This window comes from Ruegeria sp. CDSA241, from assembly GCF_059611265.1.
In genome coordinates, this window is record NZ_JBXWPF010000018.1 from 1 (window position 1) to 95,677 (window position 95,677).

General features: G+C 57.4%; 96 protein-coding genes, 1 tRNA gene and 1 riboswitch. Of the genes, 55 read left to right on the forward strand and 42 right to left on the reverse strand.

Annotated elements, in window-relative coordinates; translation table 11 throughout:
* Positions 1-87 precede the first annotated feature (87 nt).
* Positions 88-537 carry a hypothetical protein gene (locus tag AC2FJV_RS15735; RefSeq protein WP_142639317.1) on the reverse strand — a complete coding sequence of 150 codons (450 nt, stop codon included), beginning with the start codon at positions 535-537 and terminating at the stop codon, positions 88-90.
* 21 nt (positions 538-558) lie between these two features.
* On the reverse strand, positions 559-927 hold the full coding sequence (locus AC2FJV_RS15740; protein ID WP_142639319.1) for an antibiotic biosynthesis monooxygenase family protein: 369 nt from the start codon (positions 925-927) through the stop codon (positions 559-561).
* A gap of 79 nt (positions 928-1,006) precedes the next feature.
* Here AC2FJV_RS15740 and AC2FJV_RS15745 point away from each other — a divergent pair, with 79 nt between their 5' ends.
* Positions 1,007-1,438: a MarR family winged helix-turn-helix transcriptional regulator gene (locus tag AC2FJV_RS15745; protein ID WP_142639321.1), complete on the forward strand. Its 432-nt coding sequence runs from the start codon at positions 1,007-1,009 to the stop codon at positions 1,436-1,438.
* Between the two features lie 4 nt (positions 1,439-1,442).
* Here the strand turns inward: AC2FJV_RS15745 and rpe are convergent, their stop codons facing one another.
* Complete coding sequence (gene rpe / locus AC2FJV_RS15750; RefSeq protein ID WP_496690390.1) at positions 1,443-2,129, reverse strand: ribulose-phosphate 3-epimerase; 687 nt, start codon at positions 2,127-2,129, stop codon at positions 1,443-1,445.
* Between the two features lie 163 nt (positions 2,130-2,292).
* Here rpe and phnC point away from each other — a divergent pair, with 163 nt between their 5' ends.
* The 5 genes from phnC to AC2FJV_RS15775 all read left to right on the forward strand — a co-directional run bounded on the left by phnC (position 2,293) and on the right by AC2FJV_RS15775 (position 7,032).
* Positions 2,293-3,114 carry a phosphonate ABC transporter ATP-binding protein gene (gene phnC, locus AC2FJV_RS15755; RefSeq protein WP_142639325.1) on the forward strand — a complete coding sequence of 274 codons (822 nt, stop codon included), beginning with the start codon at positions 2,293-2,295 and terminating at the stop codon, positions 3,112-3,114.
* 68 nt (positions 3,115-3,182) lie between these two features.
* The gene (gene phnD / locus AC2FJV_RS15760) at positions 3,183-4,085 is read left to right on the forward strand and encodes a phosphonate ABC transporter substrate-binding protein (RefSeq protein ID WP_496690389.1); all 903 of its coding nucleotides are present in this window, start codon (positions 3,183-3,185) and stop codon (positions 4,083-4,085) included.
* 63 nt (positions 4,086-4,148) lie between these two features.
* Positions 4,149-5,030 (forward strand): phosphonate ABC transporter, permease protein PhnE, encoded by an 882-nt coding sequence (gene phnE, locus AC2FJV_RS15765; RefSeq protein ID WP_496690388.1) that lies wholly within the window; start codon positions 4,149-4,151, stop codon positions 5,028-5,030.
* Positions 5,027-6,394 (forward strand): phosphonate ABC transporter, permease protein PhnE, encoded by a 1,368-nt coding sequence (gene phnE, locus AC2FJV_RS15770; RefSeq protein WP_496690387.1) that lies wholly within the window; start codon positions 5,027-5,029, stop codon positions 6,392-6,394. The genes phnE (AC2FJV_RS15765) and phnE (AC2FJV_RS15770) overlap by 4 nt, the downstream gene beginning before the upstream one ends.
* Positions 6,395-6,426: 32 nt before the next feature.
* A complete protein-coding gene (locus tag AC2FJV_RS15775; protein WP_496714051.1) occupies positions 6,427-7,032 on the forward strand; it encodes an LbetaH domain-containing protein in 606 nt (201 codons plus the stop codon).
* A gap of 158 nt (positions 7,033-7,190) precedes the next feature.
* Here the strand turns inward: AC2FJV_RS15775 and phnF are convergent, their stop codons facing one another.
* Entirely contained in the window at positions 7,191-7,901 is a 711-nt protein-coding gene (gene phnF, locus AC2FJV_RS15780) for a phosphonate metabolism transcriptional regulator PhnF (RefSeq protein ID WP_281973432.1), read from the reverse strand.
* Between the two features lie 102 nt (positions 7,902-8,003).
* Between phnF and phnG the strand changes: the two genes are divergently transcribed.
* The 9 genes from phnG to AC2FJV_RS15825 are packed head-to-tail and all read left to right on the forward strand — an operon-like array spanning position 8,004 to position 13,671.
* Positions 8,004-8,462 carry a phosphonate C-P lyase system protein PhnG gene (gene phnG / locus AC2FJV_RS15785; RefSeq protein WP_281973433.1) on the forward strand — a complete coding sequence of 153 codons (459 nt, stop codon included), beginning with the start codon at positions 8,004-8,006 and terminating at the stop codon, positions 8,460-8,462.
* A complete protein-coding gene (gene phnH / locus AC2FJV_RS15790; RefSeq protein ID WP_496714052.1) occupies positions 8,462-9,037 on the forward strand; it encodes a phosphonate C-P lyase system protein PhnH in 576 nt (191 codons plus the stop codon). Before phnG ends, phnH begins: the two co-directional genes overlap by 1 nt.
* A 3-nt stretch (positions 9,038-9,040) precedes the next feature.
* Positions 9,041-10,132 (forward strand): carbon-phosphorus lyase complex subunit, encoded by a 1,092-nt coding sequence (locus AC2FJV_RS15795; protein ID WP_496714053.1) that lies wholly within the window; start codon positions 9,041-9,043, stop codon positions 10,130-10,132.
* Positions 10,129-10,401, forward strand: coding sequence for a hypothetical protein (locus tag AC2FJV_RS15800; RefSeq protein WP_496714054.1), 273 nt, complete (start codon positions 10,129-10,131; stop codon positions 10,399-10,401). The genes AC2FJV_RS15795 and AC2FJV_RS15800 overlap by 4 nt, the downstream gene beginning before the upstream one ends.
* A complete protein-coding gene (locus AC2FJV_RS15805) occupies positions 10,394-11,254 on the forward strand; it encodes an alpha-D-ribose 1-methylphosphonate 5-phosphate C-P-lyase PhnJ (RefSeq protein ID WP_496714055.1) in 861 nt (286 codons plus the stop codon). The genes AC2FJV_RS15800 and AC2FJV_RS15805 overlap by 8 nt, the downstream gene beginning before the upstream one ends.
* Positions 11,251-11,655, forward strand: coding sequence for a VOC family protein (locus AC2FJV_RS15810; RefSeq protein ID WP_271951521.1), 405 nt, complete (start codon positions 11,251-11,253; stop codon positions 11,653-11,655). The genes AC2FJV_RS15805 and AC2FJV_RS15810 overlap by 4 nt, the downstream gene beginning before the upstream one ends.
* Before the next feature lie 5 nt (positions 11,656-11,660).
* Positions 11,661-12,431, forward strand: coding sequence for a phosphonate C-P lyase system protein PhnK (gene phnK / locus AC2FJV_RS15815; protein ID WP_496714056.1), 771 nt, complete (start codon positions 11,661-11,663; stop codon positions 12,429-12,431).
* Between the two features lie 11 nt (positions 12,432-12,442).
* On the forward strand, positions 12,443-13,126 hold the full coding sequence (phnL, locus tag AC2FJV_RS15820; RefSeq protein WP_496690384.1) for a phosphonate C-P lyase system protein PhnL: 684 nt from the start codon (positions 12,443-12,445) through the stop codon (positions 13,124-13,126).
* Complete coding sequence (locus AC2FJV_RS15825) at positions 13,123-13,671, forward strand: ribose 1,5-bisphosphate phosphokinase PhnN (RefSeq protein ID WP_496714057.1); 549 nt, start codon at positions 13,123-13,125, stop codon at positions 13,669-13,671. Before phnL ends, AC2FJV_RS15825 begins: the two co-directional genes overlap by 4 nt.
* Here AC2FJV_RS15825 and AC2FJV_RS15830 read toward each other — a convergent pair.
* Positions 13,653-14,336 (reverse strand): DUF1045 domain-containing protein, encoded by a 684-nt coding sequence (locus AC2FJV_RS15830; RefSeq protein ID WP_496714058.1) that lies wholly within the window; start codon positions 14,334-14,336, stop codon positions 13,653-13,655. The genes AC2FJV_RS15825 and AC2FJV_RS15830 overlap by 19 nt on opposite strands.
* A 52-nt stretch (positions 14,337-14,388) precedes the next feature.
* Between AC2FJV_RS15830 and AC2FJV_RS15835 the strand changes: the two genes are divergently transcribed.
* Positions 14,389-15,528 (forward strand): alpha-D-ribose 1-methylphosphonate 5-triphosphate diphosphatase, encoded by a 1,140-nt coding sequence (locus tag AC2FJV_RS15835; protein WP_496690381.1) that lies wholly within the window; start codon positions 14,389-14,391, stop codon positions 15,526-15,528.
* Here AC2FJV_RS15835 and AC2FJV_RS15840 read toward each other — a convergent pair whose 3' ends face one another.
* From AC2FJV_RS15840 to AC2FJV_RS15870, 7 genes are read right to left on the reverse strand one after another with little or no spacing between them, the layout of a single operon-like run.
* Positions 15,529-16,005 (reverse strand): class I SAM-dependent methyltransferase, encoded by a 477-nt coding sequence (locus AC2FJV_RS15840; RefSeq protein ID WP_496690380.1) that lies wholly within the window; start codon positions 16,003-16,005, stop codon positions 15,529-15,531.
* Complete coding sequence (locus tag AC2FJV_RS15845) at positions 16,002-16,775, reverse strand: polysaccharide deacetylase family protein (RefSeq protein ID WP_496714059.1); 774 nt, start codon at positions 16,773-16,775, stop codon at positions 16,002-16,004. The genes AC2FJV_RS15840 and AC2FJV_RS15845 overlap by 4 nt, the downstream gene beginning before the upstream one ends.
* Positions 16,765-17,913: a glycosyltransferase family protein gene (locus tag AC2FJV_RS15850; protein ID WP_496714060.1), complete on the reverse strand. Its 1,149-nt coding sequence runs from the start codon at positions 17,911-17,913 to the stop codon at positions 16,765-16,767. Before AC2FJV_RS15850 ends, AC2FJV_RS15845 begins: the two co-directional genes overlap by 11 nt.
* A complete protein-coding gene (locus AC2FJV_RS15855) occupies positions 17,910-18,494 on the reverse strand; it encodes a histidine phosphatase family protein (protein ID WP_282027597.1) in 585 nt (194 codons plus the stop codon). The genes AC2FJV_RS15850 and AC2FJV_RS15855 overlap by 4 nt, the downstream gene beginning before the upstream one ends.
* Positions 18,491-19,567 (reverse strand): glycosyltransferase family 4 protein, encoded by a 1,077-nt coding sequence (locus AC2FJV_RS15860; protein ID WP_282027598.1) that lies wholly within the window; start codon positions 19,565-19,567, stop codon positions 18,491-18,493. Before AC2FJV_RS15860 ends, AC2FJV_RS15855 begins: the two co-directional genes overlap by 4 nt.
* On the reverse strand, positions 19,567-20,814 hold the full coding sequence (locus AC2FJV_RS15865; protein ID WP_496714061.1) for a glycosyltransferase: 1,248 nt from the start codon (positions 20,812-20,814) through the stop codon (positions 19,567-19,569). The genes AC2FJV_RS15860 and AC2FJV_RS15865 overlap by 1 nt, the downstream gene beginning before the upstream one ends.
* Positions 20,811-22,025: a glycosyltransferase family protein gene (locus AC2FJV_RS15870; protein WP_185956733.1), complete on the reverse strand. Its 1,215-nt coding sequence runs from the start codon at positions 22,023-22,025 to the stop codon at positions 20,811-20,813. Before AC2FJV_RS15870 ends, AC2FJV_RS15865 begins: the two co-directional genes overlap by 4 nt.
* Positions 22,026-22,393: 368 nt before the next feature.
* Here AC2FJV_RS15870 and AC2FJV_RS15875 point away from each other — a divergent pair, with 368 nt between their 5' ends.
* Positions 22,394-24,769 (forward strand): mechanosensitive ion channel domain-containing protein, encoded by a 2,376-nt coding sequence (locus AC2FJV_RS15875; RefSeq protein WP_496714062.1) that lies wholly within the window; start codon positions 22,394-22,396, stop codon positions 24,767-24,769.
* 97 nt (positions 24,770-24,866) lie between these two features.
* Here AC2FJV_RS15875 and AC2FJV_RS15880 read toward each other — a convergent pair whose 3' ends face one another.
* The 5 genes from AC2FJV_RS15880 to AC2FJV_RS15900 are packed head-to-tail and all read right to left on the reverse strand — an operon-like array spanning position 24,867 to position 32,076.
* Positions 24,867-26,210 carry a CoA transferase gene (locus tag AC2FJV_RS15880; RefSeq protein WP_496714063.1) on the reverse strand — a complete coding sequence of 448 codons (1,344 nt, stop codon included), beginning with the start codon at positions 26,208-26,210 and terminating at the stop codon, positions 24,867-24,869.
* Entirely contained in the window at positions 26,207-27,361 is a 1,155-nt protein-coding gene (locus tag AC2FJV_RS15885) for an ABC transporter permease (RefSeq protein WP_281995905.1), read from the reverse strand. Before AC2FJV_RS15885 ends, AC2FJV_RS15880 begins: the two co-directional genes overlap by 4 nt.
* A complete protein-coding gene (locus AC2FJV_RS15890) occupies positions 27,358-28,386 on the reverse strand; it encodes an ABC transporter permease (protein WP_271951540.1) in 1,029 nt (342 codons plus the stop codon). The genes AC2FJV_RS15885 and AC2FJV_RS15890 overlap by 4 nt, the downstream gene beginning before the upstream one ends.
* 14 nt (positions 28,387-28,400) lie before the next feature.
* A complete protein-coding gene (locus tag AC2FJV_RS15895; RefSeq protein ID WP_496678916.1) occupies positions 28,401-30,311 on the reverse strand; it encodes an ABC transporter substrate-binding protein in 1,911 nt (636 codons plus the stop codon).
* Positions 30,304-32,076, reverse strand: coding sequence for an ABC transporter ATP-binding protein (locus tag AC2FJV_RS15900; RefSeq protein ID WP_271951542.1), 1,773 nt, complete (start codon positions 32,074-32,076; stop codon positions 30,304-30,306). Before AC2FJV_RS15900 ends, AC2FJV_RS15895 begins: the two co-directional genes overlap by 8 nt.
* Positions 32,077-32,276: 200 nt before the next feature.
* Between AC2FJV_RS15900 and AC2FJV_RS15905 the strand changes: the two genes are divergently transcribed.
* The 7 genes from AC2FJV_RS15905 to AC2FJV_RS15935 all read left to right on the forward strand — a co-directional run bounded on the left by AC2FJV_RS15905 (position 32,277) and on the right by AC2FJV_RS15935 (position 40,270).
* Positions 32,277-32,807, forward strand: a complete 531-nt coding sequence (locus AC2FJV_RS15905; RefSeq protein ID WP_271951544.1) for a class I SAM-dependent methyltransferase — start codon at positions 32,277-32,279, stop codon at positions 32,805-32,807.
* 18 nt (positions 32,808-32,825) lie between these two features.
* The gene (locus tag AC2FJV_RS15910; RefSeq protein WP_281973448.1) at positions 32,826-33,455 is read left to right on the forward strand and encodes a glutathione S-transferase; all 630 of its coding nucleotides are present in this window, start codon (positions 32,826-32,828) and stop codon (positions 33,453-33,455) included.
* 111 nt (positions 33,456-33,566) lie between these two features.
* Entirely contained in the window at positions 33,567-35,969 is a 2,403-nt protein-coding gene (locus tag AC2FJV_RS15915; protein ID WP_496714064.1) for a GcvT family protein, read from the forward strand.
* Between the two features lie 2 nt (positions 35,970-35,971).
* Positions 35,972-37,516: a trimethylamine methyltransferase family protein gene (locus tag AC2FJV_RS15920; RefSeq protein WP_496694539.1), complete on the forward strand. Its 1,545-nt coding sequence runs from the start codon at positions 35,972-35,974 to the stop codon at positions 37,514-37,516.
* On the forward strand, positions 37,517-38,191 hold the full coding sequence (locus AC2FJV_RS15925) for a TetR/AcrR family transcriptional regulator (protein ID WP_282022267.1): 675 nt from the start codon (positions 37,517-37,519) through the stop codon (positions 38,189-38,191).
* Complete coding sequence (locus tag AC2FJV_RS15930) at positions 38,188-39,492, forward strand: NAD(P)/FAD-dependent oxidoreductase (RefSeq protein WP_496694538.1); 1,305 nt, start codon at positions 38,188-38,190, stop codon at positions 39,490-39,492. The genes AC2FJV_RS15925 and AC2FJV_RS15930 overlap by 4 nt, the downstream gene beginning before the upstream one ends.
* Positions 39,493-39,547: 55 nt before the next feature.
* Complete coding sequence (locus AC2FJV_RS15935) at positions 39,548-40,270, forward strand: hypothetical protein (RefSeq protein ID WP_142639393.1); 723 nt, start codon at positions 39,548-39,550, stop codon at positions 40,268-40,270.
* A 20-nt stretch (positions 40,271-40,290) separates the two neighbouring features.
* On the opposite strand, the gene AC2FJV_RS15940 is transcribed toward AC2FJV_RS15935, so the two are convergent.
* Positions 40,291-40,680 (reverse strand): DUF3307 domain-containing protein, encoded by a 390-nt coding sequence (locus AC2FJV_RS15940; protein WP_496714078.1) that lies wholly within the window; start codon positions 40,678-40,680, stop codon positions 40,291-40,293.
* Positions 40,681-40,894: 214 nt separating this feature from the next.
* On the opposite strand from AC2FJV_RS15940, the gene AC2FJV_RS15945 reads away from it, so the two are divergent.
* Entirely contained in the window at positions 40,895-43,891 is a 2,997-nt protein-coding gene (locus AC2FJV_RS15945) for an ABC transporter transmembrane domain-containing protein (protein ID WP_496714079.1), read from the forward strand.
* Here the strand turns inward: AC2FJV_RS15945 and AC2FJV_RS15950 are convergent.
* The 9 genes from AC2FJV_RS15950 to AC2FJV_RS15990 form a co-directional block, all read right to left on the reverse strand.
* Positions 43,888-44,181, reverse strand: coding sequence for an ArsR/SmtB family transcription factor (locus AC2FJV_RS15950; protein ID WP_142639497.1), 294 nt, complete (start codon positions 44,179-44,181; stop codon positions 43,888-43,890). The two genes, AC2FJV_RS15945 and AC2FJV_RS15950, sit on opposite strands and share 4 nt — an antisense overlap.
* A gap of 109 nt (positions 44,182-44,290) precedes the next feature.
* The gene (locus AC2FJV_RS15955) at positions 44,291-45,523 is read right to left on the reverse strand and encodes a mandelate racemase/muconate lactonizing enzyme family protein (protein WP_271951557.1); all 1,233 of its coding nucleotides are present in this window, start codon (positions 45,521-45,523) and stop codon (positions 44,291-44,293) included.
* A 24-nt stretch (positions 45,524-45,547) separates the two neighbouring features.
* On the reverse strand, positions 45,548-46,642 hold the full coding sequence (locus AC2FJV_RS15960) for a zinc-binding dehydrogenase (protein ID WP_496714080.1): 1,095 nt from the start codon (positions 46,640-46,642) through the stop codon (positions 45,548-45,550).
* A gap of 82 nt (positions 46,643-46,724) precedes the next feature.
* The gene (locus tag AC2FJV_RS15965; RefSeq protein ID WP_496714065.1) at positions 46,725-47,924 is read right to left on the reverse strand and encodes a TCR/Tet family MFS transporter; all 1,200 of its coding nucleotides are present in this window, start codon (positions 47,922-47,924) and stop codon (positions 46,725-46,727) included.
* A 73-nt stretch (positions 47,925-47,997) separates the two neighbouring features.
* Complete coding sequence (locus tag AC2FJV_RS15970) at positions 47,998-48,723, reverse strand: alpha/beta fold hydrolase (protein WP_496714066.1); 726 nt, start codon at positions 48,721-48,723, stop codon at positions 47,998-48,000.
* 12 nt (positions 48,724-48,735) lie between these two features.
* Positions 48,736-49,524: a 3-oxoadipate enol-lactonase gene (gene pcaD / locus AC2FJV_RS15975; RefSeq protein WP_281973454.1), complete on the reverse strand. Its 789-nt coding sequence runs from the start codon at positions 49,522-49,524 to the stop codon at positions 48,736-48,738.
* Between the two features lie 57 nt (positions 49,525-49,581).
* Positions 49,582-50,556 carry a threonine ammonia-lyase gene (locus AC2FJV_RS15980; protein WP_496714067.1) on the reverse strand — a complete coding sequence of 325 codons (975 nt, stop codon included), beginning with the start codon at positions 50,554-50,556 and terminating at the stop codon, positions 49,582-49,584.
* Positions 50,553-51,380, reverse strand: a complete 828-nt coding sequence (locus AC2FJV_RS15985) for an alpha/beta fold hydrolase (RefSeq protein ID WP_496714068.1) — start codon at positions 51,378-51,380, stop codon at positions 50,553-50,555. Before AC2FJV_RS15985 ends, AC2FJV_RS15980 begins: the two co-directional genes overlap by 4 nt.
* Positions 51,380-52,066, reverse strand: coding sequence for a haloacid dehalogenase type II (locus AC2FJV_RS15990; RefSeq protein WP_496714069.1), 687 nt, complete (start codon positions 52,064-52,066; stop codon positions 51,380-51,382). The genes AC2FJV_RS15985 and AC2FJV_RS15990 overlap by 1 nt, the downstream gene beginning before the upstream one ends.
* 109 nt (positions 52,067-52,175) lie before the next feature.
* Here AC2FJV_RS15990 and AC2FJV_RS15995 point away from each other — a divergent pair, with 109 nt between their 5' ends.
* Positions 52,176-52,604 carry an FKBP-type peptidyl-prolyl cis-trans isomerase gene (locus AC2FJV_RS15995; protein WP_142639411.1) on the forward strand — a complete coding sequence of 143 codons (429 nt, stop codon included), beginning with the start codon at positions 52,176-52,178 and terminating at the stop codon, positions 52,602-52,604.
* Between the two features lie 15 nt (positions 52,605-52,619).
* Here the strand turns inward: AC2FJV_RS15995 and AC2FJV_RS16000 are convergent, their stop codons facing one another.
* From AC2FJV_RS16000 to fabA, 4 genes are read right to left on the reverse strand one after another with little or no spacing between them, the layout of a single operon-like run.
* Positions 52,620-52,805: a hypothetical protein gene (locus AC2FJV_RS16000; RefSeq protein ID WP_142639413.1), complete on the reverse strand. Its 186-nt coding sequence runs from the start codon at positions 52,803-52,805 to the stop codon at positions 52,620-52,622.
* 59 nt (positions 52,806-52,864) lie between these two features.
* The gene (locus AC2FJV_RS16005) at positions 52,865-53,656 is read right to left on the reverse strand and encodes an enoyl-ACP reductase FabI (protein WP_271951566.1); all 792 of its coding nucleotides are present in this window, start codon (positions 53,654-53,656) and stop codon (positions 52,865-52,867) included.
* Positions 53,657-53,661: 5 nt separating this feature from the next.
* Complete coding sequence (gene fabB, locus AC2FJV_RS16010; protein WP_281973459.1) at positions 53,662-54,891, reverse strand: beta-ketoacyl-ACP synthase I; 1,230 nt, start codon at positions 54,889-54,891, stop codon at positions 53,662-53,664.
* A 31-nt stretch (positions 54,892-54,922) separates the two neighbouring features.
* On the reverse strand, positions 54,923-55,432 hold the full coding sequence (gene fabA, locus AC2FJV_RS16015) for a bifunctional 3-hydroxydecanoyl-ACP dehydratase/trans-2-decenoyl-ACP isomerase (RefSeq protein ID WP_142639419.1): 510 nt from the start codon (positions 55,430-55,432) through the stop codon (positions 54,923-54,925).
* Positions 55,433-55,619: 187 nt separating this feature from the next.
* On the opposite strand from fabA, the gene irrA reads away from it, so the two are divergent.
* A complete protein-coding gene (gene irrA / locus AC2FJV_RS16020; protein ID WP_142639421.1) occupies positions 55,620-56,036 on the forward strand; it encodes an iron response transcriptional regulator IrrA in 417 nt (138 codons plus the stop codon).
* 2 nt (positions 56,037-56,038) lie between these two features.
* Here irrA and AC2FJV_RS16025 read toward each other — a convergent pair whose 3' ends face one another.
* Complete coding sequence (locus AC2FJV_RS16025) at positions 56,039-56,929, reverse strand: LysR family transcriptional regulator (RefSeq protein WP_496714070.1); 891 nt, start codon at positions 56,927-56,929, stop codon at positions 56,039-56,041.
* A gap of 86 nt (positions 56,930-57,015) precedes the next feature.
* On the opposite strand from AC2FJV_RS16025, the gene AC2FJV_RS16030 reads away from it, so the two are divergent.
* Positions 57,016-57,813 (forward strand): phytanoyl-CoA dioxygenase family protein, encoded by a 798-nt coding sequence (locus AC2FJV_RS16030; RefSeq protein ID WP_271951572.1) that lies wholly within the window; start codon positions 57,016-57,018, stop codon positions 57,811-57,813.
* Positions 57,814-57,818: 5 nt separating this feature from the next.
* On the opposite strand, the gene AC2FJV_RS16035 is transcribed toward AC2FJV_RS16030, so the two are convergent.
* Positions 57,819-58,682: a glycosyltransferase family protein gene (locus AC2FJV_RS16035; protein ID WP_496714081.1), complete on the reverse strand. Its 864-nt coding sequence runs from the start codon at positions 58,680-58,682 to the stop codon at positions 57,819-57,821.
* A 121-nt stretch (positions 58,683-58,803) separates the two neighbouring features.
* Between AC2FJV_RS16035 and miaB the strand changes: the two genes are divergently transcribed.
* The 19 genes from miaB (at position 58,804) to AC2FJV_RS16130 (ending at position 78,780) form a co-directional block, all read left to right on the forward strand.
* The gene (gene miaB / locus AC2FJV_RS16040; RefSeq protein ID WP_496694533.1) at positions 58,804-60,123 is read left to right on the forward strand and encodes a tRNA (N6-isopentenyl adenosine(37)-C2)-methylthiotransferase MiaB; all 1,320 of its coding nucleotides are present in this window, start codon (positions 58,804-58,806) and stop codon (positions 60,121-60,123) included.
* A gap of 236 nt (positions 60,124-60,359) precedes the next feature.
* Positions 60,360-61,070 (forward strand): outer membrane protein, encoded by a 711-nt coding sequence (locus AC2FJV_RS16045; RefSeq protein ID WP_281973462.1) that lies wholly within the window; start codon positions 60,360-60,362, stop codon positions 61,068-61,070.
* Positions 61,071-61,212: 142 nt separating this feature from the next.
* Positions 61,213-62,235, forward strand: coding sequence for a PhoH family protein (locus AC2FJV_RS16050; protein WP_142639428.1), 1,023 nt, complete (start codon positions 61,213-61,215; stop codon positions 62,233-62,235).
* Between the two features lie 39 nt (positions 62,236-62,274).
* Positions 62,275-62,769 carry an rRNA maturation RNase YbeY gene (ybeY, locus tag AC2FJV_RS16055; protein ID WP_142639430.1) on the forward strand — a complete coding sequence of 165 codons (495 nt, stop codon included), beginning with the start codon at positions 62,275-62,277 and terminating at the stop codon, positions 62,767-62,769.
* A gap of 35 nt (positions 62,770-62,804) precedes the next feature.
* Positions 62,805-63,692, forward strand: a complete 888-nt coding sequence (locus AC2FJV_RS16060) for a hemolysin family protein (protein WP_496714071.1) — start codon at positions 62,805-62,807, stop codon at positions 63,690-63,692.
* The gene (gene lnt / locus AC2FJV_RS16065) at positions 63,689-65,185 is read left to right on the forward strand and encodes an apolipoprotein N-acyltransferase (protein WP_496690364.1); all 1,497 of its coding nucleotides are present in this window, start codon (positions 63,689-63,691) and stop codon (positions 65,183-65,185) included. The genes AC2FJV_RS16060 and lnt overlap by 4 nt, the downstream gene beginning before the upstream one ends.
* 42 nt (positions 65,186-65,227) lie before the next feature.
* Positions 65,228-65,276, forward strand: a riboswitch (SAM-SAH riboswitch).
* Positions 65,277-65,281: 5 nt separating this feature from the next.
* The gene (gene metK, locus AC2FJV_RS16070) at positions 65,282-66,463 is read left to right on the forward strand and encodes a methionine adenosyltransferase (protein ID WP_142639436.1); all 1,182 of its coding nucleotides are present in this window, start codon (positions 65,282-65,284) and stop codon (positions 66,461-66,463) included.
* A gap of 129 nt (positions 66,464-66,592) precedes the next feature.
* Positions 66,593-67,303: a tRNA (guanine(46)-N(7))-methyltransferase TrmB gene (trmB, locus tag AC2FJV_RS16075; RefSeq protein ID WP_496690363.1), complete on the forward strand. Its 711-nt coding sequence runs from the start codon at positions 66,593-66,595 to the stop codon at positions 67,301-67,303.
* A 69-nt stretch (positions 67,304-67,372) separates the two neighbouring features.
* The gene (gene aroA / locus AC2FJV_RS16080) at positions 67,373-68,725 is read left to right on the forward strand and encodes a 3-phosphoshikimate 1-carboxyvinyltransferase (RefSeq protein ID WP_496690362.1); all 1,353 of its coding nucleotides are present in this window, start codon (positions 67,373-67,375) and stop codon (positions 68,723-68,725) included.
* Positions 68,726-68,730: 5 nt separating this feature from the next.
* Entirely contained in the window at positions 68,731-69,348 is a 618-nt protein-coding gene (locus AC2FJV_RS16085; RefSeq protein ID WP_496714072.1) for a (d)CMP kinase, read from the forward strand.
* Between the two features lie 101 nt (positions 69,349-69,449).
* On the forward strand, positions 69,450-69,965 hold the full coding sequence (locus AC2FJV_RS16090; RefSeq protein WP_271951586.1) for a hypothetical protein: 516 nt from the start codon (positions 69,450-69,452) through the stop codon (positions 69,963-69,965).
* 254 nt (positions 69,966-70,219) lie between these two features.
* On the forward strand, positions 70,220-71,905 hold the full coding sequence (locus AC2FJV_RS16095; RefSeq protein WP_496714073.1) for a tryptophan halogenase family protein: 1,686 nt from the start codon (positions 70,220-70,222) through the stop codon (positions 71,903-71,905).
* Between the two features lie 299 nt (positions 71,906-72,204).
* Positions 72,205-73,881: a 30S ribosomal protein S1 gene (gene rpsA, locus AC2FJV_RS16100; protein WP_142639449.1), complete on the forward strand. Its 1,677-nt coding sequence runs from the start codon at positions 72,205-72,207 to the stop codon at positions 73,879-73,881.
* Between the two features lie 270 nt (positions 73,882-74,151).
* Positions 74,152-74,436, forward strand: a complete 285-nt coding sequence (gene ihfB, locus AC2FJV_RS16105) for an integration host factor subunit beta (RefSeq protein WP_271951590.1) — start codon at positions 74,152-74,154, stop codon at positions 74,434-74,436.
* 6 nt (positions 74,437-74,442) lie between these two features.
* Entirely contained in the window at positions 74,443-74,793 is a 351-nt protein-coding gene (locus AC2FJV_RS16110) for a lipopolysaccharide assembly protein LapA domain-containing protein (RefSeq protein ID WP_271951622.1), read from the forward strand.
* An 8-nt stretch (positions 74,794-74,801) separates the two neighbouring features.
* Positions 74,802-75,452: a phosphoribosylanthranilate isomerase gene (locus AC2FJV_RS16115; RefSeq protein ID WP_496690361.1), complete on the forward strand. Its 651-nt coding sequence runs from the start codon at positions 74,802-74,804 to the stop codon at positions 75,450-75,452.
* Between the two features lie 92 nt (positions 75,453-75,544).
* Positions 75,545-76,792, forward strand: coding sequence for a tryptophan synthase subunit beta (trpB, locus tag AC2FJV_RS16120; RefSeq protein ID WP_281973469.1), 1,248 nt, complete (start codon positions 75,545-75,547; stop codon positions 76,790-76,792).
* 366 nt (positions 76,793-77,158) lie between these two features.
* Positions 77,159-77,233 (forward strand) — tRNA-Asn (locus tag AC2FJV_RS16125).
* A gap of 401 nt (positions 77,234-77,634) precedes the next feature.
* Entirely contained in the window at positions 77,635-78,780 is a 1,146-nt protein-coding gene (locus AC2FJV_RS16130) for a slipin family protein (RefSeq protein ID WP_496714074.1), read from the forward strand.
* A 42-nt stretch (positions 78,781-78,822) separates the two neighbouring features.
* Here AC2FJV_RS16130 and AC2FJV_RS16135 read toward each other — a convergent pair whose 3' ends face one another.
* The 7 genes from AC2FJV_RS16135 to AC2FJV_RS16165 all read right to left on the reverse strand — a co-directional run bounded on the left by AC2FJV_RS16135 (position 78,823) and on the right by AC2FJV_RS16165 (position 84,842).
* The gene (locus AC2FJV_RS16135) at positions 78,823-79,197 is read right to left on the reverse strand and encodes a DUF2237 family protein (protein ID WP_142639459.1); all 375 of its coding nucleotides are present in this window, start codon (positions 79,195-79,197) and stop codon (positions 78,823-78,825) included.
* A gap of 9 nt (positions 79,198-79,206) precedes the next feature.
* On the reverse strand, positions 79,207-80,370 hold the full coding sequence (locus AC2FJV_RS16140; protein WP_142639460.1) for a serine hydrolase domain-containing protein: 1,164 nt from the start codon (positions 80,368-80,370) through the stop codon (positions 79,207-79,209).
* An 82-nt stretch (positions 80,371-80,452) separates the two neighbouring features.
* Entirely contained in the window at positions 80,453-81,133 is a 681-nt protein-coding gene (gene pth, locus AC2FJV_RS16145; RefSeq protein WP_142639462.1) for an aminoacyl-tRNA hydrolase, read from the reverse strand.
* Between the two features lie 137 nt (positions 81,134-81,270).
* A complete protein-coding gene (locus tag AC2FJV_RS16150; RefSeq protein ID WP_142639464.1) occupies positions 81,271-81,924 on the reverse strand; it encodes a 50S ribosomal protein L25/general stress protein Ctc in 654 nt (217 codons plus the stop codon).
* A 243-nt stretch (positions 81,925-82,167) separates the two neighbouring features.
* Positions 82,168-83,334, reverse strand: a complete 1,167-nt coding sequence (locus AC2FJV_RS16155) for an alpha-hydroxy acid oxidase (protein WP_142639467.1) — start codon at positions 83,332-83,334, stop codon at positions 82,168-82,170.
* 152 nt (positions 83,335-83,486) lie between these two features.
* Entirely contained in the window at positions 83,487-84,278 is a 792-nt protein-coding gene (trpA, locus tag AC2FJV_RS16160; protein WP_281995895.1) for a tryptophan synthase subunit alpha, read from the reverse strand.
* Positions 84,279-84,356: 78 nt separating this feature from the next.
* Positions 84,357-84,842, reverse strand: a complete 486-nt coding sequence (locus AC2FJV_RS16165) for an acyloxyacyl hydrolase (RefSeq protein ID WP_142639471.1) — start codon at positions 84,840-84,842, stop codon at positions 84,357-84,359.
* A 200-nt stretch (positions 84,843-85,042) separates the two neighbouring features.
* On the opposite strand from AC2FJV_RS16165, the gene ychF reads away from it, so the two are divergent.
* Both ychF and AC2FJV_RS16175 read left to right on the forward strand, forming a co-directional pair.
* Positions 85,043-86,140, forward strand: coding sequence for a redox-regulated ATPase YchF (gene ychF, locus AC2FJV_RS16170; protein WP_281995894.1), 1,098 nt, complete (start codon positions 85,043-85,045; stop codon positions 86,138-86,140).
* Positions 86,141-86,151: 11 nt separating this feature from the next.
* Positions 86,152-86,655 (forward strand): GNAT family N-acetyltransferase, encoded by a 504-nt coding sequence (locus tag AC2FJV_RS16175; protein ID WP_334223320.1) that lies wholly within the window; start codon positions 86,152-86,154, stop codon positions 86,653-86,655.
* 62 nt (positions 86,656-86,717) lie between these two features.
* Here the strand turns inward: AC2FJV_RS16175 and AC2FJV_RS16180 are convergent, their stop codons facing one another.
* Entirely contained in the window at positions 86,718-88,343 is a 1,626-nt protein-coding gene (locus tag AC2FJV_RS16180; RefSeq protein ID WP_281995924.1) for a GMC family oxidoreductase, read from the reverse strand.
* Between the two features lie 103 nt (positions 88,344-88,446).
* On the opposite strand from AC2FJV_RS16180, the gene AC2FJV_RS16185 reads away from it, so the two are divergent.
* The gene (locus tag AC2FJV_RS16185) at positions 88,447-89,325 is read left to right on the forward strand and encodes a LysR family transcriptional regulator (RefSeq protein WP_281995892.1); all 879 of its coding nucleotides are present in this window, start codon (positions 88,447-88,449) and stop codon (positions 89,323-89,325) included.
* Between the two features lie 4 nt (positions 89,326-89,329).
* On the opposite strand, the gene AC2FJV_RS16190 is transcribed toward AC2FJV_RS16185, so the two are convergent.
* Entirely contained in the window at positions 89,330-89,899 is a 570-nt protein-coding gene (locus tag AC2FJV_RS16190; RefSeq protein WP_185956736.1) for a helix-turn-helix domain-containing protein, read from the reverse strand.
* A gap of 180 nt (positions 89,900-90,079) precedes the next feature.
* Between AC2FJV_RS16190 and glyA the strand changes: the two genes are divergently transcribed.
* From glyA to AC2FJV_RS16215, 5 genes are all read left to right on the forward strand, one after another.
* Positions 90,080-91,333, forward strand: coding sequence for a serine hydroxymethyltransferase (gene glyA / locus AC2FJV_RS16195; protein WP_496714075.1), 1,254 nt, complete (start codon positions 90,080-90,082; stop codon positions 91,331-91,333).
* Positions 91,334-91,342: 9 nt separating this feature from the next.
* Positions 91,343-92,725 (forward strand): dihydrolipoyl dehydrogenase, encoded by a 1,383-nt coding sequence (gene lpdA / locus AC2FJV_RS16200; RefSeq protein WP_496714076.1) that lies wholly within the window; start codon positions 91,343-91,345, stop codon positions 92,723-92,725.
* A 14-nt stretch (positions 92,726-92,739) separates the two neighbouring features.
* Positions 92,740-93,684 (forward strand): lipoyl synthase, encoded by a 945-nt coding sequence (gene lipA / locus AC2FJV_RS16205; protein ID WP_496714077.1) that lies wholly within the window; start codon positions 92,740-92,742, stop codon positions 93,682-93,684.
* A 25-nt stretch (positions 93,685-93,709) separates the two neighbouring features.
* The gene (locus tag AC2FJV_RS16210; RefSeq protein ID WP_496690355.1) at positions 93,710-95,083 is read left to right on the forward strand and encodes an alanine/glycine:cation symporter family protein; all 1,374 of its coding nucleotides are present in this window, start codon (positions 93,710-93,712) and stop codon (positions 95,081-95,083) included.
* Between the two features lie 78 nt (positions 95,084-95,161).
* Positions 95,162-95,584: a universal stress protein gene (locus tag AC2FJV_RS16215; protein WP_142639489.1), complete on the forward strand. Its 423-nt coding sequence runs from the start codon at positions 95,162-95,164 to the stop codon at positions 95,582-95,584.
* The last annotated feature ends 93 nt before the right edge of the window (positions 95,585-95,677 follow it).

The window sequence follows — 95,677 nt, forward strand, 5'->3', positions numbered from 1 at the left end:
CGTTCGTCGAATAGTCTCAGACCTAACCGTCGAAACAAAAAAGCCCGCCCCAAACGGGGGCGGGCTTTTTCTGTTTGGAATGCATCTTTATTTCTGGGACTGACTGCGCCTGCGCGCGGTCATTGCCCGGCCGTCACGGATACTCATACCCATCAATGTCAGATTGGTGGCACCAGCGACCAATTCGATGACCTGAACAAGGTAGAAGCTGGTGTCGAAGGCCCCGGCTCCGGCCTTTGCTTTCAGGTAGAGTGCTGCGGGTACCAGAATAAGCAGGCCGTTGGCTGCGATGATCGGCATTCTTTTCTTTTTGGCCAATGCCGAAGCATCTTTGCGCCGGCTTCCCATCGACATTCCTGTGGCGCCGACAATTACCATGGCCGGGACCAGCAAGAACAGGCCATAGACGATCATGGTTTTTACTGATGCCACGGTCGCGTGGGAAGCGAAGATCTCGCTGTACAAAGTAGATGTCCAGAATGTCAGGATTGTTAGAAATCCGATAACTCCAGCGATGGGGTGGATTGTTCTGATCATGGGTCGCCTCCACTTTTTGCCTTAGGCAACACAGTGGTTGTCGACCGTCAGCTTGCGCAGAAGATGTGGTCGCGTCACTGCGCTGTCCGGGTAGTCGGCGATACGGCTTTGGAATTCAGGATTGGTAAAGGCCTGACGGAAACTCTTCACATCTTGCCAGACAGCATAGTTCACGAAGGTCGCGCTGTTGGCGATGCCTTTGTGCAGTTGCGTCGAGATGTATCCCGGTTGCGATTTCATGAAATCCGCGTCGTGGGACCAGGCGGTCAGCAGGGCGTCTTCGTCCTTGGCGTCAACCGTGAACAGGTTGATCAGAACGACGGGGCCTTCCTCGGTTTCCATCTGGTCAGCCAGGGTTGCGATTTCGTCCAGTTCTACGATGCGTGCCATTCTTTGATCCTCTTTCAGAAAATAACATAGCAAGCTATATAATATTGCATAGCATGCTATGCAAGTGTATTTATCCGACATGGATTTCACGAAAGAAGACTCTGCCGGATATCTGGTCAATCACATGGCGCGCTTGTTTGCCCGGGACCTGCAGCAGCGTATCTCTCCTTTGGGGATCGTCGTTGGGCAATTCCCCATTTTGCTGGAGCTTTGGCAAAAGGACGGCGTGTCGCAAAAAGAGCTGCTTGGCAAAATCGACGTCGAGCAGGCGACGTTGGCCAACACGCTCAACCGGATGGAGCGGGACAGTTTGGTCAAGAGAACCAAAAACCCAACCGATGCCAGAGCTCAGCTGATCTGGTTGACCGAAAAGGCGTCAGGGATACGCGCGGAGGCATATGAGGCCGCCCAGACCGTAAACGCGCAGGCGCTTGCGGGGCTGAGCGCCGAGGAACAACGTCAGTTTCTGGACCTCATGCACAGGGTGATTTCGGGCATGCGCCAGGAATAATGAGTTACAGCGCGGAATTCGCAGCGGCCCGCACGGCGCGGATGTTGTCGCCATAGACCCCGGGCTGATCTACCGATCCACCTTTGAACACAGCTGAGCCGGCAACCAGAACGTCGGCGCCTGCGGCCGCGACCAGCGGGGCGGTGTTTGGATCAACGCCGCCATCAATCTCAATATGGACGGGACGGTCGCCAATCATCTGGCGCAGGCGGCGGATTTTGCTGGTCATGTCGATGAACTTCTGGCCGCCAAAGCCGGGGTTTACGGTCATAACGCAGATGAGATCGGTCAGATCCAACAGGTGCTCCACCGCTTTGGCCGGAGTGCCCGGGTTCAGCGCGATACCGGCCTTCATTCCTGCAGCGCGGATGGCCTGCAAGGTGCGGTGCGAATGCGGCCCTGCCTCGATATGGGCGGTCAGGACATCGGCCCCAGCATCCGCATAGGCCTGAATGTAGGGATCGACCGGGGTGATCATCAGATGCACGTCCATCACCGTTTTGACATGCGGACGAAAGGCTTTGACGGCTGGTGGACCAAAGGTCAGGTTGGGGACAAAATGGCCATCCATCACGTCAATATGCACCCAGTCGGCGCCCTGAGCCTCAATGGCCTGAATCTCGGCGCCGAAATTGGCAAAATCGGCGGACAGGATCGACGGGGCGATCTTGATGCTGCGGTCAAAGCTCATGGTTGCCTCGTGTCATCTGAACAGTTGAGGATGCGTATAGCGTTGAGGTCAGTTGATGGATAGCCCCCGCGACAATCGCGCCGTAACAAAACTTTCACCTTACTGACACACAGCCGTTGAACAGTGCCTGTAGCTCACCGCCAAGACGAATTGGGGGTGGCCTGTGCTGCGTATCGACAAACTGACCAAACGCTTCGGCGAAAACATAGCCGTGGATGCGGCGACTTTGGATGTAGACAAGCCGTGCATGATCGGCATCATCGGGCGATCCGGCGCCGGGAAATCCACCCTTTTGCGGATGGTCAATCGCCTGACCGATTCCAGCGAAGGCAAGATCCTGTTCGAAGGCCGCGATGTCACCCAGTTGAAGGGGCGAGAGAAGCGGGCGTGGCAGGCCGAATGCGCCATGATCTTTCAGCAGTTCAATCTGGTGCCGCGCATGGATGTGGTGTCGAACGTGCTGCATGGCACACTGAACCGCCAATCGACACTGGCCACCATGTTCAACCTGTTCCCGATGGAGGACATCCACCGCGCCATCGACATTCTGGATCGTCTGGGCATCGCCGAACATGCGCCGAAACGGGCCGAGGCGCTGTCGGGTGGACAGCAGCAGCGTGTCGCCATCGCGCGGGCTTTGATGCAGGACCCCAAAATCATTCTAGCGGATGAGCCGATCGCATCGCTGGACCCGATGAATGCCCAGGTGGTGATGCAGGCCCTGCGCCGCATCCACGAAGAGGATGGCCGCACGGTCATCGCCAACTTGCACACGCTGGATACCGCGCGCCGCTATTGCGACCGCGTTGTCGGCATGCGCGACGGCCGCATCGTCTTTGACGGGTTGCCCGAACAACTGACCACCGGCGTCGCCCGCGAGATCTATGGGGCCGATGCGAGTTTCTCGGAAGAGGCGACCTCGACCGAGATCGAAACGCTCGACGCCACCCAGAAGGCCCTGATGGAAGCCGAAGCCACCATCTGAGCCACCCCAACCACCTTTCATCGCCCGACCCGATGAGAGGTCGGGGACATCAACCTGGAGAGAGACAGATGAAAAACCTAATTGCTGCCCTTGTCGCGACCACTGCCATGGCCGCGCCCGCTATGGCGCAGGAAATCAGCGAATTCCGCATTGGTATTCTGGGCGGCGAAAACGCCCAGGACCGGATGAGCAAAAACGAATGCCTGCGCGAATACACCGAAGAGCTGTTGGGCGTTCCGACCAAGCTGTTCGCCCCTGCCGATTATAACGGTGTGATTCAGGGCCTGCTGGGTGGCACGATTGACGTCGCTTGGTTGGGTGCGTCGGGTTACGCCAAAACCTATCTGAGCGATCCCGAAGCGGTTGAGCCGGTTCTGGTCAAGGTCAACAGTGATGGCGGCTATGGCTACTACTCGGTAGGCTTTGCGCGCAAAGATAGCGGCATCGCCTCGCTGGAAGACATGAAGGGTAAGGCCTTTGGTTTTGGTGATCCGAACTCGACCTCAGGATACCTGATCCCTTCGATCGAGATTCCACAGGCCACCGGCGCCACCATGGACTCGGGCGATTACTTCGGTGAGGTCAAGTTCACCGGCGGTCACGAACAGACTATCGTTGCGGTAAACAACGGTGACGTTGACGGCGGCGTGACCTGGGCCGACGGCCTGGGTGATTGGGAAGATGGCTATCAGTCGGGCGCGCTGCGCCGCGCTGTTGATGCCGGTCTGGTCGACATGAACGATCTGGTCGAGATCTGGAAATCGGCGCCGATCCCGGAAGGCCCGGTCGTTCTGCGCAAGGCCTTGCCCGAAGATGTCAAAGTTCAGGTCACTGAACTGTGGAACACGCTGGATGAAAAAGACCGCGAGTGTTTCTACGGCGTGGCAGCAGGCGAAGCCAAGAGCTTTGATCCCATCACGCATGAGGCCTACGAGGTCATCATTGAAGCCCGCAAGCTGAAATCCAACTAAGCCTGCAACTCACATGATCGGGGTCCGGTGTTATACCGGACCCCGTTTTCTCAGGAGCAATCTATGACAGACCTGACCGCAGGGTCCCACAGTGTCGATCAGATCCGCGACGAATACTCAGAAATGACCCGGCGAAAACGGGCCTATGGTGGCATTCTCCTGATCCTGTTTGTGGCTTTGATGGCCGCAGGGTTCCGCACTGCGGATGATCGAAACGCAGGCAGTTTCGTTGACGGTTGGCGCAGGGTTTTCGACTATCCGGCCGAGGTTCTCTCGGAAGCGTGGGAAAAGATCGGCGCGATGCCGGAGAATCTGATCCGGTTCTTTCCGGCCCTGATTGAGACGATCAATATCGCGGCAGCATCAACCCTGATCGGTACGATTGCGGGCACATTTCTAGCCCTGATGTCGACACGGGGCATGGCGCAGAGGCCATCTCTGATCCCTTTGTTTCGGCGGATTTCCGATATCTGCAGGGCCATCCCTGAAATCGTTATCGCGCTGGTTTTGATCTTTATTCTCGGCGGCGGTCCGGTTCCGGCCATGATTGCGATTGCCATCCATACCGCCGGCGCGTTGGGCAAGCTGTTCTCGGAAGTGAACGAGAACGCTTCGCTGAAGCCGGTTGAGGGGCTGCATTCGGTGGGCGCGAACTGGTCGCAACGGATGTATTTGGGCGTGATCCCACAGGTCGGACCGAACTATGTCAGCTATGCCTTGCTGCGGTTCGAGATCAACATCCGTGCCTCGGCCATCCTCGGTTTCGTCGGTGCTGGCGGTCTGGGCTATGAGCTGCGCAACGCGATGTCATGGGGGCAGGGGCGCTACGACGAGGCCGCGGCCATCTTCCTTCTGCTTTTTGTCACAATCATGGTCGTGGATCAGCTGTCCGGCTATCTGCGGGATCGCCTGACCCACGGGTCTGAAAAAGGAGCTTCGGCATGACGACCTTTGCCACTGATCTGTCGACAGATGACCTCAAGGCCGAGGCCGGTCGTCTGTTCAACCGCAAACGGATCGTGAATTTCGGGTTGCCCGGCCTTGTCGCTTTTTACCTGATTTACGTGTTCTTTGCCTTTGACGTGCCTGGTATTGCCGGGCGTGCAAATTGGGAAAACGGCAAGACGCTTGTTGCCGACAGTTACAGCTACAAAACCCATGTCACGCGGGATAACCGCAATGGTGATGTGTCCGTTGCGGTCGAAGGGGACCGCAAAGGCACCTATCCTGACGGGACAGCACCCGACTGGGTGGCGTTGGGCGAAACCACGATCATTGACCTGGAGGATGGTCACTTGGTGCGATTCGGCCCCGAGACAATCGAATACGATATCCCTGGCTATGGCGTCGTGCGCGCTACGCCCAGCCGGGCCTCTGGGGTGCAAGCAGAGTTACCGGCGGGCGATGTTCCAGACTGGATCAATGTCTCGAAAAATCGGCTGGCGATCACCACCGATGCCGGGCGTCTGACCGTGACCCGCAACCGGTCCGAAGTGTTTCGCTATTTCCCAGGGTGGGAGCTGTTTTGGTTCACCCTCGACAGCCCGTATTATGGCAAATCTTTCCCCGAGTTGGTCAGCCGCGCCACCGCCGGTGAGGCCGGTGCTATTTTCAACGATTTCTGGACCAACAAGATCTGGCGGCATCAGGATGTGGCCTGGGCCATCTTTGAGACGATCCTGATGGCGTTTCTGGGCACCATGGGGGCAGGGATTATCGCCTTGCCACTGGCGTTCCTGGCGACGCGGAACTTTAACCCCTTGCGGTCGGTGCGCTTTGCCACACGGCGGGTGTTCGACTTTGTACGCGGTGTGGACGCCTTGATCTGGACCGTTGTTCTGGCACGGGCCTTCGGCCCAGGGCCGTTGACCGGAGCGCTGGCAATTCTGGTGACCGATACCGGGACATTCGGCAAGATATTCTCAGAAGCGCTAGAGAATGTGGATGAGAAGCAGATCGAGGGCGTGCAGTCGACCGGTGCGAATGCGCCGCAGCGCTATCGCTTTGGCGTGATCCCACAGATCACTCCCGTGCTGTTGAGCCAGCTTTTGTACTTTCTCGAATCCAACACCCGCAGCGCGACCATAATTGGCGCGATTACTGGCGGCGGCATTGGTCTGTTGCTGACGCAGGCGATCATCACTCAGAAAGATTGGGAAGAGGTCGCCTATTACATCGTTCTGATCATTCTCATGGTGATGTTGATGGATTGGTTCTCGGGCTGGTTACGGCGTCGTTTGATCCAGGGCGACAGCGGCAAGAAGAGCAAGCCGAGCAACGCGAAAACCAAAGATTTTATTCTGCCGTGAGCGCAGCTTGAAAGGTCAGGACTACGGCACGATTGCGCGCGGATGAACCGTTCATCCATCCCGATTGCCAGATTACCAACAGCAGCTTTGGTGCATTTGTCGAGATTGGCACCGGCAGCCGGATCGCCAACGCGGTCTGGGGCGACTATTCCTATTGCGACCGGACCTGCGACATCGCTAATGCAAGGATCGGTAAGTTTTCGAACATTGCCAGCTTTACCCGGATCGGCGCTACGGATCACCCGTTGCAAAAGGCCTCGCTGCATCATTTTAGCTATCGGTCGGCTGACTATTGGGACGATGCCGAGGATGATGCGGAGTGGTTTGTCCATCGCGCAAGCCGGATCGCATTTATCGGGCATGACACATGGATCGGTCACGGGGCGATCATCAAGCCCGAGGTGACAATCGGTAATGGTGCGGTCATCGCATCCGGGGCGCTGGTGACCAAAGACGTGCCGCCCTACATGATCGTTGCTGGGGTGGCGGCCCAACCACTCCGCCCCAGGTTCCCACAAGCGGTTGCGGATCGGATGGAGCAGTTGGCCTGGTGGGACTGGGACAACAGCCGCTTGCGTGACGCATTGCCGGATTTTCGCAAACTAGAGGCTGAGGCGTTTTTGGAGAAATACGAATAGCTGGCCCTGTGACCCCAGGTGCTCCGCGCTCGCAGAAGCATCGGTTTCGCGGATCCCCCTTTGCGGCCTTGGGCCGGGCGCCGCGCTTTGCGCGGCGCTACGCCCAACGGGATGAGACCTCCGATAGGAGGTTGAAGACGGGCGGGAGACCTACGGGATCAATCCTCGTTCAGGGTCAGCGTGACTCGCTCTCCGGCAAAGGTTGTTCTTCCATACTCGACAGGATTGCCATCGGGGTCTGCATTGATGCCGATCGAAAACAAGACTGGTGCGCCCTCGGGCAGGTGCAAGTGCAGAGCTTGAGTTGCCGTGGCCGCGCGCGCGGTCAGGCGGGTTGAGATGCGCGTGTAATCTGGCACATCGCATCTTTGCAGGGCTTTGGTGACGGATTGGGTTTCGGTTAGAATCTGCAGAATGTCAGGAAATCGCTTGGCCGGAAAAACGCTTTGAAACAGGCCGATGGGTTGCCCGTCGGCCAGAGACAGACCGTCATAGACATGCACCGTGTCGCCGGTTTCAAGCCCCAATGCATCGGCCTCGGCTTCATCCGCGGCCCGTGTGGTCAGGGCGAGGATCTTCTTGCCGGGCATCTTGCCGCTGGCCGAGATGCTCTTGTGGTATCGCACCCGCTTACCAATCGGATACTCGGTTGGTCGGGTGGCGACGAATACACCGGCCCCGCGCCTAGAATGGACCAGCCCCTGGTCGGCCATGTCAGACAGCGCCCGGCGAACCGTGTGGCGGTTAACGCCATGCGTTGCGGCCAGTTGCGCTTCGGTCGGCAACCGGTCACCGGTTTGATATCGCCCTTCGGCAATGTCCGACGTCAGGCTTAGGGCGATGCTTTTCCAGATCGGCGTTTTGTTCATGTCACCAAAAATTCACACAGTTGCGATTGCGAGTCGCCGGGCGGCGGTCTATGATTTGTATAGTTGTATAGGATAAGTAGACAACCCCGCCAAGAGGCTTTGATGACACAACAGACAGATTCCGCGACCGAGGCGCGTAAGACCTGGATGGGCCTGCTGGCCCGCGCGCCAGATGAAGCCACGTTGGCGCTGTGGGAGGGTCTCACGGACCGTCCCGGCTTTGAATGGCTGCGCAGCCCCGAAGTGGGCGGCGTGATGGTGCGCGGACGTACCGGCGCCACCGGGGCGCCGTTCAACCTGGGTGAAATGACGGTCACGCGCTGCTCGGTGGTCTTGCAGGATGGCACGGTTGGACATGGCTATGTTCAGGGCCGGTCAAAGCCCAAGGCCGAAGCTGCAGCTGTGATTGATGCGATGATGCAGACTGCGGCAGCAGACCATGTGCAGGAAAACCTGCTCGGTCCGCTGGAACAGAAAATGCAGGCGGTCAAAATCGCGCGGGCGGCAAAGGCGGCGGCAACCAAAGTAGAATTCTTCACGCTGGTTCGGGGAGAAGATTGATGACTGCGCAAACTCAATTCTCGGGCGGGTTCCAGAACATACCGGTTGATTCCGCACATGCTTTTCGCGCGGCGATGACGGTGATGGCACGCCCAGGCGAAATCCGCAGCCTGTCAGGGGCCGTGCCCCCAGCGCCTTTGTCGGTAGCAGCGGGCACCTTGTTGCTGACTTTATGCGACCCGGAAACCAAGGTACATCTGGCGGGTGAGCTCGACACCGGCGCTCTGCGCGAATGGCTGACCTTCCACACCGGCGCGCCGCTGGTTCCTGCTGCCGAGGCAGATTTCGCCGTCGGCACTTGGGGCGAAATTGGTGGGATGGATCGCTATCGTATCGGAACTGCTGAGTATCCGGATCGGTCAACCACTCTGATTGTTGAGCGTGACAGCCTGGATCAGTCCGGAGCCATTTTGCACGGTCCCGGTATCAAGCAGAGCGCAGGCTTGAACCTACCCGATATCCCTGCATTGCAACGTAATGCGGCTCTTTTCCCTTTGGGATGTGACTTCTTCTTTACCTGCGGTGACAAGGTCGCGGCCCTGCCGCGTAGTACCCAGATCAGCGCGGAGGGTTAAGCGATGTATGTTGCCGTCAAAGGAGGCGAAAAGGCGATTGAGAATGCCCATGCCTGGTTGGCCGAAGAGCGCCGAGGCGCCCCGGATGTGGCCGAGCTTAGCCTGGTCCAGATCCGGGAGCAGCTGAGCCTGGCGGTGAACCGGGTGATGGCAGAAGGATCGCTGTATGATCCGGACCTTGCCGCACTGGCGATCAAACAGGCGCGTGGCGATCTGATCGAAGCGATCTTTCTGATCCGCGCCTATCGCACGACATTGCCGCGTTTTGGTTATTCCGAACCGGTTGAAACGGGCAATATGGCCTGTGACCGTCGGATATCGGCGACGTTCAAGGATGCGCCGGGCGGGCAGGTGCTGGGCCCGACATTCGACTACACCCACCGCCTGCTAGATTTCAAACTGGCTGCGGATGGCGAAACTCTACCCGCGCCCAAAGGTACGGCGCGACACGAGCCGACCCCGCATATCACCAAATTCCTCAAGAGTGAGGATATCATTCAGGACGAGCCGGTCAGTGATGCTACGCCCGGCGACTTGACCCGCGAGCCGCTGGAGTTTCCGGCGAGCCGTCCGCTGCGGTTGCAATCGCTGGCGCGCGGGGATGAAGGGTTTGTGTTGGGCATGGCCTATTCGACTCAGCGCGGCTATGCCCGCAACCACGCCTTTGTTGGCGAGCTGCGGATCGGCAAGGTCGCGGTCGAAATGGACATTCCCGAACTGGGCTTTGCCATCGAGATCGGCGAAGTCGAGTTGACCGAATGTGAGACGGTGAACCAGTTCCAAGGCTCAAAGACTGAGCCGCCACAGTTTACACGCGGCTATGGGCTCGTCTTTGGCCAGTCTGAACGCAAATCCATCGCCATGGCTCTGGTCGACCGGGCGCTGCGGTGGGAGGAGCTGGGCGAGGACAATCTGGGCGCACCTGCACAGGACGAGGAATTTGTCCTGAGCCACTCAGACAATATTCAGGCAACGGGTTTCCTCGAACATATCAAGCTGCCGCATTACGTGGATTTTCAATCCGAACTGGAACTGGTGCGCAAGCTGCGACGCGAGGCCGAGGAACGGACTGCATCGAGGGAGGCTGCGGAATGAGCTCTGAACGCTTTGCCCTACAGGCTCGTCCTACGGTTCAAAAACCAGTCGCTGCCCTGATTGGGCGATTTCCTGCCGAAAGCTTCGCGCGAATTCACGATTTCAAGCGATTCCCATTCGCACAAAAGGTCGCGGGCCATGGCCCCGAGGCGCCACTTTGCGCGAAAATTGCGCCAGATAAAATAGAGCATAATCGCCAAAAAGAGCGAACAAATACCAAGTACGTCCATAAAAACACCAGAAACAAAATAGTTACATCAAATGACTGAATATAACTTCGCATATCTGGACGAACAAACCAAGCGGATGATCCGTCGGGCGATCCTCAAGGGGTTGGCTATTCCCGGATATCAGGTGCCATTTGCCAGCCGAGAGATGCCGATGCCTTATGGCTGGGGTACCGGAGGCGTGCAGGTATCTGCCGCAACTTTGACCCCGGACGATACGTTCAAGGTGATTGATCAGGGCGCGGATGATACGACCAATGCCGTGTCTATCCGTAAGTTTTTCGAGAATACGGCGGGCGTCGCCACCACCGAGGAAACCGAGAAGGCGACGGTCATCCAGACCCGCCACCGCATCCCCGAGGCGAAGCTGCGCGCGGATCAGATTCTTGTCTATCAAGTGCCGATCCCGGAACCGCTGCGGTTTCTGGAACCGCGCGAGACCGAGACACGCAAGATGCACAGCCTCGAAGAATACGGGTTGATGCACGTGAAACTGTACGAAGACATCAGCCAGCATGGTGCGATCTCAACCGCTTATGCTTATCCTGTGATGGTCTCGGACCGTTATGTGATGGACCCGTCCCCCATCCCGAAATTCGACAACCCAAAGCTTGAGATGGACGCGATCCAGCTGTTTGGCGCGGGCCGCGAGCAACGTATCTACGCGGTGCCACCGCATACCAAGGTCGTCAGCCTCGATTTCCAGGACTACCCGTTCGAGGCCACCAAGGCCGACCATCCCTGTGATCTGTGCGGGGCCGTGGACAGCTATCTGGATGAAGTCATCATGGATGATGCAGGCACCCGCATGTTTGTTTGCTCGGACACTGATTATTGCCGGTCGCGCCGCGAGGCGGGCCATGTGGGCCGTTTGGCCAGAGAGGATGCCGCATGAAACGAGAAGATGTGCTTGGAATTGACCACCTTGGCCTTACGGTTTCGGACCTCGACGCCACGCGGACGTTCTTTGTCGATGCGCTGGGTTGGGAGGTCTTCGGCAGCAATCCGGATTATCCGGCGGTTTATGTGACCAATGGCGCGGCGAAGCTGACGCTTTGGCAGCAAAAAGGCAAGGGGCTACAGGGGTTTGACCGGCACAAGAACGTCGGGTTGCATCATGTTGCCTTGAAAGTTCCCGATGAAGAAGCGCTGACTGCGGTTTTCGATGCGGTCAAAGACTGGCCTGCCGTCGTTGTCGAGTTTGCACCTGAACCCTCGGGTTCAGGTCCGAAACTCCATTTCATGATCCGAGAGCCGGGCGGCAATCGGATCGAGTTTTCATATGACCCAAGGTGAATGAAATGACACCGCTGCTGAGTGTACAGGATATCAGAAAATCCTACGGGGCCCGTATCGGCTGTACCGATGTGAGTTTTGATCTCTATCCCGGCGAGTTGATGGGGATCGTGGGTGAGAGTGGTTCGGGCAAGTCAACCCTGCTGAACTGTCTGGCGGGTCATCTGGTGCCGGATGCGGGGCAGGTGATCTTTGACACTCGTGCAGACGGTCCGGTGGATACCGTGACCATGTCGGAACCTGAACGCCGGATGCTGAGCCGCACCGATTGGGCATTCGTGCACCAACATGCGCGCGATGGCTTGCGTATGTCTGTCAGTGCGGGCGGAAATATCGGCGAACGACTGATGGCCGTAGGTGACCGCCACTATGGCGATATCCGCGACAAGGCGATCGACTGGCTGGGTCGGGTTGAGATCGAAGCGGAGCGGGTTGATGATCGTCCGTCCGCGTTTTCCGGTGGCATGCAGCAGCGCCTGCAGATCGCGCGGAATCTTGTGACCGGCCCCAGGCTGGTCTTCATGGATGAACCGACTGGTGGTCTGGACGTCTCGGTACAGGCTCGCCTGTTGGACCTGTTGCGCGGGTTGGTTCGGGAAATGGGGCTGAGCGCCATCATTGTCACCCATGATCTTGCCGTTGTCCGTCTGCTGGCGGATCGGCTGATGGTGATGAAAGCCGGTCATGTGGTCGAGGCCGGATTGACTGATCAGGTTCTGGACGATCCGCAGCATGCCTATACGCAACTGCTGGTGTCCAGCGTGTTGCAGGTATGAGGGCCGGGACAATGATTGAACTGAACAATGTCAGCAAAAGCTTTACCCTGCACAATCAGGGGAGCGCGGTGATCCCGGTCATGCAGGGCGCTACGCTCAGGGTTGAACCGGGTGAGTGTGTGGCGCTGACTGGCGCGTCGGGGGCAGGTAAATCCACCTTGATGCGGGTGATCTATGGCAACTATCTGGCTGCCTCGGGTCAGGTTCTGGTCGGTGGTTTAGACGTCGCCAAGGCTGAACCGCGCGAGATCTTGACCCTGCGGCGCGAAACGCTGGGCTATGTCAGCCAGTTCCTGCGTGTTGTGCCCAGAGTGCCGACGCTTGAGGTCGTGGCCGAGCCGCTTCTTGCCGTTGGTTGCGATAAACAGAAGGCACTGGACAAGGCCGCGGGTTTGCTCGAGCGTCTGAATATTCCTGAACGGCTCTGGCCCCTTAGTCCGACGACCTTTTCGGGCGGCGAACAGCAGCGCGTGAACATCGCGCGCGGCTTTGCCCATGAATACCCGGCCATGCTGCTGGATGAACCCACAGCCAGTCTGGATGCGCAGAATCGTGAAACCGTCCTGTCCCTGATCCTTGAGGCGAAAGAGCGCGGAGCGGCGATTATCGGTATCTTCCATGATGTTGACGCGCGGAAGCAGGTTTGCGATCGCGAGATCAACGTTTCGCAATTCACGCCGGGAATTGCGGCATGACGCTTGCCCCGGTCATAGCGGTTGTCGGTCCGTCAGGTGTCGGCAAAGACAGTGTGATTGAGGCGTTAGAAGCCCGCGCAAAAGGTATCCAGCGGCTGCGCCGTGTCGTCACCCGCCCCGAAGGCGAAGCGGGGGAAGATTTCAAACGGGTCACCGATGACGCGTTTCGACAGATGGAAGATGAAGGCGCATTCGCGCTCAGCTGGCATGCACATGGGTTGCTCTATGGTGTGCCGAAAGAGATCGCGCAGCAACGTCAGGTGGCGGAGGCAGTTCTGGTCAACCTGTCGCGCGCTGTGTTGTTGCAGGCGCAAGAGATCTTTGGCGATCTGATTGTTGTCTCGTTGACGGCAGACGCGAGCGTTCTAGAGCAACGCTTGTCATTGCGCGGGCGCGAAAGTGACAGCGAACAGGCGCTTCGGTTGGGCCAGGCCAAGACCCCTTTGCCTAAGGGGCTGGTCCGGGTGATCGAGGTCGACAATTCTGGTGCTCTGCAGGATACGGTGGCCAAAATTTTGTCCCGCCTTCAGTTGGAAAGCGCATAGCGATGGATCAGGTGAAACCGTCCATCCTCGGCCTCGCCCATCAGGGCCAGATCCGCAATTCGAAAGGGTTTTGGCAAAAGCGGCCCCAGATGGTTTTCCAGGGTGCGCTGGACCGAAGCAAGCACGGGCTTGTCCAACCTGCCGCTCAGGGTGATGTGAAACCGAAACGCGTTCAGCACATAAGGGTATCCCCATTTGACCAGGTTGGCGTCCTGATCCGGTGTCAGTCTGGAGGCGCGGCGACGGTCAAGTTCAGCCGCCGACGGTGGGGACCGGAACATATCAAGCTCTTGAACACAGGCGGCGGCCAACGCGTTCAGCGCGGCTGTGTCGCCAAGTGGTCGCAGGGCCAGAAACCGGCCAAGGCGGGCAATCTCAAGACCTTCCATCATGATTGCGCATTGGCTGGCAGCAAGGGTGGCGCAGGCCTCTTGCAACGCTTTGACGGATTGCCCCTCGCGCAGGCGGAACGGGGGTTTCATGGTCGCGTGCAGCCCGTATTTTCGCGGTACCTCCGTAACCGCTGCAACATCCACACCATCCAGCCCAGGATGGGCGAACTCGGTGCCAGCCTCCATGTCCCAGCCCAGCCAACGGGTTGCGAATTGCGTCCACTCCGCCGTGGCGGGTGGCGCAAAATAGATCGCGTATCGCGTGAATGTCACATTGGCCTCCTATTGCGTGGCCTTCCAATACCTCAAACTGTGTGAAGTTCAGATGACAGAAGAATTGATCCTTGCCAATGCCACGCTGATCCTGCCCGACGAAACCATTAACGGCAGCGTCCGGGTTCAGGGCGACAGCATCACCGAGATCGATACAGGCGCGGCGGTTCCAAGCGGTGCAATCGATTGTGAGGGTGACTATGTCAGCCCCGGTCTGGTCGAGCTGCACACAGACAATCTGGAACGTCATATCCAGCCCCGCCCCAAGGTCGACTGGCCCCATGCGGCGGCAATTCTTGCCCATGACGCCGAACTGGCCAGCACGGGCATCACAACCGTGTTCGATGCGATGCGCGTCGGGTCGATCCCGACTGGTCCGCGCTACAACAAATACGCACGTGGCCTGTCCCGCGAGCTGTGGCAGTTACGAGAGCAAGACGCCTTAAAAATCAGCCATTTCTTGCATTTGCGGGCCGAGTTGTGTTCAGAAACGCTGGTCGAAGAACTGGATGAATTCGGCCTCGAGGACCGTGTCGGGCTGGTGTCACTGATGGACCACACGCCCGGTCAGCGTCAATTCCGTGATATCTCAAAGCTCGAAAGTTATCTGAAAGGAAAGCTGGGGTTGGAGGGCAAGGAATTCCAGCAGCATGTCGCGGACCTCAAGGCGATGCGGGACAGGAACGGCGAAAAGCACGAGGTGGAAGCCGTAAAGGCGGCCAAACGTTTTGGGGCCATGCTGGCCAGCCATGACGACACCACCCGGGAACAGGTACATGTATCAGCGGGCCACGGTATCCGGCTGGCCGAATTCCCCACTACCGTCGAAGCGGCGCGGGCTTGCCATGATCACGGGATCAAGGTGATGATGGGGGCGCCAAATGTAATCCGGGGCGGGTCACATTCGGGGAATGTGGCCGCCAAAGAACTGGCCGATCTGGGACATCTGGATATTCTGTCTTCGGACTATGTGCCGGCCGCGTTGTTGCTGTCGGCGGCACGGCTGGGCGAGATGTGGGACAACATGGCCCGTGGACTGCGGACCGTTACGATGTCCCCGGCGCAGGTGGTCGGGCTGGAAGACCGTGGCGAGCTGCGCGCAGGCGCGCGCGCCGACGTCATTCGGTTCCGGATGCGTGAAGGGGCGCCTGCCCTGAACGGAGTGTGGTCGCGAGGGCGACGTGTGGCCTGATCAGGCCCTGTAGAAAAGGTATCGGTCGGGTGCGATGGTCTCCGGTCCGGTGATCTGTTCAAACCCAACCAGTGGTTGGCCGGATATCAGCAGCCCACCGGGCAGCATGACCTGAGAGATCAACGGGCTGAGCATCGCCGCCTCAGCCACATCATCCTGCTTGATACCGCGCCCGAAATCGTAATGTGCCAATGCTATTTTCGGGCCACCGGCTGCTAGTTTCTTTAACATAGGACCCGCTTCGCCCTGCAGAAAATCCTCTGCCGGAGGGGTGCTGGACGGGTGGCACTGTAAAATCCGGTCCATGACCCAGATGCGCCGGTCTGGTAGAATTTCACGTAGGTGATCATAGGTGCGGCCATTCCCCAAACCCATGTCCAGTATATCGCCGCTCGTATCTGTAATCTGATCGACCGCCCAGTTCAGCCCGTCGCGTTGGGCCGTCAGGCGGCGCAGCATTGAATCCAATCGGCTCATTCGAGTCTCCGTGATTTATCGTTTTTTGGGGCGGTCCAGACGGTCGCCGGACCATTCAGAAACCGCGTCAGAATGTCTCGCGTAAAGGACCAGATATCTTCATCATGCACCAGGTGATGCGTCAGGATCCCAAACGGCTCGGTATTGTCCGCAGGCCCTTCGCGCCGGTTCCGAAGCAGATCAGCAGTCTGCGCGATCAGCTTGTCCCGAGGGACCAACCCCCGTGACCCGCGCCAGTCGATCGGGTCCAGATGCGTGTTGATCTGCATCAGGCCAGGTGCCGCCATCTTTTCCTTTCGGGGCGTCGCAGTGGACAGGATTTGATATCCTAGGCCCGGCAATTCCTGAACCATCTCTGACGCGATCCGGTTCCAGGGTGGCACAAACATAGGGCACAGCTTGTCTGGGAACAGGCTCTGTAACCGGGTCAGCCCGGCCCGCGCATCGCTGCGGATGTCCTGAAAGGGGCGATGCAGTCGAAACTCTGATTTCTTCTCGTTTGTCGAAGCGTGGTTTTGATGGGCCCAGCCATGGACCACCGGTATCAATGCGGACGAGCCTTCGACATGGGTAACCAGATCTTCATCTGCGTCACGCGGAATAATCGCCAGATGTACCGGCAGTTCCAGTGATGCGGACAGCGCCTCTAGACGTTCCAACTGTGGCGTGACACAGACCGCGTCATCATCCCTCCACCACAGCGGCAGAGACAGCCCGTCCCGCCGCCACATATCAAGCTCGGTCATCAGGGGGTGCCAATCACCGGTCATGAGCGTGATCCAACAGTGATCTTACAATCTCAACAGACTTTTCTGCCCCGTTGAAACCTTGGCTGGTGCTTGGTCGTTTGGGGGCAGCTAGGATGGCCTCGACAGCCTGCGCCAGTGTTTCTCCGGTCAATTGGTCACTCGGCAATACGTCGATCGCGCTGAGCTTCGACAGGCTTTGGCTGCGCAAAGTCTGTTCGACTTCGCTTCCGTCGTCGAAGGGGATAAAGACCGAGGGTGTGCCAGACTGCAAGATGTCCAACGCAGTGTTGTAACCGCACATGCTGACCGACGCGGCGGCCAAGGGCAGCAGTTGGCGAAAGTCCGGGCGCACCGGTTCTAACGTCACAGGGGCGTCGCCAGCCAGTTTTGTCAGGTGTTTTATACGTGCCGAGGCGTCCTGTCCGCCCACCAACAGGCGCCAGTGCATGTTGGGCATCTTTCGTGCGGCCTCGATGGCCGCCTGAAAGATCGGCTCGCCCACCGACCCACCGCCAGCGCTTACCAGAATCTCACCTTTACCAATCCCGTCGGGATGCGGGGTCGGTGCCGTAGGGGCCACGAACCCGGTATAGAACAGGCGATGCGCCAGACGTTCCGAGACTGGCCAGCTCACACTCAGCGGGATCATGCTTGGGTCTGAATGGACAAGGACACCGTCAAAGAGGTCAAGAATGATTTCCTCGGTGCGCTGGGCTTTGGCAGGTTTGGACGGGGGCGCCAGTATGTCCCTGACTGATCCCAAAATAACCGGACGGCGACCCTGTGCGTGGGCAGCATCCAACAGGGCGTCAAACTCATCCGCCAGGGATCTGCGACCAAAGGGGTACAGCTCGGTGATCAGCGCATCCGGGGCAAAGCTCCGCAGCGCCTCTGTCAGGGCAACCTTGCGAGCGTCGAAATAGGCAGGATGCGCGGCCTCATCCGTTTGCGTCAGCAATCGCGTGAAATTGGTGCCGTCCGAGCGCAATGGCGGCAGCCCTAGCAAGTCGATCCCGGTATGGTCCAGCTGCGGCGCGGGCATTCCGCCTGAGACGAGCAATACCTTGTGACCCTCAGCGGCAAAGGCCCGGCCCAATGTAAGCGCGCGGCTGAGATGTCCGGTGCCCAGCAGATGGGTCACAACGATCATCACCCTCATATGCGGGTCTCCTGCCGGATCAAACGGATAGGGTCAGTTTCGGGGCGCATGGACTCCATGTCCACGATATAGAGGCGGTTGCGCTTGATCTTAAAGGGGGCGGGGCCGTCAAAATCCCATCCCCAGGCGCGGGCCAGAATGACCCGCATGATACCAATATGGCAAACGGCTACGGTATTTTCGCCAAGACTGGCAAGCCAAGGTTCCAGCCGCTGCCAGATTTCGGCGGGGCTTTCGCCTCCGGGGGGTAGGAAATCCCAACCCCAATCCTCGATATGGCGATAACCGCTTGCGGGATCGGCAATGAGATCGGTGCCGTGCTGCCCCTCCCAAGCGCCCCAGTTCATTTCCATGAGGGCCTCGGACTTCAACGGTTCGCGCCCTGAAACCAGTTGTGCCGTCTGGGCCGCACGCGCCAAGGGACTGGACCAGACCATAGCCTGATCCCAAGGGGAGGGCAGGGAATAGCATGCCAGTTCTGTCCGAGCCTGTTCATCCAATGGAATATCGCTGCGCCCCTGAATGCGCCCGGCGCGGTTCCACGCCGTATGCCCGTGGCGCAAAAGGGCGAGCTTGCTCATGTGGATGCCTCCAGCAAAGGATCAACAGCCGTCCAGAACCGATCAGTTGCATCGGGCATCAGGTGGCGCGCGGCTATATATGCGGCCGATTGGCTGCCTTGAGAAGACCGCAGTGCCGGATTGTCCAGAAGAGTGCGCAGCCTTGCGGCCAGCCCCTTGGCCCCTTCAGCAACCGAAGGATAGTCGGACGGCATCAGCACATCCCGAACGCCCGGCCTGTCCTGTGCAACAACGGGGATGCCATGGGCCTGAGCCTCTAGATAGATCATGCCATAAGCCTCATTCACGCCGGGCCAGACCATCAGGGATGCGGTAGCATAAGCCTTGCGCAGCGCGTCGCGATCAAGCTGCCCCAGAAACCGGACTTTCGTGCCAAACTTTGCCATCAGCGCTTCGATTTCGGCGCGGGCGGGACCATCGCCAGCAATAGACAGGGACCAATCGCCCTGCAGGTGGCGCAGTGCCTGTTCCAGCACCCGGTAAGAGGCCTGCTTGTCGCCGTGTCGCATCATGCCCACGGCCAGCATCGGGCCATCGCAGCTAGAGGCCTGCGGCAGCGAGGAGGCGGGAAGAAACGGCGGAAGCTCGACAAGCGCCTGATTTCCGAACTGCTCGCGTTCCAGCGTGATGAGGTCATTGGCGGTGTGATAAAAGATCACCCGGGCCGCGTCGCAGGCCTGATGGGCCGCTTGGGCAAACCCTGACCATGGCCCCTGAAGGCGGCTGTAGGCACGGGTGCTTTCAAGCTGAACATAGGGTATGTTTCGCGCCGTACTTACACGGGGTCCAATCAGATCAGGGGCCTTGTAATAATTGTGATAGGTCACCCATAGTGCAGTGTCAGCAGGCAGGTCGCAGGTCAGGCGCAGCACCTCGGCATCAGCCTCATGGCGCAGTTTGGCCTGGACCTCTTTGTCGCCGTGCTTGTCGAATACGCGCAGGTCCGAGGCCAGATCCACCGCATCCCCTCGGGCTTGGATTGCCAGAAGAAGATTTCGGGCCATTTCCCGGTCCCCCGACGGCACCGGGCTGTTGGGGGATTTCATCGGGGCGTAGAAGGCGATGCGCGGCATCAGCTCTTATGCGCGCCCAGCGCGCTTAACCTGGCAGACAAAAGCGCTATGCCCGGGTCCATGCGGAAGTCGGCGATCAGACGATCATAGGCAGCACCCGCCATTGCTGCAGCCTGCGCGGGGTTGGCCGCCAGCTGTGCAATCGCATTTGCCAGCGCGTCCGGATCGTCATCCGTCAGGACGCCATGCGTGCCTGTCTCGATAAACTCAGGAATCGCAGAAACGGGGGTCGACAGGATCGGCAGATACTGCGAGGCGGCTTCCATCAACACATTGGGCAAGCCATCCCGGTCCCCATCTGTGGCAATCCGGCTGGGCAGAACAAACAGGTCTGCTGTGCGCATCGCGGCGATGACCTCAGGTTGGTCACAGGCCCCTTTCCAGGTGATGCGCCCGGACAACCCGGCCGATGCGGCCCGGTTCTGCAAAGTATCACTCAGGCTTCCTCCGCCGATATGCGTCCAGTGCCAGTCAAGATCGTCCGGCAGCATGGCGAATGCATCAATCAGGCGATCGAAGCCTTTCTTTTCGACCAACCTCCCAACGGACAGCATATGAAAAGGGCTGTCAGCGGGGCGTAAGCCGCGTTCCGGCGGGGCAGGAAAGCGGCCCAGGTCCAGCCCGTGATAGATCAGTTCAACCCGTGCCGGATCGTCGGCGAGGCTGCGCAGATGCTGGGCGCCGATCGCGGTGCAGGTTGCACCAAAAGCTGCTCCGTAAGTGTCGGAGTGCAACTTTTCCGATTTTTCCCAGTCCGGTGACGTCCAGATATCTTTTGCATGGGCTGAAAAGCTCCACGGAAGGCCGCGCATGATCGCGGCATAGCGCGCGACCGACGAGGGCGTATGCATGAAATGCGCATAGAGAACCTGTGTGCTGGCGGGCAATTCCGCAGCCAGAACGCAGGCCTGACCGAACCGACGGATGCGGTTGTGCGTGGGATCGCGGCGCAAATCAGCGCGCCAGACCTTATAGGCCGCGCCGTATCCCGGCAGACGCTGCGCTTGTTCGCGGGCAGCCCATATGCGCTGAGGTTCTTGATACAGATATTCCGGCAAGTACCGAACCTGGCCACGAAACCTGTCGTGCAGCGGATGCCGTTTCATATCGGTTGGATGACGCAGGGACCAGATGTCGAACTCATGGCCGGCCTCTTGCAGAGCAACAAGTTCCTGCGCGATGAACGTTTCGGACAGGCGCGGCCACCCTTTGACCAACACCGCCAGATTGGGCGCGCCTGCGGTCATCCGGTTGCCCGTTCCTGTTCCTGATTCAGCAATACCTCAATACGACCGGTGACATAGTCCAACCCGTCCAGCAGGCCCTGTTCAATGGCCTGAGACGGCAATGGCTGATGTGGTAGGTCGCGAATGGCACGGACCATGGAATCGGTTGTTAGCCCGTCACGGAACTCGTCCAACATCCGGATCAGTCCCAGATCCTCGGCGCGTGAGGCACGGATCCACTGTTCCATACGCGGACTGGTCCGTGGAACAATGACGGCGCGTTTGTCAAAGGACAGGACCTCGCAGAACGTATTATACCCACCCATACAGACGACGCCAGCCGCGCCGTGGAACAGCGTTTCGATCTGGGATTCAAAGCCGACGGCGGTCACACGCCCGTTCAAGGCAGCCACACGTGTTTCGAATTCGTCCCGCAGATCACCAGACAGGAACGGGCCATAGACCAGTACCGCGCGTGGTGACAGGTCGGGGTCCTTTTCGTAAGCCGAAAGAACCAGGTTCACCATCGCCTTGCCGTCCCCACCACCACCTGGGGTAATCAGGATATAGGGCTGCTCCGGTGGGGTACCGATTGGCCCCAGATCACGACGCAAATAGCCAGTCCAGTGAATGCGCGACTGGGCCGCGTGATTCAGAGGCAGCCCCTTGGTCGGATCATAGATCGAACGCAGCCCGTAAACCCAGATTTCATGATAGAATCTTTCGGTCGCTGCAGTTGCCTCTTTCCGTTCCCACTCTGCGGCCAGAACTTCGGGTTCATCCAGAACATCACGCAAACCCAGCACCAGTTTCGTGCGCTGCGAGAGCAAAAGGTTTTCGAGTGTTGGCAATAGCTCGCCGCGGAACCCGGTGGGTTCTTTGTCTACGATCAGAATGTCCGGGTCAAACTGCTGAACGGCGGTCTGAATCAACCCCGATCGCAACTCGGTCACCTCGTCGATCCCCATCCCGATTGTCTGAGACGCGTATGACCCGTCCGCCCGTTTGGTCACGCCAGGCAGACGCACGTGGTCGACCCTGCGCGGAAATGTGAACCGGCCAGCGACAGGCGATCCGGTCAGGATCAGGGATGATGCCGTTGGATCCGCCTGCGTAATTGCGGCGGCCAGTGCACGAGACCTGCGCAGATGGCCCAGCCCGAACGTGTCATGGCTGTAGAACAGGATCCGTGGCGCGCGGCCAGTAGTATCGTTTTGTCTTCCTAGGCTCATGCCTTCGCCTGTCTTAAGTGTCTTGGTGTCGGTCCGCGCATCGGCACCTGTTAGCTTATCGTCTTTCACCCGTCTTGCCAAAGGGCCTTGTGACCCGCCGACTGGAAGGGACTGCGTAAAACGTCAGCCATTCCTCTGGCAAGCCGCAAGGTGCCTTTTCGTTTTTGCGCAAAGACCTTAGCTGCTTGCCCGAAAGTGTATGCCCAGCCCGTCATATTCAGTTTTGAAGCGGATGAAAACATCCGATTCCAACTCATTGCACCCGGAACACGCCTGTGCACTTTATCGGGACCGCAGCGGCGCACAAATTGAAGTGTTCGGAAAGCTTCTGTAACCTGCGACAACATGCGACCCGGAAGCGAGAATTCATGAGATTTAACCTATTGGCTGCAATGGCCCTGTTCGTCTGGGTGGCTATGCTATCTCTGGGGTCGGAAGCGACGGCGCAGACTTCGCTTATACCCGGGTATGGTTCGGGGTCTGGCACGACATCTGAAGCAGATAAGGAAAGCGAACTGGCTGACGCGATCCGATCAGCCACCGAAGCGGGTGCAAGCGTCATCGTCATCGACAGCGCCGGTCAGCTTGTCTCATCTGGTGGCAATGCCGCCTCGACGCACGACGATATCGCCCATGACCCGATGTCCGAAGGGTCACAGTTGATGAAGGCGCAAGAGCGGTTCTCGAAGTTCCGCGAGTCGATGGAGTCGCGCCTGCAGGCTTTGCCGTATTCGATCTTCGAAGTGCAATATGTTTTGCGAGAGACCAGCCCGGACGGCCGAATACAGACCTATGTCGAAGTGTTGGGCTGGAATATACTCTTCCTTCTTCTGGGGCGCTGGCTGTCGATAGAAATCTACGGCAAGCGTCTTGCAAAAAGGATGGTGGTGGCGCGGTCAAAAGAAGATCCGCAGGGCTATCGCGAAAAAATGCCCTTTCTGGTCTTTCGCTTTTTCATGGGTGTTGGGGCCACGATCTTCGCGATGCTGATGGCCCTGATCGTGGGCTATCTGATCTTTGGCGAGGCTGAAGATCTTTCGATTCAGTTCACGACCACAGCCATATTTACGGCATTCTTTCTTGCACGCACAGTTTCCGATCTTTGGCGTATGGTGTTGTCTCCTTACCTCAGTCAGTACCGGCTGCCGCCCTTTTCCGACCGGGAGGCAAAACGCCTTTACGTCTGGGCCTCGGCAATCGCGACATATGATATCTCGGTGGTATTGTTTTCTACCTGGGTTGCGGATTTTGGTTTGAACTACAATGTCTATGCGATGGTCTATGGCGGCCTGACCATGTTTGGCGCCTTGGGCAATGTTCTGATGATTCTGTTCAACGCGCGCGCCATCTCGAACGCGATCCGAGGCGGGCGGTCAAAGGAACAGGTATCCTGGATTTTGCGCCTGATATCGATTGCCTGGGCGCCGGTTCTGGCAGTTTATATCGTGTTCAGCTGGTTCAAACTGGCTGTTGATCTGGTGCTTGAGAACGAGAATTCCATTCCGATTGTTGCCAGCAGCTATGCCATCTTCATGTCTGTGGTCATTGCCTATGGCGCGATGAACTATCTGCTTGAACGCTACTTCGTCCGCAATCGCCAGATTGAAGAGCTGAACGCAGAGACTGGTGTCGGTGTTGAAGAGGATGAGGTTCCTCAAACCCCGCAAGCGGAAAAGAGAAAGCACTCGATCGTCACCTATGAGGATCTGGCGCGACGTGTGGCCGGTATCCTGGCATTTGTCGTCGGGTTATATGCTCTGGTTGTGATCTGGAATCCTGACGCAAGCTGGAGCGAAGACCTACCTATTGAACGGGCTCTGGACGTGATGGTTATCCTGTTCATGGGCTACATCTTGTTCCATTTCTTCCGTGTCTGGATTGATACCAAGATTGCTGAGGAAGAAGACGTAGCCGGTGGAGAGGTTGAACTGGGCGACGAGGGCGGGGAAGGCGGGCAAAGCCGTCTTGCGACACTGCTGCCGTTGTTCCGTGGCGCAATTCTGGCGGTTGTTGTTGTGACCATCGTTCTGATTGTCCTGATGGAATTGGGTATCAATGTCAGCCCGCTGTTCGCCGGTGCCGGTGTCGTGGGTCTGGCCGTTGGGTTCGGGTCGCAAACGCTTGTCCGGGATATATTCTCGGGCGCGTTCTTCCTGATGGATGATGCCTTCCGCAAAGGCGAATATATCGACATTGGCGATGTGAAGGGGACGGTCGAGAAAATCTCGGTCCGGTCGTTCCAGTTGCGGCACCATCTGGGCGCACTGAATACGATCCCCTTTGGCGAGATCAAGGTTCTTACCAACTATTCGCGTGATTGGGTGATCATGAAGCTGCCCCTGCGGGTGACCTATGACACCGATGTCGAAAAAGTACGGAAACTCATCAAGAATTTGGGCCAAGAGCTTTTGAGCGATCCGGTGATTGGGGATAACTTTATCCAGCCGTTGAAATCGCAGGGCGTGATCGAAATGCAGGATTCGGCGATGATTATTCGGGTCAAGTTCATGACCAAGCCGGGCGATCAGTGGCTGGTGCGTAAGAAGGTCTATCAGGATATCCGCGAATTGTTTGCTCGCGAAGGGATCAAGTTTGCTCATCGTGAGGTGACCGTCAGGCTTGCTGACGGAAAAGAGGCCGAAAACCTGACACCGCAGGAACGCGAAGCGGTGACCGGTGCAGTTCATGCGGCCATCGACGAGGATTATCTGGACGATATCGGTCCTGGAGGCGACGATCGCTAGGGACCGCACCCGCCTCTTTGGGCTGCGTCTTTGACGAGACCCCTTCCAAAGCGTTGGGCCGGACCGCGCGGCTGCCGGCGAGGGTGTAGGCGTAGGGCTATGACCAGGTGGCGCTCGACGTGCCCAGCTTGCTTGCGGGAAGGTCCCACGACATCTGGGCCGGACCAACCGAGAGCGCGGGCTTCAACCTGTGGCCCGGTCCCCATCCAGAGGTTTCGGTCTTGGTCGTGAAATCAGCAGGAACCGAAGCGCCAATTTCTGTCTTGGTGTCGAACTTGCCTAGAATGGTCAGCAGGTCAGCCGTGCGTGCCAGCGACAATCGGGCCTGCATGATCGGCGCACCCTTCGCGGCTTCGGACAATGCTGACAGGACGGCGGCAGCCATCAGATATCCAGTCGCGTGGTCCAGCGCCTGCACCGGCAGGGGTGTCGGCTTGTCTGCACCGGCCCATACCCGACCTGCATCGGCAATCCCGCTGCTCATCTGTACGAGGCTGTCAAATCCGCGCCGCGAAGACCAAGGGCCTTGCCAGCCATAGGCATTCAGTGTGACTTCTACTCTGTTCGGGGCAAGCTCGTCCCGTTTGGCTTGGGTGAGGCCCAGCGCGTCCAATGCGCCAGGGCGATAGCCGTGAATGAAGACATCCGCCTGGGTCAGCAAGCCGTGTAGCAACTCGATCCCTGCGGGGGATTTCAGGTCCAGATAGGCACAGCGCTTACCCAGAGAAATATCCGGGATCACACCCGGCTCGTCCCAGTCCGGAGGATCAATGCGCAGAACCTCTGCCCCGAACCCCGCCAGAGTTCTAGTTGAAACCGGACCGGCCAGAACGCGGGTCAGATCAAGCACGCGCAGACCTGCCAGCGGGCGCTTGGCCGTTGCCTGTGGCCGATTGCGAAGCGTAATCTGTCGGGGTTTGTGCCACCCGATCAGCGGATCTCGTGAAACCGCGCGCCCCTGTGGATGATCCTGCCATTCCCCGCGGCTGCGCATGGCGGCTGCGACACCGCCCTCAGCCACGACAGCGTTTTCAAGACTGGCTGCCGACATAGTTGCAACAGCCTTTGTAACCGCGTCCCGATCTCCTTTGACCTTCAGGACTTTCAGGGCGGCCGCACGGTGCTGAGGCAGGTTCGTGTGCAATCTGATCCAACCGTCATTGGCAAGGTAATCACCGGCGATACTGTCCCAGAGGTTGGGCATTTCCCAGCCATCGGGTTTGAAAGAATATCCGTACCAGAGAGACGCCAACCGGTGATCGACCAAAATCTCGGGCGGGCATTGGGTCAGGTTCAGCGCGCCCATCAGGCGTGCCAGTTCCTGACCAACAGCCGCAAAGCTGGCGGTCGCCAGTTCGGAGACTGCATACACGCTGGGTCGGGCTCCGGTGCCGGTTGTCCGATACCCTTCGGGTGATGGCAGCACGGATAACAGCGTCATTGCTGATATGGATCCAGGCTGTCACGAAGCCCGTCACCCAGAAAGTTGAATGCCAGCACGATGACAATGATCGGCAGCATCGGGATGGCCGTCCAGGGGTAGATCTCGATCGACGCAAGGTTCTGCGCATCATTCAGCATCACACCCCAGCTGACGGCCGGGGCGCGCAGCCCAAGCCCAAGGAAGCTGAGCGCCGTTTCGCCCAGGATCATTGCCGGGATCGACAGGGTTGCCGATGCGATCAGGTGCGACATGAAGTTGGGTAGCAGGTGCTTGCGGATCACCCGGCCCGAGCTTGCTCCCATCATTTCGGCTGCACGTACGTATTCTTCTTCGCGCAACGATAGGAATTTGGCACGAACAGATCGCGCAAGGCCAGGCCAGTCGAGAATCCCCAGGATAATCGAGATGATGAAGAATACCGCGACCGGGCTCCAATTCGAGGGGACCGCCGCTGATAGCGCGAGCCAAAGGGGCAATTCAGGTAGTGAGCGCAGAATTTCGATTATACGGTTAATCACCCAGTCGATTCTGCCGCCAAAATATCCCGCAATCGAGCCGAACAGGATACCAAGAAAGAAGGACACTGAAATCCCGATCAGACCCACCGTCAATGACAGCTGGGCGCCAAAGAGGATACGGCTGAATACATCACGGCCTAGACGATCCGACCCCCAAAGGAACAAAGTCGCGTCTTCAGGCGCGCAGAACAGATGCGTGTCCGACTTGATCAGACCCGCCAGCTTGTACTCGGCCCCTTCGCAGAAAAACTTGATTGGCCGCGGTGTGTCGGTGTCGGCAACGAACTTCCACTGGAAGGTCTCCAGATCCGCCTCGGCCACCATCGAATAGACATAAGGCCCGATGAATTTGCCCTCATGGAACCAGTTGATGCTTTGCGGCGGGGCATAGAGGTGCTCGTCATTACGTTCATTCGGGCCATAAGGCGCGATGAAACCCGCAAAGGGCAGCATGAGATAGCACAGCAACAGGAAGACGCCGGAAATCAGGCCCAGCTTGTGGGTTCGGAATTTGCGCCAGACCAGAATCCAGTTCGGAGCATCCAAATCGGCGCGCTCAAGCTGTTGCAGGGCGGCATCGGGATCGAATGGGGCGTCGTCGACATAGCGACCATCAGGATGTTGGGTCATGCTTCACGCCCCTCATATCGGATGCGCGGGTCCAGCATGACCAGCAGAATGTCAGAGATCATCGTACCGATCAGTGTCAGCAAAGCCACAAACATTAGGATGAAGGCGGACAGGAACTGGTCCTGGGTTTTCAGCGCGGTCAGCAATGTCGGGCCGATTGTCTGAAGGCCCAGAACAACCGATACCAGAACAGAGCCGGAGACCATCGAAGGCAGCAGGTTTCCGATATCCGCGACAAAGGGGTTGAAGGCCACACGCAGCGGATATTTGGTCAGCATCCGCGACGGGGCCATGCCTTTGGCAATGGCGGTTTCCACATAGGGTTTGCCCAGCTCATCCAGCATATTCGCCCGTAATCGCTGCATCATCGCCGAAGCGCCAGATGTGCCGATCACAAAGGTCGGTACGATCAAATGGACGAGGATGGATTTCAGCTTTTCCCAACTCATCGGCAGCCCTTCAAAGGACGGGTCCATCAGGCCTCCGATTGGTAGGTTGAAATAGCGGTGCCCATAGTAAAACAGGATTAGTGCCAGTAGAAAGTTCGGCGTTGCCAGACCCAAATAGCCTACAAAGGCCGAGGTATAGTCGATCCAGGTCCGCGACTTCGCGGCTGCAAGGACACCCAGTGGCAAGGCCACCGCATATACGAACAGGATGGCGGCCAGATTTACCACGACGGTCAGCCACAGCGTGTCGCCCACGATTTCTGCGACAGGGCGGTCAAATTCAAAGGACCAGCCGTAGTTGCCTTGCACCAGCCCATCGAACCCATGCGGGCCAGGCCAGAAACCGATCCAGATCAGATATTGCTCCCACATGGGGCGATCCAGAGCATATTCCGCGCGCAGGAATTCTGCCTTGGCCACACCCGCCGATTGTCCGGACGCCTGCAGTTCAGCGATCTGATTGCTGAGATAGTCGCCCGGGGGCAGGTTGATAATCACGAATACCAGAACCGACACCACCAGAAGGGTCAGCAGCATCGTGAAAAAGCGATAGACTGCATAGCGCAGCATGACCATGTGGCTGCTCCTGATCAGTCGGCGAAAAAGAATTCGTCCGGCCGGTGAATGCCGAAATGTGCGCCGGGTTCCCAGGCCCACATGGCCTGCTCGGGGACGTTGCGCAGGCGGTTCGATACGACGATAGGCTGAGGCGCACCGTTCAGAATGCCAATGGCATAAAGTTGGTCAGCGTGGATTTTCAGCATCTCATCCCATGCGGCCTTGCGTTCCTCATCAGTCGAGGCGACCTCCCAGTTATGGGCCAGTTCCATCAGGCGCTCGGCCTCGGGCATATCGGGTTTCTCACCAACATCGCCTCCGGTCTGATAGTACTGCCCCCATTTTGGCCAGGCCAAAAACACCTGATCGGTAGGGGCAAGATAAGCTGGTGAGGTGTGGTGTTGCGGGATGCCGTCATCCCAGCCGTACCAGACGGACGCCATTGTGCTGCCGGCAAACACCCGGTTGCGCAGAATGTCCCTGTCCAATGGGCGCATAATAAGATCGACGCCAATGTCGCGCCATGTGTCTGTGACGATTTGCAAGGCGTTTTCGACCTCTTGCCGCTCACCTGCAGTTTCGATGACCAGTTCCATCGGGCGGCCATCCGGCAACAGCCGCGTGCCGTTCTTGTCACGTTCGGTCAGGCCGGCCTCGTCCAGCAGCGCATTCGCCAATTCGATGTCGTACTGTGCCCATGCCTTTGCGTTTTCTTCGTTGAAGAAGGGCGAAGCAGGCAAGACCGACATCGCGGCGGGATGGGCCAGTTTGAAATACAGCGCCTGATTTATCGTTTTGCGGTCGATTGCCAGAGACAGCGCGCGGCGAACACGCGCGTCACGCAAAACGGCACGCCATGCTTCGTCTTCGTAGTTCAGATTGGGGTAAATCGCGATCTGTGAGGCAACCCCGGTTTTCCACAGCAAGGTTTTGTAGTCTCCACCGGCCTCGCCTTTTTTCAAGATCGAAGCGTCGCGGAACGCCAGTCCGCGCCCCTGTAGATCGGATTCGCCAGCATTGGTTTTTGCAGCAACCAGACCCCCGGCCACGATCTCCATCTCGACCACGTCGATATAGGGAAGCTGCACCCCATGGCTATCGATGCGATGAAAATAGGGATTGCGAACAAAGTTGTGACGGATCTTTTTGCCCGAACTTGCATTCAACCAGGGCTGCAAGGTTGGCAACTCGTGGTTGTCAAACTTGTAAAGGTTGTCGAGTTTGTTGTGTAAAGCTGCCCAGCTTTTGACGCGGGCATCTTCAACCTGAAAGGCAAGCTTTTCTGCGTCAGCGTATTTCTCGTGGTACTGTTTCAGGAACTCGGAAGGGCGGTAGATGAAAGGCGGGCGCGCTTGTGCCAGAGCCTGCAGGAAGCCGGGGTTGGGATCTTCCCATTCAAACACAACGGTCGTTTCATCGGGGAAGGTCACGGTCGGAGTCTTGCCTTCGACGATCAGAAAATCCGGTGGTCCCGACGGGCTGAGCAGTTCATTATTTGCCACATCCTCCCACCAGTATCGGAAGTCCTCGGAAGTGAACGGAGAGCCATTCGACCATTTGTGACCTTCACGCAGGTTGAGGGTGTATTTGCGGTTGTCGTCGTTCTGGAAGGATTCAAGCAGGTCTGGAACGACCTGATAGGTCTGGTCGAACCCAACAAGGCGGGCATATCCGTAAACCACCATCTGCCGGATGTCTTTGGACCGTGTAATCATTGTGCGCAAAGTGCCGCCCTGTTTGCCGAATTCCCTGCCTTTTGCAGCAAGATCCACAATCAGGGGTTCGGCGGGAATTCGGTCCTGTATGGGCGGAAGGTTCCCCGCATTCACTTCGGTTTCCCAGAAAGTACTTTCTTGCAACTCGGGCATGTCTGCCGTGGCGGGCAGGGCCCATGTTGCGGCCAGCGCAACGGCCAGTAACAGCGGGCGAGTGGTCTTAAACATGGCATCGTACCTTATGGCCGGGCTCCATCTCTACCAATGAAGGTACCACGGAGTCGGTAAATCGGAAGGCGTCATCCCAACTGTCAGGTGAACCAGCACCCAAAGCAACCAAATTCAGGTCGATGGGGCGGTTGATGTCGGGCTCTGGCTGCGCAGCAATCAGTGCTTTGGTGTAAGGGTGACGAGGGTTGTAAAACAGTGTCTCGGGCGGGGCCTGTTCCACGACAAGCCCACGACGCATCACAGCAACTTCGTCGGCAATGCGTGCAACGACCGCAAGGTCGTGCGAGATGAAGAAATACGACAAGTTCAGGCTGTCCTGCAAATGTTCCAGCAATGTCAGGATTTGTTCCTGAACCGACACGTCCAGAGCCGAAGTGGGTTCGTCACAGACAATAAGCTGAGGGTCGAGCATCATTGCGCGGGCAATCGACAGGCGCTGCCTTTGGCCGCCGGAAAAAGCATGGGGATAGCGTTTCAGCATATCGGCGTTCAGGCCAACACGTGTCAGCATCTCGGCCGCTTTTTCGCGCTGCTCGGCGGTCGATCCGATACGGTGAATCTCCAACGGTTCGGTCATCGCATCCTGAATGCGCATGCGAGGGCTGAGAGAGCTGTAGGGATCCTGAAACACCATCTGCGCCTTGCGCTGAAACGCGGTGCGCTGGGTCCGGGTCATCTTGTGAACGGTGATCGCTTCTTCATCGGGGGAGGTTCGAAACAGAACCTCTCCGCCCGGATCAGGCGGCTCAGCCCCTAGTGCGATGCGGGCGGCCGTAGTTTTGCCCGAGCCGCTTTCGCCGACGATCGCCAGCGTCTTGCCCCGCGCGAGGTTCAGATCGACTCCGCGGCAGGCATGGATCAGGCGTTCGCCCTGCCAGCCCTTGCTGGATCGCATCGTATAGGTTTTCGACACGGCCTTCATCTGAAGGATCAGATCTTCGTCGGGCATCGGGATGCCAACCGCGTCCTGATCCGGAATCTCGGGCGCGGCGTTGAACAACTGTTGGGTATAGGGGTGAGCAGGGCTGGTCAGGATCGGTGCCGCTGCTCCAGCCTCCATCACGCGGCCTTTGTGCATGACCACGACCTGTTCGGCCATATTGGCGACGACCCCCAAATCATGGGTCACAAGGATCAGCGCCATTCCCGTTTCACGCTGAAGCTCTTTGATCAGCCCCAGCACCTGGGCCTGTGTCGTAACGTCCAATGCTGTCGTCGGCTCGTCCGCGATCAGTAATTCCGGTTTGGAAACCATGGCCATAGCGATCATGGCGCGTTGGCGCATCCCGCCGGACAGCTCGAACGGGTAAGAATCATAGGCGCGCTGAGGGTCTGGAAAACCCACGCGTTCGAACTGTTCCAGAACCGTTTTGCGGGCCTGTGCCTCGGAGGCATTGCGATGCAGCCAAAGAACTTCGCTGACCTGATTGCCAATTTTGTGCAGGGGAGAGAGCGAGCGCATCGGCTCTTGAAATATCATCGAGATCCGATTGCCGCGAATGCCGCGCATCTGACGCTCGCTGATCTGAGTCAGTTCCTCTATACCTTTGGAATCATTTAGAGTAATCGTGCCGCTTCGAATTTGGGCTGCTCGGGGAAGAATGCGCAACGCAGCCCGGCATGAGATCGTTTTCCCCGACCCTGATTCACCCACAAGCGCAAGTGTCTGTCCCGCTTCGACGTCGAAGTTGACGCCTTGAACCACAGACTCTCCGGCACCAAATCCGATGCTGAGGTCCCGGACAGACAACAACGCAGTCATGCGGGTATTCCACCCGTTAGGCCGTAGCTCGGCATAGGCTTGATCAACTCCCTGTGTTTTTTGTCGCAGTTTCGCGCGGTTGTGCCTGTATAGTCAAACCCGTTCTTGGGGTGAAATGTCGCGAAAACGTGAAACTGAGGCCGATTTGCCTACACAATGCCTTGAGGATTTGTCATCACATGCGATGTCGGTCACAGGTTATGTGTCGTCAAATATCAAGGAGAGATTTCCCAGTGCCCGATCCCCAAAGCCGTCTTGACCTGTTCATCGACCGTATGGTGTCGCAGCGTGCCTGCCTGGACCATGCCATTGCACAGACAAGTACCATGTCCGGTCCGGTGTTCGAGCTGGGATTGGGGAATGGTCGTACTTATCATCACATGGTTCAGTACATTCAAAACCGTCCGGTCTATGTGTTCGAGCGCGCCGTGGCCTCCCATCCGGACTCTACCCCGCCCGAGGATCTGGTGATTCTGGGGGATGTGCGTGAGACTCTGCCTGCGGCGCTGGAACGGTTTGGGCCGACGGCCAGTTTGATCCATGCGGATCTTGGCGGCCATAACAGGGACAAGAACGATGCTTTCGCGCGGTTGGTTTCCCCCCTGATAGAACCGTTGTTGGCAGAAGGTGGGCTGATGGTGTCCAGCGACCGGATGTATTTCGAAAACCTGACCGAAATCCCGCTGCCTGAACATGCGGTGGACGGACGTTGCTTTATCTACCGCCGCTAAGCGCGAGAAGGATACCAAATGCTTTTCTATGATTGCACGACCGCTCCAAACCCGCGCCGCGCGCGCATGTTGATCGCGGAAAAAGGGCTGGAGATTGAAACGCGCAATATCTCGATTGCAAAGGCGGAACAGTTGGATGGCGCTTTCCTTGCGGTAAACCCCAATGCGACGATCCCTGTTCTGGTGACGGATGAGGGCGCAACGCTGACCGAAAACCTGGGCATTGCCGCCTATCTTGAGGCGCGCTTTCCCGAACCACCTTTGATGGGACGTACGCCAGATGAAAAGGGGCTGGTCCTGATGTGGAACAGCATTGTCGAGCAGCAGGGTGGAGTGCCTATTGCCGAGGCTCTGCGCAACACCCATCCCGCGTTCAAGGATCGGGCGATTCCGGGCCCGGCGAACTATGCGCAGATACCCGAGTTGGCACAGCGTGGCATGGACCGGGTTGGCCGGTTTTTTGATTTGCTTGAAACGCGGCTGAAGGATAGTGCGTTTGTTGCGGGGGCTGAGTTCACGCTGGCCGATATCTCAACCTTTGTGTTCGTTGACTTTGCCCGCGTGATCAAGATGCGGATTCCACAGGAAAATACCGCGACGCTGTCTTGGTTCGACAAGATTGCTTCGCGTACAAGCGCACAGCTTTAAGGCGTAGAAATTGAGCTGTCTGAACTTGCTCACTTGCACTGTACAGAAATGTCTAGACAGGTGTGAACAGTATCACTAGCGTCTCCCTCGAGTCATGCAGGGGAGAGCATAATGAAATCTCAGTATCGCGTTGTGGTCATCGGTGGCGGCGTTGTGGGCGCCTCGGTTCTGTATCACTTGGCCAAATTCGGCTGGTCAGATGTGGTCATGCTGGAACGGCGGCGATTGGCGTCGGGATCGTCCTGGCACGCGGCGGGCGGTATTCATGCGCTGAACGCGGATCCGAACATGGCATCGCTGCAGGCCTATACAATCGACCTTCTCAGCGAGATCGAAAAGGAATCCGGGCAGAATATCGGCCTGCACATGACTGGTGGTCTGACTTTGGCTGGAACGCCCGAGCGGTGGGAGTGGCTGCAGGCCAACTATCGTATATTCCAGTCCATCGGCATCGATGATTGCGAATTGCTGACCCCACAAGAGGCGCAAAAGCGCTGTCCCATCATGTCGACTGACGGCGTTCTGGGCGCGATGTGGGCCGATCGAGAGGGCTATATCGACACGACCGGTACGGTTCAGGCCTATGCAACTGCCGCCAAGAAACGCGGTGCCGAGTATTACGAGGAGACCAAGGTCGAGGAATTGATCCAGACCGATGATGGCTGGCAGGTCGTGACGGACAGGGGCACAATAACTTGCGAGCACGTGGTCAATGCCGCGGGGCTTTGGGCCAAGCAGGTCGGGCGCATGGCGGGTGTTGAGCTGCCAGTGTCGCCGCTGAAACATCACTATCTGATCACGGATACAGTACCCGAAGTGGCGGCGGCGGATTTTGAGATGCCAATGACCGTGGACCTCGAGGGGTTCACCTATATGCGGCAAGACCAAAAGGGCGTTCTGGTCGGTATCTATGAGGTCGACCATGAACATTGGGCCATGGACGGCGCGCCGTGGAATTATGGCGAGGAACTGTTTCAGGAGCAGCTTGACCGGATCGAGAATGAACTGACGTTGGGCTTTGAACGCTATCCGTCGATCCAGAATGTCGGCATCAAAACCTGGGTCAACGGGGCGTTTACATTCTCGCCTGATGGTAACCCGCTGGTCGGGCCGGTTCCAGGCAAACGCGGGTATTGGACCGCCTGCGCTGTCATGGCCGGGTTCCTGCAGGGCGGCGGCGTTGGCAAAACGCTGGCTGAGTGGATGATCCATGGCGAGCCCGAGGCCGATGCATGGCCGATGGACATTGCCCGCTATGGCGATTTTGCCCAGAACAAACGCTATATCCGTGAAACCACCGGGCAATTCTATTCCCGCCGTTTCGTGATGAATTATCCGAACGAACAGCTGCCTGCCGGTCGTCCGCTGAAGATGGCGCCAGCTCATGACGCGATGACTGAAGCGGGATGCAAATGGGGTGTCAGCTGGGACCTTGAGGTGCCGCTGTACTTCGCGCCGAAAGGGTTCGAAGAAACGCCGACCCTCAAGCGATCCAACGCGCATGACATCGTGGCCAAGGAATGCAAGGTGATCCGCGAGGGCGTCGGCCTGATGGACATCTCTGGCTTTTCCCGGTTCGAGGTCACCGGACCAAATGCCGAGCTGTGGCTGGATCACGTGATGGCTTCGAAACTGCCCGCGCCGGGACTGGCCAAGTTGGCACCAATGCTGGGTGAGAATGGGCGGCTAAAAGGGGATCTGACCGTTCTGAATTGGGGCGATGGCACCTGGTGGATCATGGGCAGCTATTACCTGCGCGCCTGGCATATGCGCTGGTTCGACGATCATATGATCGACGGAGTCGAGGTTCGCGATCTGGGCGAGGAGTATTGCGGGTTCGGTCTGGTCGGGCCGAAATCGCAGGAAGTAATCCAAAAACTGGCCGAGCAGGACGTCTCGGGCCTGAAATTCATGGGCTGTGGTGATTTTGATATCGGTCTTGTCAGGGCTCGCGTTGCGCGCATGTCAGTCACTGGTGAAAAAGGCTATGAGATCAACTGCCGCTATGGCGATCACATCAAGCTGCGCCGGATGTTGCTTGAGGCCGGGGCCGACGCGGGCATCCGCGAGTGCGGTTTCAACGCGATGCTGTCCACGCGGCTTGAGAAGAGCTTTGGCATCTGGTCGGCGGAATTCACGCAAGCGTACACGCCGGGCATGACAGGTATGGATCGCTGGATCGATTGGGACAAGGATTTCGTCGGTAAAGAGGCCGCCTTGGCCGAACGCGATGGCAATGGTCCTGCGCAGGTTCAGGTGACGCTTGAGGTTGATGCTTTGGACGCAGATGCCAGCGGATACGAACCTGTCTGGTCAGGGGCAGAGCACGTGGGTTTTGTCACCTCGGGCGGCTATGGCCACTACACCGGCAAGTCCCTGGCGATGGCGCTGGTCAATCGTGACAAGGCCGCACCAGGCACTGAACTGTCTGTCCATGTGGTTGGGGTCGAACGACCTGCGCGGGTCATCGCGCCGTCGCCCTATGATCCACAGGGCAAAGCGATGCGGGGCTGACAATGACCAACCCCGAACGTGGACGGCGAAGGCGAGGGCGTGGCGCTGATGCCGCGCCTGCGACCAACCGCAAGGTCGACTACCGCCAGCTGAGGAATCCATTCCCGGTGATGGAGGTGTTTCCGGCGGATCAGATCGCTGACATGCACGAAACCGCGCTGCGTTTGTTGCAAGAGTTGGGCATCAAGGTGCTGCTGCCTGAGGCGCGGAGCATTTTTGCCAAAGCTGGCGCGCGCGTTGATGTCGATAGCGAAATGGTTTTTATTGGTCGCGACATGGTCGAGGCTGCGGTGGCCTCGGCGCCGAAATCCATTGCCTGCCGGGCCGGTGCGTCGCACCGGGATTTCACGCTGGAACTGGGTAGCCTTGTGTTTCAACCGGGGGCAGGGGCGCCGAATGCCACTGATCTGGAACGCGGACGTCGCCCGGCGACCGGGCAGGACTATCTGGAATTTCTGAAGCTCACCCATCATTTCGACGTGTTCCAGATGATCTCGCCTCAGGTTGAACCGCAGGATGTGCCGACCCCTCTGCGGCACTATTTCACCACGCAGGCGCAGATGGAGCTGACAGACAAGTTCCCATTCTTCTTCTCGCGCGGGACACCGCAGGTGATGGATTGCTTTGAGATGCTGTCGACCGCGCGCGGCCTGTCGGATGACGAGTTTCAGGCCTCTCCGCACAGCTATACAATCATCAACACCAACAGCCCGCGTACGCTGGACATACCGATGGCGCAGGGGCTAATCGACTTTGCTCGGCACGGGCAGATGTCAATCATCACGCCCTTTACGCTGATGGGGGCGATGGCACCGATCACGGTGGCGGGGGCCATCACCCTGTCCCATGCCGAGGCGTTGGCCGCACTGACCCTGACGCAATTGGCACGTCCCGGTGCGCCTGTGTGCTATGGCACTTTCACCAGCAATGTGGATATGAAATCCGGTGCTCCGGCCTTTGGAACGCCCTCGCATTTTCAGGCCTCACTGGCGGCCGGGCAGTTGGCGCGGCATCTGGGCCTGCCGTGGCGCTCGGCTGCGGGGTCGGCTTCAAACATCAATGATGTGCAGGCGGCAAATGAAAACCAGTTTGGCCTGTGGGGGTGCCTGATGGCCGGGGCGACGGTGATCATTCACTCGGCGGGATGGCTAGAGGGCGGATTGACCGTGTCCTTTGAAAAACTGGTCTGCGACGCCGAAGTGCTGAACATGGTGGCCGAGCTGTGCACCGGGGCGCAGGCTGGCGAGGCTGAAATTGGGTTCGACACCGCGCTAAGCGAGGTCGAGCCCAGCGGACATTTCTTTGCATCCAGCCAGACGATGGACCGCTATAATACCGAATTCTATGAGCCGCATGTCCATGATTATGCCAATTTCGGCACCTGGGCCGAGCGTGGATCGTTGGACGCAAACAGTCGTGCGACTGGTGTATGGAAGGAGATTTTGGCCAATTTTCAGCCACCTGAGCAAAACAGCGACCAGATTGGCGCGCTGAAGGACTTTATTGCCAAACGTACCGAAGAGGGCGGCGCGCCGCCGGAGAGTTAAATGAATACGAAACCCATCCTGCACCGGGACGACCCGGAAGCTGAACCGCTGATCGGAAATGTCAAGGTCACGCGCGACGACTGGCTGAACGTGGCGTTGGATGTGCTAATCTCGGACGGGGTCGATCAGATCAAGGTGATGAATCTGGCGGAACGGATGGCCGTGTCTCGGTCGTCCTTCTATTGGTACTTCAAATCGCGCCAGGAACTGCTGGATGCTCTTCTGGCACGGTGGCAGGCCACCAATACCGCGGCATTGGTCGCGCAGGCCGAAGCTCCGGCAAAGACGATAACCGGTGCGGTGTGCAATGTGCATCGCTGTGTCGTCAATACCGACCTGTTTGACACCGCGCTGGATTTCGCGGTGCGCGACTGGGCGCGCAAATCGGGCAAGGTGCGGCGCGCGCTGGACCAGTCTGACGCCCGACGGTTGCTAGCGCTGCACGCCATGTTTGCCCGCTTTGGCTATTCCGAGGTCGAGGCGGAAACCCGTGCGCGCGTGCTGTATTACATGCAGATAGGATACGATCTAGCGCAGCTGAATGAACCGATGTCCACGCGGATATCAATGGTGCCGCATTATCTATATGTCTTCACCGGGGTCGAGCCGAGGCCAGAGGAAGTAGAAGAATTCAGCGCCTATTCGCGCCATCACTGGAAAGGAGAGCCATCATGAGTCAACCAGATGCAATCATCATCGGAACCGGTGTGATCGGGGCGGCCATCGCATTTGAAATGGCCAAGGCCGGGTGGAAAACCGTATCTCTGGACCGAAACGCTCAGGTTGGCCATGGCTCAACCGCCGGATCCTGCGCGATCATTCGGATGCATTATTCCACCTTTGACGGCACGGCATTCGCCTGGGAAGGCTATCATTATTGGCGCGACTGGGCCGAGTATCTTGGCCTGCCGCAAGGCGCCGATCTGGCCCAATTCCGCGAAACCGGCTGTCTGGTCATGAAGACCGAGGCGAACGGGCTGCTGGAAAAACACATGAAGAACAGCTCCGCGCTGAATTGCCCGTTCGAGGAATGGTCCCCCGAACAGGTCACCGACCGGCTGCCGGTCTATTCGCAGGACAGTTTTGCCCCCGCTCGTCGCATGGATGACCCCGAGTTTGGGCAGCCCAACGGACGCAAGATGCAAGGCGGCGTTTACTGGCCTCAAGCCGGGTATGTCACCGATCCGGCCCTATCCGCACAGAACCTGATGGATGCCGCCAAACAGCACGGGGCCGAAGTGCGGACCGGGGCCGAAGTGGTCGAGATTTTGACTGATGACGGGCGAGTTTCTGGTGTCAGGTTGGCATCGGGAGAAGACATTCATGCAAAAGTTGTGGTTAACGTAGCCGGGCCGGGTTCGGCCATCATCAACGGGATGGCAGATGTTCTGGATGACATGACCATTCAGACCCGCCCCTTGCGCCAAGAGGTCGTTCACGTCCCTGCGCCCGAGGGGTTTGACTTTGAAAATGACGGGACAATCGTGTCGGACAGCGATATCGCCTGCTATTGCCGGCCAGAGCATGGCAACCACATCCTGGTGGGCTCGGAAGACCCCGAATGCGACCCACATCAATGGTGCGAAGATGACGTAACCTATTATCGTGACTTTACCGACCAGTGGACGACGCAAGCGATGCGCTATGCCCAGAGAGTGCCCAGTCTTGGCATTCCTTCCAAGACCCGCGGTGTGGTGGACCTGTATGATGCGTCTACGGATTGGATTCCGATCTATGACAAATCCAGCCTTCCCGGTTTTTATATGGCCTGCGGATCCAGTGGAAATCAGTACAAGAACGCGCCGATTGCAGGCAAGATGATGACGGCGCTGATCGGGTATTGCGAAGACGGCGCGGATCATGACAGTGCGCCGCTACAATTTGAACTGCCCTATATTGGACGCACAATCGATGTCGGTTTCTATTCCCGCAAGCGCCCGATCAACAAAGAAAGCAGTTTTTCCGTTTTGGGCTAGCCGACGCGTCCTGATGCACTAGCATTCACGGGATCGAGTTGAGCCCGGACGCATAATGACCAAATCGAAGAACAAGGTTCTGATCCTCGGCAGCGCCCCCACCGCGCTGCGTGCGCGGGACTGGGCGCGTACGCCGTTCACGCATATCGTCGCTATCAACAATGCCTGGCGGGTCCGCGCAGACTGGGATTTTCTGATCCACCCCGAGGATTTCCCGACCAAGAACATGCCCACATCTGTCAGTGACATCCAGCGTATAGTCACTGCAAATGAATACGTTCCGATACAGAATGGTTTCGGTGGGTTTGTCTATGCCGGGGGAACGATGGCCTTTACCGCCGGATACTGGGCTTTGTCTGCATTACAGCCCTCGGTTCTGGCTTATTGCGGTTGCGATATGATCTATTCCGGACAGGGTCGGACGCATTTCTACGGCAACGGAGCCGCAGATCCGTTGCGATCCGATGTGACCTTGCGACTGCTTGAGGCGAAGTCGGCGCGACTAGGATTGTTTGCTGCGGCGCAGGGCTGTCGCACAGTGCGATTGTTCGAAGGGCCAAGCCGACTGGTTTACCCCTCGGTCGACAGCGAAGATTTGTCTTCGGTCGAGATGCCTTCTACATCGGGGATGGCTGAGATCATACGGTCGGAGTCGGATCTTGGATATTTCGTGGAGTCTGGCCGGTACTGGGAAGTTGAGACCGAGTTCGACCCGCAGAAGATCGATGCCATAGACCAGAGGTGGCTATCGCTCTATCCATCGGCCACTCAGCTCTGAATTGCTGTGGTAATTCTGGTTCAGGCCGCGAATGTCGCCCAGGCCCAGACCATTGCCACATAGGTCAGATTATGCATGCACTGATCCAGCCCGGCTGCCCGCCAAAAGGCTGCCTGGGTTGGCATAAGCTGTTTTTTGTCGGAATAGCTGGCTTTGGCAAAGTCGATGTTGAAATGAACGATCCACTCTAGCCCGGCAATGATTAGGATAAACGGCAGCGGGGTGCCGAATACCAAGAAAACCAACACCGACCCAATAACATGTACAGCGGCATGTTGGGCGCGTCCCCAGTGAAAATATTCGCCTCGGCCGGACAGCATCTTAGGCGTCTGGAGGTAAAAATCTGCAAACATATGTTTGATCTGCAATAAGCAGAGCATCAATAACACAGTGCCTAGAGTGGCAGGCAAATGAATCCTCCCGATATCGTCCTGAAGCAAACAGTAGGGGCTAATGTGAGGTTGCGCAAATGAACTTGTTCACATTCGGCAAATATCTGTTCAATTCGGAAACTATTTGCGTCTGCAGGCTTGATTGCGGTAAATTCAGACTGTTGAATTTACGAGAATTTCGTAAAGACCGGGTCAGTGATCCGCAGCAGGGGCAGGTTCCATAGAACGCACGATTTTCCGTTTTATCTGGAAATATTCAAAGCGCGACCAGCTGATTTTGCTGGCCGTAACCACGTCTTTGTTTCCGCTGCTATACCTGACGCTGGAACTGCCCAAGCGCATCATCAATGACGCGATCGGGGCTGCGACCCCTGTTGTTGATGTGCTGGGCTACAGCCTGTCGCAAACGAATTTTCTGATCATATTATGCATTGGGTTTCTGCTCGCCGTTCTGGCGCATGGTTTGATGAAAATGCGCATCAACACCATGAAAGGCATCCTGAGCGAACGGATGCTGCGCCGATTCCGGTATCAGATGATCAGCCGCGCCTTGAGATTTCCGCAACCCTATTTCGAACGGGTCAGCCAAGGCGAAATGGTGTCGATGATCACCGCTGAAAGCGAGCCGATGGGTGGGCTGATGGGCGATGCGATCAGCCAGCCGGTATTGCAGGCGGGACAGATGATCACGATACTGTCCTTCCTGTTCCTACAGAGCTTTTGGTTCGGGCTTGCTGCCGTTTCCCTGATCCCGTTACAGGCCTGGTTGATCCCAAAGCTGCAGCGCCAGATCAATCTGTTGAACAAAAGCCGCATCCAGGAAGTGCGCGTGCTGGCTGCACAGATTGGTGAAAACGCAGCAGGTGCGTCAACGCTGCGGGCAAATGGCGGCTGGCGGTATCGCCGGGCCATGATCTCGGATCAGCTGGGCCGGTTGTTTGAAATCCGCTTCGATATCTACCAGAAAAAGTTCTTTATGAAGTTCATCAACAACTTCATTTCGCAGCTTACCCCATTCCTGTTCTATCTGGTTGGCGGCATTCTGGTCTTGCAGGGCTCGGTCTCGTTGGGGGCGTTGGTTGCGGCTTTGGCGGCTTACAAGGACCTCAGTTCGCCTTGGAAAGAGTTGCTCACATATTACAACCAGACACAGGATATGTCCCTGCGCTGGGATGTTGTGATCGAACGCTTTGCACCCTCTGGAATGCAGGACGAAAGCCTGTTCGAAGGCGAGCCCGACAAACATCCCAGGCTGGACGGGGATATTGTTCTGAAACATGCATCTGTTCGTGACATGGACGGGAATCTGGTTCTGGACGACCTCGATCTGACATTCCCGGGCGGTAAAACCATCGGAATCGCTGCGCCCAGCGAAGAAGACCGGCGTGCGGTTTCGGAATTGCTGACCCGAGAGATCCTGCCCAGTTCCGGCAGGGTAACGGTCGGGCAGGAAGATTTGTCAAAGCTGCATCAGGGGGTCATTGCTGCGCGGATCGGTTTTGCCTCATCGCGACCGGTTATGTTTCAGGGAACTTTGGGCGACAATGTGATGATGCCGATGCGTCTTCGTCCTCTGTCGACAGAATCAGACGACCCCGGCTTTGCTGAAACAAGACGAGCGGGCAACAGTACCGACCCGTTTAGAGTTGATTGGCTGGACCCGTCGCTGGCTGGTTTGAACACCGTGGAAGACCTGCGCGACTGGTGGTTACAACTGATCGACGGTCTAGGTTCGGGCGCTGCCCTGTTTCAGCGCGGTGCTGAACAGACATTCGAAGCCAACGAGCACCCCGAGTTGGTCAGAAAACTGGTTGAACTACGGCCCAAAGTTCAGGAGGCGGTAGTCAAGGCTGGGCTGCAACAGCAGGCTCTGATCTTTGACCGCAATGCATATAATGCGGCCTTGCCGGTCGCGGAAAACCTGCTTTTCGCGACGCCCTGCGTTCCGGTCACTCAGGAAATACTGACCCGTCAGGGCGTGTTTTTGGGGCAGCTGCGCGAGCTGGGCTTGGACGAAACCCTGGTCAGCCTGACGCGCGATGTCATTGATATGTTGCGCCAGATATTTGGGTTGGACGGCACGGACCACCCGTTGTTCCGCAAGCTTGGCCTGCAGGCCGAAGTCTACGAAGCTGCAGTCGAACTGGTAGAGCGCACCCGAAACGAAGGTGTCAGCGGTCTGGATGATGGGCAACTGGCCAACCTTCTGGCGGTTCCGTTTGTCATCTCGGCAGAACAGATTGGCCCCGCGTTTACGGATGAATTGAAAAACCGCATACTTGAATTGCGGCAAAGCCACTCCGAAAAACTGCTGCAACATCTGAATGATGTCTTCGTGCCGCTGAAGGAAACCGAGTTTGCCCCCGGTCTGACCGTGATGGAGAACGCTTTGTTCGGTAAGGTCAGCCAGATCGGCGGCGCGCGATCAGATGAGGTCCGTAAGCTGATCGTTGATGTCCTTTCTGAAAACGGAGCCCGACCTTTGGTGGTCGAGCTGATTTACGATGTACCGGTCTCGCTGGGCGGGCAGAACCTGCCTGCGGTTTTCGCCGAACCTTTGGCCTTTACGCGGGCTACGATCAAGAAACCCGACATTCTGATCCTGGATAATGCTTTGGCAAGCTATGACATGGAAACTCAGATTGCGGTCTATAACAACCTGCGCGCCCTGTTGCCAAATGCGACGGTGATTTATCTGAACGATCAGTACGAAAACCCTGACGTATTCGACATGTTCATAGAAATAAGGCAAGGTCGTGTGGTTTCAGACGAAGGACCCGCCGACGTGGAAGAAGATAGCGCAGCATCAGCCGATTTGGCGCGCAAGCTTCGTGCGCTGGAACAGACGCCGCTGTTTTCCGGTCTTGACCGCAGGCAGCTGCGCCTTCTGGCATTTGGTGCGCGCTGGTTCCAGGCTCAACCGGGAGAGGTGGTGTTCCTGAAAGACGACCAGCCCACCGATGGGGCCTATGTCGTTTTGGAAGGCGAGGCAGGCCTGTATTTGCCGCAACCAGAAGGTCCCGATCAACTGATCGCAACGGTTGGCTCCGGCGCATTGGTCGGAGAGTTGGGGTTGATCCGAAAGGAACCCCGCGCCCTGAGCATGATCGCGGAAACCGACCTGTCTTGTCTGCGTATCGGTGAGGAAGAATTCCTGGCCGTGGTCGAAAACGATGCCGCAACCGCTTTCAAGCTGATGCAGGTGATCGCCGGCTATGTTTCGAACTAGGGGTTGGCTTCAGGTTTGCAGAACAGGTCGTATAGCAGCTGGATGACTTTCGCTGTATTTCCGTCCTGCAGGGAATAGTAGATGGTTTTGCCATCGCGCCGTGTCGACACCAGCTGTTCTTCTCGTAGGCGTGCCAACATCTGACTGACTGCGGCCTGCCGGATTTGCAGCAGTTTTTCCAGCTCACCAACCGATTTCTCGCCATCACCCAGATGGCACAAAATCATCAGGCGGCCTTCATGCGCCAGCGTCTTAAGGTACGCGGCGGCACGTGCTGCACTTTCCTGCATGCCGGGCGGAGTTTCGTCCGAATTCAGTGTTTCGTGGTCTTGAACTGTCACGTGCGTATTGGTTCCAAACTTGGCTTTGGCGCAATATGACTCAGAATTTCAGTACTTGTCACCCCTTTGCAGCAGGGGCACCGCCCTGAAAGGCGTTGCCGTTGGCATAGTCGCAAGGTTCTTCCTGCATCTGAAGGTGCAACCCATCGCCGGTATAGGGGTGTGAGCGGGCCAGATCTTCGTCCACTTCGATCCCCAACCCTGGCGCATTCGGTGCCACGACAAAGCCATTTTCAACGCGCAGTGAACCTTTGATCAAAGCGTCGTGATACGGCGTATCAATGGTTTCCAGCAACAGCAGATTTGGGATTGAGGCTGCCAGATGGATGTTGGCGGCCCATTCAACTGGACCAGCATAGAGATGCGGAGCCATTTGGGCGTTGAATATCTCGGCCATGGCTGCGACTTTCTTCATCTCCCATATCCCACCTGCACGCCCAAGGGCGGGTTGCAGGATTTCTGCTGCACCTGCGCGCAAAACTGCACCGAATTCGGCTTTGGTGGTCATGCGTTCCCCGGTTGCCACGGGTATTCGCACGTTGCGAGCGACGCGGGCCATGTCTTCGATCATGTCAGGTGGGGTAGGTTCTTCGAACCAAAGCGGTGAATAGGGTTCCAGCGCCTGACCCAGCCGGATTGCGCCTGCGGTGTTGAACTGACCGTGGGTGCCAAACAACAGGTCGGCCCTGTCGCCGACCGCTTCACGGATCGCTTTGCAAAAGGCAACTGACATCGAGATGTCGGACATAGCAGGCATATGCCCGCCACGGATCGTGTAGGGACCAGCGGGATCAAATTTTACTGCCGTGAAGCCGCGGCTCACCATTTCAGCTGCACATTCCGCGGCCTGGTCGGGCGAAGTCCAAAAGTCGGCCAGGTCATGCCGGGGCAGGGGGTAAAGGTAGGTGTAGGCCCGGATGCGTTGATTAACCAGCCCACCCAAAAGCGCATAAACCGGACGGTCGCGATCTTTACCCAGAATGTCCCAACACGCGATTTCTAGCCCTGAAAACGCACCCATTACGGTCAGGTCGGGGCGCTGGGTAAATCCGCTGGAATAGACGCGGCGGAACATAAGCTCGATGCTCTCGGGGTTCTCGCCGAGCATATGCCGTTCAAAGACATCCCGGATTACGTGACACATAGCTTCAGGTCCAATGGATGAAGCATAGCATTCGCCCCAACCGGTGACGCCTGTGTCGGTGGTAACCTTTACCAGTATCCAGTACCGGCCACCCCAACCCGGAGCAGGGGGGGCCGTGACAATGATATCGAGATCCTGCAGTTTCATAGGATATACTCCAGCCGGGGCTGCTTAGGCCCTGTCAAACATGATGACGTTTCGATTGGCCGATCCGGTTTTGGTATCCGCAATCGCCTCGTTGATTTGCGACAAGGACCAGCGGCCCGAGATCAGTTCATCCAGCCTCAGCCGCCCCTGTTCATACAGGTCGATCATCCAGGGAATATCACGTTGGATCACCACATCCCCCATCTTTGACCCGATCAGCCCCTGACCAAGTGCGGCCAGGACAACAGGTTCATAGCTTGCCATGTCGCCGGAATGGGGCATCCCGATCATGATGGCCTTACCGCCTCGGCCAAGATAGCGAACGGCCTGGTCATAGGCCGGGATTGCACCGACTGTGATCAGCACGGCATCGGCCCCTCGACCGCCAAGTGCGCGGTAAGCTGCCTTCCATGGTGCGTCCAAAGTGGCCAGAACGCCGTGGGTTGCACCAAATTCCTTTGCAATGGCCAGTTTGTCCTCGGTCATGTCGACCGCAACGATACGCCGGGCACCCGCAATCCGTGCGCCTTGTATGGCGTTCAGGCCAACGCCTCCGGCCCCGATCACGACGACATCCTGACCCGGGCGCAGACCGGCGGCATTCACGGCAGCGCCCACACCGGTGATTACCCCGCAAGACAGCAGACTGGCCACATCCTTTGGCAGGGCCTCGGGAATTCTCACGATCTGCCGGTGGCTGACCACGACTTTTTCGGCAAAAGCCCCGCACGCCATTGCTTGCTCCAGCGGGCCCCCGTCAGCGGTGCGCAACGGACCTTTTACAGTGTCGTGGGGTGTTTCACATAAGGTTGGCTTGCCACCCGCGCAGGAGGGGCAGGAACCGCATGCACGGATAAGCGTCACCACGACGGAATCGCCAACCTCGAACCCTTCGGTCATGCCGCCCGTTGCGGTGATCACACCCGCTGCCTCATGGCCATAAACAGCGGGCAGGAATCCACTCCAGGCGCCGCTGGCGAAAGAAATGTCGGAATGGCAGATTGCAACTGCATCCAGGGTGACCTCGACTTCGCCGGCGGCGGGCGGGGCGATCAGCACGTCTTCTATGACCAGGGGTTTGTCGAATGCCCGACATACGGCCGCCTTGATGGATTGCATGATGTCCTCGTATTCGGTTTTAATCACGGTGGCGCGGTTCGGAATGACCTGCAAGGCCGAAACCGTCATCGTCATGTCGTTGTTATGCAGAAATGGGGCGAGATCTGTAAAAGAGGATAAGGCCGACAATCATAAGGCACATGGCCAGAAGAAACGGCGCGCCGGGAAAATAGATGGCGGTGCCGGGCTTTGCGAACCAGGCAAATACGCTGCTCATGACCAGAGGGGAAATCACCATGGAAAGCGCGTGCAGTGAAGTTAGCACGCCCTGAAGCTCTCCTTGTTGCGAATCTGGTGTTGCGCGCGAGGCCAGAGCCTGGATTGCCGGGGTTGCGACTGCGCCGATAGCCGTGATCGGGATCAGCATCAGCGCGATTATTCCATTAGTCAGAAAAGCCAGAAGCAGAAAGCTGACAATCTCGAACACCATCCCGAGAAGGATTGTTACGCGTTCGCCGAGAAAACGTGTGGCGGGGCGTATCAATCCGCCCTGAACCGCGGCCATTCCAATTCCATAAAGACCCAGCGACACACCAATCATCTGGGGTGACCATCCAAAACGCTCGGCGGTGAAATAGGCCCAAATGGCCGGATAGACGTAGATTGAGACTGAATAGAGGAAATAGACCCACAACATCGGACGGATTCCCGGCAGCGCCGCGATGGCACGCAATGAATTCACGGGGTTAGCGCGGCGCAGGCTGAACGGGCGCCGGTTCTTATCGGTCACCGTTTCAGGCATCACCATCAAACCGACGCCGAATGTTATGGCCGAAAGCGCTGCGGCAGCCCAGAAGGGCGCACGGGTTCCATATTCGCTCAGCAATCCGCCGATGACCGGACCCAGGACAAAGCCAACCCCGAATGCCGCCCCTAACAGACCGAAGTTCGCAGCTTTTTCGTGGGGTTTCGACACATCCGCCATGAACGCCGCGGCGGTGGAATGAGTTGCGGCTGTGATCCCGCCGACGATCCGACCGGCAAGTAATAGCCAAATACTGCCAGCAAGCGCCATGACCACATAGTCCAGCGACATAACAAACAGCGATACCAACAATACACCCCTGCGCCCGAAAGCGTCAGACAGGTTGCCCAGGATCGGTCCAAAGATAAATTGCATCGCTGCAAAAGCGGTGCTTAGGACGCCGCCCCAGATCGCCGCGCTGGCCAGCGTACCACCCTGAACATCAATAATGAGCTCGGGCATAATGGGCAGCACAAGGCCAATCCCCATTGCATCAATCATGACAGTGGCAAGAACAAACAGGAAAGGTAAGCGCATGGGAACCGACAAAGAAAGTTTCGGGCACCCTATCGGGGGTCAGGTTCAGAGGAAAGCCGCAAGATTTCGCAGATCAGTCAAGAGTATCAAAGCCCTGCGCGATGTCGTCCAATAGATCGGCCAGTTTTTCAGGGTGCGAAAAGAATGGCGAATGAGAGCTTTGGATGGAATGGCGCATTCCCTCGGGCATGCTGAGGCTCATGATGTGCTGGTATTCAGGCGGGATGGTATGGTCGTCGAGTGTTCGGATATATGCTTTGGGCATATCCTGAAAATGTGCTGTCAGGGTAAGCCGTGCCTCCTGAGGTGCAATGGCCTGCGGGCAAAGCCGAGCCAGCGCATAAAGCAGGACCTCTTCCGGGCAGTCGTGGTAAAACAAGGCCTTCACGCTATCGGGTTTGACCGTATAGGACAGCCCGTCAGTCGATTTTTCGACGGCATCAACTATTGTTTGCCGCGGTGATTTCCGGCGCATCTCGACCATCGACAATCCGTTCTCGGGGACGTAGGCGGACAGGAAAACAAGTCCGCGCATCGCATCCGGTCTCAAATCGGCGGCGGCACTAATGGGGTATCCCCCCCAAGAATGGCCGACGATGATCGTATCCGATCTGCTCGCAGCCAGAACGGCGTTCCGGCAACTGTCCAGGGTCACCTGGTCGATCGACGTCGGGTCAGATCCGTGGCTGGGCATATCAATTGCGCGGACCGAATGGCCGCGTGTTTCAAGTGCTGGGATCAAATCTCTCCAACACCAGGCACCATGGCATGAGCCATGGACCAACAGAAAATCCGCCAAAGCAATGCTCCTTCAGATATGACCGATGCCAGTCAAAAAGTCTTTTAGTAGGGCCGCGTATTCAATGGGTTGTTCGACGCAGGGCAGATGGCCCGCTTTGCGTATCAATTCGAAACGGGCACCGGGAATAAGATCAATGGTTTCTTTTACTAGATCCGGCGGGGTAGAGCCATCCTCACTGCCCGCAATGCCCAAAGTCGGCAAACGCAGGCCACTTGTTGGCGTGTAAAAATCGGTTCCGGAAATGGCGGCGCAACATCCCAGATAGCCTTCAACAGGTTGCCGCACCATCATGTTGCGCCATAGCAGGTGCTGGGGCGACGCGTGGAATGCCCGCGAGAACCAGCGCTCCATAGTTGCGTCGGCTAGCATTTCGATGCCGCCGATCCGGACGGCTTCCATACGGTCCGCCCAAATCGCCGGGGTGGCTATTTTGGCCGCTGTATTTGATAGAACCAGCCCGCGAATCAAATCCAGGCGTTTGACGGCCAGACCCTGCGCGATCATCCCGCCGATGGACAGACCGACAAAAACGCAATCTCGGACCTTTAGGTGATCCAGAAGGCCTTCGGCATCGCGGATCAGCGCCCCCATCGAATAGGGCGCCTGAGGCGCCGAGGACAGGCCATGCCCGCGTTTGTCGTATCGAATGACTCGCAGCCCATCAGGCAGGTATGGCAGCATCGCATCCCACAGGCGCAGATCGGTGCCCAGCGAGTTCGCGAATACGATCGGCGCGCCTTGTGGGGCGCCGTCGATCCGGTAATGAAGCTGTACATCCCCAAGGTCAGCTATCTGCATAAAAATCCTTTGTCTTTGCATGCTGAACTGACACGCTGCCGGAACCGACGGCGGTTGTCAGGTCAGGAACTCCATAGCTTTGGCAAAGACGTCCGGGTCCGCATTGCCACCCGATGCGACAATGATAACGGCGTCTCCTTGAATTTCGGACCTGCGAAACAACGCTGCGGCCAGGGAAACCGCACCGCCCGGTTCCAGCACGATCTTCAGGCGCAGAAAGGCCAAAGCCATGGCGCGCATCGCCTCTTCTTCGGTCACAGACAGGCCGGGACCGCACAGCCGTTGCAGGATCGGAAAGGTGATGTCGCCGGGTTGCGGGGTCAGAATGGCGTCGCAGATATTGCCAGATGTGGCCGCGTTGTTCTTTATTCGTCCCAGTGCCAACGAGCGTTTGACGTCGTCAAACCCTTCGGGCTCGCAGGGGCGAGCGCGCAGACCGGGTGCGTGCCCCTCGAGCGCAAGCGCAATACCCGAGGTCAGCCCCCCGCCGCCGCAACAGACCAGCACATCAGCCTGTTCGACGCCCAGCACAGCCGCCTGGCGCGCGATTTCCAACCCGGTTGTGCCTTGCCCGGCTATCACAAGCGGTTCATCATAGGGGCGGATCAGGGTCAGGCCACGCTTGGCCGCCACGGCCTCCCCGATTTCTTCGCGGCTTTCATTGGAGCGGTCGTACAGAACCACCTCGGCCCCCAGAGCGCGCGTGTTGTCGATTTTGAGCTTTGGGGCATCCGAGGGCATGATGATAACAGCCGAAATACCATGCCGTGCGGCGGCATAAGCCACGCCCTGAGCATGATTGCCCGAGGAATAGGCGATCACACCTTTCTTTCGGTCTGCTTCACTGAGGCCCGAAATGGCCGACCACGCCCCGCGAAACTTGAAACTGCCGGTGTGCTGCAGGCATTCCGGTTTTACCAACACGCGGCGACCCGCGATTTCATCCAAAAACGGAGAGGTCAGGATTGGTGTTTCTCTGACGTGCCCTTGCAGACGCAGGGCTGCGGCTTCGATCATTTCAAGTGTGCTCATGCCGCGTCCAGTACTTTGCGAATAACGCCCAATGATTGAGGTTCGTCCAGAAACGGCACGTGTCCGCGATCGGGCACGGTAGCCGAGATCAACCCCGGATGCCGGTTCTGCATCTCGGCCAATGTCTGCGCGCTCAGAAGATCGGAATTTTCACCGCGAATGACACCCGTTGGGATGTCGTGCAGGGCCTCGAAGAATATCCACATATCCGGGATTGCCCCGGCTGCGGCCTGTTCCAGCAGCGCTGTGCGCAGGGCCGGATCATAGCGCAGGGTCAAACCCTCTGTCGTTTCCTGATTTTGAAATTCAGCCATCTGCCGCCATCTTTCCAGTGAAATCCCTGGAAACTGCGGGCCCAACACGTGCTGAAGCGCCTGCGCGGCCTCGTCATAGGTTTTCGAGACCGGTTGTTTGCCGACATATTCCATTATTTTGGCGATGCCCGATGGATTAAAGACCGGACCAACATCATTGAGCACAACAGCCGCCAGCCGCTTTGGGTGGGTGGTGGCCAAGGTCATCGCGATCAGGCCTCCACGTGAGGTCCCAATCACGGTCACCTGATCCAGGCCAAGATGATCCAGCAGATCAATCACGTCTTGAGATTCGCGTAACAGGCTATAGTTCCCGTGATCCGAGTCATGCTCGGATTGCCCGCGCCCGCGATAATCCATCGCGATCATCCGCCAATCGGTCATGTGCGGGGCAAGAAATGAGAAATCCCGGCTGTTTCGGGTAAGGCCAGCCAAACACAGGACCGGCCTGCCGCTGCCGGTGTCTTCGAAATAGAGGTGTTTGCCGTCGTTGGTCGAAAAAAAGGGCATCAGAATCCTGCAAGTTCCGGAATGGATGTCAGGTCGGACAGTACATGCGTTGGCTGCCATGGCAACCGATCCATTGGTTCGTTCGCACGGTTGACCCAGGCAGTGACGAAACCATAGCCACTGGCCCCCGCCGCGTCCCAGCCATTTGAGCTGACGAACAAGACTTCGTCGCGCTGGCAGCCGAACCTCTGTGCGACCAGATCATAAACCTTGGCATGCGGTTTGAAGACGCCGACGCTTTCGACCGACAGAATACCATCGAGAACGCCGCTTATCCCTGCGGATTGAACCGCACCATCCAGCATCGGCGGTGATCCGTTCGACAAGATCGCAGTCTGCATCCCGCCGGCCTTAAGGGTGGCCAGCATTTCGGGAACCTCGGGATAGGCCTGCAATTCCCAGTAGAGATCAAGCAGGCGCTGGCGTAGGGCTGGGTGCTGGTCCAGCCCCGTTGCCTCTAGTGCCCAATCCAGACCGTCCTGGGTGACGTCCCAGAAATCTGCATGTGCATCGGCCACCGCACGCAGCCAGGTGTATTGCAACTGTTTCAGGCGCCAGTGATTGGCCAGTTCCGGCCATTTCTGCTGCAGCGCCTCATTGCCAGGTTCCGATGCGGCTTGCCTTGCAGCGGCGGCCACATCGAACAACGTGCCGTATGCATCAAAAATGCAGGTTGTGATCGGCATCAATTCCCCTCCGTTCATTCGGTGCAGGTTTGCAAAAGTGCTAAGGGTTTACAATGTTGCTTCATTGCCTAGGTTTGACCGCTCAATTTTCTATCGACCGGAGGCCAAAATGACAGCGATAAAACAGGGCGACACAGTTCGCATCCACTATACCGGTACGTTGCAGGACGGGAATGTCTTTGACAGTTCACAAGGGCGCGATCCACTGGAATTCGAGGTGGGGTCTGGGCAGATTATTCCCGGATTGGACAGTGCTATGCCTGGTCTGGTGGCCGGGGACAAAAAACGTGTCGAGATCGCCTGCGTTGATGCTTATGGGCCGATCAATCCCGAAATGCGCCAGAGCATTCCACGCGAAGGTATTCCGGACGACATCCCGCTTGAACCCGGCACCCAGTTACAGATGCAAACGCCCGAAGGGCACGCATTGCCGGTAACTGTTGTCGAGGCTGATGAGGTGACCGTCACGCTGGACGCGAACCATCCTCTGGCCGGAAGGGACCTGATTTTCGAAATCGAAGTGGTTTCGGTGAATTGAGTTTCGTGATCTGGATCAACCTGAAAACAGGCTGGTCCATGATGCAAAGATCTCGCGTACATGCGGCTGAGTGAAGAATACAAACAGCATCAGCAGCATTGTTAGGGTCATCAAGGCGACGCGGCCTCTAAACCCCAGAAAACCCGGTTTTCGGCGGGAAACCCGCTTGCTGCTGGCAATGATTTGCTCTGCTTTGTTCATGCAACTATCCCTGCCTGCGAAAGATGGTCAAATCTTGGCACTGACAGGGAAAGAAATGGTCACATATGGTCCGGTTGAGGCATTCCCAGAACGTGGAAGCCACCATCAACACGAATAACTTCGCCCGAGGTGCAGGCCCCCGCATCCGAAGCCAGATAAACCGCGGTGCCGCCGACAGCCTCAAGCGTGGCATTGCTGCGCATCGGAGCGTTCTGGTCGCAGAACTTGAAGGTCTTGCGGGCCCCACCGATGGCCGCCCCGGCCAGTGTTTTCATCGGACCCGGAGAGATTGCGTTCACCCGGATTCCGTCAGGTCCAAGATCGTTGGCCAGATAACGGGTCGCTGATTCCAGCGCAGCTTTGGCCACACCCATTACGTTGTAGTTGGGCACAACCCGGTTAGACCCCTGATAGGTCAGCGTCAGGATCGTACCGCCGTTTTCTTTCATCATCGGATAGGCGCGGCGGGCCACTTCGATCAGCGAATAGGCCGAAATATCCATCGAATTCTTGAAATTCGCCCGGCTGGTGTCCAGGAACCGGCCTGTAAGCTCGGACTTGTCGGAATAGGCGATGGCGTGGACCACAAAATCAATGGTCGGCCAGCGCTGGGCCAACTCGTCAAAGGCACGATCCAGCGACTCATCATCAGTGACGTCCGCATCGACCATGAAATCGCTGCCAAGGCTTTGCGCCAGCGGTTCCAGCCGCTTTCCGAATGCCTCGCCCTGATAGGTGAATGCCAGTTCGGCGCCCGCTTCGTGCATGGCCTTTGCGATGCCCCATGCGATCGAACGGTCATTCGCCACGCCCATAACGAGGCCGCGTTTGCCTTTCATTAGATCTGACATTCCATTCACCCGTTATACTTTGAAAGAACCATGGACCCGTTCGTCCCACCAAAGCCGAAGCTGTTGGTCATGACGCTGTCCAAACCTGCATTTTCAACTAGCTGAGTTGCAATTTCTCCGGGCTGGATGCCCTCGGCAAGCGTGTCGACGTTGATCGACGGCGTTATAAAATCATGTTCCAGCATCAAAAGGCAGAAAATAGCCTCCAGCGCGCCAGCCGCACCTTGTGCGTGGCCTGTCATCGACTTGGTCGAGGAAATCGGCGGCACGCTACCCTCGCCAAAAATACGGCGCACAGCTTCGACTTCGCCGACATCTCCGACCGGGGTCGAGGTGCCATGGGCATTGATGTAGTCGACCTTGCGGCCTTCGGGCAGGGTGTCCAGCGCCAGACGCATGGCGCGTTCGCCACCTTCGCCAGAGGGGGCTACCATGTCGTGACCGTCGGAGGTTGCTGCAAAACCCGTCACTTCAGCATAGATTTTGGCGCCGCGTGCCAATGCGTGTTCCAGATCTTCCAGCACGACAATACCGCCTCCGCCGGATATTACGAACCCGTCGCGGTCTTGGTCGAATGCACGAGAAGCTTTTTCGGGCGTATCGTTGTATTTCGACGACATGGCACCCATTGCATCGAACAGACAGGACAAGGTCCAGTCCAGCTCTTCCCCGCCGCCCGCGAACATTATATCTTGTTTGCCCATCATGATCTGCTCTGCGGCATTGCCGATGCAATGCAACGAGGTCGAACAGGCCGAAGTGATCGAGTAATTGATGCCCTTGATCTTGAAGGCGGTCGCAAGGTTGGCCGAAATGGTTGAGCACATGCATTTAGGAACTGCAAACGGGCCGATCCGCTTGGTCGCGCCGTTTTTCAGAACGGTCTGATGCGCAGTCAGCATGGCGCTGGTCGACGGTCCGCCCGATCCGGCGACAAGGCCGGTACGTGGGTTGGCAACCTGGTCTTCGGTCAATCCTGAATCGGCAATCGCCTGGCTCATCGCGATATGCGCATAGGCCGCTCCGGGACCCATAAAGCGCAGGGTGCGCTTGTCCACATGTTCGCTAACGTCGATTTTGAGCGACCCGGCGATCTGGCTGCGAAAGCCATGTTCGACCATCTGGTCATTGGCCACGATGCCGGACTTGCCGGCCTTGAGTGAGGTCAGAACCTCTTCGGCATTGTTCCCGATGGAAGAGACAACTCCCAAGCCGGTGACAACTACTCGACGCATGTGCGTGCTCCTTATTTGGGGCCGGTCAGGCTCAGGCTTCGGACAGAACTACTTTCATGTCCTTGACATCGTAAATCATCTCACCGTCGGCTTCGACGATACCATCTGCGACACCCATAGTCAGGCGGCGGGTCTGGATTGCTTTCTTGAAGTCGATTTTATAGGTCAGCATCTTGCGGTCCGGGCGTACCATACCTGTCAGCTTGACCTCGCCCACTCCAACGGCCATGCCGCGCCCTTGCCAGCCGCGCCAGCCCAGGTTGAATCCGGTCAGCTGCCACAAACCGTCCAGGCCCAAGCAGCCGGGCATGATCGGGTTGCCGGGGAAATGGCAATCAAAGAACCAAAGGTCGGGCGTAATGTCGAATTCAGCGAGAATATGACCTTTGCCATGGGCGCCACCATCGGCCGAAATCTCGGTGATCCGATCCATCATCAACATCGGCGGGGCGGGCAACTGTGCGTTCCCGGGGCCGAATAGTTCGCCGCGGGCGCATTTCAGCAGATCGTCCTTGTCAAAGCTGCTTGGGAATTGGGCCATTCTGCGCCTCTCCTGCCAGGGGTCTTTCCATCTAATTTGGTCTCGTCTAGCACCCGTATGCAAGGTCCTGCAAGAGCAGTGGCCTACATCATGTTGTGTTTACATTATTCTCTGCGAATGAAATTCATTTGAAATTACCTGACTACAGCACTTATATATACCTCAGCAACAAATTGGTATTGGACTGATGACAGCAGATTGCCAGAGCATAGCCACAGGTTGGTTGGTTCACGCCGGATTGCGTCCGACGCGTCAGCGCGTAGCTTTGGCAGAGCTGCTGGTCGGTGATGGCCGCCATCGCCACGTCACCGCCGAAAGCCTGTTTGAATCGGCCAAACAGAACGGAGATGCTGTTTCTCTGGCGACGGTTTACAACACGTTGCGCGCCTTTTGCGATGCCGGGGTTCTGCAAGAAATTACCGTTGACGGATCGAAAAGCTATTTCGACACCAACACGCATGATCATCCGCATTTCTATTGGGAAGATGAGGGCCGGCTCAGCGATGCTCCGTCCGAACAGCTGGTCATCCAGCGTCTGCCCGACGCGCCTGAAGGGGTTGAGATCGCGTCAGTCGACGTTGTGATCCGTCTGCGTAAAAAGTAAACTTACGTCATCAGTCCGGTCAGGATGTGCTGTGCCTTTTCGCTATGCGGATCCAAAGGGCCTGTTGCATGCCGTGCCACAACAACGGGTTCTGCTGCGATTTCATCTGACACAGGTATGCTGACCAACGGCATCCCGTCATAGCTGGTCTTGGCAGGAATGTTGGCATAGCTGATGGCAACGCCTTCGCCATGCGCCGCGAGGCTGCGTTGGATCTCGGGCGACGCGGCCCGATGTGCGACATTGGGGTTCTGCCCAAGTTGACGGAAGAGACTCAGGAAATGCTGCGCAGATAGTCCCTCGTTCGATAGGATCAGGGGGTAGGCCACTACATCCTGCAATGATACCTGCGCCCGATTGGCCAAGGGGTGGCCTTTTGTCATAACCGCGATTGGTCGATTGGTGAACAAGGTGGTCGTGGAAAAGGCCGCATCCAGTGTCAGGCCATAAGTCAAGGCAAGGTCGATCTCACCATTGACGAGGCCGGAAATCAGGCCCTGAAATTCGTCTACGCGATATGTGATATCAACTTCGGGCATGTTCTGTCGCAGGCTATGCAAAGCCTTTGCCAGCAGGAAAGGCGCGAGGTCGTCGAAACAGCCCAGACGCAGGCGCGTGGTTGCGGTCCCGTCTGTTCCAGAATTTTCCAAACGTGCGGCACGTGTCAGCAGGGCCTCGGCGTTTTCAATAAAGCTGCGTCCCTGCGGTGTCAGCGCCATAGCCGCTCCGCGCTTTCGGATAAACAGCGGATAGCCCAACTGGTCTTCGACCCGGGTTAGCGCATTCGACAGGGCTGGCTGCGAAACATTTAGATGCAACGCTGCAGCAGACAGGCTGCCATGCCGTCCGATGGCGCAGACATATTCATATTGGCGTAGGGTAACGTATAACATTAGGTTAACTATACATTTCAAAGATATTATTTGAATAGATGGAAATTTCATGAGCAAATTCAGGTTAAATTCGAACGGAGGCGCAGATGGCACACCCCCTGGTTACGCAAGAGATGATTGACACATACCAACAGGACGGCGTGGTTCTGATCAAAGGTTTGTTCGCCGACTACGTGGATACGCTGCGTGACGGCATCGCGGCCAATATGGCTGAACCCGGACCATATGCGTCTGACAACCAAAAACAGGGCGAAACCGGTCTGTTCTTTGATGATTACTGCAACTGGTCGCGTATCGAACAGTTCCAGAACGTGATCCACAATTCACCGGCAGCCGAGGTCGCAGCGGATCTGATGCAGTCGCAAACCGTACAAATGTTCCATGACCATGTTCTGGTGAAAGAACCAGGCACGTCGATGGCAACGCCGTGGCACCAGGATGGGCCATACTATTTCGTCGAGGGCAGTCAGACGATCAGTTTCTGGTCGCCATTGGACCCGGTGACACAAGCCACCCTTCGTTGTGTGGCAGGTTCACATAGATGGGAGAAAGAGGTTCTGCCCACGCGTTGGGTCTCGGAAGAAGGGTTTTTCGCGGATGAAGGCCAGTACATCCCCATTCCCGACCCCGATGCCGAAGGTATGAGGGTGGTTGAATTCGAGATGGAACCCGGTGACGCGGTTGCCTTCAACTACCGTACGCTGCATGGCGCGCGTGGAAACCAGTCTGACAGCCGCCGCCGTGCTTTTTCCTTGCGGTTGGTTGGGGAGGATGCGCGATATGTGGAACGTCCGGGGCGCACTTCGCCTCCGTTTCCGGGCCACGACATGCAGCCCGGGCAGCGTTTGCGGGAAGATTGGTTCCCGGTTCTGCTGCGACGCTGAGCTGCCTAGAACCACTGCCCCGATTCGATGAGCCCCAGTTCCAACAGCTGCTGAGATGACCACTGGAACCGAGCCGAGTTGCGCCAGCGGAAACTGGGGATGTCGAAGGTCGACCCCGCGTTGCTTTTAAGCGCCTTGGCTGCGCGGAAGGAGCAGATCGCCGCCGTCAGATTGTGGTGCCAGGGGCAGGAATAGGTGTTGTACTCGGGCTCATTGAACGTGTGGTCGGGCAGTAACAACAGATCATTTCGCGATTTGAACAACCCGATTCTGTCGATGCGGCGGCGTTCATAGGGGATGTGATCTTCGAACCGCCAGCGCAATCCGCCGGATATGTCCAGCTGTCTTTCCAGCGGGTGTCCTTCAGCGTTGTGTCGGGCATGTGCGTAATACCCGGTGCTGTCCAGCATGGCTTGGTCAGGGGCAACCCCGTTTGGAAAGGCGCCCAAGTCATCAGCATACAGGTCGATCACATGGGTTAGCATGGCGTTTCGGCGTTCTTCGGTGTGAAAGGCCAGCAACTCGCCAATCGTGCGCGTTTCGCAGAAGGGGAAGAACAGGTATTCAGCGTTATAGCAGTAATACATCCAAAGGTCAGGAGCGGCCTGGATGACCTGATTAACCGTGTCAAAGACGACGGTTCTTGGTGCGCAGGTCAGTGTCACTCTGTGGATACGCTCGGTCAGTTCAGGATCCAGCGTAAAGGCTTCGGGCATGAACACGATCAGTGACTTGAAGCCAAGGTTCAGATGGTGCCGGATGGTACCGTCGATCTCGACATCGTCTTCGGCGAAGATCATCGCAATCGGACCTTTGGCCAACGCGGCCTTGCCGGATTGAAGGAAAGAAGTGAGACTGTCGTACTGCATTGCCTGTCCGGCCCCGTCCATCTGGAGTTTTCGGCCAAAATCGGGTAATCGCGCTGGCATTGCAAGCGGCGTTCGTTGGGTATAGATGACGCCGATCCCGCGAACGCAAAGGCCCAACCCCATGTCAGAACCCAAAAAGCTGTACATCAAGACCTATGGTTGCCAGATGAACGTCTATGACAGCGAGCGTATGGCCGAGACCCTGGGGGGGCAGGGCTATGTCGAAACCCAGAGCCCGGATGACGCGGATATGATTCTGCTGAACACCTGTCACATCCGGGAAAAAGCAGCCGAAAAGGTCTATTCCGAGCTGGGGCGTTTCAAAGGGTTGAAAGCCGAAAAACCCGATCTCAAGATCGGGGTCGCAGGCTGCGTCGCGCAGGCCGAGGGCGAAGAAATCATGCGCCGCCAGCCCCTGGTCGATCTGGTGGTTGGCCCGCAAAGCTATCACCGTCTGCCTGAGATGGAAGCCAAGACGCGCGAAGGCGCCAAGGCACTGGACACGGATTTCCCCGAAGAGGACAAGTTCGAAAAGCTCAAGAATCGTCCCAAAGCCAAACGTGGCCCCACCGCTTTTCTGACCGTTCAGGAAGGCTGCGATAAATTCTGTGCCTTCTGTGTCGTGCCCTATACCCGAGGCGCCGAAGTCAGCCGTCCGGTGGACCGTATCGTCCGCGAGGCACAGGATTTGGTCGAACGTGGCGTGCGTGAGATCACTCTGCTGGGTCAGAACGTCAACGCCTATCACGGTGCTGGACCGAACGGCGACATGACGCTGGCGGGACTGATCTGGGAGTTGAACAAGGTCGACGGGCTAGAGCGCATCCGCTTTACCACGTCGCACCCGAATGACATGGCCGACGACCTGATCGAGGCGCACGGCACCTGCGAAAAACTGATGCCCTATCTTCATTTACCGGTCCAGTCGGGTTCGGATCGCATTCTGAAGCGGATGAACCGCAGTCACACAGCCGAAAGCTATTTGCGTCTGATCGAGCGTATCCGCGCTGCGCGTCCGGATATTGTCATGTCTGGTGATTTCATCGTTGGGTTCCCTGAAGAAACCGACGAAGATTTTCAGGCCACCATGGATTTGGTCGAGCAGGTCAAATACGGCTACGCCTATTCGTTCAAGTATTCGACGCGCCCGGGAACGCCCGCAGCCGAGCGGTCTCAGGTTGATCCTGGGGTGGCGGATGACCGCCTACAGCGGCTGCAGGGATTGATCACGCGTCATCAGCGCGAAATTCAGGATGCCATGGTTGGACGCAAAGTCCGCGTTCTGTTCGAAAAAACCGGCCGGTTGCCGGGACAGATGGTGGGAAAATCTGAATATCTTCATTCGGTTCACGTCTCTGATGCGGATGTGGAAATCGGCGCGTTGCGGGACGTTTTGATCATCGGATCAGGTGCGAATTCTCTGGCGGGGCGGTTGCTCTGACCCGTCCTTTATCTGTGATGCGGATACCATCGCTGGTATTTGTTTCCAAGATTTACCCTTGATTTATCACTTGGAATTATGTTCCGAGAAAAGTCAGGTTTTTTCGGGGCCTAGGCTAACGCCTCCTGAAACGGCATATCAGTGCTGATCCTGGTGTCGGATCGGGATGACGGAGGGTGCGAGTGAAAAATTTGAGATTTAGTGCAGGGTCTAATATCAGGGTTGCCCTTCCCGCAATGGCCGCGTTGTTTCTGGTACTCAATTCCGCTGCCGCAGGGAATCTGGATCCGGATTTATCTGAACCGCCGGTAATATCGTCAGCACGTTATGGCAGCGATGTTAGCGCCTTCTATCTGGGCTTGACAGCCGGCTATTCGACCAGCGGCTCGGACCGCTTTGGCCTGACGACGCCTACAGATACGTTTGCTGTCGGCGAATTGGACCTCACCGGCAGTTACGGTGGTATTCGGGGCGGTTGGCGCGGTCTTCTGCCCGCAAAAGGCGGGCGTGACTACGTCTATGGGGTCGAGTTGGGCTATGATTTCGGATCTCTGGACGATGAAGTGTCGACGCAGATCGGAACCTCAGTCGTCAATGGCGGTTCAGAGATTTCGGATGTCATCTCAATTCGCTTCCGGAACGGTCTGACAAACCCAAGTGGCAGAGTGTTATACTTTATTTCCGTTGGTTACGTGCATGGCGATATAACCACGACCAGTTCGATTACATCCGGGGCAACAACCCAGTCCTTTCAGGATAAAGACAGTCGAAAAGGGTTCTCGGCCAGCATTGGCGCCGAGCACAAACTGAATGAGAACTGGTCGATCACTGGGGAATATGAATACGTCCGGTTCGATTCTGAAACCGTCGAATTTGACAACGGGTTTACGACCAAATCGACGCCCCGTTACCGTGGTTTGCGGTTTGGCCTGAACTATCAGTTCTAGGTTTGCCTGTATGGAACGTTCGCGGTGCCTCCAACTTGATCGGCGGTTTTACCATTCTGTACGGAAAATTTGAATCTCTGGCTTGCGCCCACCAAGAAATGTTGTCTACGCTTGGGGTGAAACGCCCAGACAGGAGAGCGGATTGGCCATTGGTGCCCTGAACCCACCGCAAAATGAAACGCCCCAGCGGGAAGCGTTTGTTGAATTTCCAGACAATCGGTTATTGATAGATCTTTGCGGCGAATATGACCGCAACCTGACCGAAATCGAACAGAAGCTGACCGTGCAGATCGTGCGCCGTGGCAACCAACTGGTTGTCATGGGTGACGACGAATCCCAAAAACAGGCGATCGAAGTTCTGCAAGCGCTGTATACCCGCCTGGAAGGTGGTCGTGACGTAGAAGCAGCGGATGTAGACCGCGAACTTCGCATGGGCGGGTCGGAGACAGGAACCGGCAGCCGGGATGGCGATCAGCTTGAGATGTTTAAGGGTGGTTCGGTTGAGATCAAAACCCGCAAAAAGCTGGTCGAGCCGCGTACTGACGCCCAGAAGGTCTATGTTCAGTCCTTGTTCAACAATGAGCTGGCCTTTGGCATAGGTCCGGCGGGCACAGGTAAGACCTATCTGGCCGTGGCCGTTGGCGTATCGATGTTTATCGGCGGGCATGTCGACCGCATCATCCTCAGTCGTCCCGCCGTCGAAGCGGGCGAAAAGCTGGGATATCTACCTGGCGACATGAAGGACAAGGTCGATCCCTATATGCAGCCGCTCTATGATGCGCTGAATGATTTTTTGCCCGGGAAACAACTGGCCAAGCTGATCGAGGAAAAGCGCATCGAGATTGCACCTCTGGCGTTCATGCGTGGCCGTACGCTCGCGAACGCCTTCGTTGTGCTGGATGAGGCGCAGAACGCCACGACCATGCAGATGAAAATGTTCCTGACCCGTTTGGGCGAAGGCAGCCGCATGGTCATAACAGGCGACCGGTCACAGGTTGACCTGCCGCGCGGAGTTCAGTCGGGATTGGCGGATGCAGAACGGCTGTTGAGCACGATACCAAATATCAGCTTCAACTATTTCACCTCCAAGGATGTTGTCCGGCACCCACTTGTCGCCGCGATCATCGAAGCGTATGAGGCCGATACGGGCCGTGAAACGGGTTGATCTTCTGGGTCCCGGTATCGGGATTTTGGACATGGTGGCATGAACCTGGAACTATCGGTTGAAGACCCGCGCTGGGACGGGCTCGAATTTTTGGCAGAGCGCGCCACAAGGGCGGTTTTGGATCATTGCGATCTTGATGCGGACCAGTGTGAGGTTAGCCTGCTGGGATGCGACGATGCACGGATCGCCCAGTTGAACACGGAATTCCGCGAAAAGGCGTCACCGACCAATGTGCTTAGCTGGCCAGCCGAAGATTTGGCTGCGGATTCCGCCGGGCAGACTCCGATACTCCCTGAACCCGATTTCTCAGGGGAAATTGCTCTGGGCGATATCGCGATTTCTTATGATACTTGTGCTCGCGAGGCGGCGGAGGCAGGGAAAAACATGGATGATCATGTCACACATCTGATCGTTCACGGCCTGTTGCATTTGCTGGGTTATGATCACATTCGTGATCTCGACGCCACGCTGATGGAGGGTGTTGAGGTGGAGATACTTGGCAAACTGGGTATTGATGACCCATATAATGCTTAGAGCGAGCCTTTCGGCTTATCATTTGGAATGGGAAAATGGGCGAAACAGACGGCAGTTCTATGGCGGCGCAGGGCGCGCAACCGAAGGACGGCAACGAAAATGTCACTGAGAGACCAGGACTTTTCTCTCGAATAGTGGATGCGTTCTCAACGCAGAGTGAAGACTCGGCTTCTGCGGTCAATGGGCAAGAGGTCGATCCGGCTCAACCTCGCGGCATGATTAACCTGCGCCGGATGCGGGTCGAGGACGTGGCGATTCCTACGGTCGAGATCGTGTCAGTACCGTCGACGATATCTAAAGATGAGCTGGCCCAGGTTTTCCGGGAAAGCGGTCTGTCCAGGATACCTGTATATGAAGGAACGCTGGATACGCCTTTGGGCTTTATCCACCTGAAAGATTTCGCTTTGACGCACGGGTTCAACGGCGGCTCGACTGAGTTTGATCTGGTGTCGATGTTGCGGACATTGCTGTTCGTGCCGCCATCGATGCCGATCGGTGTGCTGATGACCAAAATGCAAACCGAGCGCCGCCACATGGCATTGGTGATCGACGAATATGGTGGTGTCGACGGGTTGCTGACGATCGAAGACCTGATCGAACAGGTTGTTGGTGAGATCGCGGACGAACATGACGCGGATGAAAGCCAACTTTGGGTTCAGGAAAAACCTGGATGTTATGTGGTGCAGGCGCGGATACCCCTTGAAGATTTCGAAGCCGAGATCGGGCGATCCCTAACCAGCCACGAGGATGTCGATGAGGAAGAGATCGACACGCTTGGCGGGTTGGTCTTCATGTTGTCCGGACGGGTTCCAGCACGAGGAGAGGTTGTTCTGCATCCGGAAGGGCCTGAATTTGAGGTGATTGATGCGGATCCGCGGCGCATCAAAAGGCTGCGTGTCATGCTGCCGGATATCGTTGCATGAACCTGATACGGGCTTGGCCCATTTGGCTTAGATTTGTCCTTTCTGGTTTGTTGGGAGGGCTGGCTGCATTTGGTCTGGCTCCCTTTGGGTATTGGGTGGCTTCTGTATTGGCGTTGGTGTTGGTCGCACCGATATTTCAGAGCACCGAGACACGTGCGCGTGCGGCGTGGATCGGTTGGGCGTTTGGGACCGGGTATTTCGCCCACGCACTCAGCTGGATTGTCGAGCCGTTTCTGGTGGACGCCGATCGTCACGCTTGGATGGCTCCGTTTGCTTTGGTCTTCATGGCTGGTGGTTTGGCGCTGTTCTGGGCGCTGGCATTCTGGGTTGCTCGCAGGCCCGGCGCGCGCGGGGTTTCACAAGCGTTGTTTCTCGCCGTGGCAATTTCGTTGGCGGAATGTGCCCGCGGTTATGTTCTGACCGGGTTCCCCTGGGCCGGGCTGGCGCAGGTCTGGGTCGAGACCCCTGTTGCGCAGCTACTGTCACTTTTTGGGCCTTACGGGCTTGGGGCGCTGACCTTGGTGGCGACACTGCCACTAGGGGCGGCTTTGGCGCTGCGTTCCGGAGTATTCGTGCCCTTGGGCATCAGTGTGGCATCGGTCGCATTGGCTTTGGGCTATGCAGGGACGCGGCCCGCTGTGGACGAAACGGGACATATCGTTCGCTTGGTTCAGCCCAATGCGTTGCAACATCAGAAATGGGATCCAGAGTTTGCACCTCTGTTCTTCGCACGTCAGATCGAGTTTACTGCCGCCGAACCACAGCCTGACCTGATTGTTTGGCCTGAAACCTCGGTTCCCGCCTGGCTGGGCAGCGCGCAGCCGTATCTGGATGCCATCGCCGAGGCGGCGCAAGGCACGCCGGTTGTTCTGGGAATTCAACGAGGCGACGGGCCGCGAATCTACAACTCGATGATCTACCTTGATGTGGATGGGGCTCAGCAGGGGCTGTACGACAAACATCATCTGGCGCCTTTTGGCGAATATGTTCCGTTTGGCGACGTGATGGCGCGGTTCGGGATCTATGGCATGGCTGCAACCACCGGACATGGGTTCAGCGCCGGGTCGGGGGCGGCGCTGCTGGATGCAGGCCCATTGGGTAAAGCGCTGCCGTTGATCTGCTACGAAGCTGTGTTTACCCAGGATGTCCTATCCGCGCCGGGGCGCGCTGATTTCCTTCTGCAAATCACCAATGATGCGTGGTTCGGAACGCGCTCGGGACCGTATCAGCACCTGGCTCAGGCACAGATGCGTGCCATCGAGCAGGGGCTGCCCATGATGCGTTCGGCCAATACCGGCGTCTCCGCCATGATTGACCCGCTGGGCCGGATCACCGAGGCCCTGCCACTTGGACAGGCGGGCTATATTGATGCCGGACTTCCGGCGCCTCATTCTCCGACGGCTTATTCCCGAATGGGGGATAATCCTGTCTTTGCCGTGTTATTGGTGCTGTTTGGCCTGTTATGGTATGGACTGCGGCGGCGAAACCTATGATTTCGCATTGACCCTCAGTTTCGGGGGGCTTATCCCCTCTTGTGCCCATCACAACGGCTTCCTGGCGTGACGGGGTAATTTCAATGGAGCACTTGCATGTCCCGACAGAACTATACCTTTACTTCGGAATCCGTTTCCGAAGGGCATCCGGATAAGGTTTGTGACCGTATTTCCGACGCCGTACTAGACGCATTTCTGAACGAAGAACCCGAGGCACGCGTTGCGTGCGAGACCTTTGCGACAACGGATCGCGTGGTGATCGGCGGCGAAGTGGGGCTGTCTGATCAGGACAAGCTGCATGACTATATGGGCCGCATCGACGAGATCGCCCGCGCCTGTATCAAGGATATCGGCTATGAGCAGGATAAGTTCCACCACGAGACGGTAGAAGTTACGAACCTGCTGCATGAGCAATCTGCACATATTGCGCAGGGCGTAGATGCGTCGGGTGACAAGGACGAAGGTGCCGGTGATCAGGGCATCATGTTCGGCTATGCTACCACCGAGACACCCGCGCTTATGCCTGCGCCGATCCAGTATTCCCACGCAATCCTGCGCCGTCTGGCCGAGGTGCGCAAGAACGGGACCGAGCCTGCGCTGGGCCCGGATGCGAAATCGCAGCTGTCAGTGATCTACCAGGATGGCAAGCCGGTTGGCGTCAGCTCGATCGTTCTGTCGACCCAGCATCTGGATGAGACGCTGAGCTCGGCCGATATTCGTGCCATTGTTGAGCCGTATATCACCGAAACTCTGCCCGAGGGTTGGCTGACCGATCAGACCGATTGGCACGTCAACCCAACCGGCAAGTTCGTCATTGGCGGTCCGGACGGAGATGCGGGTCTGACCGGTCGTAAGATCATCGTGGACACTTATGGTGGTGCAGCGCCACATGGTGGCGGAGCGTTTTCGGGTAAAGACCCGACCAAGGTGGACCGTTCGGCGGCTTATGCCGCGCGCTATCTGGCCAAGAATGTCGTAGCCGCGGGAATGGCCGAGCGTTGCACGATCCAGCTGAGCTATGCCATTGGCGTTTCCCGGCCTCTGTCGATCTATGCGGATACGCATGGCACGGGGCAGATCGCGGATGATCGGATTGAAAAAGCCGTCGGCCAGGTGATGGACCTGACCCCACGCGGCATCCGTCAGCATCTGGAGCTGAACAAGCCGATCTATCAGCGCACAGCAGCCTATGGCCATTTTGGCCGCCAGCCGGAAGCGGATGGAGGTTTCAGCTGGGAGCGCACAGATCTAGCAGACGCGTTGAAAGCGGCGGTTTGATCTGACTGTTATCAATTGGTGCGCCCTTGCGGGCGCGCCTATTTCTTGGGAAATGGATGAGAGGCGGCGGCTATTCTGCTCTGCCGCCGCCCCTTGCCTCTGAGCCGTCCCCGCAGTATGGGCACCGCCATGAGCACCCAGACCCCCCAACGCCCCCGCAGAAACTTTTATGGCCGCTTCAAAGGCAAGACCCTGAAGCAAAGCCAAAAGACGTATCTAAGCGAAGACCTCGATGCGCTGTCTCCGGGTGCTGTGGACTGGGAAAGCAATCCTGAACGCAGTCCGCTGGATCTGAATGCCCTGTTCGGTGGCAAGGATGTCTGGCTTGAGATCGGCTTTGGCGGCGGCGAGCATCTGGTGCATCAGGCGGCTAGCAATCCCGATATCGGTATCATTGGGGCAGAACCCTATATCAACGGTGTCGCCATGCTGTTGGGCAAGATTCGCAAGGCTGGGGTCGAGAATCTGGCGGTGCATCCCGGCGATGCGCGCGATCTTTTTGATGTCTTGCCCGAAGCCAGCATATCACGCGCCTTTCTTCTGTACCCCGATCCCTGGCCCAAAACCCGGCATCACCGCCGTCGGTTCGTGACCCCAGAGCATCTGGAGCCGTTGGCGCGGTCGTTGAAACCGGGCGCGATCTTTCGCGTTGCAACAGATATTCCCGACTATGTCCGCCAAACGTTGGAAGAGGTGCCGGGCGCTGGTTTCGAATGGTTGGCGGAACGCCCCACCGATTGGCGTGAGCCTTGGGAAGACTGGATTTCCACGCGCTATGAGCAGAAGGCCCTGCGCGAAGGGCGGACACCGCATTACCTGACCTTCCGCCGCAACGACTGATTGCGGCTGGACCAAGCGCCCCCAATTCGCTAATCGGCTTGGGAACTGATAGCGAAAACAGGAGCCCCCATGTCCGGACACGGCACGCCCATCCCGATGACCTCGCACCCTTGCGGTCCGCTGACCGGAGCGGCCGAGGTGCCTGGTGACAAGTCGATCTCGCACCGATCGCTGATCCTGGGCGCGATGGCCGTAGGTGAAACCCGGATCACCGGTCTGTTGGAGGGTGAGGACGTTCTGGACACCGCAAAGGCGATGCGTGCCTTTGGGGCTGAGGTGACAGATCACGGGGGTGGCGAATGGTCAGTCCATGGTGTGGGCGTCGGTGGCTTTGCCGAACCCGATCAGGTTATTGACTGCGGCAACTCGGGCACCGGCGTTCGGTTGATCATGGGTGCGATGGCGACCTCTGCGATTTCCGCGACATTCACGGGGGATGCCAGCCTCAACAAACGCCCTATGGCGCGGGTAACCGATCCTCTGGCGTTGTTTGGTGCGCAAGCTGTGGGACGCACCGGGGGGCGCCTACCTATGACGATTGTGGGTGCAGCAGACCCTGTCCCAGTAAAGTACGAGGTTCCTGTTCCCTCCGCACAGGTGAAATCTGCCGTTTTGTTGGCAGGTCTGAACGCACCGGGCAAGACCGTGGTGATTGAGGCCGAAGCGACCCGGGACCATTCCGAGCGGATGCTGGCCGGATTCGGGGCTGAAATCACGGTCGAGGATACCGATGAGGGGCGGGTGATCACCCTGACCGGTCGCCCTGAGTTGAAACCGCAGATCATCGTTGTGCCCCGTGATCCCTCCAGCGCGGCCTTTCCGGTCTGTGCTGCGCTGATCACGCCCGGATCTGATGTTCTGGTTCCAGGCATCGGCCTGAACCCGACCCGCGCGGGTCTGTTTACCACTCTGCGTGAGATGGGTGCTGACTTGACCTATGAAAATGAGCGCGAAGAGGGTGGTGAACCGGTCGCGGATCTACGTGCCCGGTATTCCCCCGATATGAAAGGAATCTCGGTTCCTCCGGAACGAGCGGCCTCGATGATTGACGAATACCCGGTTCTATCTGTGGTCGCGGCAAATGCCACAGGCACCACAATGATGGGTGGCGTAAAAGAACTGCGCGTCAAGGAAAGCGACCGTATTGATGCGATGGCCCGCGGCCTGCGCGTTAATGGCGTCACCGTCGATGAGGGCGATGATTGGTGGTCTGTGGATGGTTTGGGAATTGGCAATGTTCCCGGCGGCGGCACCTGTGAGAGCTTTCTGGATCACCGGATCGCGATGTCCTTTATGGTTATGGGTATGGGGGCGAAAAATCCGGTCGGAGTCGACGATGGCGGCCCGATCGCAACGTCTTTCCCGATCTTCGAACCGTTGATGGCTGGCCTTGGTGCGCGGCTGCAGCGAAACAACCGGTAAATGCGATGGCAGTTGCCAGTTTCACCATAGCAATCGATGGCCCGGCAGCAGCGGGGAAGGGCACGATTTCCAATGCCGTTGCCGCCCATTTCGGGTTTGCGCACCTCGATACCGGCCTGCTTTACCGTGCGGTTGGCCGCAGAACGCTGGAAGGTGCCGACCCGGTTAGTGCCGCGCAAACGATGACTGCCGAGGACCTGGATCAGGGTGATCTGCGCACGGCTGAAATCGCGCAAGCGGCCTCGAAAGTTGCAGTTATCCCCGAGGTGCGGGCTGCATTGGTCGATTTTCAGCGCGCCTTTGCGCGCCGCGCGGGCGGTGCAGTGTTGGACGGTCGTGACATCGGAACCGTTATTTGCCCGCGGGCCGAGGTTAAGCTGTTTGTCACCGCCAGCGCCGAAGTGCGCGCTGAGAGACGGTTTCTGGAACTGGACGCCAAGGGCCATGAGGTTACACGCTCACAGGTGTTGGCCGATGTGCGTGAGCGGGACGCTCGGGATGCCGAACGCAGCACGGCACCTATGAAGCCAGCTGAGGATGCGGTCATACTGGATACCTCGGACCTGAGCATTGACGCAGCTCTCGCCCGCGCGATTGAGGTCATCGAACCAGTTCTGCCCTAGGGCCGTTTGCCAGAGCAAACACAACTTTGTTCACTAAGCTTTGTTTGGCCAGCGCCCGAGGCGTCGATTACCTTTGTATCGACATCTGCCGGAGGTAATCGATGTTCCGCCTGATTTTGATTTTTACCTTTCTCGCCAGTGCGCTTTCAGCGCAAGAGGCAGAACCGCCAATGACCTACGAGCGTTTGGGCAAGATATTGTTTGCGCTTGACCCCGAGACAGAGCCTCTTGGGCCGGGCTTTCAGCTTACCATCGCGGAGGTTCCCGTTCTGGTGATTACCGACGTCAATGCGGACCGGATGCGGGCCATGGTGTCGATCCAAAGTGTCGAAGATCTGAGTGCTCAGGACATGCAACGGATGATGCAGGCGAATTTCGACAGTACCCTGGATGCGCGATATGCGATTGCCAATGGCACCTTGTGGGCTGCGTTCATCCACCCCTTGTCGCGGCTAGAAAGGGATCAGTTGATCTCGGGGCTGGCCCAGACGGTGAACATCGCCAACACCTACGGCACCTTGTATTCCAGCGGAGTTGCGGAATTTGGCGGCGGCGATAGCAATGATCTTCAGCGCGCTCTGATCGAAGAGCTTCTGAAAAAAGGCGAGGATATCTGACGCAGGGCCGGTACTTGCGCATTTCCTTTCTCGCAGCATCCACCATCCTAAAGAAAGTCGCGCAGTGGCGAGCGGCCTGTGTTGCCGGGTCTGATGACCCGGCATGTATGCAGGTTCGGCCGTCATAGTGCCTAGCTGGATGCAGGAAAGCTGTTATAGTTTCTCTCAGGCAAAAAGGGAAAGCTGCTTTACAAGCCCCAAAATCAAAAAGGGCAGGCGGCTAAAAAACCCCAAAACCAACAGGGACAGAAAATATGAATAATCGTTTGCGCAAGATCACCATTGTGGGTGGCGGCACGGCAGGTTGGATGACCGCGCTGATCCTGGAAATGGTGTTTTCACGCACGTCAGCACCCAAGGATCGCCCGCGTATCTGCCTGATCGAAAGCCCCAATATCTCGACTGTGGGCGTCGGCGAGGCCACGGTTCCACGGATGCCGGTCACGCTGCGCCAGGCCGGCATTTCAGAGCGGGATTTCTTCCGTGAGACCAACGCCTCGTTCAAGCTGGGCGTGAAGTTTTGTAATTGGAACAAGGACGCCAAGGGCAATCGCATTGATTACGTGAACCCTTTTGCGCATGGCCAGTTGTTAGAGGGGTTAGAGCCCGCAGAATACTTCCTGCGCTTTGGCAATGGCGATAGGGATTTCACGCAGTCCATCTCGCCCCATGATGATCTGGCGCGCCTGTGCAAAGGTGGGCGGCCACTGGGTCAGCCAGAGTTTGAGCAGCGGTTCGGCTATGCCTATCATCTGGATGCTGTGAAGTTTGCAGGCATGTTGACCAGGGTTTGCACCAAGCGCGGCGTTGAGCACATCCAGGACGAGGTGAAATCGGTCGAGCTGGATGAGCAGGGCAATGTCAGTCATCTGATGCTGGAAAAGAAAGGCCGCCATGACATTGAGATGGTCGTGGATTGCACCGGGTTTCGCGGCTTGATTATCAACAAGGCGCTGGGCGAGCCATTCATGGATTATTCTGACTATCTGCCCAACGACCGCGCCATGGCGTTGCAGATCGAGCACCCGGATCCAGAAAAAATTGAAAGCGTCACACGGTCCACCGCACTTGGTGCGGGGTGGACCTGGCGGGTGCCGCTCTTTAACCGTGTGGGCACGGGCTATGTCTACTCATCCGCGCATCGCACGGATGAACAGGCGGCGGATGAATACCTCGAATGGCTGGGCGATAGCGGCAAAGGTGCGACGCCGCGTGTGATCCCGATGCGTATCGGACGAGTGCGCAATGCCTGGGTCAAGAATTGCGTGGCGATCGGACTGGCCGGAGGGTTCATCGAACCGCTGGAAAGTACAGCGATCCACATGATTGATCATGCGGTGCGCTGGTTCGCCGAGCATCTGCCCACGCGGGACATCGAACCGTCGCTGCGGGCGAGATATAACAAGCAAATGGACAAGCTCTATGACGAGGTTCTGGATTTCATTTGTCTGCACTACCGCTTGGGCAACCGCACGGATGATCAATATTGGATCGACGCGCGGACCGAAATGAAGATACCGGATCGGCTGGCCGAGAACCTTGAGCTGTGGCAGCACCGCCTGCCTTTGGAACGAGATATCGAGTTTGCAACGCTTTTCGATTTCCGCGTCTATCAAACGGTTCTTTTGGGTAAGCAGGTCTATGATACGGGCTATGGTGCCGGCATCCGCGATCGCTTGCGGCCGTTGAAGAAACCGATCTGGTTCCAGTGGTGGAAAGGCGCGAAAGTGGATCTTGCGCAGATACTCAGATCAATGCCTGATCACAAAACCCTGCTGCGCGATATCCGGGGCGAGCTAGAGCGCCCAGCCTTTGGAAAGGCCGCAGCAGCGAAGCCAACAGTCGCGATGCCGGGCGCGGCCCCGGTACCTTTGGCGGTCCAGAACATGCCGAATTTTGCCGAAATCCAAAGCGGCTCAAAAGATGTGCAACTGTTTTAGGCGCTCTGTCCTTTCGGAGCTGAAGAAGAATACAAATCGACCCGACCTCAGCCATGCAAGGCTGGGGTTTGCGTGTTATTTTGTGATACGCACGGTAAAACTTGCAGCGCCTGTGCGAACCCGTTATAGAGCGCGCGTCGACAAGGCGATTTGAGCCATAAAACAATGAGACGAGCAGGGTCGGACCAACCGGCCCTCTTTGTTTTGCGGTATATGTCAGGTCGTCTGACCAATCCACGAAGACCGGCGGAGACAACCGCTCGGCCAGCAAAAACGTATGTAAAGGAAAACACTGCCAGATGGCTGATACAACCATGGAGGAATTCGAAGCCCTCCTGAATGAAAGCTTCGAAATGGACACGCCCGAAGAGGGTTCTGTTGTCAAAGGTAAGGTTCTGGCGATCGAAGCCGGCCAAGCCATCATCGACGTCGGCTACAAAATGGAAGGCCGCGTTGATCTGAAAGAATTCGCAAATCCTGGCGAAGCCCCTGAAATCACTGTTGGTGACGAGGTTGAAGTTTACCTGCGCGCCGCAGAAAACGCCCGTGGCGAAGCTGTCATCTCACGTGAGATGGCCCGCCGTGAAGAGGCATGGGACCGTCTGGAAAAAGCATATGCCGACGACCAGCGCGTCGAAGGTGCAATCTTTGGTCGCGTCAAAGGTGGCTTCACCGTCGATCTGGGTGGTGCAGTTGCGTTCCTGCCCGGCTCGCAGGTTGACGTGCGCCCCGTACGCGACGCTGGCCCTCTGATGGGTCTGAAGCAGCCGTTCCAGATTCTGAAAATGGACCGTCGCCGTGGCAACATCGTTGTTTCGCGCCGCGCAATCCTGGAAGAATCGCGTGCCGAACAGCGCGCCGAGGTTATCGGCAACCTGACCGAAGGTCAGACCGTCGAAGGCGTCGTCAAGAACATCACCGAATACGGTGCGTTTGTTGACCTGGGCGGCGTTGACGGCCTGCTGCACGTCACCGACATGGCATGGCGCCGTGTGAACCACCCGTCCGAGATCCTGACGATCGGCGAGACCATCAACGTTCAGGTCATCAAGATCAACAAAGAGACCCACCGCATCAGCCTGGGCATGAAGCAGCTGCAGGAAGATCCGTGGGATCTGGTTGCAGCCAAGTATCCGCTGAGCTCGGTTCATCAGGGTCGCGTCACCAACATCACCGACTACGGCGCGTTCGTCGAGCTGGAAGCCGGTGTCGAAGGTCTGGTGCACGTGTCCGAGATGTCCTGGACCAAGAAAAACGTCCACCCCGGCAAGATCGTTTCGACCAGCCAGGAAGTCGACGTCATGGTTCTGGAAATCGATGGCGCCAAGCGTCGCGTGTCTCTGGGCCTGAAGCAGACTCAGCGCAACCCGTGGGAAGTGTTTGCAGAAACACACCCCGAGGGCACCGAAGTCGAAGGCGAAGTCAAGAACATCACCGAATTCGGTCTGTTCATTGGCCTCGAAGGCGACATCGACGGCATGGTTCACCTCAGCGATCTGTCCTGGGACGAGCGTGGCGAGGATGCCATCCAGAACTACCACAAGAACGACGTGGTACAGGCCGTTGTGTCTGAAGTGGATGTCGAGAAAGAGCGTATCTCGCTGTCGATCAAAGCCCTAGGCGGTGACAAGTTCGCCGAAGCCGTGGGCGGCGTGAAGCGTGGCTCGATCATCACCGTTGAGGTCACCGCGATCGAAGATGGCGGCATCGAGGTCGAGTACGAAGGTATGAAGTCGTTCATCCGTCGTTCCGACCTGAGCCGTGACCGTGCCGAACAGCGCCCAGAGCGTTTCTCGGTCGGTAACAAGGTCGACGTCCGCGTCACCAATGTCGACAGCAAGACCCGTCGTCTGGGTCTGTCGATCAAGGCACGTGAGATCGCCGAAGAGAAAGAGGCCGTGGAACAGTACGGTTCTTCCGACTCGGGCGCATCGCTGGGCGATATCCTGGGTGCAGCGCTGAAGTCGGGCGACTAAGTCCGAGCCTCAGTCAAGCCGAATTTACGGCCCCGTGTGAAAGCGCGGGGCCGTTTTTGTTGCGAATCAACATGTTCGCATTTTCAGGCTAATTGGGTCTTAGGTTCATACATTTGTCAGGCAAATTACATGAACTGGCAAAAAATCGCGTTACTTAACTGTAATTTTCAACCTTTGCCCGCAGAGTTTACGTTCCCCCGAACCCAGTTTTTTCCTATACTGTTCAGAATAATAGGCATGGTTAACCGGTCGCCTGGGAGGGTAACGCACATGATCCGTTCAGAACTGATTCAGAAAATCGCCGACGAGAACCCGCATCTTTATCAGCGTGACGTCGAGCGAATCGTGAATACCGTGTTCGAAGAAGTAACGAATGCGATGGCGCGAGGGGATCGGGTTGAACTGAGAGGCTTTGGGGCGTTTTCAGTGAAACAGCGCGATGCCCGTGTGGGTCGTAACCCGCGTACCGGCGAAACTGTGCAGGTCGAAGAAAAATGTGTTCCGTTTTTCAAAACTGGCAAGTTGCTAAGAGACCGGTTGAACGGTAAAGCCTAGGCCATGATGCGCTACCTTCGATATGCTTTTCTCGCGGTCCTCGGGATCGTCTTGATTTCAGTCTCTCTGGCCAACCGCGAAGCGGTTGAGCTGACGCTTATTCCCTCGGCTATAGCCGATTTGCTTGGCTTCAATTTCAGCGCCTCGTTGCCGCTGTTCGTGGTGGTTCTGGGTGGCATCGTCGCTGGCCTGGTCATTGGCTTTCTTTGGGAATGGCTGCGCGAGCACAAGCACCGCCGCGATGCTACCGCCAGCAAAGGTGAAGTGCGCAAGCTTGAGCGTGAGGTCAAGAAGCTCAAGAAAGCGCAGAACGAAGGACAGGACGAAGTTCTCGCCCTGTTGGATGAGGCCAGCTGAGGCCCGGAATGTCGGATGTAGCGGTTAAAATCTGCGGCCTGACTGCACAAGATCACGTGCGCGCAGCAGCTGATGCGGGTGCACGGTATCTTGGTTTCAACTTCTTTCCGAAATCGCCTCGATATGTTTCGCCTCAACAGGCAGCAGCTTTGTTCGAGCATGTCCCCGTTGGGGTTGCAAAGGTCGCCTTGGTTGTGAACGCCACGGATGAGTTGTTGGACAGTATCACCGCAGTCGCCCCTTTTGACATGTTGCAGCTGCATGGCTCAGAATCTGTCGAGCGGGTGCAGGAAATCAAGGCGCGCTATGGGTTGCCTGTTATCAAGGTGGTTGGTGTTGCAGATGCCGAAGACCTGGCCGCCATTGATACTTATTGCGATGTTGCCGATCAGTTGCTGATAGATGCCAAGGCGCCAAGGAGCTCGGTTCTGCCGGGTGGAAACGGGCTGGCGTTTGACTGGCGTTTACTGGCTGGGCGCAAATACTGGCGCAAGCCCTGGATGCTGGCCGGTGGGTTGAACCCCGGAAATGTGGCCGAGGCCATCCGTATGACGGGCGCGCGTCAGGTCGATGTCGCCTCAGGCGTGGAAAGTGCACCGGGCATCAAGGATGCCGCGATGGTTCGTGCGTTTGTAGACGCTGCAATTCGGGCCGGCTGAGGTATCACATCTAAGGATTCCCATGTGCGTTTTGCCATGGCAAATCCCGCCGCTACCTCCTATGAACAACGGGTACGACGATGGAGACACCCATGGCCAACGATCTTTTCAATTCCTTCATGTCCGGCCCAGACGAGCAGGGCCGTTTCGGCATTTTCGGCGGGCGTTTTGTCAGCGAAACGCTGATGCCGCTGATCCTGGCGCTGGAAGAGGAATATGAAAAGGCCAAGGACGATGCCACATTTTGGGCCGAGATGGACGATCTGTGGGCCAACTATGTGGGACGCCCCTCGCCATTATATTATGCCGAGCGCCTGACCGAGCATCTGGGTGGCGCCAAAATCTATCTGAAGCGCGATGAGCTGAACCACACCGGCGCGCACAAGATCAATAACGTATTGGGCCAGATCATTCTGGCGCGGCGCATGGGCAAGACCCGGATCATTGCCGAGACCGGCGCCGGACAGCATGGCGTGGCCACAGCCACCGTTTGCGCCAAGTTCGGTTTGAAATGCGTGGTCTATATGGGCGCGCATGATGTGCAGCGACAGGCCCCGAACGTGTTCCGCATGCGCCTGCTAGGGGCCGAAGTGATCCCTGTGACGTCAGGTCGTGGCACATTGAAAGACGCGATGAACGATGCGTTACGTGACTGGGTGACCAACGTGCGCGATACGTTTTATTGCATCGGTACAGTTGCTGGCCCGCACCCGTATCCGGCGATGGTGCGCGACTTTCAGTCGATTATCGGCAAGGAAGCAAAGGAACAGATGCACAAGGCTGAGGGCCGTTTACCCGACACGCTCATCGCCGCCATCGGTGGTGGATCGAACGCAATGGGTCTGTTCTATCCGTTCCTGGATGATAAATCCGTCAACATCATCGGAGTCGAAGCCGGTGGTAAGGGCGTGAACGACAAGATGGAACATTGCGCCTCGCTGACCGGCGGCCGCCCCGGTGTTCTGCATGGCAACCGCACCTATCTGCTGCAGGATGATGACGGGCAAATCCTCGAAGGATACTCGATCTCGGCTGGTCTGGATTACCCGGGCATTGGCCCTGAACATTCATGGCTGAATGATATCGGCCGCGCGCAATATGTGTCGATCACCGATAAAGAGGCGCTTGAGGCGTTCCAGCTTTGCTGTGCAACCGAAGGCATCATCCCGGCGCTTGAACCTAGCCATGCGCTGGCTCATGTGATGAAGATCGCGCCGGATCTGCCCAAGGATCACCTGATCTGCATGAATATGTGTGGACGTGGTGACAAGGATGTTCAGACTGTGGCGAAATATCTGAACTTCGACATGTCGGATACCGAAGGCCGCAGCGCCGATTGACCAGGCGGTAAAATTTGAAATTTCTGACAAAAGCTGTGTGCCTTTGAACGGTGTGCAGCTTTGGTTTCCAGCCTGCGGCTTTTCGAATGTTGCGCAGCTGGGTAATTTTGTTGCGCACCCGCCACAGGTGCATTTCCACCTCTCAGAATATCATTGAGCGAATCCTGCCCCTTCGCCTAAACCCGCCGTTACCGGTCAAAACGGGCCGGACCCTAGCGAGCAGAGGTGATCACTCTCTCGGTGCGGACGGCGCTGCCGAAACCGTATGCCAGGGCCGAAACCGGGGATTGGTACATGCTTTGTAGCTCAGGTGGAAGAGCGGCGGATGGCAAGTCTGTGAGCGAAGGTTCGACACCTTCCAAAGCTCCAAATGTAGCTCATTCTGGTTAGAGCAATCGACTGTTAATCGATGTGTAGCGGGTTCGAGTCCCGCCATTTGAACAAACGCTGTTAGGTCAGCACCGGCCTTCAACGCCGGTCCGTGAAAACGGTCCAAATCATTAAGGTCCGGGTGTTCCCCAGCAGGGGTGGCACCGCGCTACGTCAGGCTTCGGCCGGGCGGGGCAGGGGTCTTCGCTGCTCTGGTCTTGGGCCGGAGGGCAGATGACGGTGTCGCCGGATTGGCGCCCCGCTTGATCCCTTGGGAACAGGCGGCGCATTGGTCCCGCGCCCCTCTCTCTGACCCTCTCGCAAAAGGGCACGGCGCGGGGGATGCCCGGTCTTTCACAGCCTTTATCCGAAGGCTTCACACCTGTCACCCAATCGGGGTGCAACCCACTGAAAACATGAAAAGGAGTTCGCTTTTGCGACGACGATAGAGCGAGACGAAAAGGAGAAATGAAATGACACTATTCCAAGATCTGATCGACCGGCTGACCGGTCATCAACGGCTGACCCTGACCGAGACCCAGCGGATGCTGGTTTTGCGCAAGGGGGTAATTGACACCATCCTCGGCCCCGGGAAACACCGGCTGCCACGCAGGGATGTGCTGACCGAGCTGCACGATCTGGAGGCTCTCTTTTTCGTGTCGCCCTATGAGCGGGCGCTGCTGCAGAACCGGCCCGAACTGACCGAGGCGCACCTGACCGAGTTTCGGGCAGGGCCCGACGAGGTTCTGGTTCTGCTTCGGGATGGTGTGCCCGCTCGAGTGCTGATCCCCGAAGTACGGGCGCTGGTTTGGAAGGTTGCCGGCCCTTGGGCCGTTGAGCAACACGCGCTGACCGAGTCCATGGTTGTGCCCAAAGCGGTCGCGCAGCGGCTGGTTCGGGTGGGGCTGCAGATGCACCTGACGCGGGTCGAGATTGCCGAAGGGCATGTCGGTTTGCTGACCGTGGATGGCGTGCTGGTGGATCGGCTGAACCCCGGCGCCCATGCCTTCTGGAAGGTGGGCCGGAACGTCGAGGTCAAGCAGATCGACCTGCGGCAACGAACCCATGAGGTAACGGGTCAAGAGATCCTGACCAAGGACCGGGTGACCATCCGGGTCAACCTCAGCGCCGATTACCGGGTCGTCGATCCGGTCAAGGCGATGGGGGCGGTGAAGGATTTTGATCAGGCCCTGCACCGGGCCCTGCAACTGGTGTTCCGGAAGACCCTTGGGTCGATGACGCTTGACCGGCTACTTGCCGAGAAGGTGGGCGTTGACACCGAGGCTGCGGATCGGGTGCGGACACAAATGGCCGGGATCGGCATCGAAGTGGGTGAGATCGCGTTGAAAGACGTCATCCTGCCCGGCGAGATGCGCGAAATCCTGACCGCCGTGGTCGCTGCCGAGAAACAGGCCGAGGCCAACGTCATCCGGCGGAGGGAAGAAACCAACGCCACGCGGTCTTTGCTGAACACCGCGAAAGTGATGGCGGAAAACCCGGTGATGCTGCGACTGAAAGAGCTGGAAGCGCTGGAAACCATCGCCGGCAAGGTCGAGCGGCTGACGGTTCATAACGGAACCGAGGGTCTGATGTCTGACCTTGTGAAATTGCGGGATTGATCCCGAATAAGGGCTGGTCCGGGTGATCCCGGGCCGGTCTGCCTAGTCCTGAACCGCGTGTTGGTTGAGAATGCGCAGAGGCACGATGTCCAGCGCCCGTTGATGTGTCGCCTCAAGATGAACCTTGGGCGCGCACCCTTCGTCATGGGCTTGCAGGAAGCGACCCGCACATAGACACCAGCTGTCACCGGCACGCAGCCCGGGAAAATTAAACTCGGGGCGCGGCGTGCTGAGGTCATTGCCGACATATTTCGAATAGGCCAGAAACTCGACCGTCATTACCGCGCAAACCGTGTGGCTGCCCTGATCCTCGGGGCAGGTATTGCAGGCGCCATCGCGAAAGAACCCGGTCAGCGGATCGCGGGAGCAAGGGGCGAGCACGCCCCCCAGAACATTTATGCTTTCCTGTTTCTGCATAAGAGCATCTTACAGGCTTTGCGCAATCTTGCGGAACATTTCTATGTTGATCTCATTCACGCCAGGGTCTCGAAACTTGCGATCGGCTCCGGTGGACACGATCAGCACCCCGCGCGGCTGGTCGAAATAGATATACTGACCATAGACGCCGCGGGCCATGAACTCGCCCTCATGCGCGCCCACGGGAATCCACCACTGATATCCATAGCCGATCTTGCCCGATGCGGTCGGGGCACTGGGCAGGACCGAAGCGGCGATCCATTCAGCCGGTACCAGTTGCTGCCCATCATGAACCCCGTTTTGCAGGATCATCTGACCGAAACGCGCATAATCGCGGGTGGTGAAATTCAAGCCCCCCAGAACAAAGGCAACTCCGGCCCCGTCGGTCACGTAATAGCCATCCCGCTCCAGCCCAAGTGGCTGTACAATGCGCTCTGTAAGCAGTTCGGCCACGCTGCGACCGGTTGCTCCTCGGACCACCATACCGATAACATGGGTGTCGATTGACACGTATTTCCAGATTTCTCCGGGTGTTGCGAAACTGTCCTGCAGCGAGGCGGCAAAATCGTCCAGTTCTCGGCCTAAGGCGACCACTCGACCCATCCGGTTGATGTCAGAATTGTAATCCAGATAATCCTCGTTGAAGGTCACACCGCTGGCCATGTTCAGCACGTTGCGGATCGTCGTACCATCATAGGCCGTGCCTTGCAGTTTGGGTACGTATTGCACGACAGGATCGTCCAATGAGGCGATTGCGCCTTCGTCCAGCAATATGCCGAACAATGCAGAAAGATAGCTTTTGGCAACCGACCACGAAATGCGTCGATCGTCTGGTGTGGTGCCCAGATAGTATTCCTCAAACCGGATCTGCCCGCCCTGCATCACAAGCAAGGATGTGACCGACCGGTCTTCGATCCATTGATCCGTGCCTGCTGGCAGGTCAAACCCGGGCCCGTAAGGCAATTCCCATGTGGCCCCATCCCCGCGCGGCAAGTTGACGGTTTTGAAAGCTGCATCCATATGCGAGAAATTGTGAACGATCTTTTCGGGGGAAAACAATGAGTTCACCGCCATCAAGCGTTGAATTTCCTCGCGTTTCCAGAACCCGACAACGGCGGCTGCCAGCACAAGCATCAGCGCGATACGCAGCACCCATTTAAACAAAGCTCTCATTTGTCGCCTCCCATGATTGCCGGTATTGGAGCCTGCCCGGGAAAATTCCGCAATCCGGACGTAGGGGCAACGGCAAAGGGCGCTATTTGAACTTGTCCATCAGCTTCTGCATGGCAGACCTGCTGTCCCCGGCGGGTTCGGTAATGGTCTGGGCCGCTGGTTTTGGGTGCTCGGACGGTGACTTGGACGAACGCGGCGGTGCCGTTCGCAGGGCAACGGCGTTCATGAACTTACCGCCATCGCCATTGGCCAGGTGCCTTGCGCCATCTGCAACGCCGCGCAGGACATCTTCCAACCAGTCGCTGTCAGCCTTTGCGAAATCGCCCAAGACATATGGCGAAACCAATTCTTTCCGCCCGGGATGACCGATCCCAAGGCGCACCCGATCATAGGCTGGGCTGATATGTTCGTGGATCGACCGAAGCCCGTTGTGACCGGCATGGCCTCCGCCTGCCTTGACGCGGACCTTACCCGGCGCCAGATCCAATTCATCATGTAGGACAGTGACGTCGGTCGAATCCAACTTGTAAAACCGCATGGCCTCGCCCACCGATTGACCGGACCGGTTCATGAAGGTCTGAGGCTTGATAAGCAAAACCTTTTCTTGACCAAGCCGCCCTTCGGCGATTTCGGCCTGAAATTTGGATTTCCAAGGACCAAAGCCGCAATCCTCGGCGATCCGGTCAACGGCCATAAAGCCAATATTGTGCCGGTTTCGAGCATATTTTGATCCGGGATTTCCCAGGCCGACAAACAGCTTCATCGTCATGTCCTTGTCTCAAGCGCGATATCGCAACTGGTTGATGGCACGGATCGGGGCCGATTTTCCAGCCCAACGGGCAAAAGAAAACGGGACCCCAATGGGGCCCCGTCACAAAAACCGAAACTTTGGGTCCGGCCTTATTCTTCTTCGCTTCCGACGACTTCGACTTCATCGGGTGCAACATCACCCTCTTCGCCCTCTTCGTCATCGCTTGTAGCCAGGCCGGTTGGGGCCGAGATGTTGGCGATCACAAAGTCACGGTCGATGGTCGGCTTGGTGCCAGCAGGCAGATCGACCGACGAGATGGTGACAACGTCGTTGATGTTCAGACCGGTCAGATCAACGGTGATCTTCTCAGGAATCTCACCAGCGGTACACATCAGCTCGACCTCAGGACGGACAACGGTCAGAACGCCGCCTTTCTTGATGCCGGGGGCCTCTTCCTCGTTGATGAAATCAACCGGAATAAACAGTGCGATCTTGGTGGTCCGACGCAGGCGCATCAGGTCCAGGTGGGTCGGCAGGTCTTTGACAACGTCACGCTGAACGTCGCGGCAGATGACGCGAACGTCTTCCTGGCCTTCAACCTTCAGGTTCCACAATGTCGACTTGAACCGGCCCGCTTTCAGGCGCTTGAACAGTTCGTTGAACGGGATCTGGATCGGCAGCGGCTCTTTGTCGCCACCAAAAACAATGCCCGGAACCATGCCGTCGCGGCGTGCCTGACGAGCGGCGCCCTTGCCTGTCCCCGTCCGTTCCAGAGCTACGAGATCGGGAATCTCTCCAGCCATGATATTTCTCCAATGTTAGGGCGGGTATCCTCCAAGGCTGTATACCCGCGTGAAGCCGCGTCCTTAGCTTGATTCATTGAGTTTGGAAAGGGGTTTTTGCAGCTCGTCTATTTTGCGAGGCTCTGTCCCGCGCTCCGAGGTATTTTCGGCCAGATGAAGCAGGGAATCCTTTCTTCAACTGGCTCTAAATATCTCGGGGGAGGCGGCCAATCGGCGACAAGGACAGAGCCCCCATGCGCGCGATCAATCTGTCCAGCTCCCTCCGAAGTCTTTCGGGACAAGCAAATTGTGCCGGCCCAGATCGCTCACATTGCGTTCACCGCAAAGCGCCATGGTCGTATCAAGTTCTTTCTGAATGATCTCAAGTGCCGTGGTCACGCCTTTCTGGCCCATTGCGCCAAGACCGTAAACAAAGGCGCGCCCGATAAAGGTGCCCTTCGCGCCAAGTGCCAGTGCTTTCAGAACGTCCTGGCCAGATCGGATGCCACTGTCCAGATGCACTTCGATGTCGTTTCCGACAGCGTCCATAATCTCGGGCAGGACACGAATGGAACTGAGCGCACCGTCCAACTGGCGTCCGCCGTGGTTTGAAACCACGATGGCATCGGCGCCCAGCTTGGCGGCCATCTTGGCATCCTCGGAATCCAGGATACCCTTGAGGATCACCTTGCCGCCCCATTGGTCCATCAGCTTTTCAACTTTGCCCCAATCCAGGCTGGGGTCGAATTGTTCCGCCGTCCATGTGCCCAGCGATCTTGTATCAGTGATATTATCAACATGGCCAACAATATTGCCGAAGTTCCGCCGTTTGGCGCCTAACATTTCGATGCCCCAGGTCCATTTTGTCATCAGATTGGCGATGGTCCTAGGCGTCAGCTTCGGCGGCGCGGACAGACCATTCTTTAGGTCCTTGTGGCGCTGCCCGAGTATTTGCAAGTCCAGGGTGATCACAAGGGCCGAACATTTTGCATCCTTGGCGCGTTGGATCAGCCGAGAGACATAGTCCTGATCCTTCATGGTGTAGAGTTGGAACCAGAAGGGCGCAGTGGTGTTCTCGGCCACCTCCTCGATAGAATTGATTGACATCGTGGACAGGGTAAAGGGGACGCCAAAAGCCTCGGCTGCTTTGGCGGCTTTGATCTCACCATCCGCGTGCTGCATGCCGGTCAGACCAACGGGGGCAAGGGCAACAGGCATGGTAACATCCTGTCCGATCATCTGCGACGCCGTCGTGCGCCCGGTCATATCAACCGCTACTCGCTGGCGCAGGCGGATATCTTCGAAATCCGAGCTGTTGTCGCGAAAGGTCTGCTCGGTCCAGCTGCCGCTTTCGGCATAGTCAAAGAACATGCGCGGGACGCGTCGTTCATAGATGTGTTTGAGGTCTTGGATATTGGTGATGACGGGCATGAGATGCGGCTTTCGAAAGATTGGTCCTTTTTCTTTACCAATTTTTCGAAAGCCTCGCAACGCCACGTTTCTGTGCGCAACGTTAGGTGCAATAGAAAAACCGCAGCCGGGTTGCGCCGACTGCGGTCAAGATTGCGAAACCGGTCGTTGGATCAGGCCGAATGTGCCCCATCTGCCAGCGATTTGACAAAATCCAGAACTTCACCAACCGACTTCCCGGCGGCGATCTGGCTGACAATGGCCGAGCCGACCACAGCGCCATCGGCAACAGTTGCGATTGCCCGCGATTTTTCCGGGGTATTGATTCCAAAGCCCACGATCACTGGCAAATCCGTGGCGGATTTGATCCGAGAGACCTCGGGGCCTACATTCGTGGCCTGGGCTTCGGCTGCGCCTGTGATCCCCGTGATCGAGACGTAATACACAAATCCCGAAGTGTTCTGAAGAACGCGCGGAAGCCGTTTGTCATCCGTTGTCGGCGTGGCGAGGCGGATAAAATTCAATCCAGCCGCCTGTGCAGGCAGACAAAGTTCGTCATCTTCTTCGGGAGGCAGGTCAACGACGATCAGGCCGTCGATGCCAGCCTCTGTAGCGTCCGCCAGAAACCTTTCCACGCCGCGGCTGTAGATGGGATTGTAATACCCCATTAGCACAATAGGCGTTGTATCATCCGATTCCCGAAAAGCACGTGCAAGATCCAGTGTGCGTTGCAGGGTCATCCCGCCCTCTAGGGCGCGTTGTCCTGCTGCCTGGATGGTCGGACCATCCGCCATCGGGTCGGTGAACGGCAGCCCAAGTTCGATCACGTCGACACCGGCACCGGGCAAGCCCCTGACGATCTCAAGCGAGGTGTCGAAATCGGGGTCACCGGCCATGATGTAGGATACGAAGGCCTTTTTGCCCTCGGCCTTGAGGGCGGCGAACTTGGCGTCGATACGGGTCATCTGCGGTCCTTGCATACGGATTTGAACCTGATGTGCAGAAACTTTGCCCGGAAATCAATCCCGCTGGGCCAGATTGCTTCAGAACCCGTAGTGATAACGCATGAACACTGAGTTGACGCCGGGATTGAAACTGTCCGTGCTCGCGTTCGAATTATGGGTGATGGCCAGCGAGAGCTTGTTTCCGTTTTCCAGGGCATATCCAATTCCGAAAAGGCTGCGGATCTGGAAATTTCCGCCGAGATCATTGTCATCATTTGAGGCGTTGTAGTAGCCAGGCATCACGCTGGCCTCTGCGAACCACCGATCAGAGATCGTATAGAGACCGACCAAACCGGCGCCAATATGCGTGTCGGCATCTGCATCCACCGTCAGAGCCACACCCCAGCCAGCACTGAGGCGCGTGGCTTCGTGAAACGGGCTGTGCTGGTATTCCAGTGACACGACCGCCTGATCATTGCTGCTGGTGTGGGTGAAATCCGCATATCCTGCTCCCAATACGATGGACTGCCCGTGTGCCATGGTCGTGGTGGCCAGCAAAGTGCTCATTAAGAAAAGTGTTTTCATCTCGGTACTTCTTGGTTTTCTCAACTCCCTGTCAGTTGGTGACGTGGCAGTGGCAGTGGCAGAATCAAGTATTCGAAGTACACGTTTGATTAACAGATAAGTGATGTTGCAACTGGGACTCGACCTGTTGCCGCCGTCCGGGTTGCGCATTTGCCCGGACGTGAATAGAAGACGCCGTCGTATCGCTTCAGGAGGCCGAGATGGGCTTTAAAATGGGAATCGTGGGTTTGCCGAATGTGGGCAAGTCGACTCTCTTCAATGCGCTGACCAAGACAGCGGCTGCTCAGGCGGCGAATTTCCCGTTCTGCACCATTGAACCCAATGTGGGTGATGTGGCGGTGCCCGATGACCGGCTGGACAAGCTGGCGGCGATTGCAAGTTCAAAGCAGATCATCCCGACGCGAATGACGTTTGTGGATATCGCGGGCCTGGTAAAGGGCGCGTCAAAGGGCGAGGGGTTGGGCAACCAGTTTCTGGCCAACATCCGTGAGACTGACGCCATCGCTCATGTGTTGCGCTGCTTCGAAGATGGTGATGTGACCCATGTCGATGGCCGCGTCGATCCCGTGGCGGATGCCGATACGATTGAGACCGAACTGATGCTGGCCGATCTGGAAAGCATCGAAAAGCGCCGTGCCAATCTGGTGCGCAAGCTGAAGGGCAACGACAAAGAGGCACAGCAACAGGAACGTTTGCTTGCCGAAGCGCAGGCCATGCTGGAAGATGGCAAACCCGCGCGTCTGGTCGAAGTTAGCGACGAAGACGACAAGGCGTGGAAAATGCTGCAACTGCTGACCACCAAACCGGTTCTCTATGTCTGTAACGTCTCGGAAGAAGAGGCTGCCGAGGGCAATGAATATTCAGCCCGTGTGGCTGAAATGGCCGCAGCGCAAGGCAACTCGCACGTCATTATCAGTGCCAAGATCGAAGAAGAGATTAGCCTGCTGGAAGAGGACGAAGCGCAGATGTTCCTCGAGGAAATGGGGCTGGAAGAGCCAGGTCTCGACCGTCTGATCCGCGCAGGCTACGACCTGCTGAAGCTGGAAACCTATTTCACCGTCGGCCCGAAAGAGGCCCGCGCCTGGACCATCCGCACCGGCACCGCCGCGCCGCAGGCTGCTGGCGTCATCCATGGCGATTTCGAAAAGGGTTTCATCCGTGCTGAAACGATCGCCTATGACGACTATGTTTCGGCAAACGGAGAGCAAGGCGCCAAAGAGGCAGGCAAGATGCGCGCCGAAGGCAAGGGCTATGTCGTCAAGGATGGCGATGTGATGCACTTCTTGTTTAATACCTAAGCGCCTTGGCATTGCGAACTGCAGAAAAGTCAGATGCGTCCAGTATCGCTGCCATCTCGATTGAAGTATGGATCGGAACCTACCTCAAACATGGTGTCAGTGGGATTTTTGCAGATTTCGCCTTGTCGGAATTCACAACAAGCAAAGTATTAGAACAGATTCAAAACCCGGATGAATTCATTCTGGTGTCCGACAATAATCAGGGGATTGACGGGTTCATCCGTGTTTCCCCTGCACGCATCGCCCCTGTTTCCGGGTGGTGGGGCATGGAGATATCGACATTCTACGTCCAGCCGCGCCATCACGGAAAAGGTATCGGAAGGCGTCTTTTGGCAGCTGCGCTGGAACATTGCCGGGATCAGGGGGCAGATGTGGTCTGGCTGATGACCAATGCTGAGAACACCTCGGCCATCAAGTTCTATCTGGCCAAGGGTTTTGAGTTCATTGGAGAGACCCACTTTCAGATCGACGATCAGAAGTATTTGAACAACGTCTATGCGTTGCACTTTTCCTGATCAGGGAATGAGGCCCCTTTCCAGACCAAATATTCTGTAAGACGGTCTTCTTTCCCTCTGCTTCAAGCGTTCATGCGCTTTGTGGCATCTTCCAGAATGAGGTCCGCGCCGCGCGCGGCCAGCATCATCACAGGCGCATTTGTGTTGCCTGAGGTGATGCTTGGAAACGAGGACGCGTCGACCACCCTAAGGCCTGCCACCCCATGCACCCGCAGTCGAGAATCCAGAACTGAATCCTGTTCCGATGTCCCCATGCGACATGTACAGCTTGGATGAAATATAGTTCCGGCGTTGGCGCGGAAATTCTCTAACATCTGGTCGTCATTCATCCGCGTAACATCTGGTTCTATCCGGGTCCGCGTAACACTGCGGATCGCCTCAGTCTGCGCCAGCTTCTGTAACACCCGACCCGCTTTGATAGCCATGTCGCAGTCATGGTTTGTGGAGAGAGAATTCGGTTGGATGGCGGGTGCATCCATGGGATCTGCCGAACGGATGTTGATCTCCCCTCTGCTTGTCGGCCTGCAGGGCTGGGCGCACAGAAGAAAGCCTGCTTCGGTATCAACGCCCGGCTGTCCTTTGGTGTCGGTCTTATAGGACATCGGATTGCAATAGATTTGCATATCAGCAAATTCGGCGGTTTCGTCCGAACGCACAAAGCCGCTGACCTGGTTGACGGGGACGCTGAGTGGCCCGCTGCGGGTCAGCAGATAACGAATACCGGACAACATCTGTCCCAACCGATTGCCAAGCGTATTATTCAATGTCGGCTCGGTCGCATGAAAGAAATGGGATATGCCAAGATGATCCTGCAATCCCTGTCCAACCTGCGACAGGTTATGGCGCACTTTGATGCCGTGCCTTTTCAACAGGTTCGCAGGCCCGATCCCCGAAAGCTGCAAGAGCTGTGGCGAGTTTACGGCTCCCGCAGACAGGATGACTTCACGGATCGCGAAGGACGTAACCACCTGACCTCCAACGTGATAGCGGACACCGGTGGCTTTGCCCTGATCCAGAATGACGTTCTGCACCAGAGCATTGGATACCACCCGCAGATTGCTGCGTTTCAGCGCAGGGCGCAGGAACGCGGCTGCTGATGACCAGCGGCGGCCGTTTTTGACGGTGCTGCGCAGGTTCATCATCCCTTCGGCGTCCTGACCGTTCAGATTGTCCGAAACATGCCAGCCCATCTGCCGTGAGGCCTCCAGAAAGTGGCGCGAAAACGGGTGCATGCCCTCACTGACATCACTGACCACAAGGGGTCCGTCCGTTGACGAAGGTGTTTGGCCTCTTTCGACATGGGTCTCGATCGCCTCATATGTCTGGCGAACCGTTTCCCAGTTCCAACCCTCTGCGCCTGCCTTGGCCCAGTCATCAAAATCATGCGAGAGGCCTCGCAAATATGCCATGGCGTTGATCGAGCTTGATCCGCCAATAACCCGCCCGCGCGGCCAATAGGCCTGACGGTTGTTCAACCCGGGATCAGCCTGGGCAGAGTAACACCAGTTCACCTTGGGATCGTTGAAGGTTTTGCCGTATCCCAGCGGTACATTGATCCAGAAACGGCGATCGGTTCCACCGGCTTCTATCAGCAACACTTTATGGCTGCCACACGCGCTCAGCTTGTTTGCCAGCACGCAGCCGGCAGATCCGGCGCCCACGATGATATAGTCGAAGGTCTGCGTCATCTCGAACCGTTTTGGGTAATAGGCCCCATGATTTGCACGCAAAGATTGTCAATTCAAACAATGTATATTACCCATTAGGCATAATTTTCATTGAAGGTAAGAAATGGCGAAACTGCCCCATGTCACCTGGTTGCGGGCTTTTGAAGTTGCCGCGCGTCACAACAGTTTCTCTGCGGCAGCAGAAGAGCTGGGGCTGACATCAGCCGCCGTCAGTCAGCAGATACGGTTGTTAGAGAAGCACCTAAACGTATCCCTGTTCGAACGCTTGCCGCGCGGGGTTGCCCTGACCGAAATCGGGCGGGCCTATGCGATGCCGGTTCAAAAGACGTTTTCCGAGTTAAGAGACGCAACCAGCGGCCTTTTCACCAATTCCCGCAGGCGGGTGGTCAAAATACGGGCCTCCATCTCATGTGCGGGGCTGGTAATCGCACCAAGACTGTTTGAGTTTGAAAACCTGCACTCCGACATCAAAGTGGACCTCTCCACCTTCGTCTGGGCGAACCGGTTTGGAGAGGAAGAAAGCGATATTGATATCCGGTTCGGCTATGGTGACTGGGATGACGGGATCGTCTCGCATCTGGGCCATGAATGTGCGGTGCCGGTCTGCCATCCCGATTATGCGGCATCTTTTGGCGCAGATCTGAGCATTCAAAATCTGGCCCAGGGCCGGGTCGTCGCAATCAAAGGGTCCGAGAATGACTGGATGAGATTGTCCGATCAATACACGCTCAATTTGGGGGCGCCCTCCAGAACGCTTCGAATGGATTCGTCATTTTTGGCCTTGCAGGCCGTCACGGCGGGGCAGGGCGCGGCCATGGTATTAGAAAGCTTTGCCCATGAGTACATTAAGCAGGGTTTGCTGGTGGCACCTTTTGATTACCGCCTGCCCATTCAACCTTCGCACTATCTGGTTAAGCGCAAAGGCGCTGAAGACCGCATCGAGGTACAGGTTTTCGCAAGTTGGGTGACGTCACTCTATTAGTGGGCTATTCCAGCGATACCCAAAGCACACGGGCATCTTCGGTACTGGTTGAAATACAGCCGTGCCCCATTCCACTGTCATAATAGAGCGAGTCCCCGGCTTTCATCGGCAGCGGTCGGTAGTGTTCCGACACAAAAGTCAGCTCTCCGCTGAGGACAAACATGAACTCTTCTCCAGAATGGCGAATCCAGTTTTCAAATTCGGAAATGTCGCGCGCCTTGATTGTCGCGATATAGGGCAGCATCCGTTTGCTGGTCAGCTCTGAACACAGCAATTCATGGATATATGTGGAGGTGTCCTTGATCTCACCGTCGCCCTTGGGCGTATAATCGCGACGGCCTGATATACCCGATTGACCGGACTGTAGAAACAGCTGCGGTGTGCTGAGGTCAAGCGCCTGTGTGAGCCGCCGAACAATATCAAAGCTGGGCTTTGTCTGGTTGTTTTCGATTTTTGACAGGGTTGATCGACCGATCCCGGCAGCACGACCGGCTTCTTCCAAAGTCCAGCCTTTTGCACGGCGCGCGTCGCGGATCGAGCGGCCCAGAGCCATACCCTCGTCCTGTTCGTCCATTCCGGAAACATCCGTTAAATTCTCTTCTGCCACGTGAAATCCCCCTGTTTTATCGATGCTTGCATAATTTCCAATCAAAATCAAATTCACCATTGTAAGAAAAATGTTGCCTTAAGGATAAAAATTCCACTATAGGAAACAAAGTTTCGCGAATTGGATTCGAAACCTTGGGAGGAGACCATGTTTAAAACGTCGCTGGCTGAGGCCGATCCGGTAATCTCTGCGTCGATTTCCCATGAGGGTGCCCGTCAGGCGGATCAGATCGAACTGATCGCATCTGAAAACATCGTCTCGCAGGCGGTGATTGATGCGCAGGGGTCTGTGCTGACCAACAAATACGCCGAAGGGTATCCCGGTCGCCGGTATTACGGTGGCTGCGAATATGTCGACGAGGTCGAATCCGAAGCTATCGAGCGGTTGAAGAAACTGTTTGGGTGCGAATACGCAAACGTTCAACCTCATTCCGGCGCTCAGGCGAATGGAGCGGTCAAGCTGGCGCTGCTTAGCCCCGGTGACACGATATTGGGAATGTCGCTGGATGCTGGCGGGCACCTGACCCACGGCGCGAAACCCGCGCAATCGGGCAAATGGTTCCGTCCGGTGCAATACGGTCTGAACGATGCCGGGCTGATTGATTATGATCAGGTCGAGGCATTGGCAGAAGCTGAGAAGCCCAAGCTGATCATCGCGGGCGCATCGGCCTATTCGCAAAAAATCGACTTTGCGCGCTTTCGGGCAATCGCTGACAAGGTTGGGGCCTGGCTGCTGGCAGATATGGCGCATATCGCGGGGCTGGTGGCGACTGGGCTGCATCCGTCGCCTATTGGGCACGCTCATGTGGTGACGTCGACCACTCATAAGACCCTACGTGGACCACGCGGTGGGATCATCCTGACCAATGATGAAACACTCGCCAAAAAGATCAACTCGGCAGTGTTTCCGGGTCTGCAGGGTGGCCCGCTGATGCATGTGATCGCGGGCAAGGCTGTAGCCTTTGGTGAAGCTTTGAAGCCTGAGTTCAAAACCTACATGCAGCGCGTAGTCGACAGCGCGGCGGCTTTGGCGAATGTGATGATGGCGCGAGGCTGTGACATCGTTTCCGGCGGAACTGAGAACCATCTGATGTTGGTCGATCTGCGCCCCATCGGCGTGACTGGCAAAGATGCCGAGGCCGCGCTTGAGCGTGCAGGTTTTACTTGCAACAAAAACAGTGTTCCCGGCGATCCGCAAAAGCCAACGATTACCAGTGGTATTCGTCTGGGCACCGCTGCCGGATGCAGCCGTGGATTTGGCCCCGAAGAGTTTACGACGATCGGTCATCTGATTGGCAACGTGCTGGACGCTTTGGCTCAGTCGTCTGACGGGGATGCGACCGTCGAAAAAGAAACTCGTGAAAAAGTCCGCGCCCTGTGCGCGAGCCATCCGATCTACTGAGGTTAAATCATGAGCACCTATGACCTGATCGTTATTGGCGGTGGCCCCGGTGGATATGTAGCGGCCATTCGTGCCGCTCAGCTGGGCATGAATGTCGCTTGCGTCGAGGGGCGGGGTGCTCTTGGCGGAACCTGTCTGAATGTGGGGTGCATACCCTCCAAAGCGTTGCTGACCTCCTCGGCCAAATATGCCGAGATCAGCCATCTCTCCTCCCATGGCATTGAGGTCGAGGGGGCCAGCATCGACATCGGTGCGATGATGGGGCGCAAGGAAAAGATTGTTGGTGACCTGACCAAAGGGATCGGATTCCTGTTCAAAAAGAACGGTATCGACCTGATCGAAGGTTGGGCCAGCATTCCGGCTGCAGGGCAGGTTCAGGTCGGCGACACGATCCATGAGGCAAAGAACATCCTGATCGCCACCGGGTCCGAGCCGACCTCGCTGCCGGGGATTGAGATTGACGAGCAAGATATCCTCAGCTCGACCGGGGCGATTGCGCTGGACACCGTGCCGGATCATCTGGTGGTGATCGGTGCCGGTGTCATCGGATTGGAACTGGGTCAGGTCTGGGCGCGTCTGGGTGCCAAAGTCACGGTGGTTGAATATCTCGACCGTGTTCTGCCCGGCATTGATGGAGAGATCACCAAGCTGGCACAGCGCGCCCTGTCAAAGCGCGGGTTGAAATTCCAATTGGGCCGGGCGCTGAAATCGGTCGGGAAAACCGACGCGGGCCTGTCCCTGATCGTGGACCGGGTTGGCAAGGACAAGGAAGAAGTGATCGAGGCCGACAAGGTCCTGATCGCTGTAGGCCGCCGCCCTGTGACGCGCGGACTGGGGTTGGAAGATCTGGGCGTTGCCATCAACCAACACGGTTTTATCGAGGTCGATGGAGCGTTCCAGACCTCGGTGCCCGGTATCTATGCGATTGGCGATTGTGTGCCAGGGCCAATGCTGGCGCATAAGGCCGAAGAAGATGGCGTCGCCTGTGTTGAAATACTGGCCGGTCAGGCCGGACATGTGGATTACAACACTGTTCCGGGCGTGGTTTATACTGACCCCGAAGTTGCCTCGGTCGGATTGACCGAAGAAGCGCTTAAAGAAGCGGGGACAGAATATTCCGTGGGCAAGTTCGCCTTCATGGCCAATTCTCGGGCGCGTTCGACCGGTGAAACGGATGGTGCGGTCAAGGTTCTGGCTGGCGATGACGGTCAAATCCTGGGCGCGCATATCTGCGGCGCGCATGGCGGTGACCTGATTGCCGAGCTGGTTCTGGCCATGACCAAAGGCGCAACAGTTGCTGAAGTTGCCGCAACCTGTCATGCGCACCCTGCCATGGGCGAGGCGGTCAAAGAGGCCTGCCTTGACGCCCTGGGCCGTGCGATTCACGCTTAACGAGGATCAGCCAGATGACCATCCAGCTTCGCCCTCGCCACCCGGAAAAAGCCAAAAAGGCTGACAGTGTCATTCCGCGTAAACCGAAATGGATTCGGAAGAAACGGGTTGAAAGCGCAGAATATTACGAAACCCGCCGCCTGATGCGTGACCATAATCTGGCTACCGTTTGCGAAGAGGCTGCTTGCCCAAATATCGGCGAATGCTGGTCCAAGCACCACGCCACCATGATGATCATGGGCGAGGTCTGTACCCGCGGCTGTTCCTTCTGCAACGTTGCCACTGGCCGCCCCGACGCTCTGGACCAGTTCGAACCCGGCCGTGTGGCCGTTGCGGTGAAAAAGCTGGGCCTGCGTCATGTCGTGATCACCTCGGTTGACCGGGATGATCTGGCTGATGGCGGCGCTGAACATATTGCCCAAACCATCCGTGCTGTGCGCCACCAGAATCCCGGCACAACGGTAGAAGTTCTGACCCCCGACTTTCTGGGCAAAGGGGACGCGGCCGATCTGGTATTTGCGGCCGCCCCCGACGTATTCAATCACAATCTCGAAACGGTTCCGCATCTGTATCCCACGGTGCGTCCGGGCGCGCGGTATTACACTTCGCTGCGTCTGTTGGACGATGCCAAGCGCGCCAACCCCGAGATCTTTACCAAATCGGGCCTGATGGTCGGGCTGGGTGAAAGCCTTGGCGATGTGCGGCAGGTGATGGATGACCTGCGCGCCGCGAATGTCGATTTTCTGACAGTGGGGCAATACCTGCAGCCGACCGCAAAACATCACCCGATTGACCGGTTCTGGACACCGGAAGAATTCGCTCAGCTTGAGCAGATCGCACGCTCAAAGGGCTTTCTGCACGTGTCAGCCACGCCGCTGACCCGTTCGTCGTTCCACGCGGACGAAGACTTTGCCGCCCTCAAGCAAGCTCGCCAACGGGCGATTGCTGCCGGGGCATAATCCAAACGCGCTAGGGAGGAATACCATGGAAGCGTTAAATTCAATCGTAGGGGCCATCAATGGCGTCGTGTGGGGGCCGCTGATGCTGGTCCTCATTCTTGGCGTTGGCTTCTTCCTGCAGGTGGGGCTGAAATTCATGCCGATCCTGCGTATCGGCACGGGCTTTAAGCTGCTGTTTGCCGGTCGTGAAAGTCAGGGCGATGGGCAAATCAGCCCGTTCAACGCACTGATGACGTCGCTGTCGGCGACCATCGGTACGGGTAACATCGCCGGTGTGGCTACTGCTGTCTTCCTGGGCGGTCCGGGCGCTTTGTTCTGGATGTGGATGACCGCCCTGGTGGGCATGGCCACCAAATATGCCGAGGCTGTTCTGGCGGTGAAATACCGTGAGAAGGACGAGCTGGGCAACTTTGTCGGTGGTCCGATGTACTACATCAAGAACGGCCTGGGTGCGAAATGGGCCTGGCTGGGTGTTGCATTTGCCCTGTTCGGCGCAGTTGCAGCCTTTGGTATCGGCAACGGTGTGCAAGCCAATGGTGTTGCACAGGTTCTCGAAGCCAATTTCGGCCTGAATACCTCGGTCACCGGTGTGGTGCTGATGGTTCTGACCGCCGCTGTAATCCTGGGTGGTATCACGCGTATCGGTGCCGTTGCCGGTAAACTGGTTCCGTTCATGGCGATTGCCTATATCATCGCGGGTCTGCTGGTTCTGCTGATCAATATCGGTGAAATCGGCAATGCTGTGTCGTTGGTCTTCACCTACGCCTTCACACCCTCGGCCGCCGAAGGTGGTTTTGCGGGCGCAGCCGTTTGGGCCGCCATCCGCTTTGGTGTGGCGCGCGGTGTCTTCTCGAACGAAGCCGGTCTGGGTTCCGCCCCGATCGCGCACGCAGCAGCCGAAACCAAAGGTCCGGTAAACCAGGGCCTGATCGCGATGCTGGGAACGTTCATCGACACTATCATCGTCTGCTCGATCACCGGTTTGGCAATCATCGCCTCAGGTGCGTGGACCACGGGTGAATCCGGTGCCGCGTTGACTTCGGCCGCCTTCGAAATGTCGTTGCCGGGCATTGGTGGCTACTTGATCGCCATCGCGCTGTCGATCTTCGCCTTCACCACCATCCTCGGCTGGTCATTCTACGGAGAGAAATGCGTCGAATTCCTGCTGGGTGTCAAATCCCTGATGCCGTACCGCATTCTGTGGATTATCATGATCTACTTCGGCGCAACCGCGGATCTGGGCTTTATCTGGCTGCTTGCAGATACGCTGAACGCCATGATGGCAATCCCGAACCTAATCGCCTTGGCATTGCTGAGCCCAATCGTCTTCAAATTGACGAAAGAGTTCTTTGCCTCCGGTGGTAAGTCCGAAGAGCCGGGCGGCACGCCTGCCGAATAATCCGGGCACTGAAAACCTACGGGGGGCCATTCCGGCCCCCCGACTTGAAACAGAATTCCTATCTCGAGGAGAGGCGTGATGGCCACGAAAATCCTGCTGCCGATTGATCACTCTGACGACCGTTCCTGGAAACAGGCATTGCCGGTCGCATTGGAACAGGCGAAATTCTACGGTGCCGAACTGCATGCGGTCGCCGTCATCCCCGAGATCATCCAGCTGCCGAACCTGCCCGCCAATTATGGCGCCGGTGCCAAAGAGCATGTGCGCAACGCGGTTCAGGCCATCTTGGACAATGGTGACGCCGCGGGCGTTGCTGTCCATGTCCAAGAGGGCAGCGTCTACCGCGAAATTCTGAAGCTCGCTCACAAAGAGGGCTTCGACATGATCGTCATGGCGTCGACCAAGGGCGATTTCCCGAATTATGAAATTGGTCCGAACCTGGCACGCGTGGTGCGCAATGCGCATTGCACCGTCATGGTAGTTCGTGACCAGTCCCGCTGATCGAAAGGTACCTGAAATGACGGATATTAGGCGCACGCCTTTGCATGGTTTGCATGTTGAGTTGGGTGGGAAGTTGGTTGATTTTGCGGGCTG

Coding starts and splice junctions, on each gene's coding strand:
- AC2FJV_RS15735 (WP_142639317.1), bottom strand. CDS start 537: ATGATCAGAACAATCCACCCCATCGCTGGAGTTATCGGATTTCTAACA.
- AC2FJV_RS15740 (WP_142639319.1), bottom strand. CDS start 927: ATGGCACGCATCGTAGAACTGGACGAAATCGCAACCCTGGCTGACCAG.
- AC2FJV_RS15745 (WP_142639321.1), top strand. CDS start 1,007: ATGGATTTCACGAAAGAAGACTCTGCCGGATATCTGGTCAATCACATG.
- rpe (WP_496690390.1), bottom strand. CDS start 2,129: ATGAGCTTTGACCGCAGCATCAAGATCGCCCCGTCGATCCTGTCCGCC.
- phnD (WP_496690389.1), top strand. CDS start 3,183: ATGAAAAACCTAATTGCTGCCCTTGTCGCGACCACTGCCATGGCCGCG.
- phnE (WP_496690388.1), top strand. CDS start 4,149: ATGACAGACCTGACCGCAGGGTCCCACAGTGTCGATCAGATCCGCGAC.
- phnE (WP_496690387.1), top strand. CDS start 5,027: ATGACGACCTTTGCCACTGATCTGTCGACAGATGACCTCAAGGCCGAG.
- phnF (WP_281973432.1), bottom strand. CDS start 7,901: ATGAACAAAACGCCGATCTGGAAAAGCATCGCCCTAAGCCTGACGTCG.
- phnG (WP_281973433.1), top strand. CDS start 8,004: ATGACACAACAGACAGATTCCGCGACCGAGGCGCGTAAGACCTGGATG.
- phnH (WP_496714052.1), top strand. CDS start 8,462: ATGACTGCGCAAACTCAATTCTCGGGCGGGTTCCAGAACATACCGGTT.
- AC2FJV_RS15795 (WP_496714053.1), top strand. CDS start 9,041: ATGTATGTTGCCGTCAAAGGAGGCGAAAAGGCGATTGAGAATGCCCAT.
- AC2FJV_RS15800 (WP_496714054.1), top strand. CDS start 10,129: ATGAGCTCTGAACGCTTTGCCCTACAGGCTCGTCCTACGGTTCAAAAA.
- AC2FJV_RS15805 (WP_496714055.1), top strand. CDS start 10,394: ATGACTGAATATAACTTCGCATATCTGGACGAACAAACCAAGCGGATG.
- AC2FJV_RS15810 (WP_271951521.1), top strand. CDS start 11,251: ATGAAACGAGAAGATGTGCTTGGAATTGACCACCTTGGCCTTACGGTT.
- phnK (WP_496714056.1), top strand. CDS start 11,661: ATGACACCGCTGCTGAGTGTACAGGATATCAGAAAATCCTACGGGGCC.
- phnL (WP_496690384.1), top strand. CDS start 12,443: ATGATTGAACTGAACAATGTCAGCAAAAGCTTTACCCTGCACAATCAG.
- AC2FJV_RS15825 (WP_496714057.1), top strand. CDS start 13,123: ATGACGCTTGCCCCGGTCATAGCGGTTGTCGGTCCGTCAGGTGTCGGC.
- AC2FJV_RS15835 (WP_496690381.1), top strand. CDS start 14,389: ATGACAGAAGAATTGATCCTTGCCAATGCCACGCTGATCCTGCCCGAC.
- AC2FJV_RS15840 (WP_496690380.1), bottom strand. CDS start 16,005: ATGAGCCGATTGGATTCAATGCTGCGCCGCCTGACGGCCCAACGCGAC.
- AC2FJV_RS15845 (WP_496714059.1), bottom strand. CDS start 16,775: ATGACCGGTGATTGGCACCCCCTGATGACCGAGCTTGATATGTGGCGG.
- AC2FJV_RS15850 (WP_496714060.1), bottom strand. CDS start 17,913: ATGAGGGTGATGATCGTTGTGACCCATCTGCTGGGCACCGGACATCTC.
- AC2FJV_RS15855 (WP_282027597.1), bottom strand. CDS start 18,494: ATGAGCAAGCTCGCCCTTTTGCGCCACGGGCATACGGCGTGGAACCGC.
- AC2FJV_RS15860 (WP_282027598.1), bottom strand. CDS start 19,567: ATGCCGCGCATCGCCTTCTACGCCCCGATGAAATCCCCCAACAGCCCG.
- AC2FJV_RS15865 (WP_496714061.1), bottom strand. CDS start 20,814: ATGACCGCAGGCGCGCCCAATCTGGCGGTGTTGGTCAAAGGGTGGCCG.
- AC2FJV_RS15870 (WP_185956733.1), bottom strand. CDS start 22,025: ATGAGCCTAGGAAGACAAAACGATACTACTGGCCGCGCGCCACGGATC.
- AC2FJV_RS15875 (WP_496714062.1), top strand. CDS start 22,394: ATGAGATTTAACCTATTGGCTGCAATGGCCCTGTTCGTCTGGGTGGCT.
- AC2FJV_RS15880 (WP_496714063.1), bottom strand. CDS start 26,210: ATGACGCTGTTATCCGTGCTGCCATCACCCGAAGGGTATCGGACAACC.
- AC2FJV_RS15885 (WP_281995905.1), bottom strand. CDS start 27,361: ATGACCCAACATCCTGATGGTCGCTATGTCGACGACGCCCCATTCGAT.
- AC2FJV_RS15890 (WP_271951540.1), bottom strand. CDS start 28,386: ATGGTCATGCTGCGCTATGCAGTCTATCGCTTTTTCACGATGCTGCTG.
- AC2FJV_RS15895 (WP_496678916.1), bottom strand. CDS start 30,311: ATGTTTAAGACCACTCGCCCGCTGTTACTGGCCGTTGCGCTGGCCGCA.
- AC2FJV_RS15900 (WP_271951542.1), bottom strand. CDS start 32,076: ATGACTGCGTTGTTGTCTGTCCGGGACCTCAGCATCGGATTTGGTGCC.
- AC2FJV_RS15905 (WP_271951544.1), top strand. CDS start 32,277: ATGTGTCGTCAAATATCAAGGAGAGATTTCCCAGTGCCCGATCCCCAA.
- AC2FJV_RS15910 (WP_281973448.1), top strand. CDS start 32,826: ATGCTTTTCTATGATTGCACGACCGCTCCAAACCCGCGCCGCGCGCGC.
- AC2FJV_RS15915 (WP_496714064.1), top strand. CDS start 33,567: ATGAAATCTCAGTATCGCGTTGTGGTCATCGGTGGCGGCGTTGTGGGC.
- AC2FJV_RS15920 (WP_496694539.1), top strand. CDS start 35,972: ATGACCAACCCCGAACGTGGACGGCGAAGGCGAGGGCGTGGCGCTGAT.
- AC2FJV_RS15925 (WP_282022267.1), top strand. CDS start 37,517: ATGAATACGAAACCCATCCTGCACCGGGACGACCCGGAAGCTGAACCG.
- AC2FJV_RS15930 (WP_496694538.1), top strand. CDS start 38,188: ATGAGTCAACCAGATGCAATCATCATCGGAACCGGTGTGATCGGGGCG.
- AC2FJV_RS15935 (WP_142639393.1), top strand. CDS start 39,548: ATGACCAAATCGAAGAACAAGGTTCTGATCCTCGGCAGCGCCCCCACC.
- AC2FJV_RS15950 (WP_142639497.1), bottom strand. CDS start 44,181: ATGCAGGAAAGTGCAGCACGTGCCGCCGCGTACCTTAAGACGCTGGCG.
- AC2FJV_RS15955 (WP_271951557.1), bottom strand. CDS start 45,523: ATGAAACTGCAGGATCTCGATATCATTGTCACGGCCCCCCCTGCTCCG.
- AC2FJV_RS15960 (WP_496714080.1), bottom strand. CDS start 46,642: ATGCAATCCATCAAGGCGGCCGTATGTCGGGCATTCGACAAACCCCTG.
- AC2FJV_RS15965 (WP_496714065.1), bottom strand. CDS start 47,924: ATGCGCTTACCTTTCCTGTTTGTTCTTGCCACTGTCATGATTGATGCA.
- pcaD (WP_281973454.1), bottom strand. CDS start 49,524: ATGCAGATAGCTGACCTTGGGGATGTACAGCTTCATTACCGGATCGAC.
- AC2FJV_RS15980 (WP_496714067.1), bottom strand. CDS start 50,556: ATGAGCACACTTGAAATGATCGAAGCCGCAGCCCTGCGTCTGCAAGGG.
- AC2FJV_RS15985 (WP_496714068.1), bottom strand. CDS start 51,380: ATGCCCTTTTTTTCGACCAACGACGGCAAACACCTCTATTTCGAAGAC.
- AC2FJV_RS15990 (WP_496714069.1), bottom strand. CDS start 52,066: ATGCCGATCACAACCTGCATTTTTGATGCATACGGCACGTTGTTCGAT.
- AC2FJV_RS15995 (WP_142639411.1), top strand. CDS start 52,176: ATGACAGCGATAAAACAGGGCGACACAGTTCGCATCCACTATACCGGT.
- AC2FJV_RS16000 (WP_142639413.1), bottom strand. CDS start 52,805: ATGAACAAAGCAGAGCAAATCATTGCCAGCAGCAAGCGGGTTTCCCGC.
- AC2FJV_RS16005 (WP_271951566.1), bottom strand. CDS start 53,656: ATGTCAGATCTAATGAAAGGCAAACGCGGCCTCGTTATGGGCGTGGCG.
- fabB (WP_281973459.1), bottom strand. CDS start 54,891: ATGCGTCGAGTAGTTGTCACCGGCTTGGGAGTTGTCTCTTCCATCGGG.
- fabA (WP_142639419.1), bottom strand. CDS start 55,432: ATGGCCCAATTCCCAAGCAGCTTTGACAAGGACGATCTGCTGAAATGC.
- irrA (WP_142639421.1), top strand. CDS start 55,620: ATGACAGCAGATTGCCAGAGCATAGCCACAGGTTGGTTGGTTCACGCC.
- AC2FJV_RS16025 (WP_496714070.1), bottom strand. CDS start 56,929: ATGTTATACGTTACCCTACGCCAATATGAATATGTCTGCGCCATCGGA.
- AC2FJV_RS16030 (WP_271951572.1), top strand. CDS start 57,016: ATGGCACACCCCCTGGTTACGCAAGAGATGATTGACACATACCAACAG.
- AC2FJV_RS16035 (WP_496714081.1), bottom strand. CDS start 58,682: ATGCAGTACGACAGTCTCACTTCTTTCCTTCAATCCGGCAAGGCCGCG.
- miaB (WP_496694533.1), top strand. CDS start 58,804: ATGTCAGAACCCAAAAAGCTGTACATCAAGACCTATGGTTGCCAGATG.
- AC2FJV_RS16045 (WP_281973462.1), top strand. CDS start 60,360: ATGGCCGCGTTGTTTCTGGTACTCAATTCCGCTGCCGCAGGGAATCTG.
- ybeY (WP_142639430.1), top strand. CDS start 62,275: ATGAACCTGGAACTATCGGTTGAAGACCCGCGCTGGGACGGGCTCGAA.
- AC2FJV_RS16060 (WP_496714071.1), top strand. CDS start 62,805: ATGGGCGAAACAGACGGCAGTTCTATGGCGGCGCAGGGCGCGCAACCG.
- lnt (WP_496690364.1), top strand. CDS start 63,689: ATGAACCTGATACGGGCTTGGCCCATTTGGCTTAGATTTGTCCTTTCT.
- metK (WP_142639436.1), top strand. CDS start 65,282: ATGTCCCGACAGAACTATACCTTTACTTCGGAATCCGTTTCCGAAGGG.
- trmB (WP_496690363.1), top strand. CDS start 66,593: ATGAGCACCCAGACCCCCCAACGCCCCCGCAGAAACTTTTATGGCCGC.
- aroA (WP_496690362.1), top strand. CDS start 67,373: ATGTCCGGACACGGCACGCCCATCCCGATGACCTCGCACCCTTGCGGT.
- AC2FJV_RS16085 (WP_496714072.1), top strand. CDS start 68,731: ATGGCAGTTGCCAGTTTCACCATAGCAATCGATGGCCCGGCAGCAGCG.
- AC2FJV_RS16090 (WP_271951586.1), top strand. CDS start 69,450: ATGTTCCGCCTGATTTTGATTTTTACCTTTCTCGCCAGTGCGCTTTCA.
- AC2FJV_RS16095 (WP_496714073.1), top strand. CDS start 70,220: ATGAATAATCGTTTGCGCAAGATCACCATTGTGGGTGGCGGCACGGCA.
- rpsA (WP_142639449.1), top strand. CDS start 72,205: ATGGCTGATACAACCATGGAGGAATTCGAAGCCCTCCTGAATGAAAGC.
- ihfB (WP_271951590.1), top strand. CDS start 74,152: ATGATCCGTTCAGAACTGATTCAGAAAATCGCCGACGAGAACCCGCAT.
- AC2FJV_RS16110 (WP_271951622.1), top strand. CDS start 74,443: ATGCGCTACCTTCGATATGCTTTTCTCGCGGTCCTCGGGATCGTCTTG.
- AC2FJV_RS16115 (WP_496690361.1), top strand. CDS start 74,802: ATGTCGGATGTAGCGGTTAAAATCTGCGGCCTGACTGCACAAGATCAC.
- trpB (WP_281973469.1), top strand. CDS start 75,545: ATGGCCAACGATCTTTTCAATTCCTTCATGTCCGGCCCAGACGAGCAG.
- AC2FJV_RS16130 (WP_496714074.1), top strand. CDS start 77,635: ATGACACTATTCCAAGATCTGATCGACCGGCTGACCGGTCATCAACGG.
- AC2FJV_RS16135 (WP_142639459.1), bottom strand. CDS start 79,197: ATGCAGAAACAGGAAAGCATAAATGTTCTGGGGGGCGTGCTCGCCCCT.
- AC2FJV_RS16140 (WP_142639460.1), bottom strand. CDS start 80,370: ATGAGAGCTTTGTTTAAATGGGTGCTGCGTATCGCGCTGATGCTTGTG.
- pth (WP_142639462.1), bottom strand. CDS start 81,133: ATGAAGCTGTTTGTCGGCCTGGGAAATCCCGGATCAAAATATGCTCGA.
- AC2FJV_RS16150 (WP_142639464.1), bottom strand. CDS start 81,924: ATGGCTGGAGAGATTCCCGATCTCGTAGCTCTGGAACGGACGGGGACA.
- AC2FJV_RS16155 (WP_142639467.1), bottom strand. CDS start 83,334: ATGCCCGTCATCACCAATATCCAAGACCTCAAACACATCTATGAACGA.
- trpA (WP_281995895.1), bottom strand. CDS start 84,278: ATGACCCGTATCGACGCCAAGTTCGCCGCCCTCAAGGCCGAGGGCAAA.
- AC2FJV_RS16165 (WP_142639471.1), bottom strand. CDS start 84,842: ATGAAAACACTTTTCTTAATGAGCACTTTGCTGGCCACCACGACCATG.
- ychF (WP_281995894.1), top strand. CDS start 85,043: ATGGGCTTTAAAATGGGAATCGTGGGTTTGCCGAATGTGGGCAAGTCG.
- AC2FJV_RS16180 (WP_281995924.1), bottom strand. CDS start 88,343: ATGACGCAGACCTTCGACTATATCATCGTGGGCGCCGGATCTGCCGGC.
- AC2FJV_RS16185 (WP_281995892.1), top strand. CDS start 88,447: ATGGCGAAACTGCCCCATGTCACCTGGTTGCGGGCTTTTGAAGTTGCC.
- AC2FJV_RS16190 (WP_185956736.1), bottom strand. CDS start 89,899: ATGGACGAACAGGACGAGGGTATGGCTCTGGGCCGCTCGATCCGCGAC.
- glyA (WP_496714075.1), top strand. CDS start 90,080: ATGTTTAAAACGTCGCTGGCTGAGGCCGATCCGGTAATCTCTGCGTCG.
- lpdA (WP_496714076.1), top strand. CDS start 91,343: ATGAGCACCTATGACCTGATCGTTATTGGCGGTGGCCCCGGTGGATAT.
- lipA (WP_496714077.1), top strand. CDS start 92,740: ATGACCATCCAGCTTCGCCCTCGCCACCCGGAAAAAGCCAAAAAGGCT.
- AC2FJV_RS16210 (WP_496690355.1), top strand. CDS start 93,710: ATGGAAGCGTTAAATTCAATCGTAGGGGCCATCAATGGCGTCGTGTGG.
- AC2FJV_RS16215 (WP_142639489.1), top strand. CDS start 95,162: ATGGCCACGAAAATCCTGCTGCCGATTGATCACTCTGACGACCGTTCC.